97 protein-coding genes, 3 tRNA genes, 1 rRNA gene and 1 other RNA gene (1 of these 102 running past the window's edge) are annotated in these 115,343 nt (G+C 59.6%); 29 read left to right on the top strand and 73 right to left on the bottom strand.

Features of this window, described 5'->3' with window-relative positions:
- Nucleotides 1-1,000: the 5' portion of a phosphoenolpyruvate--protein phosphotransferase gene (gene ptsP, locus GQX66_RS15395; protein WP_240869946.1), read on the bottom strand. Its footprint begins 1,862 nt before the window's first position; 1,000 of the gene's 2,862 nt are visible here — the first part of the coding sequence; it begins with the start codon at nt 998-1,000; its stop codon lies off the left edge, out of view.
- 306 nt (nt 1,001-1,306) lie between these two features.
- Between ptsP and cra the strand changes: the two genes are divergently transcribed.
- Nucleotides 1,307-2,302, top strand: a complete 996-nt coding sequence (cra, locus tag GQX66_RS15390) for a catabolite repressor/activator (protein WP_108559555.1) — start codon at nt 1,307-1,309, stop codon at nt 2,300-2,302.
- A gap of 3 nt (nt 2,303-2,305) precedes the next feature.
- Nucleotides 2,306-3,082 (top strand): TatD family hydrolase, encoded by a 777-nt coding sequence (locus tag GQX66_RS15385; protein ID WP_102687351.1) that lies wholly within the window; start codon nt 2,306-2,308, stop codon nt 3,080-3,082.
- A gap of 17 nt (nt 3,083-3,099) precedes the next feature.
- Here GQX66_RS15385 and GQX66_RS15380 read toward each other — a convergent pair whose 3' ends face one another.
- The 4 genes from GQX66_RS15380 to GQX66_RS15365 all read right to left on the bottom strand — a co-directional run bounded on the left by GQX66_RS15380 (nt 3,100) and on the right by GQX66_RS15365 (nt 8,932).
- Nucleotides 3,100-5,130 (bottom strand): methyl-accepting chemotaxis protein, encoded by a 2,031-nt coding sequence (locus GQX66_RS15380; RefSeq protein WP_240869944.1) that lies wholly within the window; start codon nt 5,128-5,130, stop codon nt 3,100-3,102.
- A gap of 157 nt (nt 5,131-5,287) precedes the next feature.
- Nucleotides 5,288-6,121: a regulatory signaling modulator protein AmpE gene (ampE, locus tag GQX66_RS15375; protein WP_085746887.1), complete on the bottom strand. Its 834-nt coding sequence runs from the start codon at nt 6,119-6,121 to the stop codon at nt 5,288-5,290.
- On the bottom strand, nt 6,118-6,678 hold the full coding sequence (ampD, locus tag GQX66_RS15370) for a 1,6-anhydro-N-acetylmuramyl-L-alanine amidase AmpD (RefSeq protein WP_240869942.1): 561 nt from the start codon (nt 6,676-6,678) through the stop codon (nt 6,118-6,120). The genes ampE and ampD overlap by 4 nt, the downstream gene beginning before the upstream one ends.
- Nucleotides 6,679-6,742: 64 nt before the next feature.
- Nucleotides 6,743-8,932, bottom strand: a complete 2,190-nt coding sequence (locus tag GQX66_RS15365; RefSeq protein WP_240869940.1) for a DUF1631 domain-containing protein — start codon at nt 8,930-8,932, stop codon at nt 6,743-6,745.
- 255 nt (nt 8,933-9,187) lie between these two features.
- Here GQX66_RS15365 and nadC point away from each other — a divergent pair, with 255 nt between their 5' ends.
- Entirely contained in the window at nt 9,188-10,036 is an 849-nt protein-coding gene (gene nadC, locus GQX66_RS15360) for a carboxylating nicotinate-nucleotide diphosphorylase (protein ID WP_007953729.1), read from the top strand.
- Nucleotides 10,037-10,124: 88 nt separating this feature from the next.
- Here nadC and GQX66_RS15355 read toward each other — a convergent pair whose 3' ends face one another.
- The 17 genes from GQX66_RS15355 to rlmE all read right to left on the bottom strand — a co-directional run bounded on the left by GQX66_RS15355 (nt 10,125) and on the right by rlmE (nt 26,179).
- Complete coding sequence (locus GQX66_RS15355; RefSeq protein ID WP_240869938.1) at nt 10,125-10,424, bottom strand: DUF6388 family protein; 300 nt, start codon at nt 10,422-10,424, stop codon at nt 10,125-10,127.
- 234 nt (nt 10,425-10,658) lie between these two features.
- Nucleotides 10,659-10,734: transfer RNA gene (locus GQX66_RS15350), tRNA-Thr, on the bottom strand.
- 130 nt (nt 10,735-10,864) lie between these two features.
- Nucleotides 10,865-12,970, bottom strand: a complete 2,106-nt coding sequence (gene pnp, locus GQX66_RS15345; protein WP_011332410.1) for a polyribonucleotide nucleotidyltransferase — start codon at nt 12,968-12,970, stop codon at nt 10,865-10,867.
- Nucleotides 12,971-13,164: 194 nt separating this feature from the next.
- The gene (rpsO, locus tag GQX66_RS15340; protein WP_011332409.1) at nt 13,165-13,434 is read right to left on the bottom strand and encodes a 30S ribosomal protein S15; all 270 of its coding nucleotides are present in this window, start codon (nt 13,432-13,434) and stop codon (nt 13,165-13,167) included.
- A gap of 141 nt (nt 13,435-13,575) precedes the next feature.
- Nucleotides 13,576-14,493 (bottom strand): tRNA pseudouridine(55) synthase TruB, encoded by a 918-nt coding sequence (gene truB / locus GQX66_RS15335; protein ID WP_007953739.1) that lies wholly within the window; start codon nt 14,491-14,493, stop codon nt 13,576-13,578.
- Between the two features lie 4 nt (nt 14,494-14,497).
- Nucleotides 14,498-14,899 (bottom strand): 30S ribosome-binding factor RbfA, encoded by a 402-nt coding sequence (gene rbfA / locus GQX66_RS15330; RefSeq protein WP_007953741.1) that lies wholly within the window; start codon nt 14,897-14,899, stop codon nt 14,498-14,500.
- Nucleotides 14,900-15,058: 159 nt separating this feature from the next.
- Nucleotides 15,059-17,575: a translation initiation factor IF-2 gene (gene infB, locus GQX66_RS15325; protein WP_007953742.1), complete on the bottom strand. Its 2,517-nt coding sequence runs from the start codon at nt 17,573-17,575 to the stop codon at nt 15,059-15,061.
- A 27-nt stretch (nt 17,576-17,602) separates the two neighbouring features.
- Nucleotides 17,603-19,084: a transcription termination factor NusA gene (gene nusA / locus GQX66_RS15320; RefSeq protein WP_003221546.1), complete on the bottom strand. Its 1,482-nt coding sequence runs from the start codon at nt 19,082-19,084 to the stop codon at nt 17,603-17,605.
- A 47-nt stretch (nt 19,085-19,131) separates the two neighbouring features.
- Nucleotides 19,132-19,590 (bottom strand): ribosome maturation factor RimP, encoded by a 459-nt coding sequence (gene rimP / locus GQX66_RS15315; protein ID WP_039769696.1) that lies wholly within the window; start codon nt 19,588-19,590, stop codon nt 19,132-19,134.
- Between the two features lie 138 nt (nt 19,591-19,728).
- Nucleotides 19,729-19,805, bottom strand: a tRNA-Met gene (locus GQX66_RS15310).
- Between the two features lie 97 nt (nt 19,806-19,902).
- Nucleotides 19,903-19,988: transfer RNA gene (locus tag GQX66_RS15305), tRNA-Leu, on the bottom strand.
- Between the two features lie 22 nt (nt 19,989-20,010).
- Nucleotides 20,011-20,394: a preprotein translocase subunit SecG gene (secG, locus tag GQX66_RS15300; protein ID WP_011332406.1), complete on the bottom strand. Its 384-nt coding sequence runs from the start codon at nt 20,392-20,394 to the stop codon at nt 20,011-20,013.
- A gap of 4 nt (nt 20,395-20,398) precedes the next feature.
- Nucleotides 20,399-21,154 (bottom strand): triose-phosphate isomerase, encoded by a 756-nt coding sequence (gene tpiA, locus GQX66_RS15295; RefSeq protein ID WP_007953744.1) that lies wholly within the window; start codon nt 21,152-21,154, stop codon nt 20,399-20,401.
- A 65-nt stretch (nt 21,155-21,219) separates the two neighbouring features.
- Entirely contained in the window at nt 21,220-22,557 is a 1,338-nt protein-coding gene (gene glmM / locus GQX66_RS15290) for a phosphoglucosamine mutase (RefSeq protein WP_085746884.1), read from the bottom strand.
- A 16-nt stretch (nt 22,558-22,573) separates the two neighbouring features.
- The gene (gene folP / locus GQX66_RS15285) at nt 22,574-23,425 is read right to left on the bottom strand and encodes a dihydropteroate synthase (protein ID WP_240869936.1); all 852 of its coding nucleotides are present in this window, start codon (nt 23,423-23,425) and stop codon (nt 22,574-22,576) included.
- Between the two features lie 8 nt (nt 23,426-23,433).
- Complete coding sequence (gene ftsH / locus GQX66_RS15280; protein ID WP_240869934.1) at nt 23,434-25,347, bottom strand: ATP-dependent zinc metalloprotease FtsH; 1,914 nt, start codon at nt 25,345-25,347, stop codon at nt 23,434-23,436.
- 202 nt (nt 25,348-25,549) lie between these two features.
- The gene (rlmE, locus tag GQX66_RS15275; protein ID WP_007953751.1) at nt 25,550-26,179 is read right to left on the bottom strand and encodes a 23S rRNA (uridine(2552)-2'-O)-methyltransferase RlmE; all 630 of its coding nucleotides are present in this window, start codon (nt 26,177-26,179) and stop codon (nt 25,550-25,552) included.
- A gap of 101 nt (nt 26,180-26,280) precedes the next feature.
- Here rlmE and GQX66_RS15270 point away from each other — a divergent pair, with 101 nt between their 5' ends.
- The gene (locus tag GQX66_RS15270) at nt 26,281-26,589 is read left to right on the top strand and encodes a YhbY family RNA-binding protein (protein WP_007953753.1); all 309 of its coding nucleotides are present in this window, start codon (nt 26,281-26,283) and stop codon (nt 26,587-26,589) included.
- 9 nt (nt 26,590-26,598) lie between these two features.
- Here the strand turns inward: GQX66_RS15270 and GQX66_RS15265 are convergent, their stop codons facing one another.
- From GQX66_RS15265 to grpE, 8 genes are all read right to left on the bottom strand, one after another.
- Nucleotides 26,599-27,003, bottom strand: a complete 405-nt coding sequence (locus GQX66_RS15265) for an MFS transporter (protein WP_085746882.1) — start codon at nt 27,001-27,003, stop codon at nt 26,599-26,601.
- Between the two features lie 28 nt (nt 27,004-27,031).
- Nucleotides 27,032-27,508, bottom strand: coding sequence for a transcription elongation factor GreA (gene greA, locus GQX66_RS15260; protein WP_007953757.1), 477 nt, complete (start codon nt 27,506-27,508; stop codon nt 27,032-27,034).
- On the bottom strand, nt 27,505-30,726 hold the full coding sequence (gene carB / locus GQX66_RS15255; RefSeq protein WP_039769162.1) for a carbamoyl-phosphate synthase large subunit: 3,222 nt from the start codon (nt 30,724-30,726) through the stop codon (nt 27,505-27,507). The genes greA and carB overlap by 4 nt, the downstream gene beginning before the upstream one ends.
- Before the next feature lie 126 nt (nt 30,727-30,852).
- The gene (carA, locus tag GQX66_RS15250; protein ID WP_007953761.1) at nt 30,853-31,989 is read right to left on the bottom strand and encodes a glutamine-hydrolyzing carbamoyl-phosphate synthase small subunit; all 1,137 of its coding nucleotides are present in this window, start codon (nt 31,987-31,989) and stop codon (nt 30,853-30,855) included.
- 256 nt (nt 31,990-32,245) lie between these two features.
- A complete protein-coding gene (gene dapB / locus GQX66_RS15245; protein ID WP_085746881.1) occupies nt 32,246-33,052 on the bottom strand; it encodes a 4-hydroxy-tetrahydrodipicolinate reductase in 807 nt (268 codons plus the stop codon).
- Nucleotides 33,053-33,061: 9 nt separating this feature from the next.
- Nucleotides 33,062-34,186: a molecular chaperone DnaJ gene (dnaJ, locus tag GQX66_RS15240; RefSeq protein ID WP_007953765.1), complete on the bottom strand. Its 1,125-nt coding sequence runs from the start codon at nt 34,184-34,186 to the stop codon at nt 33,062-33,064.
- Nucleotides 34,187-34,483: 297 nt separating this feature from the next.
- The gene (dnaK, locus tag GQX66_RS15235; protein WP_129972373.1) at nt 34,484-36,400 is read right to left on the bottom strand and encodes a molecular chaperone DnaK; all 1,917 of its coding nucleotides are present in this window, start codon (nt 36,398-36,400) and stop codon (nt 34,484-34,486) included.
- Nucleotides 36,401-36,502: 102 nt separating this feature from the next.
- Nucleotides 36,503-37,072: a nucleotide exchange factor GrpE gene (gene grpE / locus GQX66_RS15230; RefSeq protein WP_085746879.1), complete on the bottom strand. Its 570-nt coding sequence runs from the start codon at nt 37,070-37,072 to the stop codon at nt 36,503-36,505.
- 240 nt (nt 37,073-37,312) lie between these two features.
- Between grpE and recN the strand changes: the two genes are divergently transcribed.
- Nucleotides 37,313-38,986 (top strand): DNA repair protein RecN, encoded by a 1,674-nt coding sequence (gene recN, locus GQX66_RS15225; RefSeq protein ID WP_240869932.1) that lies wholly within the window; start codon nt 37,313-37,315, stop codon nt 38,984-38,986.
- 75 nt (nt 38,987-39,061) lie between these two features.
- Here the strand turns inward: recN and fur are convergent, their stop codons facing one another.
- Complete coding sequence (fur, locus tag GQX66_RS15220; protein ID WP_039769149.1) at nt 39,062-39,466, bottom strand: ferric iron uptake transcriptional regulator; 405 nt, start codon at nt 39,464-39,466, stop codon at nt 39,062-39,064.
- 97 nt (nt 39,467-39,563) lie between these two features.
- Here fur and GQX66_RS15215 point away from each other — a divergent pair, with 97 nt between their 5' ends.
- Nucleotides 39,564-40,091, top strand: coding sequence for an outer membrane protein assembly factor BamE (locus GQX66_RS15215; protein ID WP_085746878.1), 528 nt, complete (start codon nt 39,564-39,566; stop codon nt 40,089-40,091).
- A 60-nt stretch (nt 40,092-40,151) separates the two neighbouring features.
- On the opposite strand, the gene GQX66_RS15210 is transcribed toward GQX66_RS15215, so the two are convergent.
- From GQX66_RS15210 to GQX66_RS15200, 3 genes are read right to left on the bottom strand one after another with little or no spacing between them, the layout of a single operon-like run.
- Complete coding sequence (locus tag GQX66_RS15210) at nt 40,152-40,466, bottom strand: RnfH family protein (RefSeq protein WP_240869930.1); 315 nt, start codon at nt 40,464-40,466, stop codon at nt 40,152-40,154.
- A complete protein-coding gene (locus GQX66_RS15205) occupies nt 40,459-40,893 on the bottom strand; it encodes a type II toxin-antitoxin system RatA family toxin (RefSeq protein WP_003221509.1) in 435 nt (144 codons plus the stop codon). Before GQX66_RS15205 ends, GQX66_RS15210 begins: the two co-directional genes overlap by 8 nt.
- A gap of 7 nt (nt 40,894-40,900) precedes the next feature.
- Nucleotides 40,901-42,304 (bottom strand): sodium-dependent transporter, encoded by a 1,404-nt coding sequence (locus GQX66_RS15200; RefSeq protein ID WP_085746876.1) that lies wholly within the window; start codon nt 42,302-42,304, stop codon nt 40,901-40,903.
- A 119-nt stretch (nt 42,305-42,423) separates the two neighbouring features.
- On the opposite strand from GQX66_RS15200, the gene smpB reads away from it, so the two are divergent.
- On the top strand, nt 42,424-42,906 hold the full coding sequence (smpB, locus tag GQX66_RS15195) for an SsrA-binding protein SmpB (RefSeq protein ID WP_007953781.1): 483 nt from the start codon (nt 42,424-42,426) through the stop codon (nt 42,904-42,906).
- 50 nt (nt 42,907-42,956) lie between these two features.
- Here smpB and GQX66_RS15190 read toward each other — a convergent pair whose 3' ends face one another.
- Entirely contained in the window at nt 42,957-43,724 is a 768-nt protein-coding gene (locus GQX66_RS15190) for an FCD domain-containing protein (protein ID WP_039769141.1), read from the bottom strand.
- A 262-nt stretch (nt 43,725-43,986) separates the two neighbouring features.
- Here GQX66_RS15190 and GQX66_RS15185 point away from each other — a divergent pair, with 262 nt between their 5' ends.
- From GQX66_RS15185 to ssrA, 7 genes are all read left to right on the top strand, one after another.
- Entirely contained in the window at nt 43,987-45,681 is a 1,695-nt protein-coding gene (locus GQX66_RS15185) for a lactate permease LctP family transporter (RefSeq protein WP_085746875.1), read from the top strand.
- 150 nt (nt 45,682-45,831) lie between these two features.
- Nucleotides 45,832-46,656 carry a (Fe-S)-binding protein gene (locus GQX66_RS15180; protein WP_039769136.1) on the top strand — a complete coding sequence of 275 codons (825 nt, stop codon included), beginning with the start codon at nt 45,832-45,834 and terminating at the stop codon, nt 46,654-46,656.
- Nucleotides 46,653-48,107, top strand: a complete 1,455-nt coding sequence (locus GQX66_RS15175) for a LutB/LldF family L-lactate oxidation iron-sulfur protein (protein WP_240869928.1) — start codon at nt 46,653-46,655, stop codon at nt 48,105-48,107. Before GQX66_RS15180 ends, GQX66_RS15175 begins: the two co-directional genes overlap by 4 nt.
- A complete protein-coding gene (locus GQX66_RS15170) occupies nt 48,107-48,778 on the top strand; it encodes a lactate utilization protein C (RefSeq protein WP_134021824.1) in 672 nt (223 codons plus the stop codon). The genes GQX66_RS15175 and GQX66_RS15170 overlap by 1 nt, the downstream gene beginning before the upstream one ends.
- Nucleotides 48,775-51,597, top strand: a complete 2,823-nt coding sequence (locus GQX66_RS15165) for an FAD-binding and (Fe-S)-binding domain-containing protein (protein ID WP_240869927.1) — start codon at nt 48,775-48,777, stop codon at nt 51,595-51,597. The genes GQX66_RS15170 and GQX66_RS15165 overlap by 4 nt, the downstream gene beginning before the upstream one ends.
- Before the next feature lie 130 nt (nt 51,598-51,727).
- Nucleotides 51,728-52,006: a hypothetical protein gene (locus GQX66_RS15160; protein ID WP_240869925.1), complete on the top strand. Its 279-nt coding sequence runs from the start codon at nt 51,728-51,730 to the stop codon at nt 52,004-52,006.
- A gap of 95 nt (nt 52,007-52,101) precedes the next feature.
- Nucleotides 52,102-52,491, top strand: a transfer-messenger RNA (tmRNA) gene (gene ssrA, locus GQX66_RS15155).
- Nucleotides 52,492-52,594: 103 nt separating this feature from the next.
- Here the strand turns inward: ssrA and GQX66_RS15150 are convergent.
- The 6 genes from GQX66_RS15150 to GQX66_RS15125 all read right to left on the bottom strand — a co-directional run bounded on the left by GQX66_RS15150 (nt 52,595) and on the right by GQX66_RS15125 (nt 61,306).
- Nucleotides 52,595-53,596, bottom strand: coding sequence for a restriction endonuclease (locus GQX66_RS15150; protein WP_240869924.1), 1,002 nt, complete (start codon nt 53,594-53,596; stop codon nt 52,595-52,597).
- Nucleotides 53,597-54,313: 717 nt separating this feature from the next.
- Nucleotides 54,314-57,415 carry a type I restriction endonuclease subunit R gene (locus tag GQX66_RS15145; RefSeq protein ID WP_240869922.1) on the bottom strand — a complete coding sequence of 1,034 codons (3,102 nt, stop codon included), beginning with the start codon at nt 57,413-57,415 and terminating at the stop codon, nt 54,314-54,316.
- Nucleotides 57,408-58,550, bottom strand: coding sequence for an AAA family ATPase (locus GQX66_RS15140; RefSeq protein WP_240869920.1), 1,143 nt, complete (start codon nt 58,548-58,550; stop codon nt 57,408-57,410). Before GQX66_RS15140 ends, GQX66_RS15145 begins: the two co-directional genes overlap by 8 nt.
- 1 nt (nt 58,551) lies before the next feature.
- Complete coding sequence (locus GQX66_RS15135; protein ID WP_240869918.1) at nt 58,552-59,751, bottom strand: restriction endonuclease subunit S; 1,200 nt, start codon at nt 59,749-59,751, stop codon at nt 58,552-58,554.
- Entirely contained in the window at nt 59,748-61,028 is a 1,281-nt protein-coding gene (locus GQX66_RS15130; RefSeq protein ID WP_240869915.1) for a type I restriction-modification system subunit M, read from the bottom strand. Before GQX66_RS15130 ends, GQX66_RS15135 begins: the two co-directional genes overlap by 4 nt.
- Nucleotides 60,995-61,306 carry a type I restriction-modification system subunit M N-terminal domain-containing protein gene (locus GQX66_RS15125; protein WP_240869914.1) on the bottom strand — a complete coding sequence of 104 codons (312 nt, stop codon included), beginning with the start codon at nt 61,304-61,306 and terminating at the stop codon, nt 60,995-60,997. The genes GQX66_RS15130 and GQX66_RS15125 overlap by 34 nt, the downstream gene beginning before the upstream one ends.
- Nucleotides 61,307-62,323: 1,017 nt before the next feature.
- On the opposite strand from GQX66_RS15125, the gene GQX66_RS15120 reads away from it, so the two are divergent.
- From GQX66_RS15120 to GQX66_RS15105, 4 genes are all read left to right on the top strand, one after another.
- On the top strand, nt 62,324-62,692 hold the full coding sequence (locus GQX66_RS15120) for a DUF6124 family protein (protein ID WP_240869913.1): 369 nt from the start codon (nt 62,324-62,326) through the stop codon (nt 62,690-62,692).
- Between the two features lie 17 nt (nt 62,693-62,709).
- Complete coding sequence (locus GQX66_RS15115; RefSeq protein WP_240869912.1) at nt 62,710-62,922, top strand: hypothetical protein; 213 nt, start codon at nt 62,710-62,712, stop codon at nt 62,920-62,922.
- Complete coding sequence (gene rimJ, locus GQX66_RS15110) at nt 62,910-63,497, top strand: ribosomal protein S5-alanine N-acetyltransferase (RefSeq protein ID WP_240869911.1); 588 nt, start codon at nt 62,910-62,912, stop codon at nt 63,495-63,497. The genes GQX66_RS15115 and rimJ overlap by 13 nt, the downstream gene beginning before the upstream one ends.
- A 68-nt stretch (nt 63,498-63,565) precedes the next feature.
- Nucleotides 63,566-64,999, top strand: a complete 1,434-nt coding sequence (locus GQX66_RS15105; protein ID WP_240869910.1) for a glycosyltransferase family 39 protein — start codon at nt 63,566-63,568, stop codon at nt 64,997-64,999.
- A gap of 65 nt (nt 65,000-65,064) precedes the next feature.
- Here GQX66_RS15105 and GQX66_RS15100 read toward each other — a convergent pair whose 3' ends face one another.
- Nucleotides 65,065-65,886 carry a phosphatase PAP2 family protein gene (locus GQX66_RS15100; RefSeq protein ID WP_240869909.1) on the bottom strand — a complete coding sequence of 274 codons (822 nt, stop codon included), beginning with the start codon at nt 65,884-65,886 and terminating at the stop codon, nt 65,065-65,067.
- Complete coding sequence (locus tag GQX66_RS15095) at nt 65,883-66,554, bottom strand: histidine phosphatase family protein (protein WP_240869907.1); 672 nt, start codon at nt 66,552-66,554, stop codon at nt 65,883-65,885. Before GQX66_RS15095 ends, GQX66_RS15100 begins: the two co-directional genes overlap by 4 nt.
- A 244-nt stretch (nt 66,555-66,798) precedes the next feature.
- Here GQX66_RS15095 and GQX66_RS15090 point away from each other — a divergent pair, with 244 nt between their 5' ends.
- A complete protein-coding gene (locus tag GQX66_RS15090; protein WP_240869905.1) occupies nt 66,799-68,718 on the top strand; it encodes a methyl-accepting chemotaxis protein in 1,920 nt (639 codons plus the stop codon).
- A gap of 95 nt (nt 68,719-68,813) precedes the next feature.
- Here GQX66_RS15090 and GQX66_RS15085 read toward each other — a convergent pair whose 3' ends face one another.
- Nucleotides 68,814-69,041 carry an Arc family DNA-binding protein gene (locus GQX66_RS15085; protein WP_240869897.1) on the bottom strand — a complete coding sequence of 76 codons (228 nt, stop codon included), beginning with the start codon at nt 69,039-69,041 and terminating at the stop codon, nt 68,814-68,816.
- Nucleotides 69,042-69,204: 163 nt separating this feature from the next.
- Here GQX66_RS15085 and GQX66_RS15080 point away from each other — a divergent pair, with 163 nt between their 5' ends.
- Entirely contained in the window at nt 69,205-70,236 is a 1,032-nt protein-coding gene (locus GQX66_RS15080) for an AraC family transcriptional regulator (RefSeq protein ID WP_240869893.1), read from the top strand.
- A 289-nt stretch (nt 70,237-70,525) separates the two neighbouring features.
- On the opposite strand, the gene GQX66_RS15075 is transcribed toward GQX66_RS15080, so the two are convergent.
- The 7 genes from GQX66_RS15075 to GQX66_RS15045 form a co-directional block, all read right to left on the bottom strand.
- Complete coding sequence (locus GQX66_RS15075; protein ID WP_011332360.1) at nt 70,526-70,894, bottom strand: glyoxalase superfamily protein; 369 nt, start codon at nt 70,892-70,894, stop codon at nt 70,526-70,528.
- 117 nt (nt 70,895-71,011) lie between these two features.
- Entirely contained in the window at nt 71,012-72,469 is a 1,458-nt protein-coding gene (locus GQX66_RS15070) for a D-aminoacylase (RefSeq protein WP_240869891.1), read from the bottom strand.
- Between the two features lies 1 nt (nt 72,470).
- Nucleotides 72,471-73,331: a MurR/RpiR family transcriptional regulator gene (locus tag GQX66_RS15065; protein WP_240869889.1), complete on the bottom strand. Its 861-nt coding sequence runs from the start codon at nt 73,329-73,331 to the stop codon at nt 72,471-72,473.
- Nucleotides 73,332-73,346: 15 nt separating this feature from the next.
- Nucleotides 73,347-74,696 (bottom strand): gluconate:H+ symporter, encoded by a 1,350-nt coding sequence (locus GQX66_RS15060; protein ID WP_240869888.1) that lies wholly within the window; start codon nt 74,694-74,696, stop codon nt 73,347-73,349.
- A gap of 249 nt (nt 74,697-74,945) precedes the next feature.
- Complete coding sequence (locus GQX66_RS15055; protein ID WP_102687326.1) at nt 74,946-75,839, bottom strand: NAD-dependent epimerase/dehydratase family protein; 894 nt, start codon at nt 75,837-75,839, stop codon at nt 74,946-74,948.
- 103 nt (nt 75,840-75,942) lie between these two features.
- Nucleotides 75,943-76,854 carry a LysR family transcriptional regulator gene (locus GQX66_RS15050; protein WP_240869887.1) on the bottom strand — a complete coding sequence of 304 codons (912 nt, stop codon included), beginning with the start codon at nt 76,852-76,854 and terminating at the stop codon, nt 75,943-75,945.
- A 60-nt stretch (nt 76,855-76,914) separates the two neighbouring features.
- A complete protein-coding gene (locus GQX66_RS15045; protein ID WP_085746851.1) occupies nt 76,915-77,505 on the bottom strand; it encodes an NAD(P)H-dependent oxidoreductase in 591 nt (196 codons plus the stop codon).
- A gap of 203 nt (nt 77,506-77,708) precedes the next feature.
- Here GQX66_RS15045 and GQX66_RS15040 point away from each other — a divergent pair, with 203 nt between their 5' ends.
- Nucleotides 77,709-78,023, top strand: a complete 315-nt coding sequence (locus tag GQX66_RS15040; RefSeq protein ID WP_085608002.1) for a putative quinol monooxygenase — start codon at nt 77,709-77,711, stop codon at nt 78,021-78,023.
- On the opposite strand, the gene GQX66_RS15035 is transcribed toward GQX66_RS15040, so the two are convergent.
- Nucleotides 78,013-78,777, bottom strand: coding sequence for a sulfite exporter TauE/SafE family protein (locus tag GQX66_RS15035; RefSeq protein ID WP_240869886.1), 765 nt, complete (start codon nt 78,775-78,777; stop codon nt 78,013-78,015). The genes GQX66_RS15040 and GQX66_RS15035 overlap by 11 nt on opposite strands.
- Before the next feature lie 82 nt (nt 78,778-78,859).
- Here GQX66_RS15035 and GQX66_RS15030 point away from each other — a divergent pair, with 82 nt between their 5' ends.
- The 5 genes from GQX66_RS15030 (at nt 78,860) to GQX66_RS15010 (ending at nt 81,778) form a co-directional block, all read left to right on the top strand.
- Complete coding sequence (locus GQX66_RS15030) at nt 78,860-79,741, top strand: LysR substrate-binding domain-containing protein (protein ID WP_240869884.1); 882 nt, start codon at nt 78,860-78,862, stop codon at nt 79,739-79,741.
- A gap of 42 nt (nt 79,742-79,783) precedes the next feature.
- Nucleotides 79,784-80,362: an NAD(P)H-dependent oxidoreductase gene (locus GQX66_RS15025; RefSeq protein WP_240869882.1), complete on the top strand. Its 579-nt coding sequence runs from the start codon at nt 79,784-79,786 to the stop codon at nt 80,360-80,362.
- 51 nt (nt 80,363-80,413) lie between these two features.
- Complete coding sequence (locus tag GQX66_RS15020) at nt 80,414-80,791, top strand: MerR family transcriptional regulator (RefSeq protein ID WP_085746847.1); 378 nt, start codon at nt 80,414-80,416, stop codon at nt 80,789-80,791.
- Nucleotides 80,792-80,937: 146 nt separating this feature from the next.
- Nucleotides 80,938-81,447 carry a flavin reductase gene (locus tag GQX66_RS15015; protein WP_007953834.1) on the top strand — a complete coding sequence of 170 codons (510 nt, stop codon included), beginning with the start codon at nt 80,938-80,940 and terminating at the stop codon, nt 81,445-81,447.
- A gap of 55 nt (nt 81,448-81,502) precedes the next feature.
- On the top strand, nt 81,503-81,778 hold the full coding sequence (locus tag GQX66_RS15010; RefSeq protein WP_007953837.1) for a LysR family transcriptional regulator: 276 nt from the start codon (nt 81,503-81,505) through the stop codon (nt 81,776-81,778).
- 51 nt (nt 81,779-81,829) lie between these two features.
- Here the strand turns inward: GQX66_RS15010 and GQX66_RS15005 are convergent, their stop codons facing one another.
- The 7 genes from GQX66_RS15005 to GQX66_RS14975 form a co-directional block, all read right to left on the bottom strand.
- Nucleotides 81,830-82,387: a chorismate lyase gene (locus GQX66_RS15005; RefSeq protein WP_240869879.1), complete on the bottom strand. Its 558-nt coding sequence runs from the start codon at nt 82,385-82,387 to the stop codon at nt 81,830-81,832.
- 74 nt (nt 82,388-82,461) lie between these two features.
- The gene (locus GQX66_RS15000) at nt 82,462-82,827 is read right to left on the bottom strand and encodes a helix-turn-helix domain-containing protein (protein ID WP_102687318.1); all 366 of its coding nucleotides are present in this window, start codon (nt 82,825-82,827) and stop codon (nt 82,462-82,464) included.
- A gap of 130 nt (nt 82,828-82,957) precedes the next feature.
- Nucleotides 82,958-84,409: an efflux transporter outer membrane subunit gene (locus GQX66_RS14995; RefSeq protein WP_240869877.1), complete on the bottom strand. Its 1,452-nt coding sequence runs from the start codon at nt 84,407-84,409 to the stop codon at nt 82,958-82,960.
- Nucleotides 84,410-84,418: 9 nt separating this feature from the next.
- Entirely contained in the window at nt 84,419-87,496 is a 3,078-nt protein-coding gene (locus GQX66_RS14990; protein ID WP_240869875.1) for a MexW/MexI family multidrug efflux RND transporter permease subunit, read from the bottom strand.
- Nucleotides 87,493-88,593 (bottom strand): efflux RND transporter periplasmic adaptor subunit, encoded by a 1,101-nt coding sequence (locus tag GQX66_RS14985; protein ID WP_085607993.1) that lies wholly within the window; start codon nt 88,591-88,593, stop codon nt 87,493-87,495. The genes GQX66_RS14990 and GQX66_RS14985 overlap by 4 nt, the downstream gene beginning before the upstream one ends.
- A 135-nt stretch (nt 88,594-88,728) precedes the next feature.
- Complete coding sequence (locus GQX66_RS14980; protein WP_240869873.1) at nt 88,729-89,886, bottom strand: oxidoreductase; 1,158 nt, start codon at nt 89,884-89,886, stop codon at nt 88,729-88,731.
- 231 nt (nt 89,887-90,117) lie between these two features.
- The gene (locus GQX66_RS14975) at nt 90,118-91,023 is read right to left on the bottom strand and encodes an NAD(P)-dependent oxidoreductase (RefSeq protein ID WP_276613516.1); all 906 of its coding nucleotides are present in this window, start codon (nt 91,021-91,023) and stop codon (nt 90,118-90,120) included.
- Nucleotides 91,024-91,148: 125 nt separating this feature from the next.
- Here GQX66_RS14975 and GQX66_RS14970 point away from each other — a divergent pair, with 125 nt between their 5' ends.
- Complete coding sequence (locus GQX66_RS14970; protein ID WP_240869866.1) at nt 91,149-92,285, top strand: LLM class flavin-dependent oxidoreductase; 1,137 nt, start codon at nt 91,149-91,151, stop codon at nt 92,283-92,285.
- A gap of 36 nt (nt 92,286-92,321) precedes the next feature.
- Here the strand turns inward: GQX66_RS14970 and rfbA are convergent, their stop codons facing one another.
- The 5 genes from rfbA to GQX66_RS14945 are packed head-to-tail and all read right to left on the bottom strand — an operon-like array spanning nt 92,322 to nt 98,702.
- Nucleotides 92,322-93,245, bottom strand: a complete 924-nt coding sequence (rfbA, locus tag GQX66_RS14965; RefSeq protein WP_085746840.1) for a glucose-1-phosphate thymidylyltransferase RfbA — start codon at nt 93,243-93,245, stop codon at nt 92,322-92,324.
- 42 nt (nt 93,246-93,287) lie between these two features.
- Nucleotides 93,288-94,370, bottom strand: a complete 1,083-nt coding sequence (gene rfbB, locus GQX66_RS14960) for a dTDP-glucose 4,6-dehydratase (RefSeq protein WP_240869865.1) — start codon at nt 94,368-94,370, stop codon at nt 93,288-93,290.
- Nucleotides 94,371-94,424: 54 nt separating this feature from the next.
- Nucleotides 94,425-96,602, bottom strand: a complete 2,178-nt coding sequence (locus tag GQX66_RS14955) for a prenyltransferase/squalene oxidase repeat-containing protein (protein WP_240869864.1) — start codon at nt 96,600-96,602, stop codon at nt 94,425-94,427.
- A gap of 22 nt (nt 96,603-96,624) precedes the next feature.
- Nucleotides 96,625-97,875, bottom strand: coding sequence for a hypothetical protein (locus GQX66_RS14950; RefSeq protein ID WP_007953861.1), 1,251 nt, complete (start codon nt 97,873-97,875; stop codon nt 96,625-96,627).
- The gene (locus GQX66_RS14945; RefSeq protein WP_240869863.1) at nt 97,872-98,702 is read right to left on the bottom strand and encodes a DapH/DapD/GlmU-related protein; all 831 of its coding nucleotides are present in this window, start codon (nt 98,700-98,702) and stop codon (nt 97,872-97,874) included. The genes GQX66_RS14950 and GQX66_RS14945 overlap by 4 nt, the downstream gene beginning before the upstream one ends.
- Before the next feature lie 705 nt (nt 98,703-99,407).
- Between GQX66_RS14945 and GQX66_RS14940 the strand changes: the two genes are divergently transcribed.
- Complete coding sequence (locus tag GQX66_RS14940) at nt 99,408-99,752, top strand: cupin domain-containing protein (protein WP_007953863.1); 345 nt, start codon at nt 99,408-99,410, stop codon at nt 99,750-99,752.
- A gap of 94 nt (nt 99,753-99,846) precedes the next feature.
- On the opposite strand, the gene mmsB is transcribed toward GQX66_RS14940, so the two are convergent.
- On the bottom strand, nt 99,847-100,734 hold the full coding sequence (gene mmsB, locus GQX66_RS14935; RefSeq protein WP_085713193.1) for a 3-hydroxyisobutyrate dehydrogenase: 888 nt from the start codon (nt 100,732-100,734) through the stop codon (nt 99,847-99,849).
- Nucleotides 100,735-100,743: 9 nt separating this feature from the next.
- Nucleotides 100,744-102,270: a CoA-acylating methylmalonate-semialdehyde dehydrogenase gene (locus GQX66_RS14930; RefSeq protein WP_011332335.1), complete on the bottom strand. Its 1,527-nt coding sequence runs from the start codon at nt 102,268-102,270 to the stop codon at nt 100,744-100,746.
- A 149-nt stretch (nt 102,271-102,419) separates the two neighbouring features.
- Here GQX66_RS14930 and GQX66_RS14925 point away from each other — a divergent pair, with 149 nt between their 5' ends.
- On the top strand, nt 102,420-103,367 hold the full coding sequence (locus GQX66_RS14925) for a LysR family transcriptional regulator (protein WP_064382631.1): 948 nt from the start codon (nt 102,420-102,422) through the stop codon (nt 103,365-103,367).
- Here the strand turns inward: GQX66_RS14925 and GQX66_RS14920 are convergent.
- The 7 genes from GQX66_RS14920 to rrf form a co-directional block, all read right to left on the bottom strand.
- Complete coding sequence (locus GQX66_RS14920; protein WP_170844893.1) at nt 103,364-103,864, bottom strand: OmpA family protein; 501 nt, start codon at nt 103,862-103,864, stop codon at nt 103,364-103,366. The two genes, GQX66_RS14925 and GQX66_RS14920, sit on opposite strands and share 4 nt — an antisense overlap.
- On the bottom strand, nt 103,864-105,132 hold the full coding sequence (locus tag GQX66_RS14915; protein WP_085746836.1) for a diguanylate cyclase: 1,269 nt from the start codon (nt 105,130-105,132) through the stop codon (nt 103,864-103,866). The genes GQX66_RS14920 and GQX66_RS14915 overlap by 1 nt, the downstream gene beginning before the upstream one ends.
- Entirely contained in the window at nt 105,129-105,704 is a 576-nt protein-coding gene (locus tag GQX66_RS14910; RefSeq protein WP_085746835.1) for a YfiR family protein, read from the bottom strand. The genes GQX66_RS14915 and GQX66_RS14910 overlap by 4 nt, the downstream gene beginning before the upstream one ends.
- Nucleotides 105,705-105,823: 119 nt before the next feature.
- The gene (gene recD / locus GQX66_RS14905) at nt 105,824-107,932 is read right to left on the bottom strand and encodes an exodeoxyribonuclease V subunit alpha (RefSeq protein WP_240869861.1); all 2,109 of its coding nucleotides are present in this window, start codon (nt 107,930-107,932) and stop codon (nt 105,824-105,826) included.
- On the bottom strand, nt 107,929-111,618 hold the full coding sequence (gene recB / locus GQX66_RS14900) for an exodeoxyribonuclease V subunit beta (RefSeq protein ID WP_240869859.1): 3,690 nt from the start codon (nt 111,616-111,618) through the stop codon (nt 107,929-107,931). Before recB ends, recD begins: the two co-directional genes overlap by 4 nt.
- Nucleotides 111,615-115,067 carry an exodeoxyribonuclease V subunit gamma gene (gene recC / locus GQX66_RS14895; RefSeq protein WP_240869856.1) on the bottom strand — a complete coding sequence of 1,151 codons (3,453 nt, stop codon included), beginning with the start codon at nt 115,065-115,067 and terminating at the stop codon, nt 111,615-111,617. Before recC ends, recB begins: the two co-directional genes overlap by 4 nt.
- Before the next feature lie 154 nt (nt 115,068-115,221).
- Nucleotides 115,222-115,337: ribosomal RNA gene (rrf, locus tag GQX66_RS14890) — 5S ribosomal RNA — on the bottom strand.
- Nucleotides 115,338-115,343: the final 6 nt, after the last annotated feature.

The raw sequence follows: 115,343 nt of genomic DNA, 5'->3' as shown, positions 1-115,343 counted from the left end.
GTTTGCTCAGGCTTTTCACCGATACGGCGCTGTCCTGACCGTCGACGATGCGCACACGGATTTCGCCGTCAAAACTTTTCGCCAGTTGCGCGAGGATCTTCGCCGGCCGCGCGTGCAGACCATGGGCATTGGCGAGTGCGATACGCGCACTCGGCCAATCAGCCGGCAACTCGCCGCCGAGCACTTCGAGGACTTTGCGGCTGCTGGTGGCGCGGCCCAGTTCATGGCCGCGACCTTCGATCAGCAACGCGCACAACCGCTCAAGCAACGCCTGATGCGCTTCACCCAGACTGGCCAGACAGAACAGACCGCTGAGCGGCTGGCCGAGGTAGCGCATCGGTTTGTCCGGCGTGACGAACGCCAGCCCTGGACGCTTCACGGTCTGTTCGCTGTGCAGCCACCACAGGCCATCGCCCAGCGGCAGCGCTTCAACTTGCTGCAACACCCCTGCGAAACCGTTGCTCACGCAATCGGCCTGGCGCAGCAGACGTGCCCCGCGCCAGACCAATTCTTCGAAATCGTCGGCGGAAACCCCGAGGCCAATCATCTGCGCATCCAGCGCCAGCTCTTGCGGCGCGCCTTGCAGCAGTTTCAGCAGCGCTTCGGGCGAACTCGCGCGGCGCAGGGCCTGACCCAGATCGGTCTCGCCGAGGGCGCGGGTCAGCAGTTGCAGCAGGCGCAGGTGTTCGTCGGATTTGGCGGCGATGCCGATGGCCAGATAAACGATCTGGCCATCGCCCCAGTCCACGCCGTCGGGAAACTGCATCAGGCGCACGCCGGTGGCGAACACCTGATCGCGGGTTTCGGGCGTGCCGTGGGGGATCGCAATGCCTTGGCCGAGGAAGGTCGAACCCTGAGCCTCCCGGGCCTGCAGGCCGGCGAGGTATCCGTCGGCGACCAGACCATCGGCGACCAGATGACTGGCCAGCAATTGCAAAGCGGCGGGTTTATCCACAGCCGACTGGCCCATGGATATCTGCTCTACAGTGAGCTCGAGCATGCGATCTCCTTTTTGGCGCGGTGGTGCGCCAGGTATTGTTTTGAATGGTTGCAGCTTAGGCGCTGTAGGCCATCCTTTTCAGGAGGCAGTTTTGGCGGTTTCACGGCAGAACCGGCAAAAGGCGTCTAAAACGTAGAAAATACGCTTGCTGAAACGTTTAATCTAGATTGATCGGCACGTTACTCGATAATGTCCCATCCTTGAAGTCCAACTTGTCGGATGCGCTGCGACAATGGTCGCCTGCCTGAATCGGGTAGGATTGGCGAAAATGTCGCGGCAAGCTCGAAAAAACAAGGAAATCCCGGGTTGAAACTCAGTGATATCGCGCGGTTGGCCGGAGTGTCCGTGACCACCGCCAGCTACGTCATCAACGGCAAGGCCGAACAGCAACGCATCAGCACCGCCACCGTCGAGCGGGTGCGGGCGGTGGTCGATCTGCACGGCTTTACCCCCAATCCACAGGCGGCCGGGCTGCGCAGTCGGCACACCCGGACCCTGGGTTTTATCCTGCCGGATCTGGAAAACCCCAGTTACGCGCGGATCGCCAAACTGCTGGAGCAAGGCGCCCGTGCGCGGGGCTATCAGCTGCTGATCGCCAGCTCCGACGATGCACCGGACAGCGAGCGGCAACTGCTGCAACTGTTCCGCGCCCGACGCTGCGATGCGTTGATCGTCGCCAGTTGTCTGCCGGCCGGTGACGACAGTTATCGCCAGTTGCAGGCCAAGGGTCTGCCGATCATTGCCATCGACCGGGTGATGGATGCCGAGCATTTCTGTTCGGTGGTCAGCGATGACCGCGAAGCCAGCCTGCACCTGACCGAAAGCCTGCTCGACCCGCAGCCGAAACAGATCGTGCTGCTGGGCGCCCGCCCGGAACTGAGCATCAGCCAGGAACGTGAAGCCGGGTTCAAGCAAGCCCTGGCCGGGTTCAAGGGCGAAGTGCTGATCGAACACGCCGAGTCCTTCAGCCGCGAGTGCGGCAAGCAGTTGATGGAAGAACTCCTGCAACGCCTCGGGCATTTGCCGGATGCGCTGGTGACCACGTCCTACGTACTGTTGCAGGGCGTGTTCGACGCGCTGCATGACTTCCCGTTAAAAAACCGCCCGCTGCGCCTCGGCACATTCGGCGACACCCAGTTGCTCGACTTCCTGCCGCTGCCGGTCAACGCCATGGCCCAGCAGCACCAGTTGATCGCCGACAAGGCGCTGGAACTGGCACTCGCAGCGGTCGAGCAATCGGACTATCAGCCTGGCGTGCAAGCCATTGCCCGTACCTTCAAGCAGCGTATTCACCGGGATTGAGCCGTGGAGCTGATCGACAGCCACACCCATCTGGACTTCCCCGACTTCGACGCCGACCGCGCGGCGCTGCTCACCGAAAGCCGCGCCCTCGGGGTGCGGCGAATGGTGGTGCTCGGGGTCTACGAGGGGAACTGGCAGCGGGTGTGGGATCTGGTGCAAAGCGACGCCGATTTGTACGCTGCGTTCGGATTGCATCCGGTCTATCTCGATCAGCATCGGCCTGAAGACCTGCATGCACTGGGCGATTGGCTGACACGGCTGAAGGGTCATCGGCAGCTGTGTGCGGTCGGCGAAATCGGCCTGGACTACTTCATCGAAACCCTCGACCGCGAACGCCAGCAAGCGCTTTTCGAGGCACAACTACAATTGGCGGCAGATTTTGAACTGCCGGCATTGATCCATGTGCGGCGCAGCCATGCGGCGGTGATCGCCACGCTCAAGCGCTTCAAGCTCAAACGCGCCGGCATCATTCACGCCTTCGCAGGCAGCCGTGAAGAAGCGCGGGAATACATCAAGCTCGGTTTCAAACTCGGCCTCGGAGGTGCACCGACCTGGCCGCAGGCGTTGCGCATGCATAGGGTGCTGGCCGACTTGCCGCTGGATTCGGTGGTATTGGAAACCGACTCACCGGACATGGCACCCGCCATGTTCCCCGGCGTGCGCAATACGCCGGCGCATTTGCCGGCGATCTGCACGTCACTCGCCGCTTTGATGAACATCGATCCGGAACAACTGGCCGCCGCCAGTACGGCTAACGCTTGCCAACTGTTTCACTGGTAAACAGTCGGCAGGACACGTCAAACCCGGAACGCGCTGATCAACTGCTTCAACTCGACCACCTGCGCCGACAACGCGCGGCTGGCATCTTCGGTCTGATGCGCACCTTCTGCGGTGCGCTCGCCGGCACGGTTGATCTCGACGATGTTCTGGTCAATGTCGTGGGCCACGGCGGTCTGCTGCTCGACGGCGGCGGCGATTTGCTGATTCTGGTCGACGATCATGCCGACAGCGCCGAGGATGTTTTCCAGCGCCTGCTGGACCTTTTCTGACTGCCCCACCGTGCCGTTGGCCATCTGATGGCTGACGCCCATGGCCTTCACCGCCGCACCGACGCCACCGTGAAGCTTGGCGATCATCTGCTCGATTTCTTCGGTCGATTGCTGAGTGCGTTTGGCCAGCGTCCGGACTTCGTCAGCGACCACGGCAAAACCGCGCCCCTGTTCGCCCGCCCGCGCAGCCTCGATCGCGGCATTGAGCGCCAGCAGATTGGTCTGTTCGGCGATGCTCTTGATCACTTCCAGAACGCGGCTGATCGACTGACTGTCGCTGGCCAACTGGTTGATCACCAGCACCGACTGATCGATTTCGCTCGCCAGTGCCGCGATGCTGCCCTGCTGCGATTCCACCAGTCCGCGACCACTGATGGTTTCGTCGTTCACGCTGTGGGCGCTGCTGACCGCGGCCGCCGCACTGCGTGCCACCTCCAGCGACGTTGCCGACATCTGGTTCATCGCCGTCGCCACTTGTTCGATCTGTGCGCGTTGCCCGGCGACCGCCTGATTGCTTTGCGCCGAAACGTTTTCCACCTGCCCCGCCTGCCGCTCGACCTCGCCAACGGTGTGGCCGACCCGTTCGATCAGGTCATGGATCTTCCTCACCGTACCGTTGAACACTTCGCCCAACTCGCCGAGTTCATCGCGGCTGTTGGCGCGGAAATTCACTGTCATGTCGCCTGCCGCGACTTTATCCATCATGGCGCCGAGGTTTTTCAGGGTGGCGCGAGTCGAGGCGTAGAACCCGCCGTAGAGATAGAAAATCAACACGAACACCACCGACAACGCCACGGCTTGCAGCACCATGTGCGTACGGTTTTGCCCCAGGCGCTGCTGCAATTGGGTGTCGAGGAATTTCAGGGTGGCGTCGTTGAGCTGATAGGTCTGGTCCATCAGCCCGGTGACCTGGTCATAAAACCCCTGCCATGGAGCGTCGAGGGTTTCGGCCATCACCACTTGTTCTTCGATCAGTGTGCCGGCCTGTTTCAGCGATGCCTTGCTGGCATCGGCCGGTGCGCTCAGGGAATCACGGGCAGCTTTGCTCGAGCCCAGCGCGTCCTGCAATTTCAGGCCATATTCGGCCTGAAGTTTTTCGATCTGCACCAGCAGCTCGTCGAAACGGGTGCTCGACGAACTGTTGAGAAAGCCCTGGCCCAATGAATACGAACCCATCGCCCGACCCTCGCCCAACGCCTGAGTAACAGCCGGCGTGATCGAGGTGATCAGCTCGCTGAGCTGGCGAATGTCGCCCTGATTGTCGCGACTCAATCCGGCCTGACTGGCCACGATCTGGCTGAAAATCTGCGCATTGCCCAGCAGTTTGCCGATCAGCGCACTTTTGCTTTGCAGGGAGTTTTCCGCTTGCTGGGCCTTGAAGGCGGCGATCATTTCATCGCGCTTGGTCTCGAAGAACTTGATCTGCTCCGGATCCTCCGTCATGGGCGTCAGCCCTTGCAGGCGCGCCAGGACGTTTTGCTCAAGGCTGGTGATCTGCGCCTCGACATTGCCGGCCTTGCCGGACTGGCCGAGGGTGACGTTGATCTGCACCAGATTGTTGAGGGTTTCCAGATCCCGGCGCAGGTTCAGGCTGCTGCCCAGCAGATCGAGGCTCTGCAGCTCCACCCGGGTGCCCTGGAATTCACGGTAGGAATCACGCACCAGATAGAAATTGGTCACCAGCATTGGCACCAGGAACAGCACGCTGATCAGGCTGAACTTCATGCCGAAGCTCAAGCGGTTCATCAGCGAGACGGCGGGATAGAGCAAGCTCTTCACTGGAAGTCTCCCTTGGTTTTTTCTTGTTTTTATTGGCAGGCGCGGGGCGACAGCAGATAGCCACTATCGGGCGCCATCTCTGTATAGCTCAAATCGAAGGGAGGTTTTGTAACTTAAGGTTAACGAGGGGGCTTGCCCCCCTCGTCACGTGAAAGGCCTACGCGAGTACCGTCCACAGGGCAAAGCCGGCATACCAAAGCACCGCCGCCCGCAGCAGCAGTTCCCACAGGCAGTCGAGGGTGTTGATGCCTTCGGGACCGACAGCGGCCGGCGGGATTTCCCCGGCAGCCAGCCCGACCTTGTTGATCAGTTGCGCAGCGCTGATATTCCAGTTCAGCAGTTCGTGCAGCATCACCCGGCTGACAGCGACGAAGTTGCCGACCAGAGCAAGACTCGCCGCCAGCAGGCGTACCGGCACCCAGTCGAAGGCGTGGCGCAGTTGCCCTGCCCGTTCCGCCACCGCCGGGTTCTGGGCGTTTTCTTCCGCCAGCGCCAGCAAGCGATAGCTCAGCGCCGCGACCGGGCCGAGCAGGAAGTACCAGAAAATCACCGCAAAGAAACTCTGGTAGGCCTGCCACAACAGATGCCGTTGCACTTGCTCCAGCAATTGCTCGCCGCTTTCGGCGCAGATGTTCAGATCACGCTTGGCCACATGGGCGGCGGCCTGCAGATCCTCACGGCGCCAGGCGTCGCGAAACGGCCCTAGTTCGCCGAGCAGATCGCCGCGCCCCAGGCTGTAAATCACCACCAGCAAATGCACCGGCAACGCCAGCAGACCATAGGCCACCGGCTCCAGTACCAACAGCAGCAAGCCCAGCAACGCCACCGGCAGCAGCACCAGAACAATCAGCACCAGCCACGGCTGTTTCGCCAGCCCACCGGTTTCAAGCTTGTGCAGTTCGCGGATCCATCCGCCATCGCCTTGAACCCGTTGGCGCAGGGCCGAGAACTTCTCGATCCATACCGCCAGCAGTAACACCAGAAAACTCATTGTCCTTCCTCTTGTGCCAGGGCGGCGCGGTAGCGTGCCCAGTCGAATGCGGGTCCGGGATCGGTCTTGCGTCCCGGGGCGATGTCGCTGTGCCCGCAGATGCGCTCGACGGTGATCGCCGGGAACACCGCCTGTATCTGCCGGGTCAGCACGGTCAACGCCTGGTACTGCGCATCGGTGAACGGCAGATCATCGGTGCCTTCCAGCTCGATGCCTACGGAAAAATCGTTACAGGTTTCCCGTCCCTCGAACACCGAAACGCCGGCATGCCAGGCACGCTCAAGACAGGAGACAAACTGGGTGACCTTGCCGTCACGTTCGATCAGAAAATGCGCAGACACGCGCAGGTCGGCGATCCCGGCAAAGTAGGGATGTTCCGTGACATCCAGACGATTCTGGAAAAATTCCTGCACCTTGCCGGTGGCGAACTGCGCCGGTGGCAGGCTGATGTTGTGGATGACCAACAGGGAGACTTCGCCCGCCGGGCGTTCATTGAAGTTGGGCGAAGGGCAGACCTGCACCCCGTGACACCACCCGCTTGCGGGATCCAACTGCATACCGATTCCTTCAACGCCGACTGTGTTGGCGACCAGTATGCCGTGATCGGCCCCCGGCGCGCGATCACTTGCCGCGATTGAGCCGCCGCAGATTGCCGATTACCGACTCCAGCGCACGGTCGAACAACAAGGTGTCGTCCAGCGTCCGCACCGCGCCGCGACGGAATGCCAGGGCCAGTTCAGTGCGGTCGCGCTCCAGCACTTTCATCCCGGTGCGGTCGACGAACACGTACTTGTTGGTGGCCTCGATGATCGCCGCCAGCTTGCAGCGCAGGGTGTGTTCTTCGTCTTCTTCGAACGCCACCCAACTGCCCAGGCGCAACTGATCGACCTGACGCAAACCTGCGTCGTCGGCCGGCAAACGCGCCGGCGTGCGTGGCTGAAGGCCATCGTCGGCCATCTGCAAGACAATCGCCTGCGACACTTCAATCATTTCCGGCAATGCGGTTTGATCCGGCTCGCTGGACGGTTCGAGCAGGCGCACATGCAGCGCTTCCAGTTCACTGAAGAAGCCGCTGGTGGCAAACGGATCGAAGGCCGAACTGCTCAGGCCGTCGCGCAATGACTTGAGCAACCCCGGCACTAGCGCCAGCAGACGCAGACCGGCTTCGGCGTCGTCGTGGCGCTGCACGCTCCAGATCAATTGCTCCATGGTCTGCACGTCGGCCTGCCACTCGGCAGACTGATCGCCGTGCTTGAGGCAGGTCAGCAGCAAAACCTTGCTCCAGGCCTCCTGCACGAACGTCACCACCGACGGTGGCAGGACTTTGCCCAGCAGGGCCTGGTTCAGCGCCTGCTCGACCCGCTGGCGGGCCAGTTCGGTTTTCGCCCGGCCCTCTTCGGCATCGCGTAAACGCTGTTCAAGCAATTCGCTGCGACGGCGTTCGTCACTGGTGAACGCGAGGAAGTCCGCCAGCAACTCGGAAAAAATCGCCGGGTCATCGTCGAAATCCGTCAGCAGGCGCTGCACCACTTGCTCGATGCGCAGGTACAGGCTGTCGCGCGCATTGCCGTCACACTCGCCCCAGCCCATCGCCGCTTCGGCGATTTCATTGAGCAGGCGACGCGCCGGGTGGCTGCTGCGGCTGAAGAAGCTTTTGTCGATCACCGCGACCTTCAACATCGGGATCTGCAACCGGGCGATCAGTGCCTTGAGCGAATCCGGCAGATTGCGATCATCGAGGATGCAGTCGAAGACCATCGCCACCAGATTGATCACGTCCTCGTCCGCCCCGCCGACGATTCGTGACTTGCCGCTGCGCACGCTGACCCGGGTCAGCAACTGTTCAAGCTGATGGCGCAGATCGAAATCGTCCTGCATCGCCAGCGCCGGCACGTATTGCTGCAGGTGCGAGAGCAGGCGCAGCAAGTCGCGGGTGGAAATCGGCTGCGCCGGGGTGCTGGGTTCCAGGGTCGGCGCAACGGTGCCGCGCACGTGCAGCAGCAACTCCTGCAACGCGGCGAAGACCTCCTGCACGCCCGCATCGGTCTGGGTTTTGTCGACGCCCTCGAATTCGCTCTGCACGCTGGCCACAGCCTGATCGATGGCGCGACGGGCCGGCGCCGGCTTGAGCTCGGGCAACACGCCCGTGGCGATCAGCAGTTGATTGGCTTCGGCGTAGAGTTGATCGGTATCGGCCAGCACATAGCGTTCGAACAGTTTGAGCAGGATCAGTTTGACCTTGATCTCCACCCCCAGATTGCGCCCGGCCTGCAAGAAGTATTCGCAAAGCATCGCCGGGCCCAGCGGGTTGTATTGATCGTCCAGGGTCTTGCCCAACAGCGCATTGAATCGCGCGGTCAGTTGGTCGAGGGCGAACCCGTCGCGATTCAGCACGCGGCCGACCATGGTTTCGACCGCGACGTTGCGCTCCATGTCGTCGGTGCGCGCGGTAGTGTCCTCATTCTGCAAGGCATGAGAGAGGACGGTGGGGACGGGATCGAATTGAGTGAGGCCGACAAAGGCTTCGAAAAATTGCTCGAGAAAGCCGCGCTCGATGTTCTTGCGCTTGAGGCGCAGGTCGCGCATGGCTTCGAAAAAGATGTTCTGTTCGACGTCGTTACGCGCGCGATCGGCCATTTCGAACAGGGTGTCGTCGGCGTTATCGAACAGCTCCTGCAAACCGTTGCGCAGGCGCTGGGCAGCCTTGTCGCGAACCTGAAGCAGAATCACAGGCAGGCGGGCGAGCGGCGAGTGAGTCGCCTGATCGGTAGTGGCCTTGTGCAGAGGCACTACATTCCCGTCGTTGTGCATCCAAGCCTCCTGAAACGGTGATTTGCCGACGTCAAACTCATGGCGTCAAATGCAAGGCGGATTATCTTGCAAAAGATGTCCCCGGCGCCAGAGCCGTCAGGGTTTCCCCTATGCGCCGACACCTTGCAGTGACCACGACAGAAACGGGTTTGCTCAAAGAAAATCGACCGGATGCAGCGCTGCGTGGCTGTTCTCGCCTTGGGTTGGCCGACGCCATGCCCCTATAATCGGACCACTTAGTTTGTGGAGCCCGTTATGCCGAATCTACGTCTCGCCGATTTGACCGCCGAAATCGAAGCCAACGTGCGCCGTGCGTTGCTCGAAGACATCGGCAGCGGCGACATCACCGCGCAACTGATCCCGGCCGAACGTCTGGCCAAAGCCACCATCATCACCCGCGACGCCGCCGTCATCAGTGGTACGGCCTGGGTTGATGCAGTGTTCCGCCAGCTCGATCCAAGGGTGGCGGTGCACTGGCAGGTGCGCGATGGCGAACGGGTTTCGCCGAATCAGCCGCTGTTTCATCTGGAAGGCCCTGCCCGTTCGCTGCTGACCGGTGAGCGCAGCGCCCTGAACTTCCTGCAATTGCTGTCGGGCGTAGCGACCCGCGCGCAGTACCTGGCGGACTTCGTTGCCGAGACTTCGGTGAAACTGCTCGACACCCGCAAGACCCTGCCGGGCCTGCGTCTGGCGCAGAAATATGCGGTCACCTGCGGCGGCTGCCATAACCACCGCATCGGCCTGTACGACGCGTTCCTGATCAAGGAAAACCACATCGCCGCCAGCGGTGGCATCCCGCAGGCCATTGCCGCTGCACACAAGATCGCCCCGGGCAAGCCGGTGGAAATCGAAGTGGAAAGTCTGGAGGAGCTGAAGGAGGCGCTGGCCGCCGGTGCCGATATCATCATGCTCGACGAACTGAGCCTCGATGACATGCGCGAAGCCGTGCGCCTGAACGGCGGCAAGGCAAAACTGGAAGCCAGTGGCGGCATCAACGAAAGCACGCTGCTGCCGATCGCTCAGACCGGGGTGGACTACATCTCGATCGGCGCGATGACCAAGGACGTGAAGGCTGTAGACCTGTCGATGCGCCTGAGCATTTAAGGGCAGCGGCAAGATGCGAGCTACAAGCTGCAAGCCAAAGCGGTTGTGCTTTTACTTGTAGCTTGCGGCTTGTAGCTGGCAGCTCTCGTCAAACGACGAGATTGTTCATCTCGCAGTACTCTCCCCACTCGACACCCAGCACTTCAGCCGCTTCCTTGTGCAGTTCCAGGCGCTTGGCCTCGAACTCTTCAGGGGTGCTGGTGTACTTGAGGGTCAATTCCCAAGGCTGCAGACCCTGGGCTTCGGCTTCGTCTTCGAACGCCCACTGGATCTGGTCCTTCTGCTCATCGGGACTCAGATCCTTGATCTCGTCCATCAGCTCAGACGCATCAAGCTTGTACTTTTCCAGCGCTTGTTCGTGGCGTTGCTCTTGAGTTAACTCGGTCATGGCGTTCTCGCTGATCATGGGAATGGAGGATGGATCTGGATCATCAAGGATCTCTCTGACGCGGACTGTCCGGCCTTCGGAACCATTCGGGATCATCTGAAAACTGCTAAGCGATGCTCATGCAGGCACCGAATATAGGACGTTTGCATGACGAATTACACGGCTCTTTACATCTCTCCCACAAAAAGTTGACCTGTGGAACATAAATGCCGGTTCAAAAGGATTAGGGAGAGGTGGTGCCCGAGACAGGAATCGAACCTGCGACCTTCGCGTTACGAGTGCGCTGCTCTACCGGCTGAGCTACACGGGCGGTGGGCTAAACCTAGCACTGGTCTTGCAGGTCGGCAACTTCGTCGAATGACTCGATATTTCACGGACAAAAAAATGCCCCGCCGTTTTCACGGCGGGGCATTTTCATTGCGCTAGGACTGCGGGGGTGATTAAACGCCCGAAGCCTTGGCAGCTGCCACGTCTTTGATGGACAGCTTGATACGGCCGCGGTTGTCCACGTCCAGTACCAGCACTTCCACTTCCTGGCCCTCTTTCAGGATGTCGGTCACTTTCTCTACGCGAGCGTCGCTCAGCATCGAGATGTGAACCAGACCGTCCTTGCCCGGCAGGATGTTGACGAATGCGCCGAAGTCGACGATGCGCTCAACCTTGCCGACGTAGATCTTGCCGATCTCGGCCTCTGCGGTGATACCCAGAACGCGCTGACGTGCTGCTTCAGCCGCTTCCTTGGTTTCGCCGAAGATCTTGATCGAGCCGTCGTCTTCGATGTCGATCGAAGCCTTGGTCTCTTCGCAGATCGCACGGATGGTCGCGCCACCTTTACCGATAACGTCACGGATCTTGTCGGTGTCGATCTTCATCGCGATCATGGTCGGAGCGTTGGCCGACAGTTCGGTACGCGACTGGCCGATGATCTGGTTCATCTGACCGAGGATGTTCAGGCGCGCTTCCAGGGCTTGGCCCAGAGCGATTTCCATGATCTCTTCGGTGATGCCCTTGATCTTGATGTCCATCTGCAGCGCGGTCACACCTTTGGCGGTACCGGCAACTTTGAAGTCCATGTCGCCCAGGTGGTCTTCGTCACCCAGGATGTCGGTCAGAACAGCGAATTTCTCGCCTTCTTTAACCAGACCCATGGCGATACCGGCAACCGGTGCCTTCATCGGAACACCAGCGTCCATCAGGGCCAGGGAAGCGCCGCAAACGGAAGCCATCGAGCTCGAACCGTTGGACTCGGTGATTTCCGATACCACACGGATGGTGTACGGGAACACGTCAGCGGCTGGCAGCATGGCCGAAACCGAACGACGGGCCAGACGGCCGTGACCGATTTCACGACGACCGGCGCCACCCATGCGACCACACTCGCCCACCGAGAACGGAGGGAAGTTGTAGTGCAGCATGAACGGGTCTTTTTTCTCGCCTTCCAGGGTGTCCAGCAGTTGTGCGTCACGGGCGGTGCCCAGCGTCGCGACTACCAGAGCCTGGGTTTCGCCACGGGTGAACAGTGCCGAACCGTGGGTCTTCGGCAGAACGCCGACTTCGATGTTCAGCGGACGTACGGTGCGGGTGTCGCGACCGTCGATACGTGGCTTGCCGTTAACGATGTTTTCGCGAACGGTGCGGTATTCGATTTCGCCGAAAGCGGCTTTGACGTCGGCAGCCGAAGGTTGGCCTTCTTCACCGGACAGCTTGGCAACAACCTGGTCACGCAGCTCGCCCAGACGCGCATAACGGTCGGCCTTGATGGTGATAGTGTAAGCCTGGGAGATCGCTTCGCCGAACTCGGAACGGATAGCAGCCAGCAGCTCGGTGGCTTCTGGAGCAGGTGCCCAGGTCCAGGTTGGCTTGGCAGCTTCGGCAGCCAGTTCTTTAACCGCGTTGATTACGACCTGGAACTCGTCGTGAGCAAACAGTACTGCGCCCAGCATCTGGTCTTCGGTCAGCTCTTTGGCTTCCGATTCAACCATCAGCACGGCGTCCGAAGTACCGGCAACAACCATGTCCAGGCTCGAGGCAGCTTGCTGCTCGTAGGTCGGGTTCAGCAGGTAGCCGGTGCTTTCGTGGAAAGCAACGCGAGCGGCGCCGATCGGGCCGTCGAAAGGAATGCCGGAGATCGCCAGGGCTGCCGAGGTACCGATCATCGCAGCGATGTCCGGATCGGTCTTTTTGCTGGTGGAAACGACGGTGCAGACAACCTGCACTTCGTTCATGAAACCTTCCGGGAACAGCGGACGGATCGGACGGTCGATCAGTCGGGAAGTCAGGGTTTCCTTCTCGGAAGGACGGCCTTCACGCTTGAAGAAACCGCCAGGGATCTTACCGGCAGCGTAAGTCTTTTCCTGGTAGTGAACGGACAGAGGGAAGAAGCCCTTGCCCGGATCGGCTTGCTTGGCACCAACTACGGTCACCAATACGCTGACGTCGTCGTCAACGGTGACCAATACTGCGCCGGAGGCCTGACGGGCGATACGGCCAGTCTCGAGGGTAACGGTCGACTGACCGAACTGGAATTTTTTGATTACCGGGTTCACGGTGTCCTACCTTCTTTGTGGCTCTTGGGGGAACTGGTTTCTTGCGAAATTCTTGGGCAATGCCGGGAATCGGCCCGACGCCTGTCCAGGGTAAAACGTGTATCCAGATAAAACTTGAGGCTGGGAGCCTGCCGGACGCCGGCGGAAACCCGCTGACATCTGACAGACAACCAACCTCATAGCGCAATCGCTGATTAGCGACGCAGACCCAGGCGAGCGATCAGAGCGCTGTAACGGCTCACGTCCTTGCCTTTCAGGTAGTCCAGCAGCTTGCGACGCTGGTTAACCATGCGGATCAGACCACGACGGGAGTGGTGGTCTTTACCGTTGGCCTTGAAGTGACCTTGCAGTTTGTTGATGTTGGCGGTCAGCAGTGCAACTTGCACTTCTGGCGAACCAGTGTCACCAACAGCTTGCTGGTAGTCGGCAACGATTTGAGCTTTTTCTTGAACGTCGAGAGCCATGAGGCAATCCTTTTATCAGGAAACCGTTTCAAAAACAGTTTCAACAGGCCAGGGACAAATCCCTGTATCTATAAATGAGTAGTGACCGTGCCTGTTGACAGCCACACTCGCCGGCCTGCTGTTACACAGACCGGTTTCCGGTCATTCTGACCGAATCAGTCGACGCGGCGCGATGCGCCCGTCTTCGCTCACTTCACCGATACCGATGAAGCGACCGTTGTGATCCTGTACCCGCACCATGCCGAACTTCGGAGCATCCGGGGCACGTACCGGCTGGCCGTTGAGCCAGTAGAACGCGCTCGCTTCCGAGAACTGCAGCAACGGCCAATCCTGCAGGCCGCTGTCCGATGGCATCAGGAAGCGGTCGACCGCTTCGTTGCCGCCTTCGGCATGTACCGCTTCCAGCTCTTCGAGGGTCACGGTCTGCGCCAGGGTGAAAGGCCCGGCCTGGGTACGACGCAGTTCAGCGACGTACGCACCACAACCGAGTTGCTCACCGATATCCTCCACCAGGGTGCGAATATAGGTGCCCTTGCTGCAATCTACTGCAAGACGCGCAGTATCGCCTTCGAAGGCCAGCAATTCCAAGCGCGCAATAGTAACAGAACGCGGTTCGCGCTCCACTACTTCGCCTGCACGGGCCAACTTGTACAGCGGCTGGCCATCACGCTTGAGAGCGGAGTACATCGGCGGTATCTGACTGATTTGCCCACGAAATTTCGGCAGAACCGCTTCAATGTCGGCCTGACCAACGGTCACCGGACGCTCCTGCAAAACCTCACCTTCGGCGTCCGCCGTGGTGGTGGTCTTGCCCAGTTGCGCCAGGGTTTCGTAACCCTTGTCGGAATCGAGCAGATACTGCGAGAACTTGGTCGCCTCGCCAAAGCACAGCGGCAGAACGCCGGTGGCCAGGGGATCGAGACTGCCGGTGTGACCGGCCTTCTCGGCGTTGAGCAACCAGCGGACCTTCTGCAACGCGGCGTTGGAGGTGAACCCCAGCGGCTTGTCGAGCAGGATGATGCCGCTGACGTTACGACGGATACGTTTGACCTGAGCCACCGAGTTACTCCTTGGTGTCTTCGGGTTCTGCCGCAGCCACGTGCTGATTGTCCTCAGCCACGGCGCGCTCGATCAGGGCCGACAGGTGCGCACCCCGCACGACGCTTTCGTCGTAGTGGAAGTGCAATTGCGGCACGCTGCGCAGCTTCATTTCGCGGGCCAGCTGCATGCGCAGGAAACCGGCGGCAGCGTTGAGCACCTTGATGCTTTGCGCGATGTCTTCAGCGTTGTCCTGCCCCATCACGGTGATGAAGATCTTCGCGTGACCGACGTCACGGCTGACTTCCACAGCGGTAATGGTGACCAGACCGACGCGCGGGTCTTTGACTTCACGACGGATCAGTTGGGCCAGCTCACGCTGCATCTGATCGCCGATACGTTGGGTACGGCTGTATTCTTTTGCCATGATTTGTTACCTGTTACTGCCCCGCGGTGAAACCCGCAAGGTCTGAAAGCGGCAAACGCCCGGCCTGACAAAAGCCAGACCGGGCGTTGCGTTTAGAGTCCTGACGCCGTGCCGCGCACTTGCATGCGGCGGCCCGACGTGGCCCTTGAAGTGCGCGAGTCAGAGGCTGCGAGCAACCTGAACCTTCTCGAAGACTTCGATCTTGTCGCCGACTTTGACGTCGTTGTAGCTCTTCACGCCGATACCGCATTCCATGCCGGCACGTACTTCGGAAGCGTCATCCTTGAAGCGGCGCAGGGATTCCAGCTCGCCTTCGAAGATAACGATGTCTTCACGCAGTACACGGATCGGACGGTTACGGTGAACAGTACCCTCGATCACCATGCAGCCGGCGATGGCGCCGAACTTAGGCGAACGGAACACGTCACGGACTTCGGCCACACCGAGGATGTTCTCGCGAACGTCGCTGCCAAGCATACCGGTCAGGGCTTTCTTGACGTCTTCGATGATGTCGTAGATCACGTTGTAGTAACGCATGTCCAGACCTTCCTGCTCGACGATCTTCCGTGCGCCGGCATCGGCACGCACGTTGAAGCCGAACAGTACAGCGTTGGAAGCCAGTGCCAGGTTGGCATCGGATTCGGTGATACCACCGACGCCGCCACCGACCACGCGCACTTGCACTTCGTCGTTGCCCAGGCCGTTCAGAGCGCCCTGCAAGGCTTCCAGCGAACCACGGACGTCGGATTTGAGGACGATGTTGAGCGTCTTCTTCTCTTCCTGACCCATGCTTTCGAAGATGTTTTCCAGCTTGCCGGCGTGAGCGCGAGCCAGTTTGACTTCGCGGAACTTGCCTTGACGGAACAGAGCCACTTCACGGGCTTTCTTCTCGTCGGCAACCACGCTCATCTCGTCGCCAGCGTCAGGCGTACCGTCCAGGCCGAGGATCTCGACCGGAATGGCCGGGCCCGCTTCCTTGATCGGCTTGCCGTTCTCGTCGAGCATGGCGCGCACGCGGCCATAGTTCGAGCCGACCAGCACCATGTCGCCTTGACGCAGCGTACCGTCCTGAACCAGAACAGTCGCCACCGGGCCACGGCCCTTGTCCAGACGCGATTCAACCACGACACCACGGCCAGGAGCCGATGGAGTGGCAGTCAGTTCGAGAACTTCGGCTTGCAGCAATACAGCTTCAAGCAGTTCGTCGACGCCGGTACCCATCTTCGCCGAAACCGGAACGAATGGAGTGTCGCCACCCCAGTCTTCGGAGGTCACGCCGTGGGCCGACAGTTCGCTACGGATGCGATCGAGATCTGCACCCGGCTTGTCGATCTTGTTCACCGCAACTACCAGCGGAACGCCAGCAGCAACAGCGTGCTGAACAGCTTCGATGGTTTGTGGCATCACGCCGTCGTCCGCCGCAACCACCAGGATCACGATGTCCGTCGCCTTGGCACCACGGGCACGCATGGCGGTAAACGCGGCGTGACCAGGGGTGTCGAGGAAGGTGACCATGCCGCGTTCGGTTTCAACGTGGTATGCACCGATGTGCTGGGTGATACCGCCGGCTTCGCCAGCAGCTACCTTGGCACGACGGATGTAGTCGAGCAGCGAGGTCTTACCGTGGTCAACGTGACCCATTACGGTCACAACCGGCGCACGAGGAACTGCTTCACCTTCGAACTTCAGGGACTCGGCCAGGGAATCTTCCAGAGCGGTGTCGCTGACCAGGGTCACTTTGTGGCCCAGTTCTTCGGCTACCAGTTGAGCAGTTTCCTGATCAAGCACCTGGTTGATGGTCGCTGGAGTACCCAGTTTGAACATGAACTTGATGATTTCGGCAGCTTTAACCGACATCTGCTGAGCGAGATCGCCAACAGTGATGGTTTCGCCGATCTTCACTTCACGCACGACAGGGCCGGTCGGGCTCTGGAAACCGTGGGCGTTGCGTTTCTTCAGCTTGGCCTTGCCGCGACCGCCGCGACGGAAGCCATCGCTTTCTTCATCGGTAGTGCGTGGCGCCACACGTGGAGCCGGAGCCTTTTCCTTGACCGATGCGCGATGCGGAGCGTTTTTGCGCTCGCCATCACCACCGCCACGACGGTTGTTGTCGTCGGCACGTGGTTTGTCCGGACGGCGCTGTTCGTCACGCTTGCGAGTGTCGGCAGCTGGGGCAGCAGCCACAACCGGCGCGGCTTCGCGCACTGGTTCGGCCACTGGCGCAGGTGCAGCGACGGCTTCGGCAGGAGCGGACGGCGCAGCAGGCTGGCGACGCGCTTCTTCTTCGGCGCGCACGCGGGCTTCTTCTTCAGCCTTCTGACGGGCAGCATTTTCTACTGCGCGACGTTCATCCAGTTCACGCTTGCGCTCGGCTTCGATTTCTTCCGGGCTACGCTGTACGAAAACTTTCTTCTTGCGGACTTCAACGCTGATGCTTTTGCTGCCAGCCACACGCAGGGTGCTGGTGGTTTTACGCTGCAGCGTGATCTTGCGTGGTTCTTCCACTTTCGCCTTGTGGCTGCTTTTCAAGTGGGTCAGCAGGGATTGCTTCTCACTGTCAGTCACATTTTCTTCGGCGGCGGTGTGCGGCAGACCTGCCTCACGCATCTGCTGCAACAGGCGCTCTACCGGTGTTTTGACCTCATCGGCCAGTTGTTTCACCGTGACTTGCGTCATGCACTTCTCTCCTCAGGCCGCGCCTAATTACTCGAACCAGTGGGCTCGGGCGGCCATGATCAACTTGCCGGCACGATCATCGTCAATGCCGTCGATGTCGAGCAGGTCGTCAATAGACTGCTCGGCCAGGTCTTCGCGGGTAATTACGCCGCGCACCGCCAGTTCCATCGCCAAATCCTTGTCCATACCCTCAAGCGAGAGCAGGTCTTCGGCCGGATGGGCGTCTGCCAGCTTTTCCTCAGTAGCGATGGCTTTGGTCAACAAGCGATCCTTGGCACGAGCGCGAAGCTCGTTGACGATGTCTTCGTCAAAGCCGTCGATGTTGAGCATTTCTTCCAACGGTACGTAGGCAATCTCTTCCAGGCTGGTGAAGCCTTCGTCTACCAGCACCTGAGCCAGCTCTTCGTCGACTTCCAGCTCGTCGATGAAGTTGCGCAGGATGTCGCCGGTTTCCGCTTGTTGCTTAGCCTGGATGTCCGATTCGGTCATCACGTTCAGGGTCCAGCCAGTCAGCTGGCTCGCCAGACGCACGTTCTGACCACCACGACCGATGGCCTGAGCCAGATTGTCTGCGCCAACGGCGATGTCCATGGCATGGGCATCTTCGTCAACGATGATGGCCGCCACTTCTGCCGGCGACATGGCATTGATCACGAACTGAGCCGGGTTGTCGTCCCACAGGACGATATCGACACGCTCGCCACCCAACTCGCCCGACACGGCCTGGACGCGCGAACCGCGCATACCGATGCACGCGCCTTGCGGGTCGATGCGTTTGTCCTTGGAGCGGACAGCGATCTTGGCACGCGAACCCGGATCACGGGATGCGGCCATGACTTCGATCAGGCCTTCAGCGATTTCCGGCACTTCGATACGGAACAGCTCGATCAGCATTTCCGGCGCGGTACGCGACAGGATCAGCTGAGGGCCGCGGTTCTCGGTGCGGATTTCCTTGAGCAGCGCACGCAGACGCACGCCAACACGGAAGGTTTCGCGAGAGATGATGTCTTCACGGGCCAGCAACGCTTCAGCGTTATTACCCAGGTCGACGATCACGTTGTCGCGGGTCACTTTCTTCACGGTGCCGGAGATGATTTCTCCCAGGCGCTCGCGATAAGCGTCAACCACTTGAGCGCGCTCGGCTTCGCGCACTTTCTGCACGATGACCTGCTTGGCGGTCTGCGCAGCGATGCGGCCGAACTCGATGGACTCGATCTTTTCTTCAACGACGTCGCCAACCTTGGCGCCAGGGTGCGTTTCAGCAACCTTGCTCGGCCAGGTTTCGATGGCCGGATCATCGAGATCATTCTCTTCGACGACCGTCCAGCGACGGAAAGTTTCGTAAGAACCGGTGTGGCGGTTGATTTCCACACGCAGATCAACTTCGTCTTCAAAACGCTTTTTGGTAGCAGTGGCTAGAGCCAGCTCCAGCGCTTCAAAAATTACGCTTGCCGGTACACCCTTTTCATTGGATACCGACTCAACAACCAGCAGTACTTCTTTGCTCATCGTACGCCTCGCCTTTCGCAAGCCATTGGATCCGCGGGATCCGCGTCTCAGTCAAAACTGGGAATAATGTTGGCCTTGTCGATCATATCGATCGGCAACAGGAACTCATGGTCATCTACCTGCACCACGACGTCCTGCTCTTCTACACCGCGCAGAAGGCCCTGAAAGTTGCGTCGACCTTCGAAAGGCGAGCGCAGCTTGATCTTCACTTGTTCACCGACATATTTGGCAAACTGCTCAAGAGTGAACAGTGGGCGTTCCATGCCTGGCGAGGAAACTTCAAGGGTGTATTCAACGGAGATCGGATCTTCAACATCCAGCACACCGCTGATCTGACGGCTGACGATGGCGCAATCGTCCACCAGTACGCCGCCTTCCTTATCGATATAAACGCGCAACATTGAGTGGCGACCTTGAGCCGAAAACTCAATACCCCAGCATTCATAGCCTAGGGCCACGACCACCGGGGCCAGCAAGGCCTGCAACTCTTCTAGCTTGCTCGACACCTGAACCCCCTCGTGCATGTATGTGCATGCTATGCAAAATAAAAAAATGGGCGAAACGCCCATCCTTGAAACGCCGTCGAACAGCGGCGTCGAAAGTGTCCAGCTAACAAAAAGCCCCTTAAAAGGGGCTCCTTAAACTGGTTGCGGGGGCCGGATTTGAACCGACGACCTTCGGGTTATGAGCCCGACGAGCTACCAGACTGCTCCACCCCGCGACAAAGCTGGGGCGGAAGTATACGACCGATCCCTTATAGGGTCAATGTAACCTTCCACCTGCAAGAAAGCCCGCAACAGCGGGCTCTCCTGACTAATTGGTACCGAGAAGGGGACTCGAACCCCTACACCCTATGGGCACAACCACCTCAAGGTTGCGTGTCTACCAATTCCACCACCTCGGCAATACTACGTTTGAAACTCTTCTTACTTCTGCTCTTGAGCTGGAGGTACGTCAGTCGCTGGAGTAGCCGACTTTTGCTCTTGAAGCACCGGGACATCATCAGAAGCCGGTTGTTGCTTTGGAACTTCCAACACTGCCGGGTTTGGCAAACCTGCTTGAGTCAGCTGATGAGCCTTCTCTTTAGCAAAGTATCCTAACCCCAAGCTGGTTATGAAGAAACCGGCGGCAAGTATAGCAGTAAACTTACTAAGAAAGGTAGAGGAACCTTGGCTTCCGAACACAGTATTTGAAGCACCTGCTCCGAAAGACGCGCCAGCATCCGCACCTTTACCCTGCTGCAGCAAAACCAGAGCAACTACGCCCAATGCACCCAGCAGATGAAAAACGACTACGACTGTTTCCAGCATTTTTTCAGTTTCCCGCGGCGCGACAAATCGCACCGAACTCATCTGCATTCAGGGAAGCTCCACCAATGAGCCCCCCATCGATATCCGGCATGCCGAACAGTTCGACCGCATTGGCCGCCTTCACGCTGCCGCCGTATAGAAGCCGCACACCTCGTGCCACTTCAGAATTCTCTGCCGCCAACTGCTCGCGAATGGCTTTATGCACATCCTGAGCCTGTTGCGGCGTTGCAGTCAGTCCAGTACCAATCGCCCAGACCGGCTCGTAAGCGATCACTGCGTTGGCAAAAGCACCGACACCCAGCTCCTCGATGATACTGCCCAGCTGACGCCCGACAACCTCAAGAGTTTTTCCGGCTTCACGCTGCTCCAGGGTCTCCCCTACGCACAACACCGGAATCAAGCCACATGCCTGTGCCGCTGCGAACTTGCGATTCAGCATTCCGTCTCGCTCGCCCATGATCTGACGGCGTTCGGAGTGCCCGACAAGCACCAGGGAACAACCTGCATCCACCAACTGACTCGGCGCAATCTCGCCCGTCAACGCACCTTGCATGGATTCCACCGCAGAGTTCTGCGCACCGACCGAAATCGATTTGCCTTTCAAGCCATCAATCACTTGATTGATATACAAGCAAGGCGGGAATACCGCGACATCAACACCGCTTGGCAAGGCCAGATGACGAAGGCCGTTGATCAGCTCAGCGACGCTGGCGCGGGTACCGTGCATCTTCCAGTTACCAGCTACCATAGGGCGACGCATGCTGTACCTCGTCGGTCAAAGTGGGCGCAGATGTTACCCAACACAATCAAGGCTGGCAAGCCGAATCAGGCAGAAACTTCAGTTACCAGTTTTGCCAGTTCTTCGGCATAGCCACGAACCTGGGTTTCGTCCTCACCTTCGACCATCACACGCACCAGAGGCTCTGTCCCGGACTTGCGCAAAAGCACACGGCCACGACCCGCCATCGCCTCGGTCACACGCTTGCTGGCTTCCTTGACAGCCGGATGATCAAGCGGGCTGTCGCCACCGCCGAAACGTACATTGATCAGCACCTGAGGACACTTGCGCAGGGCCTGGCGCGTTTGCGCCAAACCTTCGTTACGGGCTTTCAACGCCATCAACACCTGCAACGCCGCGATGATCGCATCGCCAGTCGTCGTGTGATTGAAGCAGACGACATGTCCGGAGTTCTCGCCCCCGACCAGCCAATCACGCTCCAGCAATTCGGCAATCACATAGCGGTCGCCGACATTTGCACGCACAAAAGGAATACCCAGATCCGCCAGAGCCAGCTCCAGACCCAGATTGCTCATCAGCGTACCGACCACACCACCCTGCAACTTGCCTCGCTCATGCAGATCGCGCGCAATAATGAAGATCAGCTCATCGCCATCAACAATCGCACCCGTGTGATCAACCATCAACACCCGGTCGCCATCGCCGTCGAATGCGATCCCGAGGTCAGCGTGCTCCGACAGCACCGCCGCCTGCAACTGCCCCATGTGAGTGGAGCCACAGTTGTCGTTGATATTCAGACCATTGGGCTGCGCGGACAGCACCACGACTTCGGCACCCAGCTCACGGAAAACGCTCGGTGCGACCTTGTAGGTTGCTCCGTGTGCGCAGTCGATGACAATTTTCAGGCCAGAAAAACTGGTACCCGTCGGTACAGAGCTCTTGCAGAACTCGATATAGCGACCGGACGCATCATTGATTCGCGAAACCTTGCCGATCTTGCTCGACTCAACGACCGTCATCGGCGTGTCAAGCAGCTCTTCGATCATCAGCTCCAGCTCATCAGGCAGCTTGGTACCTCTGCCGGAGAAAAACTTGATGCCGTTGTCGTCATGCGGATTGTGCGATGCGCTGATCACGATTCCGGCCTCGGCCTGGAATGTACGCGACAAATAGGCGATGGCCGGAGTCGGCATCGGACCGAGCAGCATCACATCAGCACCTGCGGAAGTCAGGCCGGCCTCAAGGGCCGACTCGAACATGTAGCCGGAAATCCGCGTGTCCTTGCCGACCAGCACCTTGCAGGCGCCCATCTTGCGAAAGGCCATGCCGGCAGCCCAGCCGAGCTTGAGCATGAAGTCAGGAGTAATCGGATATTCCCCGACACGACCACGAATGCCGTCAGTACCAAAATATTTCTTGCTCATAAGTGCTCCATCATTCTTATTCGGCTGATTCCACGGCTGCGAGCATTCGCACCACGTCCACCGTTTCCGCCACATCATGGACGCGCAATATACGCGCACCCTTCACCGACGCCAGTGCAGCCAGTGCCAAACCACCGTATAGACGCTCGCCCACCGGGCGATTCAATGCGTGACCGATCATGCTTTTGCGCGAAACGCCCACCAACAGTGGCCGCCCCAGCGCATGCAGGGCTTCCATATGCTTGAACAAGCTTAGATTGTGCTGCAGGGTTTTGGCGAAGCCGAAGCCCGGATCAAGAATGATCTGCTCGGCCGGAATACCTGCCATCTCACACTGAGCCATGCGCTCGGCGAGAAATTCGCCCACTTCCCGGGTGACATCCTGATAACGCGGATCATCCTGCATGTCGCCAGGCTCGCCGAGCATATGCATGAGACATACAGGCAACCCGGTGGCAGCAGCAGCATCCAACGCGCCATCCCGCCGTAGCGAACGAACGTCGTTGATCAAACCGGCACCCAACCGCGCTGTTTCGCGCATGACCGCCGGAGTGGACGTATCGACCGATATGACCACATCCAGCTCGCGGTTGATCAGCTCAACGACAGGAGCGACACGTTCCAGCTCCTCCAATGGAGAAACCGCCCGCGCGCCGGGCCGGGTTGACTCCCCACCCACATCGATCAGCGTTGCACCCGCCGCAACCATGGCTTCGGCATGACGCAAGGCCGCATCAAGCTGGCTGTATCGGCCACCGTCGGAAAATGAATCGGGAGTGACATTGAGAATGCCCATGACATGCGTCCGGGCCAAATCAAGAACCCGGTTGCCGCAAGGCAACCGGGTCAGGGACTGTACAGAAGTCATTTCAAACCTTAAACGTCGGCAGCCGGACCGCCAATCGGTGTTTCCGGACGCTCGCCCTGAATGACAGGAGGCGTACCAGTACCGGTACCGGTACCGCCCGACCAGTCGCGAGGCTCGCGAGGTGTACGACCGGCCATGATGTCGTCGATCTGTTCGGCATCGATCGTCTCGTACTTCATCAGGGCATCCGCCATGGCATCGAGCTTGTCGCGATTGTCCGTAAGGATCTGCTTGGCGGTGCCGTAGCACTGATCGATGATGCTGCGCACTTCGGAGTCGATCAGCTTCGCTGTCTCACCGGAGAAGCTCGCATTCTGACCGCCACCACCGCGACCGAGGAATACTTCACCTTCTTCTTCCGCGTACATCAACGGACCGAGTTTTTCCGACAGGCCCCACTTGGTCACCATGTTCCGCGCAATCTGACTCGCGCGCATGATGTCGTTGGAAGCACCTGTGGTGACACCGTCGAAGCCCAAAGTCATCTCTTCAGCAATACGGCCGCCGTACAGCGAGCAGATCTGACTGATCAGCGCACGCTTGGACAGGCTGTAGCGATCCTCTTCCGGCAGGAACATGGTCACACCCAGCGCACGACCGCGCGGGATGATCGACACTTTGTAGACCGGATCATGCTCGGGCACGACGCGACCAACAATGGCGTGGCCTGCTTCGTGATAAGCGGTGTTCTGCTTTTCCTTCTCGGACATGACCATGGATTTGCGCTCGGCGCCCATCATGATCTTGTCTTTGGCCAGTTCGAACTCTTTCATTTCGACGATGCGCTTGCCGGCACGGGCGGCGAACAGCGAAGCCTCGTTGACCAGGTTCGCCAGATCGGCACCGGAGAACCCCGGAGTACCACGTGCGATAACGGCCGGAGCAACGTCGTCACCCATTGGCACTTTACGCATGTGAACCTTGAGGATCTGCTCGCGACCACGGATGTCCGGCAAACCAACCACCACCTGACGGTCGAAACGACCAGGTCGCAGCAACGCAGGGTCCAGCACGTCAGGACGGTTGGTCGCAGCGATGACGATGATGCCGTCATTCATTTCGAAACCGTCCATCTCGACCAGCAACTGGTTGAGCGTCTGTTCGCGCTCGTCGTGACCGCCACCCATGCCCGCACCACGATGGCGACCAACGGCGTCGATCTCGTCGATGAATATAATGCACGGAGCGTGTTTCTTGGCCTGTTCGAACATGTCACGAACGCGGCTGGCACCGACACCTACGAACATTTCGACGAAGTCGGAACCGGAAATGGTGAAGAACGGCACTTTGGCTTCGCCGGCAATCGCCTTGGCCAGCAAGGTTTTACCGGTACCCGGAGGGCCGACCATCAGCACGCCGCGAGGAATGCGGCCGCCCAGGCGCTGGAACTTGCCCGGATCACGGAGGAACTCGACCAGTTCGCCCACTTCTTCCTTGGCTTCGTCGCAACCGGCAACGTCAGCCAGGGTGGTTTTCACCTGATCTTCGGACAGCAGACGCGCCTTGCTCTTGCCAAAGCTCATCGGCCCGCCCTTGCCGCCCGCACCGCCCTGCATCTGGCGCATGAAGAACATGAACACCGCGATGATCACCAGGATCGGGAAGCTGGCCACCAGAAGCTGGGTCCAGATGCTTTGCTGCTCAGGCTGCTTGCCTTCGACTACAACGTGGTTGTCGACCAGATCGCCGATCAGGCCATTGTCCTGGATTGCCGGACGAATGGTCTTGAAGCTGTCGCCATCGTTGCGTTTGCCGGTAATCACGTAGCCGTCGACGGCCACGCGCTCGACCTTGCCATCCTTGACCTGCTGGATGAAGTCGGAATAGTTGAGGGTCTGCGGCTCGTTAGGGCTGGAGAAGTTGTTCATCACCGTCACCAGGACAGCCGCGATGATCAACCACAGGATCAGATTCTTTGCCATATCGTTCAATTAACTACCCTCTGAAGCAAGCTCCGCTACTGGCGCGCGCTTCGCATGATATTCACCGGCCTAACTTACTACATTACCTACAGCTCTGGCAGGCGCCGTCTGTAACCCTTTGTGAAACACTTTCTACACAATATTCGCTTATGCGCGCGGGGCGAAATACGAAAAACCTATCACCCCGCCAAAAAACCTCGTTTTACTCGCTACGACCGCGATAGCCCCAAGCCAGCATGTACTGCTCGCGAGAGCTGCCACGAGAGGAGTCCGGCTTGATCATCTGGATCTTGTCGAACTTCTTTCGAGCATCCTTCAGGTAAACATCGAACCCTTCGCCCTGAAAAATCTTGATCACAAAATTGCCACCCGGCTTGAGTATCCGCTCCGCCAGATCAAGCGCCAGCTCGCAAAGGAACATGGCTTTTGGCATATCCACTTCAGGCGTACCACTCATATTGGGGGCCATATCGGAAATCACAAGGTCCACCTGCGAATTACCCACAGCCTCAAGGATCTGAGCGAGCACTGCATCCTCGGTGAAGTCACCCTGAATGAAAGTCACGTCCGGAATACTGTCCATTTCCAGGATGTCCGAGGCGATCAATCGCCCCTGACCACCGATCAGCCGGCTGGTGACCTGCGACCAGCCGCCAGGTGCCGCGCCGAGGTCGACGACGTTCATGCCCGGACGGATCAGTTTGTATTTCTCCTGGATCTCCAGAAGCTTGTAACTCGCACGCGAGCGGTAGCCATCCTTCTGCGCTTGCTTCACATAGGGATCATTGACATGTCTTTTCAGCCAACCAAGGCTTGTCTTGGAACGCGCCATTGGGCACCTCGTTGATTAGGGTCGTGATTAATTGGGCGGATCCACGAGCCCTCGGGTAAAATGGCCGCCATTTTACAGAATCCAGACGAAAGGGTCAGATTATGCCGCTCACTCCAGAGCAGAAGAAACAGTACAAATCCATTGGCCACCACCTGAAACCAGTTCTGACTGTGGCTGACAACGGTTTGACTGAGGGTGTTCTAGCCGAACTCGAACGCGCATTGGCAGATCACGAGCTGATCAAGATCAAGCTCAACATCCTCGATCGCGAGGCGCGCCTGGCGTCCGTTGCAGAGCTGTGCAAGACCGGCAAGGCCGATCTGGTGCAAGTCATCGGCAAGATGGCACTGATTTACCGCAAGAACTTCAGCGTCAACAAGCAGCTGTCGAACGTCCATCGCTTCAAGTGATGGCAAGGGTCAAGGGTGTGCTTCGCGCACCCTGCCACTCCATCCCGGCACCGGCTGCAATACCAGCACCAACCCGGAAAAACCCAACACAAGAAAGCTGAACACCTGCCAGCGCTGCGCATCCGGCCAGCCGACACGCACTGCGACAAACATCGCACACGCATACAACGCCATCAGCAACACCTGCCCGCGAAAATCCCGCCATAGACTGGCAAGGCCCTCGGCCTGTACCAGCACCAAAGCCTGAAATATCACACACGCGACGGCAAAACCCACTACCGCCACTTCAAACGTACTTGCAACTTCGTCGATCAGCAGCGGAGCCAGGCCAATCCGACCCAGCACCGGCCGCAGACCGAGATGTACCAACCACAGGCCACCGACCCACAACATCTGGGCCAGTTGCCAGAGCATCGCGCCCGCATGCAGCGGGCGCCCACCCTCAGATGTGACGGACTTCGACAATCTCGTACTCGATATCGCCACCTGGCGTTTTCACGACGACCGTATCGCCCTCTTCCTTGGCAATCAAGGCGCGAGCGATCGGCGAGCCAACCGAAATCTTGCCGAGTTTGATGTCCGCCTCATCCTCACCCACGATCTGGTAAGTGACGCTTTCATCAGTCTCGACGTTGGCGATTTCGACGGTGGTGCCGAAAATCACTTTGCCGGTGTGCGGAATGGTCGTCACATCGATGATCACCGCGTTCTGCAGGCGACCTTCGATGTCACGGATCCGCGCCTCGACCATGCCTTGCTGTTCGCGCGCGGCATGGTATTCAGCGTTTTCTTTCAAGTCACCCAACTCGCGGGCCGTACCGATGTCCTGGCTGAGCTTCGGACGAACGACCTTGGTCAGGTGAGCATGCTCTTCTTCCAGGGCCTTGGAGCCCTGGACGGTCATTGGGTATTTATTCATGCCTTCAATCCTGCGTGTAGATCCTGCAAGCGGCGTACGGTCTTCTCGGGACCGAACTTCAGCGCTTCGCAGATAGCTTCGCCAGCAGCAATGGTGGTGGTGCAGTAAATCTTGTGCTGCAAGGCGTTACGGCGAATGGAATAGGAATCGGCGATCGACTGGCGACCTTCGGTGGTGTTGATGATCAGGGTGACTTCGTCATTCTTGATCATGTCGACCACGTGCGGACGACCCTCGGTCACCTTGTTCACGCGACGCACTTTCAGACCTGCGGCTTCGATCAGCTTGGCAGTGCCGGCAGTGGCGACGACTTCGAAGCCCAAGTTGATCAGATCACGGGCCACGCCTGCAACCAGTGGCTTGTCATCGTCGCGCACGCTGATGAATGCGGTACCGCCGGTCGGCAGCACTTCGCTGGCGCCCATCTGGGCTTTGGCAAAGGCTTCGCCGAAGGTGTCGCCGACGCCCATCACTTCACCGGTGGACTTCATCTCTGGGCCGAGGATCGGGTCAACGCCAGGGAATTTGGCGAACGGGAACACCGCCTCTTTCACGCTGTAGAAGTTCGGGATGATTTCCTTGGTGAAGCCGATTTCCTTCAGGGTTTTACCGGCCATCACGCGAGCCGCGACCATTGCCAGGGAAATACCGATGCACTTCGACACGAACGGTACGGTACGGGAAGCACGCGGGTTGACTTCGATGACGTAGATGTCCTCACCTTGCAGCGCCAACTGAACGTTCATCAGGCCGACCACGCCCAGCTCCAGGGCCATTTTCTTGACCTGTTCGCGCATCTCGTCCTGGATGTGCGCCGGCAGCGAGTACGGCGGCAGCGAGCACGCGGAGTCACCGGAGTGAACGCCCGCCTGTTCGATGTGCTGCATGATCGCGCCGATCACTACGTCCTTGCCGTCGCAGACCGCATCCACGTCCATCTCGATGGCGCAGTTGAGGAAGTGGTCGAGCAGCACCGGGCTGTCGTTCGACACTTGCACCGCGTCACGCAGGTAACGCTTGAGTTCTTCTTCCTTGTAAACGATTTCCATCGCCCGGCCGCCCAGTACATAGGACGGACGCACCACCAGCGGGTAACCGATCTTCGCGGCTGCGCGAACAGCTTCGTCTTCGCTGCGCACGGTGGCGTTTGGCGGCTGACGCAGGTTCAGGCGCTCGACCATTTGCTGGAAGCGCTCACGGTCTTCGGCACGGTCGATGGCGTCAGGGCTGGTGCCGATAATCGGCACGCCAGCAGCTTCCAGGGCGCGAGCCAGCTTCAGAGGTGTCTGGCCGCCGTACTGGACAATCACGCCTTTCGGCTTCTCGACGCGGCAGATTTCCAGCACGTCTTCCAGGGTCACCGGCTCGAAGTACAGACGGTCGGAAGTGTCGTAGTCAGTGGAAACGGTTTCCGGGTTGCAGTTGACCATGATGGTCTCGTAACCGTCATCGCGCAGCGCCAGTGCCGCGTGAACGCAGCAGTAGTCGAACTCGATGCCCTGACCGATACGGTTCGGGCCACCGCCGAGGATGATGATCTTGTCGCGACCGGACGGCGCGGCTTCGCACTCTTCCTCGTAGGTCGAGTACAGGTAGGCGGTGTCGGTGGCGAACTCGGCCGCGCAGGTGTCGACGCGCTTGTAGACCGGGAACACTTCCAGCTTGTGGCGGTGAGTGCGCAGGTTCTTCTCGGTGACGCCCAGCAGCTTGGCCAGACGCTGGTCGGAGAAACCTTTGCGCTTGAGCTTGTACATCAGATCGCGGTCGATAGCGGACAGACCGAGGGTCTTGACCTTCTCTTCGTCCTTGATCAGGTCTTCGATCTGCACCAGGAACCACGGATCGATCATGTTCATGCCGAAGATTTCTTCGACGGTCATGCCGGCGCGGAAGGCGTCCGCCACGTACCAGATACGCTCGGCGCCCGGCACGGTCAGTTCGCGCTTGAGCACGCTCATGCTTTCCGGGTTGCTCAGGTCGACTTTCTCGTCCAGACCGCAAACGCCCACTTCCAGACCGCGCAGGGCTTTCTGCAGGGATTCCTGGAAGGTACGGCCGATGGCCATGACTTCACCGACCGACTTCATCTGAGTGGTCAGGCGCGCGTCAGCGTTGGCGAACTTCTCGAAGGCGAAGCGCGGCAGCTTGGTCACGACGTAGTCGATGGACGGCTCGAAGGACGCCGGGGTACGGCCGCCGGTGATGTCGTTCTGCAGTTCGTCGAGGGTGTAACCAACGGCCAGCTTGGCCGCGATCTTAGCGATCGGGAAACCGGTGGCTTTCGAGGCCAGAGCCGACGAGCGGGATACACGCGGGTTCATCTCGATCACGACCATACGGCCGGTGTCCGGGCAGATACCGAACTGAACGTTGGAACCGCCGGTCTCGACGCCGATCTCGCGCAATACCGCCAGCGAGGCGTTACGCAGAATCTGGTATTCCTTGTCAGTCAGGGTCTGAGCCGGGGCAACGGTGATCGAGTCACCGGTGTGCACGCCCATCGGGTCGAAGTTTTCGATCGAGCAGACGATGATGCAGTTGTCCTTTTTGTCGCGGACAACTTCCATTTCATACTCTTTCCAGCCGATCAGCGATTCGTCGATCAGCAGTTCCTTGGTTGGCGACAGGTCCAGACCACGGGCGCAGATTTCTTCGAACTCTTCACGGTTGTAAGCGATACCGCCACCGGTGCCGCCCATGGTGAAGGACGGACGGATGATGCACGGGAAGCCCAGGCGCTCGAGTACCGCGTTGGCTTCTTCCATGCTGTGGGCGATACCGGAACGCGGGCATTCCAGCCCGATGGCTTTCATCGCCTTGTCGAAACGCGAACGGTCTTCAGCCTTGTCGATGGTATCGGCGTTGGCGCCGATCATCTCTACGCCGAACTTCTCCAGAACGCCTTCGCGCTCCAGGTCCAGGGCGCAGTTCAGAGCAGTCTGGCCGCCCATGGTTGGCAGCACGGCATCCGGACGCTCTTTTTCGATGATCTTGGCAACGGTCTGCCACTTGATCGGCTCAATGTAGGTCGCGTCGGCCATGTCCGGGTCGGTCATGATGGTGGCCGGGTTGGAGTTCACCAGGATGACGCGGTAACCCTCTTCGCGCAGGGCTTTACAGGCCTGGGCGCCGGAGTAGTCGAATTCGCAGGCCTGGCCGATAACGATCGGGCCAGCGCCGAGAATCAGGATGCTTTTAATGTCTGTACGTTTTGGCATGGGTTTGTCACTCAAATCCGCAGGTCAGTCGGCAAGCCGTCTTGATCGATTTCTGAAGTCCCGAGGGGGCCGCCGGTTCCGGGGCCGCCCTCGAGGGGCTTCTCGCTACAGTCTCAAGGCGAGCGCTTAGCGTCGCTTGGCCATCTCGTTGATGAAGCGGTCAAACAGAGGGGCCACATCGTTCGGGCCCGGGCTCGCTTCAGGGTGACCCTGGAAGCTGAACGCGCTCTTGTCGGTGCGCTCGATACCTTGCAGGGTGCCGTCGAACAGCGATTTGTGGATCGCGCGGACGTTGGCTGGCAGGGTTTCTTCGTCAACCGCGAAGCCGTGGTTCTGGCTGGTGATCATCACGACGCCCGTGTCCAGATCCTGCACCGGGTGGTTGGCACCGTGGTGGCCGTGGCCCATTTTCAGGGTCTTGGCGCCGGAGGCCAGAGCCAGCAGCTGGTGGCCGAGGCAGATGCCGAAGACCGGAATTTCGGTTTCCAGCACTTCCTTGATCGCCTTGATCGCGTAGTCGCAAGGCTCCGGATCACCAGGGCCGTTGGACAGGAACACGCCGTCCGGCTTCAGAGCCAGTACGTCGGCAGCCGGGGTTTGCGCCGGAACCACGGTCACGCGGCAGCCGCGCTCGACCAGCATGCGCAGGATGTTGACCTTGACGCCGTAGTCGTAGGCAACCACGTGATAAGGCAGCTCGGAGGCTTCGATGGTCGCGTGGCTGTCGGTTTTCAGATCCCAGACAGTGGAGCGCCATTCGTATTGGGTCTTGGTGCTGACGACTTTCGCCAGGTCCATGCCCTTCAGGCCCGGGAAGCCTTGCGCCGCGGCGATGGCCGCTTCTTCGGAGATGTTGTCGCCGGCCATGATGCAGCCGTTCTGTGCGCCTTTTTCACGCAGGATGCGGGTCAGGCGGCGGGTGTCGATACCGGCGATCGCCACAACGTTGTTGGCTTTCAGGTAATCGGACAGGGACATCGTGTTACGCCAGTTGCTCGCTACCAGCGGCAGGTCACGGATGACCAGGCCAGCGGACCAGACGCGATCGGACTCGGCGTCTTCCGGCGTGGTGCCGGTGTTGCCGATGTGCGGGTAAGTTAGGGTAACGATCTGTTGGGCGTAGGAAGGATCGGTAAGGATTTCCTGATAGCCGGTCATTGCGGTGTTGAACACCACCTCACCAACGGTCTGACCGTCGGCTCCAATGGCTTCGCCGCGAAAAATGCTGCCATCAGCAAGGGCGAGTATGGCTGGCTTAGTCAAGAAGACCTCCCGTAAATAACGCATGAAAGGGCAATCGCAGGTTGTAAAAAAGCGGAGTGACGTATGGACACGTCACCCCGCTTCTTCACTGAATTATTCTGCGCGCTTTTAGTGGACACACTAAAGCTGTAGCTTACAGAAAAAGGGTTTTTTGGTCTACCGCCAATGAGGCCGAAAGGCCGGAGAATGCGACAGGGCGTCGCTCGGCGGAGTAAAACCGGCGCAAACAGGGCGTTTGCGCCGGCTTCAGAACATCTCAATGCAGGTCGAGCACGTCCTGCATGTCGTACAAACCAGGCTCACGAGCATCCAGCCACAACGCCGCACGCACCGCGCCCTTGGCGAACGTCATGCGACTCGAAGCCTTGTGCGTGATCTCCAGTCGCTCGCCCTCGCAGGCGAACAACACCGTGTGATCACCCACCACATCACCACCGCGAACAGTGGCGAAACCGATGGTTTCGCGCTCACGAGCACCGGTGTGGCCTTCACGACCATAGACCGCGACTTTCTGCAGATCACGATCCAGCGCATTGGCGATCACTTCACCCATGCGCAGGGCCGTACCCGACGGCGCATCAATCTTGTGCCGGTGATGGGCTTCGATGATTTCGATGTCCGCATCATCCGCCAACACCCGTGCCGCCATGTCGAGCAGCTTCAGCGACAGATTGACGCCGACACTGAAGTTGGCGGCGAAGACGATCGGGATATCCTTGCCCGCGTCGGCCAGCAATTGCTTCTGCGCAGCATCCAGCCCGGTCGTGCCGATCACCATCGCCTTGCCGGCCTTGCGGCAGAAGGCCAGGTTTTTCAGCATCACTTCCGGCAGGGTGAAGTCGATCAACACATCGAACTCTTCCGCCACTGATTCCAGATTCCCGGACAGCGGCACGCCGATTCGACCGAGCGAAGCCAGCTCACCGGCATCCACACCGATCAGCGTACTGCCAGGGCGGACAATCGCGGCCGTCAGACCGGTCAGCGGCGCGCGCTGCTGCACCGCCTCGACCAGAATCTTGCCCATGCGCCCGGCAGCGCCCATCACAGCTATACGTCGCATGCCGACTCCTTACAGATCGCCGAAGAAGCGCTTCACACCGTCGAACCAACCAGTGGTTTTCGGGGAATGGCTGTTGTCGTCCGCCAGGGAGCTGCGGAACTCTTCCAGCAGCTCACGCTGACGACGGTTCAGATTGACCGGGGTCTCAACGGCCACACGGCACATCAGGTCGCCTGCACCACCACCACGCACCGGCGCAACGCCCTTGCCGCGTACGCGGAACTGCTTGCCGGTCTGCGTCCCTTCCGGAATCTTCAGTTTTACGCGACCGTCGAGGGTCGGAATTTCCAGCTCGCCGCCCAGGGCTGCGTCGACGAAGCTGATCGGCACTTCGCAGAACAGGTGCTTGCCGTCGCGCTGGAAGATGTCGTGTTCGCGGACGTTGATCACCACGTACAGGTCGCCGGTCGGGCCACCCTGAGTGCCCGCCTCGCCTTCGCCGGACAGACGAATGCGGTCGCCGGTATCGACACCGGCCGGCACTTTGACGGAAAGGGTTTTGTATTCTTCAACGCGACCGTCACCGTGGCAGGAATCGCACGGGTCGGAAATGATCTTGCCCTGGCCATGGCAGCGCGGGCAGGTCTGCTGCACCGAGAAGAAGCCTTGCTGCATGCGCACCTGACCGATGCCGCCGCAAGTCGGGCAAGTCGAAGGCGACGAGCCTTTCTTCGCGCCCGAACCATCGCAAGGCTTGCAGTTGACCAGTGTCGGAACGCGGATATTCACGGTGGTACCGCGTACCGCTTCTTCCAGGTTCAGCTCCAGGGTGTAGCGCAAATCGCTGCCACGCTGGGCGCCGCCACGGGAACCGCCGCGACCGCCACCGAAGAAGTCACTAAAGACATCACCGAAGATGTCGGAGAAGTTCTGACCGCCGAAGCCTGCACCGCCGCCACCCATGCTCGGGTCGACGCCGGCATGACCGTACTGGTCGTACGCTGCACGCTTGCTGGAATCGGACAGCACTTCGTAGGCTTCGTTGGCCTCTTTGAACAGTTCTTCCGACGCTTTGTCATCGGGATTACGGTCCGGGTGATGCTTCATCGCCAGACGGCGATAGGCCTTTTTCAGGTCTGCTTCGCTTGAGCCGCGCTCAACACCCAACACTTCGTAATAGTCACGCTTAGCCATAAGTTCTTCATACTCTTGAGGACGTTCGGCAAACCCCTCCTGAGCTTCGCCAAACTCGTTGAGCCCCAATACAGGCCCGGACCCAACTCACGTCAATTCAACGATCCTGGTCTTTGGTTCATGCGGTATTTGCGGCGCGAAAAGCAGGAGCATTCCCGGCCATACCGCCAGCACCCGAACCTTGTCGCATGCTGTAAAAATTCGCGTATTCCAGATACGCCAACGCGGGAGCAAGCTCCCGCGCGGCGACATCCTACCAGTCACCGCCGCAAGGCAGTCAACCGGGCGACCAACAACTTACTTGTGGTCTTTGACTTCTTCGAACTCGGCATCGACAACATCGTCAGCCTTTTCAGCTTTCTCGTCGTGCGGTGCTGCGCCTTCAGCAGGCTGAGCCTGTTCGGCGTACATCTTCTGAGCAACCGGTGCAGAGACTTTCGACAGCTCTTCAACCTTGGCGTCGATGGCAGCCTTGTCGTCGCCTTTGACGGCAGCTTCCAGGGCAACCACAGCCGCTTCGATTGCAGTCTTCTCTTCTGCAGTCACTTTGTCGCCAGCGTCGGCGATCATCTTGCGAGTCGAGTGAACCAGTGCATCACCCTGGTTACGGGCAGCGGCCAGCTCTTCGAACTTGCGGTCTTCCTCGGCGTTCAGCTCGGCGTCGCGCACCATCTTCTGGATTTCTTCATCCGACAGACCAGAGTTGGCCTTGATGGTGATCTTCTGCTCTTTGCCAGTCGCCTTGTCCTTCGCACCTACGTGCAGGATGCCGTTGGCGTCGATGTCGAAGGTCACTTCGATCTGCGGCACACCACGTGGAGCAGGTGGAATGTCGGCCAGGTCGAACTTGCCCAGGGACTTGTTCTGTGCGGCTTGCTTGCGCTCGCCTTGCAGGACGTGAATGGTCACGGCGCCCTGGTTGTCGTCGGCCGTCGAGAACACTTGCGATTTCTTGGTAGGAATCGTGGTGTTTTTCTCGATCAGCGCGGTCATCACGCCACCCATGGTTTCGATACCCAGGGTCAGCGGGCTGACGTCGAGCAGCAGAACGTCTTTCACGTCACCGGCCAGAACGGCGCCCTGGATGGCAGCACCCATGGCAACGGCTTCGTCCGGGTTCACGTCTTTACGTGCTTCTTTACCGAAGAAATCGGTAACTGCCTTCTGCACCAGTGGCATACGAGTCTGACCACCAACCAGAATCACGTCGTCAATTTTGCTGGCGTCGATACCGGCGTCTTTCAGAGCAATACGGCACGGCTCGATGGTACGGTTCACCAGATCTTCGACCAGCGACTCGAGCTTGGCACGAGAGATCTTCACGTTCAGGTGCTTAGGACCAGTCGCATCTGCTGTGATGTACGGCAGGTTGACGTCGGTCGACTGCGAAGAAGACAGCTCGATCTTGGCTTTCTCAGCGGCTTCTTTCAGACGCTGCAGGGCTAGAGGATCGTTCTTCAGGTCCATGCCGGACTCTTTCTTGAACTCGTCGACGAGGTAGTCGATCAGGCGCATGTCAAAGTCTTCGCCGCCCAGGAAGGTGTCACCGTTGGTGGCCAGAACTTCAAACTGGTGCTCGCCGTCAACTTCGGCGATTTCGATCACGGAAACGTCGAAGGTACCACCACCCAGGTCGTAAACGATCACGGTGTGATCGCCCTTGGCCTTGTCCATACCGTAAGCCAGAGCAGCTGCGGTCGGTTCGTTGATGATACGTTTTACGTCCAGACCGGCGATGCGGCCAGCATCTTTAGTCGCCTGACGCTGACTGTCGTTGAAGTACGCCGGAACGGTGATCACCGCTTCGGTCACAGCCTCACCGAGATAGTCTTCGGCGGTCTTCTTCATCTTTTTCAGGACTTCGGCGCTGATTTGCGGCGGAGCCATCTGCTTGCCGGAGGCCTCGACCCAGGCGTCACCATTGTTAGCCTTGACGATCTTGTAAGGCACCAGCTTGATGTCTTTCTGTACAACTTCTTCTTCGAAGCGGCGACCGATCAGACGCTTCACCGCGAACAGTGTGTTGTGCGGGTTGGTCACAGCCTGACGCTTGGCGGACTGACCCACCAGAATTTCACCATCGTTGGCGTAAGCGATGATCGACGGCGTGGTACGCGCGCCTTCGGCGTTCTCGATAACTTTGGCTACGCCGTTTTCCAGCACGGAGACGCAGGAGTTGGTAGTCCCCAGGTCGATACCGATAATTTTGCCCATGTTCACTCTCCCGAAACTTTGGATTTTTTTGCCGCAGCAGTGGTGGCTGACTGCGGTAATACTTAAACGCTTGACTTGTAAATGGGGGCCTTGCGGCTAATTTCAAGCCTTCTCGTCAATCGAAGGCGAAACTGGCGCCGGCGCCTTGCTGACCACGACCATCGCCGGACGCAGCAGGCGACCGTTGAGCTGGTAGCCCTTCTGGAACACCTTCAGAATGCTGTTCGGCTCCAGATCAGCACTTTCCTGCATGGCCATCGCCTGATGCTCCACGGCATTGAACGGTTCGCCTTCCTGCGGGCTTACAGCGACAAGCTGATAGCGCGTGAGGGTGTCGTGAAACATTTTCAGGGTCAGCTCGATGCCTTCGCGCATCGGACGGATGCTTTCGTCATCAGGGCTCGACAGCTCGAGACCACGCTCCAGGCTGTCGACGATCGGCAGCAGATCGCCGGCGAATTTTTCCAGCGCAAACTTGTGCGCCTTTTCGACATCCTGCTCGGCACGGCGGCGGACGTTCTGCAGATCGGCAGCTACGCGCAGCGATTGATCCTGCGCGGCGGCCAATTGCTCTTCGAGCACTTGTACACGGGTCGCCAGGTCATCACCCGAAGTCTCGGGCGCCTGATTGGCTTCTGGGTTTTGCGTATCCACTGTCTGTTCGTCAGCCATAGAATTCTCCTTTCAATATCGTCCGCGAGTTCGATTCGCGCTTCTGCCCCGATATATGGGGCCGCAAAATCAGGCTTCAAGGGCTGACAACGATTAACCCTACAAAAAAGTGCTGCATTGCCATTCCCTGGCGCGATAGGCATTTGATCGGATCATCCCCATCGACCTGAGCGAGGGCATTGTCAGCTCGAAACAAAACACTGTATAAATAACCAGACCTGAAGCCTGGGAGCGGCCTTTATGCTGGTGCACCTGTCCGTACACAACTACGCCATCGTTGAACATCTCGATCTCGAACTCGATCGCGGCATGAGCGTGATTACCGGGGAAACCGGCGCCGGCAAGTCGATCATGCTCGACGCCCTGGGCCTGACGCTCGGTGATCGCGCCGACAGCGGCGTGGTTCGACCGGGCGCCGACAAGGCCGATATCCTGGCGACCTTCGATCTGGCCGACATTCCCGAGGCCAGCGCCTGGCTCGCGGAACGCGACCTGGAAATCGACGGCCCGTGCATCCTGCGCCGGGTCATCACGTCCGAAGGTCGCTCACGCGGCTATATAAATGGCACGCCCTGCCCGCTCGGCGACCTTAAGGCTCTCGGTGAGCTGCTGATCGATATCCACAGCCAGCACGAACACCAATCCTTGCTCAAGACCGACACCCACCGGCGCCTGCTCGACGAATACGCCGGGGCCACCGATCTGGCGCGCCAGGTTCACCTGGCCGCCCAGCGCTGGCGCCAGACCCGCCAGGAGCTGGAGCGCCTTTCCAATTCCGGCGACGAGCAGCGCGCACGCCATCAACTGCTCAGCTACCAGCTCGAAGAACTGGAAAACCTCGGCCTCGGCGAAAACGAACTGGAAGAACTGGAGCAGGAACACAAGAACCTGACCAATGCCGAAACTCTGCTCGGCATCTGCCGACAAGTGGTCGAGCAATGCAGCGAAAGCGATTCCGGCAACGTGCTGAATGCCCTGACGGCCAGCCTCAATCGCCTGTCGAGCGTGAACAATTCGGTCGGCGCGCTGGGTGAGGCGAGCAGCCTGCTGACCAGCGCGCAGATCCAGGTCGAAGAAGCCGTCGGCGAGCTCAATCGTTTTCTCGACAACTTCGACGCCGATCCGGCGCGCCTGCAATATCTGGAAGAACGTCTGGACTCCATCTACACACTGGCACGCAAACACCGCATTCAGCCGACGGAAGTGGCAGAGATGCAGCAGAAGCTGCTCGACGAAATCGAAGCCCTCGACGCCAACGATGAATCCATCGAGCGTCTTGCCGAAGAACTCGCATCCTATGCCCGACACTATCAGGAAAAGGCCCGGGAACTGAGCGAGCTGCGTCATCAGGCGGCCGGCAGCCTGGCCAGCGCGGTGGAGCAGGAGATACAGCGCCTGGGCATGCCCGGCGGTCGCTTCACCATCGAATTGCGCGCCAACAACAGCAGCGAACTGCAACCCAATGGCCTGGAGCAGGTTGAACTGCTGGTCAGCGCCAACCCTGGCCAACCCCTGAAGGCCCTGGCCAAAGTGGCGTCCGGCGGTGAGCTGTCACGGATCAGCCTGGCCATCCAGGTGATTACCGCCCAGACCTCTCGTGTACCGACGCTGGTGTTCGACGAAGTGGACGTGGGCATTGGCGGTCCGACGGCCGAAATCGTCGGCCAGTTGTTGCGCCGCCTCGGGGATCGCGGACAGGTACTGACGGTCACGCACTTGCCGCAGGTCGCGGCTCAGGGGCATCAGCACCTGTTCGTGCATAAAGTTCGAGGCGAGCAGGCGACTCACACGGCCGTTTCGAAGCTGTGCAAGAATGACCGTATAGAAGAAGTCGCGCGGATGCTTGGCGGCATCGATCTGACCAAAGAGTCTTTGGCGCACGCGAAAAAGATGGTCGTTACCGCAAAGGTTTAAGCACGCCAGAAAGCACGAAGGCGACCCTTGGGTCGCCTTCGTTCGTTTCGCGAACCTGAAATTCGCGCGACATGCTTACTTTTTGTTGCGTACGTACAGTACGAGATTGTGATCAACCATCTCGTAACCGTGCTTCTCGACGATCGCCTTCTGAAGTTTTTCGATTTCTTCGTCGAAGAACTCGATGACTTCGCCCGACTCCACGTTAACCATATGGTCGTGGTGGCCACCGTCGGCCAATTCGAATACCGCGTGGCCGCCGTCGAAGTTGTGACGGACCACGAGGCCAGCCGCTTCGAACTGGGTCAGAACACGGTAAACCGTGGCCAGACCGACGTCCTCACCAGCTTCCATCAACGCCTTGTAGACGTCCTCGGCACTCATGTGACGCTGCTCTGTAGAGTCGAGCATTTGCAGGATCTTGACCCGTGGCAGGGTCACTTTGAGGCCGGCTTTGCGTAGTTCGCTATTTTCAACCATGGTCAGCTTTCTCGCGATGCTGCTTCGCAGCTTCTCTTAATGCGGGTATGATCGGCGTTTACGTTGTCCCAGCCAAGATAGTGGAAGTCGCCCACCGATGCAAAACACCAAGCTCTTGCTAACCAGTTTCACCTTTGTGGGACTGCTCGCACTCGCCGGTTGTTCATTCCCCGGGGTTTACAAAATCGACATCCAGCAGGGCAATGTCGTCACGCAGGACATGATAGACCAGTTACGCCCGGGAATGACCCGGCCGCAAGTACGGTTTATCATGGGTAACCCTCTGCTTGCCGACACGTTCCATGCCAACCGCTGGGATTATCTGTACAGCCTGCAACCTGGTGGCGGTGAACGTCAGCAGGAACGCATGAGTGTCATTTTCGACTCGAATGACCGTCTTGTCAGCCTCTCCGGTGACTTCATGCCGGGCGTCAGCCGTGATGAAGCCATTCTCGGCAAGGACAGTGGCACCAGCGTGACCACTCCTGCTGAAAACGCCGAGCAGCCGAAACCGGAAAAACCGGCCAAGCCAGGCTCCTTGCTGGATCAGATCCAGAAGGACGTCGATGGTGTGGAAACCGTTCCGGTTCCAACGCCAGAACCGCTGGACACCTCGCCGCAATAATTTGCGACGCAATAAAAAACCCGGAAATTCCGGGTTTTTTATTGCCTGCAGATCAGCGCATCACTGATTTCTGGCTTTAGCCTCGGCAGCCTTGGCGGCACGCAATCGGCGCACCTCTTTCGGATCAGCCAACAGTGGTCGATAGATCTCGATGCGATCACCTTCCTGAACCTGTCGAGTATCCGGATCAGCAATCACTTTGCCGAAGATCCCCAATGGACAGCTCTTCAGATCCAGCTCCGGAAATTCAGCATCAATCCCGGACGCCATCAGCGCCGCACGCACCGTCGTACCTTCGGCAACACTGGTTACACGCAACACCTGCCGATCAACCACCGCATACACCACTTCGATTTCGATCACCGGCTCAACCATGCATCTGCTTGGCGCGCTGGCAGAACGCATCCACCAGCGTATTGGCTGCCTGATTGAATAAAGGCCCGAGCGTCGCGCGGACCAGCGGCCCGGCGTAGTCGAAAGACAGATCCAGACTGATCTTGCAGGCCTTCTCGTTAAGCGCCTTGAACACCCAGACGCCGTGCAGCTGATTGAACGGCCCCTCCTCCAGGTTCATCTCGATCGACTGCCCCGGCACCAGCGTGTTGCGCGTCACGAAGTGCTGACTAAGACCGCCCTTGGCCACGCCGACACTGGCGCGCATGTGCTCAGGCGAGCTTTCCAGGACTTCAGCAGACGAGCACCACGGCAGAAATTCCGGGTAACGTGCCACGTCATTGACGAGGTCGTAGAGAAATTGCGCCGGGTAAGGCAGCAGCGCCGATCGTTGAATATGTGTCGTCATGTAAGCGTCACTTCCAGAGCTGGGCGGCAAACACTACAAGAATGCCGATGGGCGCCACATAGCGCATCAAGAACAAAGACAGGGCGAACAGCGCCGGGCTGCGAATCGACAATTCATCACGCACCGCCTCACGCCCCATCACCCAACCGGCAAACAGCACGAAGCACAGCCCGCCGAGCGGCAACATGATCCGCGAGGTGAAGAAGTCGATCACCCCAAAGAAGTCCAGGCCACCGGCCGCACCCCATTGGTAGAGATGGAACACCCCGCCATCGTTCACGAAAAATTTGGCTTCCTTCCAGATATTGAAGGAAAACACCGTGCCCAATCCGACGAACCAGCAGGTGAACGCCAACCAAAATGTCACCCAGGCACGACTGATTTTAGTCCGCTCGACCAGATAGGCGACCATCGGCTCCAGCAGGGAGATCGCCGAGCTCCAGGCGGCAATGGCCACCAGAACGAAGAACACCACGCCCATCAACTGGCCGAACAGCACGTTACCGAAAGCAAATGGCAGGCTGACAAACATCAGCCCCGGGCCTTCGCTCGGGTTCAAACCACCGGCGAACACAATCGGAAACAAGGCCAGACCGGCCACCAGCGAAACAAAGGTATCGAGCAGCGCCACACCGACGACCGTGCCGGACAGCGAGGCTTCCTTGGTCATGTAGGCGCCGTAGATCATGATCGAGCCCACGCCCACGCTCAGGGAGAAGAACGCGTGGCCCATGGCCGGCAGCAAGCCGTCGAGGACTTTTTCCGGGTGGAAGTCGAACATGAAATGCACGCCTTCCATGAAATGCCCGGTGGTCATGCTGTAACCCAGCAGCACCAGCACCATCACGAACAGCAGCGGCATCATGATCCGCAGGCTGCGTTCGAGCCCGGCGACCACGCCCTTGGCGATCACTACCGCAGACAACAGCATGAAAACCGTGTGCCAAAGTGTCAGGCGCCACGGATCGGAGATGACATTACCGAAATACGCCCCGACCTGATCGGCCGTCGCGCCCTGGAAGTCTCCGCGCCCCATATCAATGATGTAATCCAGCGACCAGCCGCCGACCACACTGTAAAAAGACAGGATCAGCAACGCCGTGATCATCCCGGCGAACGCGCCCCACGACCACTTGCCCGAGTGCCCCGCTTCCAGCGCCAGCACCTTCAGGGCATTCGCCGGACTCTGGCGGGCACGGCGGCCGATCAGGGTTTCGGCGAGCATTACCGGGATGCCGATCAGCGCGATACACGCCAGAAACATCAGCACGAAGGCGCCGCCACCGTAGACCCCGACCATGTAGGGGAATTTCCAGATGCTGCCCAATCCCACGGCCGAACCGGTCGCGGCGAATATGAAAACCCAGCGGCTAGCCCAACTGCCGTGGACAGAAACCTTGTCTGTCGACATCGTTTATCACGCCCAAGCGTTAGAAAAAGAGGCCGCATTGTCCGGGATTCACTCAACCTGCTCAAGCACGCAGCATCACCGTAGCCGACAGCCGTTTATCTCCATATAATGCCGCCCCTATGGCTAAACAGAAGAAACACCCAACAGGGACCATCGCGCAAAACAAAAAGGCGCGACACGATTACTTCATCGAGCACAAGTTCGAGGCTGGTCTGGTCCTGGCCGGCTGGGAAGTAAAAAGTCTGCGGGCAAGCAAACTGCAACTGGTCGACAGTTACGTGTTGCTCAAGGATGGCGAAGCCTGGTTGCTCGGCAGCCACATCACGCCTCTGATGACCGCCAGCACCCACGTCATTGCCGACCCGGTGCGTACCCGCAAGCTGCTGCTCAACCGCCGCGAGCTGGACAAGCTCGCCGCCGCCGTGCAGCAAAAGGGTTACGCCTGCGTGTGCCTGTCCTGGTACTGGAGCAAGCACATGGTCAAGTGCGAGATCGCTCTCGGCAAGGGCAAGAAGGAATACGACAAGCGCGATACCGAACGCGAACGCGACGCCGGTCGCGAGTTGCAGCGTGCGGTGCGCAACAAGGGCAAGGAAGACTGATTCTTCTGCCTGAATGACCGTTCCCGCGCCTCGCACGGGAGCGGTCTTTTTTACATCCCTTTACGTCGCTCGGCGCGAGCCATGCGCTGCACTTCCTGACGCACCTCTTCCAGCACTTCTTGCACATACAGAATGTGTCGGCTGGACACCTCACGCGCCTGTTCCGCGCGCCCCTCGATAATCGCCAGATACAACTCCCGATGCTGGGTGATCAGCATGTCGCGGGTTTCCGTGCGCTGCTTGTACATGCCACCGATGTTGGTCACGACGTTGCGCTTGAGCAGATCGAACAGCCCGCGAATGGTGTGCAGCAACACCGCGTTATGACTGGCTTCGGCAATCGCCAGGTGGAATTTCGCATCCGCCGCGCCCTCCTCCGCCCGGCTCACTTCGTCATGACGCGAATAGCAGTCCTGTAACTCTTCAAACGCAGCCGTCAGCCGTTCACGATCCACATCCGTGGCGCGCAATGCTGCGTAATAGGCACACGATGCCTCCAGCGTGTGGCGAAACTCCAGCAAATCGCGCTGCGCCTCGGGATTGCTTTCCAGCAATTGCAGCAGCGGATCGCTGAACGTCGAGCCGAGACTTTCCACAACATAGTTGCCGCCGCCCTGCTTACTGACCAGCAAACCCTTTGCCGCCAGTTTCTGAATCGCCTCGCGCAACGAGGGCCGGGAAACGCCGAACTGTTCCGCCAGAGTCCGCTCGGCCGGCAGACGCTCGCCAGACTTCAACGTGCCCTCGAGAATCATCCCTTCCAGTCGCTCGACAATGTCGTCAGACAAACGGCGCTGACGTATCTGATCAAACCCCATCACTCAACTCTCCACCATCCCGACCGCTCGCCGGGCTCTCTATTCTGGCCTATCGACGCTGCGCCGACACCTGCCAGATGACGCCAATACAACCGGTGCAATCCGACTCGCCGTACGGTTGTTCGACAAAAGTTTTAGGGCGGCAAATTGACACACCGACATCAAGGCTTTTACCCTAGCCAACAGCGATTGTAAATTGGTATTACCAATTAACCAAGAACGCTGACAGTGCCTGACCAACAACAATTAGGGGCCACCCCATATGCAAACCTGGCAACAGCTCTACAGCCCGCTCGGCAGTCTCGGCGTGTCCGCACTCGCGGCCGTCATCCCCATCGTGTTCTTCTTCCTCGCTCTGGCGGTGTTCCGCCTCAAAGGTCATGTAGCCGGCAGCATCACGCTCGCCCTGGCGATCCTTGTGGCGATCTTCGCGTTCCAGATGCCGGTCGACATGGCGTTCGCCGCTGCCGGATATGGCTTCGCCTATGGTCTGTGGCCGATTGCCTGGATCATTGTGGCGGCTGTGTTCCTGTACAAACTGACGGTCAAGAGCGGTCAGTTCGAGGTCATCCGCAGCTCGGTGCTGTCGATCACTGACGACCAACGCCTGCAGGTGCTGCTGATCGGTTTCTGCTTCGGTGCATTCCTGGAAGGTGCCGCCGGCTTCGGCGCGCCAGTGGCGATTACCGCTGCGCTGCTGGTTGGCCTGGGTTTCAACCCGCTGTACGCCGCCGGCCTGTGCCTGATTGCCAACACCGCACCGGTGGCGTTCGGCGCACTGGGGATTCCAATCATCGTGGCCGGGCAAGTCACCGGCATCGACGCGTTCAAGATCGGCGCCATGACCGGCCGCCAACTGCCGCTGCTGTCGCTGTTCGTGCCGTTCTGGCTGGTGTTCATGATGGATGGCCTGCGCGGCGTGCGTGAAACATGGCCAGCCGCACTGGTTGCTGGCCTGAGCTTCGCCGTGACCCAATACTTCACTTCGAACTTCATCGGCCCGGAACTGCCGGACATCACGTCGGCCCTGGCCAGTCTGATTTCGCTGACCCTGTTCCTGAAGGTCTGGCAACCGAAACGTGCCGCCGGCCAGCACATCGTCGGCGCCGTATCCGCTTCGGTGGTCTCCGCCAGCGTCGGCGGTTTCGGCCAGAAGCGAACCACCGTCGCTTCGCCCTACAGCCTCGGGGAAATCTTCAAGGCGTGGTCGCCGTTCCTGATCCTCACCGTGCTGGTGACCATCTGGACCCTCAAGCCTTTCAAGGCCATGTTCGCCGCCGGCGGTTCGATGTACGCCTGGGTGTTCAACTTCGCGATTCCGCACCTCGATCAACTGGTGATCAAAACTGCACCGATCGTCGCCGCTCCGACAGCGATCCCGGCCGTGTTCAAACTCGACCCGATTTCCGCGACCGGCACGGCAATTTTCTTCTCCGCACTGATCTCGATGCTGGTGCTGAAGATCAATTTCAAAACTGGTCTGACCACTTTGAAAGAGACCTTCTACGAACTGCGCTGGCCGATCCTGTCGATCGGCATGGTGCTGGCGTTTGCCTTCGTCACCAACTATTCCGGCATGTCCTCGACCATGGCTCTGGTGCTTGCCGGAACTGGCGCAGCGTTCCCGTTTTTCTCGCCATTCCTCGGCTGGCTCGGCGTGTTCCTCACCGGTTCCGATACCTCGTCCAACGCCCTGTTCAGTTCGCTGCAAGCGACCACCGCACACCAGATCGGGGTCAACGACACCTTGCTGGTGGCCGCCAATACCAGCGGCGGCGTGACCGGCAAGATGATCTCCCCGCAATCGATCGCCGTGGCCTGCGCCGCGACCGGGCTGGTGGGCAAGGAATCCGATCTGTTCCGCTTCACCCTCAAGCACAGCCTATTCTTTGCCACGATCGTCGGCCTGATCACGTTGGCCCAGGCCTATTGGTTTACCGGCATGCTGGTGCATTAAGACTACAAGCGACATGGAAATAACCGACGCCGGTTCGTGATTCCGGCGTCAGCAATTCACAACCCGGTCTGTAAGGCTGCTGAAAGCAACGCGCTCTATATTCGGCAGCCTCAACAGACGGATAACCGGGCCCACCCGGAGACACGCCTGATGAGCGAGCTTTTTTACAACGCTGTGCCCAACGCCACTCGCGTCGCACCGCCACTGCCCGAACCCCGGCAATACCCCAGCGAGAAACCGTCGCGGGTCTACCTGTTCGGCACGTGCGTGGTCGATCTGTTCTATCCGGAAGCCGGGATGGACGCGATCCACTTGCTGGAACGCGAGGGCATTCGGGTCGATTACCCGCAAGGGCAGAGCTGCTGCGGACAACCGGCCTACACCTCGGGTTACACCGAGCAGGCACGGACGGTGGCGCGCTCGCAACTGGCGCTGTTTGCCGGGGACTATCCGGTGGTGGTGCCGTCGGGTTCCTGCGCCGGGATGATCCGCGAGCATTACGCCGACTTGTTCAAGGATGAGCCGGAAACGTTGAAACAGGTTCAGGCCCTCGCGGCCCGCACCTATGAGCTGGCCGAGTTTCTGCTGTTCGTCTGCAAGGTGCAGCTCAAGGACAGCGGCGAGCCGGTCAAAGTGGCGCTGCACACCTCGTGTTCGGCGCGACGGGAAATGAACACCCACCTGCACGGCCGCGAGTTGTTGGCGCAGTTGAGCAACGTGGAACGGGTCAACCACGATCACGAAAGCGAATGCTGTGGCTTCGGTGGGACATTCAGCGTCCGTATGCCAGACATTTCCGGCGCGATGGTGGCTGACAAGACCCGGGCGTTGAAGGAATCCGGCGCGCATCAGGTACTCAGTGCCGATTGCGGCTGCTTGATGAACATCAACGGCTCGCTGGAAAAACAGCAGGAAGCGCTGCGCGGGCAACACCTGGCGAGCTTCCTCTGGCAACGAACCGGAGGTGCGCGATGAGCACTTCCACGATTATTCCTACGGTTGCCGTAGAAGAAGATTTCCGCACCCGGGCGCACAACGCCCTGGGCGATTCGCAGTTGCGGAACAACTTCCGCACCGCGATGGATTCACTGATGACCAAGCGGGCAGCGGCTTTCAGCGATGCCCACGAAAGAGAACACTTGCGCGCCCTGGGCAACTCGATCAGGGCGCGTGCGCTCTCCAAGTTGCCCGACCTGCTCGAGCAACTGGAACAGAACCTGACCCGCAACGGTGTGACAGTGCACTGGGCGGAAACGGTGGACGAGGCCAATGGCATCGTCCTTTCGATCATCCGCGCTCACGAGGCGCGGCAAGTGATCAAGGGCAAATCGATGGTCAGCGAAGAGATGGAGATGAACCATTTCCTCGAGGCTCGGGACATTGAATGTCTGGAGTCCGACATGGGGGAGTACATCGTCCAGCTCGACCACGAGAAGCCTTCTCACATAATCATGCCGGCAATCCACAAGAATGCCGGTCAGGTCGCGTCCTTGTTCCACGACAAACTTGGCGTGGAATACACCAAGGACGTTGACCAACTCATTCAGATCGGTCGCAGGGTTCTGCGGCAGAAATTCTTCGAAGCGGACATCGGCGTCTCCGGCGTCAACTTCGCCGTGGCCGAAACCGGCACCCTGCTGCTGGTGGAAAACGAAGGCAACGGCCGCATGACCACCACCGTGCCACCGGTGCACATCGCCGTTACCGGTATCGAAAAAGTCGTGGAAAACCTGCGCGACGTAGTGCCGCTGCTGTCATTGCTGACCCGCTCGGCGCTGGGCATCCCGATCACCACCTACGTCAACATGATCTCCGGCCCGCGCAAGGAACATGAACTCGACGGCCCACAGGAAGTGCATCTGGTGCTGCTCGACAACGGTCGCAGCCAGGCTTTCGCCGACAGTGAACTGCGCCAGACGTTGAACTGCATCCGCTGCGGCGCCTGCATGAACCATTGCCCGGTCTACACCCGCGTCGGCGGCCATACCTACGGCGAGGTTTACCCCGGCCCGATCGGCAAAATCATCACCCCGCACATGGTCGGCCTGGCGAAAGTGCCGGATCACCCGAGCGCGTCTTCGTTATGCGGCGCCTGCGGTGAAGTCTGCCCAGTGAAAATTCCGATCCCCGCCTTGCTGCGTCGCCTGCGCGAAGAGAACGTCAAAGCCCCCGACAGTCCTCATCAAGTGATGCGCGGTCAGGGCAGCAAGTATTCGCGCAAAGAACGCTTCATCTGGAACGCCTGGGCGAAGCTCAACAGCTCGCCGACCCTCTATCGACTGTTTGCGTTTTTCGCCACACGCCTGCGCGCGCTGGCGCCGAACAACATCGGGCCGTGGACGCAGAATCACAGCGCACCGAAACCCGCCGCCCGCTCACTGCATGACATGGCTCGCGAACACCTGGCCAAACGAGGAGACCGTTGATGAGCGCCAAGCAAAATATCCTCGGCAAGTTAAGGAAAAGTCTGACCGGCACCACACCGATTGCCGACAACTTTGACGTCGATCTGGTGACCCAGCCTTACACCTACAGCGCCGAACAACGGATCCCGCAACTGCGCAAATTGATGGAAGCGGTGCACACCGAAATCCACCTGAGTTCCGCTGATGGGTGGCCAGCGCTGCTGGCGCAATTGCTGCGCGACCGCCAGTTGCCGAGCCTGCTGATCGCACCGACTACACCTCACGGGCAGCGCATCACACAGCACTGGGCGAACAATCCTGATCTGCCGGCGCTGAAGTCCTACGACCGACCGATGGAAGAGTGGAAAGCCGAGTTGTTCAACGACACCCCGGCCAGCCTGACCGGCACCCTCGGCGCCATTGCCGCCACCGGCAGCCTGATTCTGTGGCCGACCCGCGAAGAACCACGGCTGATGAGCCTGGTACCGCCGGTGCATTTCGCCCTGCTCAAGGCCAGCCAGATCCGCGACAACTTCTATCAGGTGCAGCAGGAATTCGAGTGGGCGCAAGGCATGCCGACCAATGCATTGCTGGTGTCTGGCCCGTCGAAAACCGCCGACATCGAACAAGTCCTGGCTTACGGCGCTCACGGCCCGAAAGACCTGGTGGTGTTGATCCTGGAGGACCAATGACCTTACCGGCGACTTTCCTGCAAGATGCGCAGCAACTGATTCCAGCCGAACGGCGTTTCGACGATCCGCTGTCGACCCTGGCCTTCGGCACCGACGCCAGCTTCTACCGGTTGATTCCGCAACTGGTGATCCGCGTCGAATCCGAAGATGAAGTGGTAGCGCTGCTGAAACTGGCCCAGCGCGATCAGGTCCCGGTGACCTTCCGCGCCGCCGGCACCAGCCTGTCCGGCCAGGCGATCAGCGATTCGGTGTTGATCGTGCTTGGGGATAACTGGAGCGCCCGGGAGATCCGAGGGCAAGGCACGCAAATCCGCCTGCAACCGGGCGTCATCGGCGCCCAGGCCAACGCATGGCTGGCGCCATTCGGACGCAAGATCGGTCCGGATCCCGCCTCGATCAACGCCTGCAAAATCGGTGGCATCGTCGCCAACAACGCCAGCGGCATGTGCTGCGGCACCGCGCAAAACACCTATCACACGCTGGCCGGGATTCGTCTGGTGCTGGCCGACGGCACCCGCCTCGACACCGAAGATGCCGCCAGCGTCGCGGCGTTTCGAGTCAGCCACGGTGAATTGCTGGAACGCCTGGCGAGCTTGGGCCGCGAGACCCGCGCCAATGCCGAACTGGTCGCGCGAATCCGCCACAAATACCGTCTGAAAAATACCACCGGCCTGTCGCTCAACGCCCTGGTGGATTTCGATGAGCCTGTGGATATCCTGAGCCACTTGCTGGTCGGCTCCGAAGGCACTCTCGGTTTCATCAGCGCCGTGACTTACGACACGGTTGTCGACCATCCGAACAAGGCCTCGGCGCTGATCGTATTCCCTGATGTGGAAACCTGCTGCAACGCCGTCACCGTGCTGAAAAGCCAACCGGTGTCCGCCGTGGAACTGCTCGACCGCCGCAGCCTGCGCTCGGTGCAGGACAAACCCGGCATGCCGGCTTTCGTACAGCAGCTGTCGAACAATGCCTGCGCGCTGTTGATCGAATCCCGCGCTGCCTCTTCCACTTTGCTGCAGGAACAACTGGCGCAGATCATGGCGTCGCTCAATGGCTTCCCGGTGGAAAAGCAGGTCGACTTCACCGAAGACCCGGTCGAAAACGCCCGCCTCTGGGCGATCCGCAAAGACACCTTCCCCGCCGTCGGCGCCGTACGCAAGACCGGCACCACGGTGATCATCGAAGACGTCACCTTCCCGGTGGAGCAACTGGCGATCGGCGTGAACCGTCTGATCGAGCTGTTCGACAAACATAACTACGACGAAGCGATCCTTTTCGGACACGCGCTGGAAGGTAATCTGCACTTCGTCTTCACCCAAGGCTTCAACAGCGCGGAAGAAGTCGCACGCTATCAGGCGTTCATGGACGACGTGGCGCAACTGGTGGCCGTGGAGTTTGGCGGTTCGCTGAAGGCGGAACACGGCACCGGACGCAACATGGCGCCCTTCGTCGAACTCGAATGGGGCAGCGACGCCTATCAATTGATGTGGCAGCTCAAACGCCTGCTCGACCCCAACGGCATTCTCAATCCGGACGTGGTGCTCAGCGAAGATCCGCAGATCCACCTCAAGCACCTGAAACCGCTGCCGGCGGCTGACGAGATTGTGGATAAATGCATCGAGTGCGGCTTCTGCGAGCCGGTCTGCCCTTCGAAAGGCCTGACCCTGAGCCCGCGCCAGCGCATCGTGATCTGGCGCGATATCCAGGCGCGAAAACGCGCCGGGATCGACACCACCGAACTGGAAAAAGCCTACGATTACCAAGGCATCGATACCTGCGCGGCAACCGGTTTATGTGCGCAACGTTGCCCTGTAGGCATCAACACCGGCGAGCTGGTGAAAAAGCTTCGCGTACGACACGCCACGCATACGAAAACCGCCAACTTGATCGAAGGAAATTTCGCCACCACCCTGCAAGGTGCGCGTTTCACCCTGCATGTGGCCAACGGTGCGCGGATGTTGTTGGGTGCACCGCGACTGGCGAAGCTGTCGGCGACCCTGACGCGGCTGTCCAAAGGTCAGGTGCCGCTGTGGACCAACGCGATGCCGCAACCGGAAAAAGCCATTCGCTTCAGCCCGGCCGTGTCTGACGAGCGCCCGCGCGTCGTGTACTTGGCAGCCTGCGTCTCGCGGGTGATGGGACCGGCAGCGGGCGACAAGGAGCAGATGTCGCTGTACGACAAAACCCGTGGGCTGCTGGAAAAGGCCGGTTATCAGGTGGTGTTCCCGGACAATCTGGACAACCTCTGCTGCGGCCAGCCTTTCGCGTCCAAGGGCTATGCCGAGCAGGCCGAGCACAAGCGTCAGGAGCTGATTGGCGCATTGCTCCAGGCCAGTCGCGGCGGGCTCGATCCGATCTATTGCGACACCAGCCCCTGCACGTTGCGGCTGGTGCAGGACGTGGGAAATGTTCGCCTGGATCTGTATGACCCTGTGCGATTCATTCGTACGCATCTGATGGATCGGCTCGACTTCACCCCGCAGGAAGCACCGATTGCCGTTCACGTGACGTGCAGCACTCAGCATCTCGGGGAAAGCCAGGCGCTGATAGCCCTGGCGCGCAAATGCAGCAAGACGGTGGTGATCCCGGAAGGCATTCACTGCTGCGGGTTCGCCGGCGACAAGGGTTTCACCACACCGGAGCTCAACAGCCACTCACTGCGAACGCTCAAGGATGCGGTGCAACAGTGCAGCGAGGGGATTTCCACCAGCCGCACCTGTGAGATCGGTCTGACGCAACACGGTGGAATCGACTACCACGGCCTAGTGTATCTGGTGGATCGGGTGACCCGAGCCAAAGCCCCCGCAACTGCCGTCTGAAGAAAAATAGAACCCTTGCGAGCGACCGCAGTCCACAGAACAGGCCCCGAACAATCGGGGCTTGTCCTCCATTCGGTTGCCCGTCCTGACGGCCAGCGAAGTCTGGATCCCTCAGTTCAAGGAGATTCATATGAAACGTTCTGTACTGTTAGGTCTGTTCGTTACTGCCTCGATGATGGCGTCGGCTTCGTTCGCTGCCGACAAGCCCGCTGACCTGTGTGATGCCAATCTGCAAACCATCAACAACGCCAAGGCGCAGGCAATGGCATCACCCGACCTGAATCAACGGGTAGAAGCCAGTGTGCAGAAGGCCCAGGCACTCAAGGCCCAGGGCAAGATCGACGAATGCGTGGCTGAAACCCAGCAAACCATTCTGGAAATCCGCAAATCCAGCGGAACCAACAACTGATCGAAGCTCAGGCCAACCTTCGGGTTGGCCTTGTGAGCCGTTTGGCGTACACTGCGCAGGCTTGTTGCTCACAAGATCCACAGAGCACCAGGCTCGGGGCCGTTTAGGATTCGACGCCGGTTGCGAAACTCTAGGTGCATGCCGACTTGGTAACAGAAGTCGTAAATCCACTGTTGCAACTACTTATAGTTGCCAATGACGACCAATACGGTGCTGCTCTCGCTGCTTAATTGCAGCTGACATGCACTCCTGGTACCTTCGGGTCCAGCAATCATCAGGGGATGTCTGTAAACCCAAAATGATTGTCATATAGAACAGAATCGCCGTGCAGTACGTTGTGGACGAAGCGGCTAAAACTTACACAACTCGCCCAAAGCACCCTGCCCGTCGGGTCGCTGAGGGTTAACTTAATAGACACGGCTACGCATGTAGTACCGACAGCGGAGTACTGGCGGACGGGGGTTCAAATCCCCCCGGCTCCACCAAATAGACAAAAAAGACGTCCATGGACGTCTTTTTTGTGTCTGCGATTCGGTGCTGATTTGGGAACTTCAAATCAGCACCTGCTTTTTCGGCCAACGAGGCTTTTTACGCAGGCATGTAAAAATAGCTCAACGGCACCAATCGCTTGGTCTCCGGATCAGTAGCCGGGTAATGGGCCATCAGAGTGCGAGCCAGTTCATCCAGCGTCCACATTGTCAGATGGACATGGGCCCTCTCTCCCTCATAAAGCGCCTCCTTGGTGAACCCGCCAGTGCTGACATACAGCCCGCGATCATCCTTGTGCCGACCGCCCAAGAAGCTACGAATCTCACTACTCCCCATCCGGGCATTTCGATGTTTAACCTCCACAACAATGCGTGGCGGTTCAAATCCAAAACCATCAGGGGAAGCGATGATGTCTTTCCCCCTGTCAGCACCGGCCGGGGATACGAGTGTCTTGTAACCCATAGCTCGCAAAATCCCGGCTACCAGCTCCTGCATTTCAGCCCAATCCAGACTGTTGATTTGGTCCTTGATCCTCTCAAAGGCAATCTCTTGAACATCTTTCAACGGGTCTTCCAGAGCCTCTGGGTCTTCAATAAGATCTTTCGGCGTAGCGGAGACGTTTTTACCAGTAGCGAGGGCCAGCAATTCCTTCTGAGCATCCTCTGCAACATTAAATACGGTTAGTGTTGATCCCAGACTGTTTCTGCTCGCGCCAGTTAGCTTGTCGCGATCAACTTCCTCTGGGAACCACTCAACAGACCGAGTTAAAGACATCCCATCATCCGCCAGATCTGGGCGAAGCTGGCATTCGCCAGTGAAGCGACCGACCAGATACGTTCGGTTCGCGGGAGAATACGTAACGACCGTATCGCCAATGCTGATTTCGTTAACGAAACGAAATACCTGTGAAGCACCAGATACGGCACTCCCGTCCTTAATCCCTGGCTGGAGGTCTTTATAGGCCTGAATCAACGCCTTCCGAGAAACACCTGGCTTGGCCTCAGGGGCTAGTTGAGCCCAACCAATCGCCGCCATATTGCGATCTCTGAAATCGTCATAGAGACGGCCGCCGTCACCTCGAATCATCCACATCGCTGGCATGCTGACACTCGTTATTTCCATGAATTCGAAGTGAGACTGTAGCAATGGTGGGCGTTTGTGTGAACGAAAAGCACGACTATAGCGGCCAGATAATGCCATAGCTCTGCCGGTCGTTTTAGTATCGTGGCCATGCTCCGGAATGAGGGCGTCGAGGTGGGACACTTCCAGATCAGAGGATTAATGAAGAAGCAGCGGTTGATCAGCAGAAATTGGTTCTCATGTGTGTAAGAAAGCCCCGGCTGAATGCCCGGAACTCCCGACCTCCTCTATCAGCAGTACGCCGTGGCAACACCGAACACGACTTAGTGCGCTGACATCACCTATATCTGGGCAAAGGGCCACTGGAAACGGATGCAGGGCTGGGCGATATCGATCTGGTCATCCAAACACTCGACAGGGCTTTTGAAATGCGTCGCAGGCCAAGAGACGTCCTGTTTCATAGCAATCAGGGAAGCCAATACGGCAGGCGTAATTTACGCCAGCAACTGTGGCGCTATCGGATGACCCAAAGCATGAGCAGACCGAAAAAACTGCTACTCCCTACCGATAGAGCAGCTGTTTCGTAGCCTGAAGAAGGTTTTGACTGAGCAGGACATGGGTGTCGATACCTCATAACTGGCCACGGCCTTATCCGCACAACGGTTTCGTGCCACTGGCGGCTGCGGAAATTGTTGACAACCAATTTAGGGATGGGTGCCAACCCTAACAGGACGCCCATTAAATTTGCCCTCCAACCCCCTTGAATTTATCGACAAAAATAGCAACTTTGCGAAAGACCCTTTGTTTTTTTGCCAAGTAAGCCGGATTAAGTGGACTCATCTTAGGCAAAACGGAACTGAGCTCAGTTCCATTATCGCTAGCAAACTCCCGCTTCAGTGAAGTGGCGATGTAGCGCTTAGCCGCCACTTCATTCAACTCCTCATCGCTGACCAGCTCTTGGGCCTCGCGCCGCTGCTCTGATTGGGCGAAAGTGAAAAAAGCATCGATCACGCTAGCCTTGTCATCAATTCGATCCAAATCGGTCTGGTTGATGAAATCCACCACCAGGCTTTCTTTGGCTCGGTTGCCCAGGCTAGCTCGAATTACCCGGCGCATCTCCTCGACCAGCACCGCCTTGTCCTTGACCTTCTTATTCTTCTCGAAGATGAGCTCAAGGATGTAATCCAGATTGATTTCCTGAGACTTGAGCAGGTCCACTTCGAAAACCACATCGTCCCAATCGATAGTGGACTCGCTTGCTTCGTTGCCCGCTTTCTCGCGCCTCAGCCAATCGCGGATGTCATTGTAGGTGGAGCGATAGTCCTGCACCTTACGCTCGGCAGGTAGGCGGATGGTCTGCAGCTCGGCTACCTTCTCGTCATCCAGGTGGTGTTCGAGCTTAAATGCTTCCACGGCCTGCGGGTCGCTAATATCGACCGTTTGCAGCGCCTTCAGCGCCGCAAACTCGTCGTAGTTCTGCAGCACACTTTCCACACGTAGGTACTCACCAAACAACTTGGCGAAGTCTTTCTTCTCCGATTCCTTGATGATGTTGGCCGGGTCGGGAAAACGTTGCTCCAGCTCCGCAACCACATCCATGAAGCCACGCCGCGCCTCGCCGGTCAGCGTGTCGGTGAAGCCCTCCATGTACTCCTTGTAACTTTTTTCCAGCACTACGTTGCGCGTGTTCTTGTCGCCGAACAACGTGATGGCATCGACCGTAGCCTGCTCCAGATCGCGGAAGGTGATTATATTGCCGAAAGTCTTGGTGGCGTCGAAGATACGATTGGTGCGTGAATAGGCCTGGATCAGGCCGTGATAGCGCAGGTTTTTGTCGACGAACAGCGTGTTGAGCGTTGGCGCATCGAAGCCGGTCAGGAACATGCCGACCACAATCAGCAGGTCGATTTCCTGTTCCTTCACGCGCTTGGCCAGGTCGCGGTAGTAGTTCTGGAAACCCTTGCTGTCCACGCCAAAACTACTTTTAAAAAGCGCGTTGTAGTCAGCAATCGCCGCGCTCAGGAACTCTTTAGCGGTGCTGTCCATCGCCGACACTTCGAAGCTCTCATCGACGATGTCACCAATGGCGTCCTGTTCTTCATTGGGGGCGAAGGAGAAGATGGTTGCGATGCGCAGCGGCTTGTCGCTGCCTTCCTGCAGCTTTTGCAGTGTCTCGTAGTACGCCTTGGCGGCATCGACGCTGCTCACCGCGAACATGGCATTGAAGCCCCTGTTTGCTCCCTGTACACGATGGGTCTTCTGGCGAAAATGAGTGAGCAGATACTGCGAGATTTCTCGGATGCGCGTGGGGTGGAGCAAAGCCTGGCGGTTCTCTGCGGCGCTGAGCTTCTTCTCGTCCTGCTCGGTTTCCAGAGCCTTGAACTGTGGACGGACATCGTTGTAGTCAACCTTGAACTTGAGCACCTTCTCGTCACGGATGGCATCTGTGATTACATAGGAATGCAGCTCGCGGCCAAACACGCTGGCGGTTGTATCGGCGCCCAGTGCATTTTTTGGGAAGATCGGCGTGCCTGTGAAGCCGAACTGATAGAAGCGCTTGAACTTCCTCTTCAAATTCTTCTGCGCCTCGCCAAACTGGCTGCGGTGGCACTCGTCGAAGATGAACACCACCTGCTGGTGGAACACCGGCAGGTCGCCTTCGCTCTTCATCAGGTTGTTAAGCTTCTGGATGGTTGTGACGATGATCTTGTTGTCGTCCTTATCCAGGTTGCGCTTGAGGCCCGCCGTGCTCTCTGAGCCATTGACACTGTCGGGTGAAAAACGCTGGTACTCTTTCATGGTCTGGTAATCCAGATCCTTGCGATCCACAACGAAGAACACTTTGTCGATGAACTCCAGCTCGGTGGCCAAACGCGCAGCCTTGAAGCTGGTCAGCGTCTTGCCTGAGCCGGTAGTGTGCCAAATAAAACCGCCGCCCTCAGCGCTGTTCCAGCGCTTGGCCTGCCAGGCACTGCGGATCTTCCATAGGATGCGCTCGGTAGCGGCAATCTGGTACGGGCGCATCACTAGCAGGGTGTTGCTGACGTCGAACACCGAATAGGTGAGTAGTACATCGAGCAGGGTGCGCTTCTGGAAGAAGGTCGCGGTAAAATCCTTCAGATCTTTAATCGGGCTGTTGTCCGCCTGCGCCCAGTTCATGGTGAAGTCAAAACTATGCTTGTTGCGCTGGGTGGTGTTGGCGAAGTAGCGCGTATCGGTGCCATTGGAGATCACGAACAGCTGCAGATACCGGAACAGCGAATGCGCGGTGTTGAAGCTCTCCTTGCTGTAGCGGTGCACCTGATTGAAGGCTTCGCGGATCGCCACGCCACGCTTCTTCAGCTCCACCTGCACCAACGGCAGGCCATTGACCAGAATCGTCACGTCATAGCGGTTGGCGTGGCTGCCCGCCTGCTCGAACTGCTTGATAACCTGCATCTTATTGCGGGCCAGGTTCTTCTTGTCCAGCAGGTAAATATTCTGGATGCGCCCGTCATCGAACACGAAGTCATGTACATGGTCATCGTGAACCTTGCGGGTCTTGTCGAGGATGTTGTCACTGGGTTTGTCCAACCAGCTTTCCACGAAGCGCTCCCATTCGGCCTCGGAAAATTCGACTCTGTTCAGCGCCTGCAACTGCGTGCGCACATTGGCCATCAGCGCCGGCATCGTCTTCAGCCCGGTGGAATGCTCATAGCCCTGATTGACCAGATCCTGGATGAACTCGCGCTCCAGATCGCCTTCACTCTGGTAGCTCTCGGCAACTTTCCATTCCTTGGCGTATTTATCCAGGACGATGAAGTTGTTAGATTCAGCGATGACCTTGCTGTACTCAAGCATTTTGTTGTTCCTGTTGCCAGTATCGATGGCTGCTATTCAAGTGGTCGAGTAACAGTTTGACCATCGCTTTCTCTGCGGGCGTTGGCTCGGCGATCGCTTCATTCGATAGCGTGCTGTGGCTGGTGAAATTGAGAACTCTGCTCAAATAAAGCTGCTTGTCATCAGGCAAAAGGTCGGACCACTTTGGGTGGCCAAGAAAGCTGGCTGTTTTCTCGTAGAGGTTACGCAGCAAGGTGAAATGAAACCGTTCAACCTTGTTTTCAGCAATCGCCTGCTCAATGGTTTGCTTCAGGTGCAGGTGATAGGAAAAGCTCTTGTTGGAGTCGCCGCGTTTCTCAGTAAGCACAAAGCTGCCGTCTTCAAACCGCTCCAGCATGTAACAGGTCTTGCCATTCAGTTCATTAAAGAGCACATTATAGAACAGTGGGTTGTGCGTCGAAACGATGAACTTCAGATTGGACTGACTTGATTTGATCAGACTGGCCAGATTGACTGCCAGCTCAATCAAATGGTTTTCATCGAGGGAGCTGACGGGGTCGTCAATGAAGACATACTCCAGCTGATCAAAGGCGCCAGTCTCGCGCTCGCCCGGCTCGGCAAGATTTAAAATCGTTACCGCCTGATCCAGCAAGGTGTAGAAAACACTCCAAATAAAATTGCTCTCTTCGCCTTTGGAAAGCTTTATATGAGGGGAATGCTCCTCGTTACCGCGCTCTAGGGAGAAGGTGACTTCATCAAAATCAGCGCTGAAATGCGGCGTTAGCTTGTCGTTCGCATAACGCTGAAAATAATGAATGATATTTCCATCTTGCCCCAGATCCTTGAGTAGCGTCAGCAGCCAACTGGTATAAGAATTGGGCTGAATCCTCAATTTGTACTCGGCATCACCCACCAGATCGTTATCCCAATAGAACAGGTCTTCGGTGAAGGCGTTGTAATAGAGAATCTTGTTGCGTGATAGTTCAGGCTCGCCTACTTCCTCATCGCCCACTACGCCATCGGTCTTAGGCGCAATAAGTTGCTTGAACTCACGCGACAGGCGCGTCTTGCCCGTACCGTTGAAGGCGTAGATCAGTTGCACCTTCCCGTTGGCGTCTTTCAGTTGCTGGGCAATCTCGGTCAGCGTGTTATTCATATTAAGCTGTAATCTCTTCCGGTTTTGGGAAGCCCAGCAGCAGGTCGCGATAGTACTCGTATTGCTTCTGTCGGAGCGCGGCCTCGCGGGGCAGAACTTCGCTGATAGAGTTGGTGAGAGTATCTAACTTGTCCAGAACTGTGGCAATGCGCTCTTGTTCACTCATTGGCGGAAGTTGGACTTTCAAGCTCTTTAGGAGGCCGCCCGTCACCAGCGGCTGCCCAGCACCTACCGCGTATTGGTTCAAGTTCATGTGCGCTAACTGATGAAAAGCAAAGCGTACGTTCCACGCCTCATTGGGTCGAACTATTAGCGTGTTATCAGACACGTCAAAACTACCGACGACTGCGTTAACTCGCCCAGCATTTGCGCCGACGCGAGCAACAAGAAGCACATTGCCCGAGTAGGCTGCTTCATTTGTAAAGCCGATCAGGCCTGTAGATCCATAGACTGGAACAGCGCCCTCGGTAGTTCGAACCTTATTTCGTCCCGAAGCAATGCTTGTTGTGATCATCTCAAGCGTCTTCCACTCCAACTCTTGCTCTTCAAAACTCAACAACCGGTTACAGTAGTAGTTGTATTGCTTTTCGCGAATGCTAAGCTCGGCGGTTAGCTCGGCGGTAAGCTCGGAGGTAAGCTCAGTGAAGGTGTCGAGCATACGCACGATTTCGGACTGGATTTCTAACGATTTTTTGGGATTGTCTGGGCAGGGAATGGGAATCCGAATCTTTGCCATATCAGTGGCAGATACGTCGATTACTTTTGTTCCCTTTGCGTACTTTCTTTTCTCACCAAAAAACTCGCTCGTCTGGGTGAAATAGGCAAAGTATTTACCGAGCAAGCAACTGCCAGGCCTCAAGATGGTTGCGTGGCCTCCTGTTACAGCCTGTTGCTCTCCAAGATAAACAAGAGCCTTCCCCACATCCTTAAGGTTCTCGCTTGTATTGGTAATTACCACATCCCCCTGATTGACTTTTCTTAATTGCCTAGCCAAATAAGGTGATACAAACGATTTTGTTTTAGACGTGGACAAACCGTAATGAGTGTAGATCTGGCCATAGTGGATAGCTGGCACACCTTTTTCGGTGAAATCCTTTTTTTGCAAGCCGCTACCGCGAACTAACTCGCCGAGCTCGCTCAGCGCCTTCCACTCCACTGCCACCCCATCCAACAGGCTGTCCATGAAACTAATGTTACTCATGCCTCAGCCTCCTCACCTTCGATCTCTGCGACGATTGCATCAATCTCAGACCGAAGCTGAGCAATCCGGGCGACTGTCTTTTTCAGCTCTAAATTGAGCTGGGCAATGCTCACCACTTCACGAGTGTCCCTAGCTTCCACATAACTACTAACCGACAGGTTGTAATCGTTGGCGGCCACCTTTTCCAACGGCACCGACTGCGCGAAGTGATCGACATTCTCTTTGCTATCGAACACCTGCATGATGCGCTCGATATGCGCGTCTTCCAGCAAGTTATTATTGGTGCCCTTCTTGAAAAGCGCGCTGGCGTCGATGAACTGGGTTGTGGTGTCGGTCTTGTTTCTCGCCAGCACCAGAATGTTCACGGCGATGGTGGTGCCGAAGAACAGGTTGGGCGCTAGCGAGATCACCGTTTCCACATAGTTGTTGTCCAACAGGTATTGGCGGATCTTCTGTTCAGCGCCGCGCCGGTAGAAAATGCCGGGGAAGCAGACGATGGCCGCGCGCCCCCTGCCAGACAGGTAACTCAAAGCATGCAGCACAAAGGCGAAGTCGGCTTTGGACTTGGGCGCCAGCACGCCGGCTGGGGCAAAACGGTCGTCATTGATCAACGTCGGGTCGTCGTCGCCGATCCACTTCACCGAATACGGCGGATTGGAGACGATGGCGTCGAAGGGTTTGTCGTCCCCGAAGTGCGGAGCGCGCAGCGTGTCGCCGAGCTGGATGTTGAACTTGTCATAGTTGATGTTGTGCAGAAACATGTTCATCCGCGCCAGGTTGTAGGTGGTATGGTTCACCTCTTGGCCGAAGAACCCATCCTCAATGACATGGGCGTCGAAATGCTTTTTCGCCTGCAGCAGCAGCGAGCCGGAGCCGCACGCCGGGTCGTAGATTTTGTTGACGCTGGTCTGCTTGTGCATCGCCAACTGGGCGATCAGCTTGGACACATGCTGCGGGGTAAAGAATTCGCCGCCGGATTTGCCGGCATTGGCCGCATAGTTGGAGATGAGGAACTCGTAGGCGTCGCCGAACAGGTCGATGTGACTGGCATCGAAGCTGCCGAACTCCAGCTTGCTCACGCCCTTGAGCACGTCCGCCAAGCGCTTGTTCTTGTCGGCGACGGTATTGCCTAGGCGGTTGCTGGTGGTATCGAAATCGGCGAACAGGCCCTTGATGTCCTGCTCGGAGGCGTAGCCGTTGGCCGAGCTCTCAATAGCGGCAAAGATGCGCGCCAGATCGGTATTCAAGCTGTCGTTGCTGCTGGCCTTGGCGACCACGTTGCTGAACAGCTGGCTGGGGCAATAAAATAGCCTTTGGTCCTGATGGCGTCATCTTTGGCGGAGGCGATCAGCGGGTCATCATCCTCCATCACCGCGTAATCAACCGCGCTGTCGCCGCCGGTAATGTAGTCAACGAAGTTCTCGCTGATGAAACGGTAGAACAGGGTGCCAAGCACGTACTGCTTGAAGTCCCAGCCATCGACGGCGCCACGCACGTCATTGGCGATGGCCCAGATCTGACGTTGTAGGGCGTTACGTTGTTGGGTACTGGTCATACTGCTTATCCTGTTTCATACGGTTTTCATGATCTTTCCAAAGCATTCGGACCTGACCTGAATCGTGTTATGTGCGTGTCGAGCCGACGTTGGCACAAGGACGCTCATTCTATGTGCTCCCTTCAATTAGATATACTGCCGTAGGCCTTCTTTACCCCCTACAATCAATAGCATACCCACAAAAACACGCTGACTTTCGCGGCTTGATGACACAGTGAAACCGCCTGCCGTGTGGATGAATGCCGAAACCGCTTCTCTTGCTTTTTCCACTGCCAGTGTGAGGATCTGCCCTATGAGGTTGGGTGGGGGTTGCTCGATATTTCGTACTCAGCCCCAGTTTTTTGCACGTCGCAAACCTGGGCGAGTTAATCCAAATGAAACTTTCTCAAGATCATTGTTGGTGTCGATCTTCGTTTTAACGATAAATCCCAAGACGTCACCGACACCGCACATCTGAAGGCTCCTGCGAAAAGCTGCTCCCCTTCTGCGTTGAAGCTGACTGAAAGCTTACTTGGCCAAGGTGCCTGCTGATCGAGCTAGGGGCAGATCGCAGAGGTGGACATACGTATCGCAACATTGAATGTGAATGCGTGTGGGGACATCGTACGCGCAGGGGCAAACCAACAGCACGATCTTTTGCTTGATAGATTCGATCCCGATTCCTTTTTGGGGAAGAAGTTAAAAAATCGCAGTCCATCGAAAGCCAGACCACCCAGCATTTCACCTAGTACCCAAGAATATTTACCAATAAATGATTAACTAGTAAAAATATAGATACCGAATTTTTTCAAATTACCCCGTCCCACCAACTCTCAAACGACAAGACCCTCCCAGTGCGGGCATTGTCGCATCTGCAGTTCCGCCCACCCACCGTCCTAGGAAATTTCCCGCAACCCGCGTCGACTTTCATGAACTGGTTCAAGATGCTTCCAAACGCTAGTCTTCGCGCTCCGCTGCAACCCGGCAGATGGTTTACCAAAGGAATTCGCCGGGAGCCTGAAACCATGGAGCCTCGTCATGAAAAAAGACACCCGAAGCCTGCCTGATCAAACACCGTCTCACGAAACCGAATCGAAAGAACCGGCTGTGCTTGCCCAGCCTCAGGAATACGTGAGAAAGCCGCGTCGCACCCTGCCGTTCAACGAGATTTTCTCCGTGCGCACCGACGTGGACACGGCCACTCTGCTGACCCATGCCTGTGAAACCCTGGCGGCGCTCAACATGATGACGGCGAACATCGCCGATGATTTCACAGGCTCTCAGCGCAGCCGCTTGCTGGCGATCCGGCAGCTGTCGATCATGACCGAAATGCTGGTCAATCGCGCCGTGGAGAACCTTGATCCAGTGAATCTGGTGCCCCGTACGACGGCGCCTGTCGTGCACTGAAAAACGACCGCTCGTCGATGACGCAAGTCGTTCATCGACATGAACTTTTCTTCACCCCGGCGGCGGTGATGGCCGTGTACATTGGCCTCGCTCATTCAAGAAACTACGGTTCGCCCGCGCTCCTGCGGGCTTTTTTTTGTCCGGAATTTGGCGGCGATTTGTATTTTCCCGCCCACCGGGCAATTCTGGTGATCAATCCCGAGACCCGGAGCACCCGATGCCGCTGCTGACCCTGCCCTGTCAACGCCTCACGCTCGCGGTACTCGACCCGGATCAAGCGCCGCTGGAAAGCGCGTTCTACCAGCGCAATCAACGTCACCTCGCGCCGTGGTCACCGATCCGCACCACCGACTATTTCTCCACGGAACAGATCCGCCGACGCCTTGAAATACAGGCCAGTGCCTTCGAAGCCGGGCTGGCGGTGCATATGGCGTTGCTGACTCCGGACGGCGAGCAAATGATCGGTGCCTGCAATTTCAGCGGGATCATCCGCGGTGCGTTTCAGGCGTGTTATCTGGGCTATCACATCGACGAGGCGCATCAGGGCAAGGGGTTGATGCAGGAAGCGCTGGAGGCGGCCATCGCCTATATGTTCGAGACCCAGAACCTGCACCGGATCATGGCCAACTACATTCCCGGCAATGAGCGCAGCGCCCGGTTGCTGGAGCGCCTCGGGTTCGAGCGTGAAGGCTATGCCAAGGCGTACCTGAACATCGCCGGGCGCTGGCAGGATCATGTGCTGACGGCGCGGGTCAATTCGCGTTTCGAAACGCCGGAGCAACGCTGGTCGCGGCCGCTGTCGTGACGTTCACAAATTATTAAGGATTGGCCGCGTAAGCTCGGGTTTCCGCTCACTTCCGGTTGCCTGAACCCATGTCGCGTGCCGCCTCTTCCCTGCTTCTGCTTGCCGCTCTGCTGTTCTTTTTCGCCCTCGGCAGCCATCAACTGCAAGGTTCCACCGAGGCCCGGGTTGCGGGCATTGCGATGGAAATGCACCTGGACAACGACTGGGTGACGCCGCGTCTGTTCGGCGAGCCTTTTCTGGAAAAACCACCCCTGAGCCTGTGGCTGGACGCCGGCGCCCTGCGTATTTTCGGCGTCTCGCCCTGGGCGGTGCGACTGGCGTCGGCGGTGGCCGGGTTGCTCAGCGTGATGCTGCTGTACGCCATGTTGCGCCGCTTCGAACGCCCGAAGGCCATCGCCTGGACGGCGGGGATTTTGCTGGCGACCATGGCCAGTTACTGGAGCAACGTGCGCGGGGTCGGCGAGGATGCTCTGCTTGCTCTCGGCGTGACCATGGTGTTGCTGGCGTTTTTTCAAGCGCAGCGGGCATCGACCTCAGGCAACTCGTTGCTGTTTGTAGTCGGGATTGCGATTGCCACGTTGAGCAAGGGCGTGCTCGGGCTGGCGATGCCGGGCGTGGTGATTTTCGCTTTTCTGCTGGCCGACAATCTGATGGACAAGCGCTTCAAGCTGACGGACTGGCTGCGTCCGGGTTTGCTGACCCTTGTCGGTCTGATCCCGTTGATGATCTGGCTCGCCGTGCTCTATCAGCGTGGTGGCATCCAGGCAGTCAGCGAAGTGTTGCTGACCAACAGCGTAGGACGTTTCAGCGGATCGTTCGTCGAAGCCGGGCACTACGAGCCGTTCTACTACTACATCGCCAAGCTGCCGCAGGCGTTCCTGCCGTGGAACATTCTGGTGTACCTGGGTCTGTGGCATTTCCGCAAGGAGCTGAAGGCCAACCGTTACCTGCTGTTTTTCAGCCTGTGGATCATTGCGCAGTTCATCCTGCTGACCCTGGCCTCAAGCAAACGCACGGTGTACCTGATGTCGATGACACCCGCAGCGGCAGTGGTCGCGGCGGAATATGCGGGCGTACTATTCAACAGATTGAAGGATCACAAGAACGGTTTTGTCGGACGCATCGCCCGGCATCGTCAGACAGTGGCGGCGGGCATATTGGCGGTGGTCATCGCCAGCTACCTTGGCGCCGCGCAATGGGCACTGCCCAACGCCGATAAACACCTGTCGTTCCTGCCGCTGACCGAACACATTCAGGCCCTGCAGGCGAGCGGCAATCAGGTCGCGTTGTTTCAAGCCAACGAACGGGTCGGCGGCGCCAGCGTGTTCTACACCCAAAGCGTCCTCAAGGGCCTGGACACCGATGCGCAGCTACGGGACTTTCTCAGTGCATCGCCATCGAACATCGCCGTGATGTCGGGAGACAGCGAACCCACCGCCCCGCTGAAAGTCCACAAGACCATGATGGTCGGGCGCCAGGCGTATTACTTCGTCGGCTATTGAAACCACAACAGCACAAACAAAAAACCCGCCGGTGATGGCGGGTTTTTCATTTCAGCGGCGAGGACTCAGAGAGAAACCTCAGGCTGTGCGCCGAACACCTTCCGCTCTCGCTTGCTCAACACCGGCAATTCCAGACGAGCCCGCCCGTAGAACGCCAGCGCCGTCAGCAAACACGCCAGCCACACGAAGATCCCGGCCCAGAACGTGTGGGACATGTAGTGCCAGCCCTGTAAGACTCGCGTAGTGCCGTAGACAAAACCGAGCAGCAGCGAGCCCCACAACAACGCGCTGGAGAAACGCCACTGATAACGACGCGCCACGAAATACAGCGCCAGCATAGTGAAACCACCCGAGGCATGGCCGCCCGGCCAGCAACGCCCTTCACCCGCTTCGTGGAACAGCTGGAAATTGTTGTACCACTCGATGTGCGGCATCTTTCCGCCGTACAGCGTGGTCTCGATCGGGCAGTAGACGCTGGTATGCGCCTTGAGGAAATGGATCACCCCGGTGCAGACCGCGAAAGCCACCACCACAAACAGAAAATCCCTACGGTGATCGGCGGCAAAACGCAGCACCGGCGCGACTTTACAGCGCTCGAGAAAACCGCCCAGACGCGGATGCTTTTGCGGTTTCACCAGCGGCCAGACCAACGACAACACGGCGCCGATCAAGGCGATTTCAGCGGTCCAGTTCGGAATGATCCGCGCCCACTTGTGGGTCAGTTTTTCAAAGAAGTGAATCTTGTCGAGCGGAAAGGTGTGGGTCAGTGGATCGAACAGCAAATTGCTGAAAGCGATGTCGATGTTGGTCATGTCGAACATCAGAAAAACCACAGCTGCGCAGAGCAGCGGGATGCCGAAGTTGTAAGCATAAAAGCGGGATTTCATCGGGTGGTCACCGTGCGCCAGTCTGAGGCTTCAATGAAGCCGAGCATCTGTGGGGCCGCCGGGCTGGCGGCGGAAACAAACAGCGATGCGCCGTACCCGAGAGTCGAGGCCGGCACCTTGAGGTCCTTTTCCAGCTGCGCCATGCATTCGCTGTGGGTCACCAGAATCAGGTTGCGTCCCGGTACTTTGTGCGCGAGCGCGTCCTGCAGCATCCGGCCCTTGCAGCTGATCAGCCAGTCTTCGCCGGTCGCGGCCTTGTTGAACATGTAGCCGGCGGTCTGCACGGTGCGCATCATCGGGCTGTTGTAGATGTCGGCCTTGTCCAGGCCCAACTGCTCGAACTGCGCGCCGACGCTCACCGCGACACTGCGCGAGCGATCGGTGATGCCATCGTGGCCGCTCAGGCACGGGGCTTTCGAGTGGTCGCAGCGCTCGACGTGACGCACCAGCACGATGATGTCGCCTTTGCTCCAACCGTCCTTCAGCGCCTGCGCGCCGGCCACATTGCCGTGGGCAAGGTCAGGCACGGCCGCCGGGGCCAGCAGCCAGAGGATCAAAGGGATTACCAGCGCCGAGGCCGCCAATACCACCCAGGTGTTTCGAAAACGGGCCAGACCGCTCAGATCAATCGAGCGCTTGACGCCGAACAGACTCAGTCGCAATTCCACAAAAAGCCGCCATCACTTGTCATTCGATGCGGCGAGGTTAGAGAGCACGGCGTGGGCAGGCAGTGAAACCCATGTGAAAAAAGTCTTGGAGGCGCTTGTTACAAATTCCGTAGGACAAAAACCTTTCAGCTCTCGGATTTGCGGCCGATACAGTCCTGCTTACACCCTTGCTGGCGCAAAAAAACAACAATCTTCCAGCCTGACCGACGATCAAGACGCACAACGTTTTTCTGGAGGATTTTTGATGAATAGCTGGTTCGGCAACATCAGCGTGAACCTGAAACTGGGGCTCGGATTCGGCCTCGTCCTGGCCCTGACCTGCATCCTGGCGCTCACCGGCTGGACCAGTCTGGGCGGCCTGATTGACCGCAGCAACTGGATGAGCGACATCACCCAGCTCAACGCTGGCCTGACCAAACTGCGCGTGGTGCGCCTGCAATACATGCTGACCAACGGCGATGAAACCGCCGCGCAGAACGTGCAGACCACCCTCGACGGGTTCGCCGCCCAACAGCAGAAGCTGATCAGCAGCTTCAAGAGCCCGGAAAACGTCAAGCTGCTCAAGGAGCAGGCGGCGACCATCGCCGATTACCAGACTTCGCTGAACAAGATGCGTAACGCCTACCGCACCGGCAACACGGCGCGCGACTCGATGGCCACCAGTGCCGCGACGGCTTACGGCCTGATCGAAGCGCTGAGCAACCGCGTTCAGCAAATGCCGCTGAGCGATGAGCGTTTCGAGCAGTTCCAGGCCGTCACCGCCGCCAAGGAAGCGTTCATCCTGGCGCGCTACGAAGTGCGCGGCTACACCGCCACCGCCAACGCCGAGACCGAGCAGAAAGCCGTCGGCCAACTGGACGTGGCCATCGCCAGCCTCAAGCCACTGAACACGCATTTCGCCAGCACCCAACAGGACGCCCTGCGTCAGCTGGAAACCGCACTGACCAACTACCGCAGCGCCTTGCAGGCGTTCAAGAACGCCAACACCGATGCGGTGCAGGCGCGCAAGGAAATGACCGATCAGGGCGTGACCATCGTGACCCTGAGCGAGCAGCTGTATCAGATCCAGCTCGATCGCCGTGATGCAGAAAGCGCCCAGGCCCGCACCCTGCAACTGATCAGCACCCTGCTGGCGTTGCTGGTCGGCATCATCGCTGCCTTCATCATCACCCGTCAGATCACCCGTCCGCTGCAGGAAACCATGGCTGTGGTCGACCGCATCGCCAGCGGCGACCTGAGCCAGAACGTGATCGTCACCCGCCGCGACGAACTCGGCGTGCTGCAACAAGGCATCGCGCGCATGGGCGTGACCCTGCGCGACCTGATCAGCGGCATCCGCGACGGGGTGACCCAGATCGCCAGCGCCGCCGAAGAACTGTCGGCCGTCACCGAACAGACCAGCGCCGGCGTGAACAGCCAGAAGGTCGAGACCGATCAGGTCGCCACCGCGATGCACGAGATGACTGCCACCGTGCAGGAAGTCGCGCGCAACGCCGAAGAAGCCTCGCAAGCCGCAGCCGCCGCTGACGGCGAAGCCCGCGAAGGCGACAAAGTGGTGAACGAAGCCATCGCCCAGATCGAACGTCTGGCCAGCGAAGTGGTGCGCTCCACCGAAGCCATGAGCGTGCTGCAACAGGAAAGCGACAAGATCGGCAGCGTCATGGACGTGATCAAGGCTGTGGCCGAACAGACCAACCTGCTGGCCCTCAACGCTGCCATCGAAGCGGCCCGTGCCGGTGAGGCCGGTCGCGGTTTTGCCGTGGTTGCCGACGAAGTCCGTGGCCTGGCCCAGCGCACGCAGAAATCCACCGAGGAAATCGAAGGCCTGGTGGCCGGTCTGCAGAACGGCACGCAGCAAGTGGCCGCCGTGATGAACAACAGCCGCGCCCTGACCGACAGCAGCGTGGCCCTGACCCGCAAGGCTGGCGACTCCCTGGAAAACATCACCCGCACGGTGTCGAACATCCAGTCGATGAACCAGCAGATCGCCGCAGCCGCCGAACAGCAAAGCGCCGTGGCCGAAGAAATCAGCCGCAGCATCATCAACGTCCGCGACGTGTCGGAACAGACGGCGGCGGCGAGTGATGAGACGGCCAAGTCCAGCGTTGAACTGGCGCGGTTGGGTGGACAGTTGCAGCAGATGGTGAGTCATTTCCGCGTGTAAGCACTGCACACGAAAGCCGATGTACAAAGAAGGGCAGCTGAAAAGCTGCCCTTCTTTTTTGTCCTGAAATTGTGGGCTTTTTTGAGCGGTGTTTATCAACCGCTGAGGTTTTCTGAACGTGATGGCAGATCAAGTTCGACGCCACCCAAGGCGCCGAATCGATTGCGTATCCGAGTACCTAATCCGCCGGCTCGATCAACCGTAGCCAACGCGTTCTCCAGAATCTGCCGCGCTTCGTCTTCCATGGAATGACCGTTTTGGACGGCGGCGATACGCAATTGCTCTGTCACCTGCTCATCGAGTCGAATAGTGATGCTGGTCATGAGGCTTCCCCCGCAATCTTTGAAATGAGTGATCGCAGACTAACAAACCAGTTCGAAGATCTCTGTATGGTCCCAAGGCCAGCCATTTACTTTATTCGCGGATTCAAATTACCTTTCAGAGCGCTCATCCGCCCACGGCGGCCTCGATCAAGAGGATTCGGTCATGCAATCGCTCGGCTTCACCTCCGTCCCACCGCTGCTCAAGTACCTGCGCCATGCCGAACATCTGGGCCTGGCCATCGAGCCTGCGTTGGCGGCGGCCGGGTTGCAGGCGCAGCAGTTGAGCGACAACAGTCTGCGCTTGCCGGGGGAAACCCATGAGCGGTTGCTCGATTACTTTTGCGAACACTCGGGCGATCCGCTGTTCGGCCTCAACGCCGCGAATTTCGTGCTGCCCAACTCCTGGAGCGTGCTCGGCTACATCACCATGAACTGCGCGACATTGGGCGATGCCATGAACCGCATCATGCCGTTCGAAAAACTGGTGGGCGACATGGGTGTCAGCCGCGCCGAGGTACACGACAGCCACGTACACCTGATCTGGAGCTGCCGCTTTGAGCGCCCGCGGATTCGCCGGCATCTGGTGGAAAACGTGCTCGGCTCCTGGCTGCAATACGCGCGCTGGATCGCCGATACCCGACTGTCGCCGGCCGCCGTGTGGCTGGAACACTCACTCCCGGTGGGCACGACGCTGGCGCAGTACGAACAGTTTTTTGAATGCCCGGTGCTGTTCGATCAGGCGTATTCAGCGCTGATCGTGCCGTTGCCGTATTTGCAGTTGCCGTTGCGCCAGGCCGATGCGCATTTGCTGCGCACCCTGGAAGAACACGCGCAGAGTTTGATGGCGACGCTGGAGGATGCGTCGCTGGAGCAGCGGGTCAAAAGCATCCTGCGCCAGTTGCTCAAGGAAGGCCTGCCGCGCAAGGAACAAGTGGCCGAACATCTCGCCGTCTCGGTGCGCACGCTGCAACGCCAGTTGCATCAGGCCGGCACGTCGTATCAGCAGATTCTCGATGAACTGCGCCAGGAACTGGCCGAGCATTACCTGCTCAACAGCACCCTGCCGATTCAGGACATTGCCCAGTATCTGGGCTTCAGCGAATCACGCTCCTTTCACCGCGCCTTCAAGAGCCGACGCGGGATGCCGCCCGGTGAGTTTCGGCAGACTCACCGGGTTAGTGGTGGTGGCGAGTAAGAGTACGGCTCACAGCAGTCCTCTCACCCCAGCCCTCCCGAAACGTCGGACCGCCCGGAGGGAGAGGGAGCCGACCGCAATATGCTCATGATCTACGCCGACCTGAAAAAGCTTCTGTGAATCCATAATCGAGAGGGAGCCGACCGCGAAATACTCACGATCTACGCCGAACTGAAAACGCTTCTGTGAATCCATAATCGCCACGATCTTTCAGGTCGATGCATGACGATAGACACCTCGGTCAGTCCCCTCTCCCTTGGGAGAGGGTTAGGGTGAGGGGGCTTTTGGCTCAGAGGCTGATCGCGTTGGTGAACACCAGACGATTGCCGAACGGGTCGGCGATGGTCATGTCCTGGCTGCCCCAGGGCATGGCCTGAATCTGTGGATGCGAAAACTTGTATTCCTTGGCCAGCAACTGCTGCTGAAACGCCTCCAGCTCATCGGTCTCGATCCGCAGGGCCGAACCCGGTGTCGCATCGCCGTGGTGTTCGGACAGATGCAGCACACACTCGCCGCGCGAAACCTGCAGGTACAACGGAAAACCGGGTTCGAAACGATGCTGCCAGTCGATCTTGAAGCCGAGAAAGTCGACGTAGAATTCCACGGCTTTGGCTTCATCGAAAATCCGCAGGATCGGGGTGGTTTTGCCGAAGCTCATGGGTTGCTCCCTGACTGATTGGCCCCAGCGTGTAGCCGGGGTGGATGTCAGCAATTCGGCTTGGTGATGGCTTTCTTTAATTGCAATGTGCCATCACCGTGACGCAGTCAACAAAATTCAACGAAAGCCGTCGCGCAGATCGCCCTGGCGCGCGAGGAACCGCCCTGGTCTCTGGCCGTTGGCCTGACCGTCGCGGTAACTCAACACGCCATTGATCCACACGCCATCAATGCCTTGGGCGGCACGTTGCGGGTCGTTGAAATCCGCCACGTCACGCACGGTTGCCGGGTCGAACAACACCAGATCCGCCCAGTGCCCTTCACGAATCTCTCCCCTGTCTTTCAGGCCGAAACGCGCCGCCGACAGACCGGTCATCTTGTGCACGGCGGTGTGCAGCGGAAACAGGCCGACATCACGACTGAAATGTCCGAGCACCCGTGGGAAAGCACCCCACAAACGCGGGTGCGGGAACGGGTCTTCCGGCAGACCATCGGAGCCGACCATCGATAGCGGATGGGCGAGGATCCGGCGCACATCGTTCTCGTCCATCCCGTAATACACCGCACCCGCCGGTTGCAGGCGTTTGGCGGCGTCGAGCAACGACAGGTTCCATTCGGCGGCGATGTCCATCAGGTCGCGGCCGCCCATTTCAGGATGCGGCGTCGACCAGGTGATGGTGATGCGGTGGGCGTCGGTGACCTGCTTCAGATCCAGGGTCGAAGAACTCGCCGCGTACGGGTAGCAATCGCAGCCGACCGGATGAGTTTTCGCCGCTGCTTCCAGCGAAGCGAGCAACTGCGGACTGCGGCCCCAGTTACCGGCACCGGCGCATTTGAGGTGGGAAATGATCACCGGTGATCGGGCGTGGCGACCGATGCGGAAGGCCTCGTCCATTGCTTCCAGCACCGGTTCGAATTCACTGCGCAGGTGGGTGGTGTACACCGCGCCAAATGCATTCAATTCTTCGGTCAATTGCATGACTTCGTCGGTGGATGCCGAGAACGCGCTCGCATACGCCAGCCCTGTGGATAAACCAAGGGCGCCCGCCTCCAGACTTTCACGCAACTGCTCGCGCATCGCGCTGATTTCATCGTCAGTCGCGGTGCGAAACAGATCATCAAGATGGTTGCTGCGCAGCGCCGTGTGCCCGACCAGTGCCGCGACGTTCAGCGTGGTGTTGGCCGCTTCAACCGCAGCCCGATAATCGCTGAAGCGCGGATAGACGAACGCCGCCGCCGAGCCGAGCAGGTTCATCGGATCCGGCGGATCGCCGCGCAAACTGACCGGCGCCGCGCTGATCCCGCAGTTACCGACAATCACTGTGGTCACGCCCTGGCTGAGCTTGGGCAGCATCTGCGGCTGGCGGATCACCACGGTATCGTCGTGGGTGTGCACGTCGATGAAACCCGGCGCCAGCACACGGCCGGCGGCGTCGATTTCATCGGTGGCGCGGGCATCGCCCAAGTCGCCGATCTGCGCGATGCGGCCATCGAGGATCGCCACGTCGGCGGCGTAACCGGGGCTGTTGCTGCCGTCGATGACCAGCGCGTTGCGAATCAGGGTGTCGTACAGCATGTCAGTCTCCCAGCGGCAGGTGATCGTCGCCGCCACGGTATTCGTCGAGGGCGAGTTTGATCCGCCGCAGACGTTCTTGATTGTCTTCAGGATTGGCCAGCGCAAGCTCGGTGGCCAGCACGTCGATGGCGAGCAGCATGCCGTAGCGCGCCGCCGTCGGTTTGTAGATGAACGAGGTCTCGGCGCCTTGCAGCGGCAGGACGATGTCGGCCAGTTCCGCCAGTGGCGAGTCGGCGCGGGTGATGGCGAGAATCCGTGCACCGTAGTTGCGCGCCAGCGCCACGGTCTCCAGCAACTCCGGGGTGATGCCGGTCAGCGAACAGACGATCACTACCTGCTCGGCGCTGAGGCTGGCGGCGGTGACACGCATCATCACGGCGTCGTGGCACACCGCAATCGGGTAGCCGAGGCGCACCAGCCGCACCTGCAACTCATCGCTGCACAGGGTCGAGCAACCGCCGATGCCGAAGGCGTGGATCATCCGCGCCTGGCCCAGCAGTTTCACCGCATCGGCGAAGCGCGATTCGTCGAACGCCGCCAGATGCTGGCGCAGGGTGGTTTCGATATCGCCGACGATCTGCCCGTAAAACGCCGACTGCTCGGGCGTGCCCGCCGGGTCGAGGAAACGGCTGCCAACACCACTGGCCTGGGCCAGTTGCAGGCGCAGGTTGCGCAAGTCGCGGCAACCGACCGTGCGGGCAAAGCGCGACAGCGTGGCGGTGCTGACTTCGGCCCGCTGCGCCAGCTCTTCGAGGCTGGCGGAGGCGGCAAATCCTACGTCGTCGAGCATCAGACGGGCGATGCGTCCTTCACCGGCGCTGAAGGAATCCTGACGGGCGCGGATCTGATAAAGGATGTCCATGGCGGATAACTCCGACTACAGCAGGTAAGAAAGACCGACGGTCAGGGCGAAAGCGACAATCGAGATCAGGGTTTCCAGCACCGTCCAGGTTTTGAACGTCTGGGCCACGGTCATGTTGAAGTATTCCTTGATCAGCCAGAAGCCGCCGTCGTTGACGTGGGAAAAGATAACCGAGCCCGCGCCGGTCGCCAGCACCAGCAGTTCCGGGTGTGGATAACCCAGACCGATGGCCACTGGCGCCACTACGCCGGAAGCCGTGGTCATGGCGACGGTGGCCGAACCGGTGGCGATGCGCATCAACGCGGCGAACAGCCAGCCCAGGATCAGCGGCGACAGGTGAAATTCGTGAGCGAGGCCGACGATCTGATCGGTGACGCCGGCGTCCACCAGAATCCGGTTCAGACCGCCACCGGCGCCCACCAGCAAGGTAATGCTGGCGGTCGGCGCCAGGCATTCGTTGGTGAATTTGAGGATCGATTCGCGGTTGAAACCCTGCGCAATGCCGAGCGTCCAGAAGCTCAACAGCGTCGCCAGCAACAGCGCGATCACCGAGTTGCCGATGAACAACAGGAACTGATTGAAAGCGCTGCCCGGGGTGGAAATCAGGTTGGCCCAGCCGCCGATCAGCATCAGCACCACCGGCAACAGAATGGTCGCCATGGTGATGCCGAAACCCGGCAGGCTGTCGCGGGGTTCGCGTTCGAGGAATTGTTTTTCCAGCGGGTTATCCGCCGGCAACTGAATGCGCGGCACAATGAACTTGGCGTATAGGGGGCCGGCAATGATCGCCGTCGGAATGCCGATGGCAATCGCGTACAGCAAGGTCTGCCCGACCGACGCCTGATACGCCTGCACCGCCAGCATCGCCGCCGGGTGCGGCGGCACCAGCGCATGCACCACGGAGAGACCGGCAACCATCGGCAGGCCGACCATCAGAATCGACACGCCGACCCGCCGCGCCACGGTAAAGGCAATCGGCACCAGCAACACGAAACCGACTTCGAAAAACAGCGGCAGCCCCACCAGAAACGCAATGCACACCATCGCCCAGTGCGCGTTCTTCTCGCCAAAGCGCTCGATCAGCGTGCGCGCCATCTGCTCGGCGCCACCGGACTCGGCCATCATCTTGCCGAGCATCGTCCCCAGCGCCACCACCAGCGCAATGTGCCCCAGCGTCTTGCCCACCCCGGCCTCATACGCCCCCACCACCCCGGACGGCGGCATCCCTGCCACCAGCGCCAGGCCAATGGAAATCAGGGTGATGACAATGAACGGATTGAGCCGGTAACGGGCGATCAGAACGATCAGGGCGATGATGGCAATGGCGGCGTACACCAGCAGCCAATAACCGAAGGACGGTGTCATGCGGTACTCCTCGAAAGGGTCACGTTCGAATGGGTTGTGAAACTCATAAATCATTTCGAGACCGAGTTTTCAAACCAAGTGAAAGTAATTTTCGTGGAGGGATAAGGGTTGTCGTTTTTGGATATGTCTTGTCGCGAATAATGAAAATCGCGGGGTGGGATTTTCATAATCCTCGGGCACAAAAAAACCGGTGAAAACAAGCAAGCTTGCTTCCACCGGTCTCGGGAACGTCACCTTTTCAGCGTGGACTCACACCATTTCGTTACGAATCCATTCAACCACCGACGTACGCTTCGGCGCCCAGCCCAGCAGTTCGCGGGCGTGTTTGCCGCGGACGCGGCTGTTGGAGCCGAGGCCGTAGTTGGCCATTTCGTAACCCCACTCGGCTTCGGCGTCTTTCAGTGGCCAGTCTTGTGGCTGGCCCAGATTCAGGGCTTCGGCCATGGCGGTGGTCATGTCGATGAACGACGCTTCGCCGCTTTCGACGAAGTAGAAGGTGCCCGGGACGTTTTTGGTCAGGGCCAGCAGGTACAGCGCCACCACGTCTTCGATGTGCACGTTGGACCAGATGTTCTGACCGGTGCCGACGTGGCGCACCACAGCGCTTTTGCGCGCCTGTTTCAGCAGGCGCGGCAGTTGCACGCTGTCGCGATTGACGCCCAGGCTGTGGCCGTAGATCAGGGTGTTGCAGATGACGGCCGAGTTCACGCCGTCCTTCGCTGCGGCGAGGATCAGGTTGTCGATGGCCACGCGTGCGGCCTTGTCGACGGTCGGCTCCGGCAGGTTGTCTTCGAAGTAGATGACGTCGCTGGATTTGCCGCCCGACGCATCACCGACGATGCTCGAACCGCTGGTGTGCAGGAACACTTTGTTCGAGCCGCGCAGGGCATCGAGCAAGGCTTCGACCGCGCCGCGATGATCGCTGCTGGCGGCGTTGATCACGGCATCGGCGGCGCGGGCCTGTTCGGCCAGCAATGCGTTGTCGTCGAGGGTGCCGATTACCGGGGTGATGCCCAGTGCTTTCAGCTCATTGGCCTGTTCGGCGCTGCGCACCAGACCGGTGACGGTGTGGCCGGCCTGGACCAGACCGGTGGCGATGGAGCCGCCGATAAAGCCGGCAGCGCCGGTGACGAATACGTTCATGGAGAAACTCCCTGCGTGAGTAAGTGATGCAACGAGTATCGACCGGCGAGCCCGGTAGAAAAACCCGCCCATAACCAAATCACTGTTGCGCAGGGGTCACGAATCAGCCTTTGAAATCGGCGCTGGCGTAAGCCGCGAGTTTGCTCTGGATGAAGTCGAGGAAACACTGAATGCGCAGCGCCAACTGCGAGTTGCGGTAGTACACCGCGTTGATCGGCTGGCGATAACCGCTGTTGAATTCCGCCAGCAACACCTTCAGCCGCCCGGCACGAATGTCGTCGATGGTCATGAAGTGCGAAAGACAGGCAATGCCTTGGCCTTCCAGCGCCAGATGGCGAACCGTCTCGCCGCTGGAGGCGCTGATCGCTGGGGTGATCGGCCAGCGATCGCCGTGCACGTAACGCAGCGGCCACTGGTTGAGGCCTTCGTTCTGGGTGAAGCCGAGCAAGGTGTGTTCATTGAGATCGGCCACTTCCAGCGGTGCACCGTGTTTTTCCACATACGCAGGACTGGCGACGATCAACAGCGGACTGCAACCCAGCGAGCGGGCATGCAACGTCGAATCGGCGAGGGTGCCGATACGGATGGCGACGTCGGTGCTTTGTTCCAGCAGGTCAATGATCAGGTCATTGCTGTTGAGTTCGAGCTGGATGTCCGGGTACAGCCGACGGAATTCGTCGATGTACGGCACGACGGCGTGGAGCATGAACGGCGACGCGGCGTTGATCCGCAGTCGCCCTGATGGCGTCTGCTGGCGCGAAGACAGGCGCTCTTCGAGCTGGTCCATCTGGTCGAGGATCAGCTTGGCCTGTTCGAAGAAATACTTGCCCTCCTCGGTCAGGTCCATGCGCCGTGTGGTGCGGTTGATCAGCGTGGTGTCGAGCTTGGCTTCCAGCCGCGACAGCGTGCGGCTGACCGCCGACGGCGTCTGTCCGACCTGCTCGGCGGCGGCGGAGATCGAACCGCATTCGATCACGCAGACGAAAATCTGCAACTCATCGGATCTGGCTTTCACGGGTGTCCTCGAATCGAAAGGCCTGCTGCGCAAGCTCAGGCCTTCGATAGTAGCCGAGCGTCAGGCCTTGAGGCCAAACACCTCGGTCAGATGCTGCTCATAACGCGCGACATCCGCTTCGATGTTCGGGCGCTTCATCACGTCCACACAGAGGAACGTCGGCAGGCCGGTCATGCCAAGAAACTCGTTGGCCTTGTGGAACGGGAAGTACACCGCGTCCACGCCTTTGGCTTCGAAGAAATCGGTCGGATCATCGAACGCCTGCTGCGGCGCGTTCCAGGTCAGCGACAGCATGTACTGCTTGCCGTGGATCAGACCGCCGCTGCCGTACTTCTGCGACGCGTCGGAACGGGTGCGACCGTCGCTGGCGTAGAGGCTACCGTGGCCTTCGGTGAAGACTTCGTCGATGTACTTTTTCACGGTCCACGGTGCGCCCATCCACCAGCCCGGCATCTGATAAATGATCACGTCGGCCCAGAGGAATTTGGCGACTTCTTCGGCGACGTCGTAGCCCTCGTCGATGAAGGTGGTCTTGACGTCGACACCGCCGCGATCCAGCACGCTCAGCGCGGCTTCGTGCAGGGTGGTGTTGTAACGACCGTCGGAGTGGGCGAATTTTTTACCGCCATTGAGCAACAGCACTTTTTTCATGGGGGAGCCTCGATCGGATTCCGATACGCAGCGCAGAGCGCTGGATGGAGAAGGGGAAAAATTGAATGGCGGCAGATTAGCGATCCGCCTCGCGCGGAATAAGCAACGGTTGCGCAAAATTCATTTGAGTAAAACGCACGAATCGAATGCCGATTGTTGCCGTAGGATTGGCCGCCATCTGAATCTGAATGGAGTTTTTTGCGATGAGCGAACGCCAGGGTTTCATCCTGCACGCCAAGACCCGCCCGGAAAAAGCCGAGGCCTTCGAAGCGTTTTTCCGCGCCTACGTCGAACCGAGCCGCGCCGAACCCGGCTGCATCGAGTACCACATGCTGCGCGACAAGGAAGACCCGAGCCTGTTCATTTTCTACGAGATCTGGGAAAGCCAGGCGCATCTGGACGTGCACTCGAACCTGCCGCACATGCAGCAGTTTCTGGCCCAGCGCATGGAGTATCTGGAGCGTGATTTCGATATCCGCCCGATTGAAATGCTCAGCGATTCGTCCGCTAGCCGCTGATCAGCAGATGGGCGCCGAGCGCGCCCAGACCGATGAAAAACACCCGCTTGAACAGCACGGCGCTGATGCGTTGACGCAGCCATTGCCCGAGCCACATGCCGAGCACTGCCGGGATCAGCGCCAGCAGTGAGGCGCTCAGTTCTGCGCCGCCAAGTGAGCCGCGCCAGAGCAACCCACCGGCCAGCGCCAGAGTCGACACGGTGAAGGACAGGCCTAGCGCCTGCACCAGTTCATCGCGGCTCAAGCCCAGGGCCTGCATGTACGGAACGGCGGGAATCACGAACACACCGGTGGCCGAAGTGATGACGCCGGTGATCACGCCACACAGCGGACCAAGCCATGGTTCATGGCGGCGACTGACACTCAGCGTCGGCAGGAACAATCCGCTCAGCGCATAGAGCAACAGCGCCGCGCCGAGCCCGCGCACCACCCAATGCCCGCCGGCCATGCCGATCCACAAAGTGCCGACCGCCGTGCCGAAGAAGATCGCCAGCAGCATAGGCCACAGCCGTTTCACCAGCCCCTGCAAATGCCCGCCGAACGCCAATTGCCAGACGTTGGTGAGCGTCGCCGGGATGATCAGCAACGCCGCAGCCTGCGACGGTGCCATAGCCAGACCGAGCAAACCCATGGCGACGGTGGGCAGGCCGAGGCCGATCACGCCCTTGATCATGCCGGCGACGACGAAGGTCGCGATCACCAGCAATGACAGGGTCAGGCCGAGGTTTTGATAGAAATCTGCGAGTGCGTTCATGGCGATACTGTGCGCCTGCGCGGATGAACTGAAAATCTGTCATACACTGAGGCAGCCTCTCTCACAGCAAGAGTCACGACTGATGCACTTCGACCTCACCGACCTGCGCCTGTACCTGCACATTCTCGACAGCGGCAACATCACCGCCGGCGCTGCGCGCAGTCACCTGTCGCTGGCCGCGGCCAGTGCGCGGATCCGGGCGATGGAAGCGTCGTTGGGCACCGAGTTCTTGGAGCGCGGGCGCCGTGGTGTCACGCCGACGCCGGCCGGCAAAGCCCTGGCGCAACATGCGCGGGTGTTGCTGCAACAGGCCGAACGTCTGCAACAGGATCTGGCCGAGTACGCGCGCGGCGTCAAAGGCCAGGTGCGTCTGCTGTGCAACACCACGGCACTCAGCGAATACCTGCCGGAGGTGCTGGCGGATTTCCTGCGCGAGCACCCAAACCTCGACATCGATCTGAAGGAACTGCCCAGCGCCCGCATCACCCACGCCTTGCGTCAGGGCGCGGCAGATCTGGGCATTGTGTCCGACGCGATCGACACCACCGACTTGCAGACCCGAGCCTTTCGCGATGATCCGCTGGTGCTGATTCTGCCGCTGGAACACCCACTGTCTGACGCGACCGAAGTCAGCTTCAGCGACGCCCTGCGCCACGACTTTGTCGGGCTGCACGTCGACAGTGCTCTGGCGGTGTACCTGGAAGAACAGGCCCTGCACAACGGCTCGCGGATGCAGATCCGTATCCGTGCCGATGGTTTCGACGGGGTGATGCGCATGGTGGCCCGAGGTGCCGGTCTGGGCATCGTGCCGCTGGCGGCGGTTCAGCGCGCTGCGCCGCAAGCCTTCAAGACCCTGCCGATGAATGAAGGCTGGGCCATGCGCAAACTGTTGCTGTGCGCCCGCGACTTCGCTTCCCTCCCCGCCTATGCCCGCGCGTTGCTCGACGCCTTGACTCTGCCCTGAGGGGCAGACTTTACCCTTGGGGTTTCTTCTTCAGGGGCAGTCATGATGGGCAAGCGGATTTTGTTGATTCTCGGTCATCCATCCAGCGAAAGTTTTTGTGCGGCACTGGCCGGACGTTACGCAAAGTCAGCTCGCGAGGCCGGGCACGATGTACGGGAAATAGTCCTCGGCCAACTCGATTTCGACCCGGTCCTGCGCGACGGCTACAGCCGAGCCCAGACACTTGAACCGGATCTGCTCCAGGCCCAGGCCGACCTGTTGTGGGCCGAACACCTGACGCTGGTGTACCCGATCTGGTGGGGCGGGATTCCGGCGCTGCTCAAAGGTTTTTTCGACCGGGTCCTGCTCCCCGGCTTCGCTTTCAAGTACCGCGAGGGCAAAGCGTTTCCCGACAAACTCCTGCACGGTCGCAGTGCCCACCTGCTGGTCACTATGGACACCCCGCCCTGGTATTACCGCTGGATCTATCGCATGCCCGGCCTGCACGAGGTGCGCAAAAACACGTTGGCGTTCTGCGGGATCGAACCGCGCCGGACGCTGACCTTCGGGCCAGTGCTCGGCGCCAGCGACCATCAACGCGAAACCTGGCTGAAGCAGGCCGGATCGATTGCCCGCCATTGAGTTTTCCGCTATTGGTGCGCATGCCCGCTGACGGAGAAAAGGGATTTGCACATGTACATCGGCCAGGCCGCACAGCGTTCGGGAACCACGATCAAGACCATCCGCCATTACGAGTCGATCGGCCTGCTGCCCGAGGCCCGGCGCCAGGGCAAATACCGGGTTTACGACCCGCAGACGGTCGAACTGCTGAGCTTTATCAAATGCGCGCAGGCGCTGGGTTTTCGCCTCAGGGAATTGCAGGCGATCTTTGCCGGCCAGCCCGAACTGACGCCTTATGAAAAAGCCCGCCGCGCGATTGCCGGCAAGCAACAGGAGATCGCGGCGCAGCTGTTGAAACTCAGCCGACAGCAAGAGGAATTGAGCGCGCTGGAGGCCAGTCTTGAACACGCGCAACAGCAATGCCTGTCGAGCGTATCGACCACAAAATAAGCACAAGGAATAGCTTGCAAGGTACGTATACATACGTACTATATCGCCAGAGCGGACGTGTTGCCCGATACCCGTTTTCGCACAACGACAACGGACAAGGAAGAACGGATCGGCTCCATTAAACCTACATGGAATGAGGTGACGCGATGGTTGATTCAACGGAGTTTCGTAATGCAATGGCGATGCTGGGGAGTGCCGTCACCATCGTCACGACCGATGGCCCTGCGGGGCGATTCGGCTTTACTGCATCGGCGGTGTGCAGCGTGACGGATTCACCGCCCACGCTGCTGGTGTGCGTCAATCGCTCGTCGTCCAATCACGAGCATTTCAAGACCAATGGCGTGCTGTGCGTGAACGTTCTGACCGGCGACCACCAGTCGACCTCCGGGGCGTTCGCCAATCGACAGTTGAGCATGCAAGAGCGCTTTTCCAGCGTGAATTGCCAGACCCTGAAAACCGGTTCGCCGGTGATCGAAGAGGCGCTGGTCAGCCTCGATTGCCGGGTCAGCAAGGTCGACGAGGTTGGCACCCACAGCATCTTCTACTGTGAAATCCTCGAACTGCAGCAGCACAGCGAGGCCACGGAAGGCCTGGTCTATTTCAACCGCAGTTACTACCGTCTGAACGACGAACTGCGCCTGGCACCCGAGCAGTGATCCAGACACCCGCTGGCCTCGGCTGACGCCGGCGGGTCATGACAGGGATGTAACCATGCTATTCAATGAAGACAACTTCGCGGATATCGACCTGAACCTGATCATCATTTTCCTGGTGCTGTTCCGCGAACGCAGCGTGTCACGCACGGCCGAGCGCCTGCACGTCAAACAACCCGCCATCAGCGGATCGCTGGCACGGTTGCGCAAGCGGTTCGATGATCCGTTATTTCTGCGCTCTTCGAGAACCATGCGCCCGACCTCGAAAGCCGAGCAACTGGCGCAAGCACTGACGCCGGCAATCAAGCAGATCGAAGCGGTGATCCGGCTCTGAAAAACCGGTGAAAAAAAACCTGCGAGGGGTCGCTTCCGCAGGTTTTTTTCATCAGGCCGACTTGAGCGCCTGAGCGTACTCGACCCGAGCCCAGAACGCCGGCAAAAAGCATTCGCTGACCAGCAGCGCCGAGCCATTGCGGGTGAAACGCGAACGCCGGGCCAACAGACGTTCGGCTTGCGGCGCGTAGCGATAGGACAGCGCGGCCAACGGCGCACCGGGCGGCAGCAAGGCACATTGGAAAGGCTCGCGCAGGGTCTGCTCCGACGTGTAGAGAATCTCGGCCAGAGGTCGACGGCCATAACCGTTCAGATCCGCCCAGTCGCCATTCAGTGCCGGCACGCTGGTCAGGCTGCGCGCGGTGACGCAGGCCTCGCCGTCGAGCTTCATCACCACCTCACGCACCCAGCCAATGGTGTTTGGCGGCACGTTCAGCGCTTGCGCTTCTTCAGGATTGAGCGGGCCATGGGACTGCTCGACGACTTCGATTGAATAATCGCCCATGGCTTTCAGACGTGGGGTCAGTGCCCCGGGCAAAAACAGCCAGTGATGCTCGGAGCCGGTCAATTCCGACAGCGGTCGCGATGACCAGTAATGACTTGTATCCATACCCGCTCACACCTTCCTGGTGATGGTGAATTGTTGGTTGCCGTGGAAGGCCAACCCTTCACCGGCGGTGTCTGTCACTCGGCTCCGTTTTCTTCGGTCACTTCGTGTTTGCTGATGACGCTGATGGTCTGTTCATCGGTCTTGACCGCCGCCAGCAGCGAGTCGAGCAATCCAGGAAAACGCACGTCCATGTCTTCACGACGCAAGGACAGCAGGTTTTCCCGACCGTAAGGGCGCTGCCAAATCAGACCGCTGTCGCGCAGAACCCGCCAGTGGTGAGTCATGGTCGACTTCGATGCGCCCTTGAGGATCCGGCCGCACGGATGTTCCTGGCCATCGGACAACACTTTCAACACGGTCAGGCGTAGCGGGCTTCCCAATGCGTTCAGCACATTTTCCAGAAGGATCTGATCCTGATTGGGATGATTCGGGACGTTCATAGGTAGGTACCCTTGATGATATAGGCGGGAAAAATCCGGCTTGTATTCGTCTATACGAGAACAGTAAGACTATACACAAGATGTTTTTTCCCCGCGACAGCCGCCCCGGAGGCGGCGTCCCGCAAAACAACTACAAATCGCTGCTCTGCGCTGTCTCCAGCGCGGGCGCCTGGAACCCGCCGCCCAGCGCTGCCATCAACGAAACCGAACTGTCGATGTGCTTGCTGTTGAGGAAGGCCAGGCGCATTTCGTCCTGAATCAATTGTTGCTCGATGTTAAGCGCATCGAGGAACGTGTCCTCCCCGGCCTTGTAGCGCGACTGCGACAGATCGTAAGACGACTGCGCAATCGAACAGGCATCGCGCTGCACGACGATCTGCTGCTCGAACGAACGCAACTGCGTCACCGAAATCGCCACCTCGTGCAGGGCCGAATTCAGCACCCGGTTGTACTGCGCGATGGAGCTGTCGAGTTCGGCATTGCCGGCCTTGAGATCCGAGCGCAGGCGCCCGGCATCGAAGATCGGCAGCGACACCGTCGGCGCCACATTCCAGAACTTGCTGACTCCAGCGAACAGCGCATCACCGGTCAGCGCATGAGAACCCGCCGCCGCCACCAGATTGATGTTCGGGTAGAACGTGGTCTTCACCGCCTCGACGTTTTTAGTCTCGGCCTCCACTCGCCAACGCGCAGCGACGATGTCCGGACGACGGCCCAACAACTGGGCTGGCAACTGCGCCGGCAAGGCCACCACACTGGCTTGCAGATTCGATGGGCGCTCGAGCGTGTGCGCACGATCAACGCCTTTGCCGATCAGCGCCGACAACTGGAGACGAGCAATTTCAATGTCTTCGTTGGCGCCGATCAGGGTCGATTCCGAACGCGCCTTGAGGCTCTGCACCTGCTTGAGTTGCGACAGGTTGTCGAGGCCCGAGCCGTAACGTGAATCCGTCAGGTCAACCAGTTTGCTCAAGCGTTCGAGATCGCGCTGGTTGAGCTCCGACACCTGCCACGCATACGCCAACTGGTTGTAAGCCTTGACCACATTGGTCGCGAGAATCAGCCGCGACGATTGCAGATCGACTTCCGCCGCTCGTGCGCTGTTCAGCGCCGATTCCCACGCGGCGCGCTGGCCGCCCCAGAGGTCGAAGGTGTAGCCGAAATTGACCGCCAGATTACGCGCGGTGAAGTACTTGTGGCCCTCGCCGCTGTAGTCCTCAAAGCGCGACAGCCGACCGCGAGTGACACCCGCCGACGCGTCCATTTCCGGATAACGCTCGGCGTCGCGCAAGTCGAGAAATGCGTTGGCCTTGGCCACCCGGGCAGCGACTTCCTGCAAGTCCGGGTTGCTGGCATACGCCTCCTCGATAAGAGCACCCAGACGTGGATCACCCAGCGATGTCCACCAGTCCGCACGCGGCCATTGGGCCGGCGGCAATTTGTCTTTCAGGCTGTCGGACGGCGCATCGCCGACCGCCAGCAACTTGCCCTGTTGATCGATCCCGGCGTAGTTCACACAACCGGCCGCCAACAGGATGGACGCCGCCAGCGGCGCCAGCATCAAACGTGTAATCGAATGCATGTCACGTCCTCACAGGATGGGTTGCGGCACGCCGGCCGGCTCGGCTTCGGGTGCGTGGCTCGGTTGCTTGATCGAACTGAGCAGCGTGTACACCGACGGCAGAATGAACAGGGTGAACAAGGTGCCGATCAGCATCCCCACCACAATCACCAGGCCCAGGCCGAAGCGGCTGTTGGCGCCGGCACCGCTGGCGAACAACAGCGGCGCGAGGCCGACCACCATGGCAGCGGTGGTCATCAGAATCGGCCGCAGACGCACCTGCGCGGCGTGCTGGATCGCTTGCACGCGGTCCATGCCTTGCTGGCGCTGCAACTCGTTGGCGAACGCGACCATCAGGATCCCGTGCTTACTGATCAGACCGATCAGCGTGATCAGGCCGATCTGGGTGTAGATGTTCATCGACGTCATGCCCAGCGCCAGCGGCACTAGGGCCCCGCAGATCGACAGCGGCACGCTGATCAGAATGATGAACGGGTCGCGGAAGCTCTCGTATTGCACGCTCAGCACCAGATAGATGATCACCAGGGCCAGGCCGAAGGTGAACGCCAGGCTGTTGCCTTCCTGCACGTATTGGCGGGCGTCGGACTGCCAGTCGAAACTGAAGCCGGCCGGGAAGCCTTCCGATTGTTTTTGCAGGAAGCCCACTGCATCACCCAACGTTACGCCCGGCGCTGGGATGGCCTGGAACGTGGCGGAGTTCTGTTGGTTGAACTGGGTCAGGCGATTCGGCTCGACCTTGACGCTGAGAGTGGCCAGTGTCGACAGCGGCACCGGATTACCCTTCTGGTCCTTCACGTAATACAGCTTCAAGGTTTCCGGAGTCAGGCGATCCGCCGACATCGACTGCGGGATCACGTCATAGGAACGGCCGTGGAACGAGAACCGGTTGACGTACTTCTCGCCGATCAGGCTGTTCAGCGTTTCGCCGATGTCCTGCATGCGGATGCCCAAGGCGTTGGCCTTGGCCCGGTCGACCTGGATTTCCACCACCGGGTTGTTGAAGTCCAGATCACTGTCGACCACCGCGAACAGACCGCTGGCTTGCGCCGCCTGCTTGAGCTTATCCATCACGTTGTACAGCGCCAGATATTCCTGATCGCTGCGGATCACCATCTGCACCGGCAGGCCACCGGTAGAGCCCGGCAACGGCGGCATCTGGAACACGAAAATGCTCGTGCCTTCGATCTGGTTCACCCGCGCCTGCAAGTCGGGCTGGATGGTGTTGGCATCGCGGCCGCGTTTTTCCCAGTCCACCAGGTTGATCCCGCCGACGCTGTTGGACAGACCGTCGGAACCGTTCGCCACCCAGTTGCTGTAACCCTCGGGGATTTCGTTGAAGGTCTTGTACAGCTCGTGTGCGTAGGCTTCGAGGTAGTTCAGGTTGGCGTGCTGTGGTGCCTTGATCGCGGTCAGCAGGATGTTCTGGTCTTCCAGCGGCGCCAGTTCGGTCTGCGCCGAGCGATAGAGGAACGGCAGGCTGAAGAAGATCACCAGCGCCACGCTCAGGCTGATCCAGCGACGCGCCAGCGAACCGCCGAGCAGTGCGCCATAACGACGGGACAGATACTGGAAGAATCGATCCGCCTTGACCGCCATGAAGCCTTCGCTGGTTTTCGCGTCCAGCAGACGGGTACTCATGATCGGCGACAGGGTCAGGGCGACGATGCCGGAAATCACCACGGCACCGGCCAAGGTCAGCGCGAACTCCTTGAACAGCGTGCCGGTAAGGCCGCCCATCAGACCGATCGGCGCATACACCGCCGCCAGGGTGAAGGTCATCGCCACCACCGGACCGGCCACTTCACGGGCGCCGATCAGCGCGGCGTCGAACGGCGTCTTGCCCTCTTCGATGTGACGGTGAACGTTCTCCACCACGACGATGGCGTCGTCCACCACCAGCCCGATGGCGAGCACCATGGCAAGCAGGGTCAGCAGGTTGAGGCTGAAGCCGAACATCTGCATCAGCATCGCCGCGCCGAGCATCGACAGCGGGATGGTCACCAGCGGAATCAGCACGGTGCGGAACGTGCCCAGGCACAGGTAAATCACCAGCACCACGATCACCAACGCTTCGAGCAGGGTGTAGCTCACCTCGTCGATCGACGACTGAATGAAGTGCGCCACTTCGAACGGGATCTGCACGGTCACGCCCGGCGGCAGGGTTTCCTGGATCTGCGGCAGCAATTCACGCACACGTTTGACGATGACCAGCGGGTTGCCGGTCGGTGCCGCGTCCAGACCGAGGAACAGCGCCGGCACATCGCTCATCGCGCCGCTGGTGTCGGTGGAGGCGGCGTTCAGCTCCACGGTGCCGACGTCACGCACACGGATGATGTGGCCGTTGTCGTTGCGCAGCACCATGTCGCGGAAATCTTCGACGCTGTTCAGGTCGGTGTTGACCCGCAGGTTGCTGACCACGTACAGGCCTTTGACCTGACCCGGAGCCGCCTGAAAGTTGTTGCCCTCGATGGCCGCCGAAACGTCCTGCCCGGTCATGCCGTAACCGGCCAGACGCTGCGGGTCGAGCCACAGGCGCATGGACAGTTTCTGCTCGCCCATGATGTTGATCTTGGCCACGCCTTCGATGCCGGCGAACATCGGCTCGACGACGCGGGAGATGTAGTCGGACATCTCCGGAATGGTCAGGTTGGAGCTGGCGAACGCGACGTAGGCCACGCTGGTGAAGCCGCCGGACGTGCGTTCCACCACCGGGTCGTACGCGTCCTTCGGCAAGCGGTATTTGATCTGGTTGACCTTGGCCATGACCTCGGTCAGCGCCGCGATGGAGTCACTGTTCAGTGCCATGCGGATCGTCACCTGGCTGCGACCCTGGGTCGAAGTCGACGACAGATAGTCGATGCCCTCGACCGAGGCCACGGCCTGGCTGATCGGCTGCGTGACGAAGCCTTGCATCAGCTCCGAAGAGGCGCCGGGGTACTGGGTCGTGACCGTGATGGTCGACGTCTCCAGCATCGGGTACTGGCGGATCGGCAGGTTCATCAGCGCGCGCACCCCGAACAGCAGGATCAGCGTGCTGACCACCACGGCCAGCACCGGGCGGCGAAGAAAGAGGTCGGTGAAATTCATTTTTCCAGCCCACTGAGTTTAAGAGCAATCGTGTCCGGCACGCCTTCCACCGCCACGCCGTCGTGGAGCTTGAGCTGGCCGGACGTCACCACCTGCACGCCCTCGGTCAGGCCCTTGTCGACCACCGCCCAGCCATCGCGGCGCTCGCCGACCTTGATGCTTTCGCGCTTGACCTTCTGCACGCCGGCTTCGTCGGTGTAGACCGAGAACACGCTCTCGCCGTAGGCGTTGTAGGTGATCGCGGTTTCCGGAATCAGCAGCTCGGCGGTCTGCGGCAGGGTCACCGAGACCCGTGCGTACATGCCGGGACGCAGGCGTTTTTGCGTGTCGGTAATGACCGCTTGCACGTTGATGGTGTGGGACTGGTTGATCTGCGGATCGACCGCGACGATCTTGCCGGCGAAGGTCACATCACCCCAGGCATCGACCTTGGCCTGCACGGTCTGGCCCAGTTGCACTTGCGAGCCATCGCGCTCGGCGAGGGTGAAGTTGACGCGCAGCACGCCCGGATCGGTCAGGGTTGCCACCGCGCTGCCGGCCTGCAGGTATTGGCCCAGGTGCGCCTGGCGAATGCCGAGGGTGCCGGCGAACGGCGCACGAATGTGCCGTTGGGCGATCTGCGCCTGCATGCGCTCCATGTCGCCTTTGGCCGCGTCGTATTGAGCGCGGGCACTGTCGAAGGCGCGACGGCTTTCGGCGCCGGTCTTGGCCAGTTCCTGGACCCGGGCGAACTGGGCCTTGGCCGATTCGTACTCGCCTTTAAGGCGAACCAGTTCGCCTTGCTCCGGCGCATCGTTGAGCTTGAGCAGCACTTGCCCCGCCTTCACTTCATCGCCGGACTCGAAATCGATGTCCACCACTTTGCCGCTGACTTCAGCCGACACCAGCACCTGACGCTGGGCTTCGAGTTTGCCGATGGCTTCGAGGTAGTAGGTGTACGGTTGTTTCTTGACCACGGCCAGACCGACCCGGGTGCTGGGAATCCGTTGCTCGGCCGCCGCCGGTGGCGGCGACCAGAAACGCCAGCCCAGTGCAGCAGACAACACCACCACAAGAATAATAAAGATCAGCGACTTGATAATGTTTCGAGCAAGCATGTGGCACTCCCTTGACTCTTTGCTGCGAGCACAAAAGTTTGAGTTTTAAGAAAATAAAGGTGCAACTTAAGGCGGGCGCGTTATCGATCCTTGTGAACTTTCACTTGTAAACGCGCCCGCTTTATTTATCCGTTGTTACGCCGCGGCCAGTACGTTGGTTTTATCCAGGTAATACTTGCCGATACCGTGCAAGTTCAAAGGCGAAAGGGTGAAGTGTTTCGAACCGGTGTGGATATCGCGGAAGCAACGCTCCAGAAAGTGCGACTTGTAGACGGCTTTGGAACCGGCCATCGAGTAGATCTGGTTGACCGCATTGACCGAGTTCTCGGTCAGCACCGAGGCTGCCAGGCCGACGCGGGCGCTGACCGGTTCGCCGATGGTTTCACCCCGGTTGATCACCTGATGGATAGCATCTTCCAGCAGCAGTTGTGCGGTGTGTACCGCGGAGATGGCGCGACCGGTCTTCTCGAAGATCACCCCTTCCAGGCCCGGGTCGGTGTTCACGGCGCGGTCATTGCGGAAGTGATCGACCGCAGCCCGGGCCACGCCGAGCACGGTGGACATCGCCGCCAGGGTGCCGAACTCGTAGTAACCGGTGGCATAGGCCCGGGAGCTGCGCGCTTCGGGGGATTGCTTGAGGGTTTCGACATCCAGCGAGAAAGACTTGTGGACGATCACGCTGGAGCACTGGAAGTGATGGCTGCCGGTGCCGCGCATGCCCAGGGTGTCCCAGGTCGGCAGGATGGTGCACTGGCTGGCGGGCACGAAGAACATCCGCACTTCCGGAGTGGTGTTGTTTTCAGTGCCCTTGACTGTGGCGGTGCAGACCAGCCAGTCGGCGTGGGCCGAGCCGCTGGCGAACGCCCATTTGCCGCTCAGCAGGTACTCGTCGCCCATCGGCAGCGCTTCGCCACCGGAGTGGATGGCGCCGATCACGAAACCGTCGCAGTGGTTGTAGATCGCTTCGGAAGTGGCTTCCGGCAGGTAATCCGACAGGCGCCCCATCGCCACTTGCACCGCCAGCTGCCAGGACAGCGAAGCGTCAAACCGGGCGAATTCCAGCAGCAGGGCCGAGGTGGTCTGGATATCGACCTGGGACCCGCCAAACGCCTTGGACACCGAGGTGCGGCCAAAACCTTCCTTGAAGAATCGGGACATCACATCCTTGTGCGTCGCGTTGGTCTGCTCGCTGTAATCGCGGTGCTGAATAATCAGCGGATTCAGTGCACGCACCTTCTCGAGCCATTCATTGGATTCGGAGGGAAGGCTGTTCCATTGCATTAGATTTTTCATAACGGCTCCTAGCTATTATTTATTTACGATCAGCAGACGAAAAAACAGACAGAACTTTTTATTGTTGTTAAACCCCGATAAAAATGTACGTCTACAGTCGTACATTTGACAAGCACTATTATCAGACTTCTTTCATTTCCCAATAAAAGAGCAATCACTGTCCGACAATAACGCAAGGCGCAATAGGCCAACGTAACTTGCGCACAAGTTACGTTGCTTGAAACTTTTGGATTACTTCACGCCGGCACGCCGATCACTGACTTTCGACAGTGAGGCCCAGTCCTGATCGGCCTGACCATGGGCCATGCCGTCCAGCAGGTTGTCCTTCAACACGCTGGCAAACGGCAGCGGCACCTGCGCCGCTTCACCGGCCTCCAGCGCCAGGCGTACATCCTTGAGACCCAGCGACAACTTGAAACCCGCCGGCTCGAATTTCTCATCGACCATCAGCTTGCCGTAGCCCTGATAGACCGGCACGGCAAACAGGGTCGAGGTGATCATCTCGATGAACGCCTCGCGATTGATGCCGTACCCGCCGGCCAGGGTCGAGGCTTCGGCCATGGATTCGATCGCCGAAGCGATCATCAGATTGGCCGACAGTTTGGCGGCGCAAGCCACTTCAGCCGTGTCGCCGAGCGTCCAGGTCTTGCGCCCCAGCACGTCGAACAGCGGCTGTACCCGGGCCAGTGCTTCGGCGGGCCCGGAGGCGAGAATGTTCAGATTGCCAGCGGCCGCCACATCGACTCGCCCCAGCACCGGTGCCGACACGTAACCGACGCCGCGTGCTTCATGCACGGTCGCCAGTTCTCTGGCCAGCGCCACGGACACCGTGGACATGTTGACGTGCACGCTGCCGGCCTGCAGACCGTCCATGGCCTTGGCGTCGAAGAACACCGAGCGGATAGCCGTGTCATCGCCGAGCATGGAAATCAGCACCTCGGCCTTCGCCGCCAGCGCCGGTGTCTCGACAGGTTCGGCGCCGGCCTTGGCCAGTGCTTCCAGCGGTGCCGACGAACGATTCCACACGCGGACCCGATGCCCGGCTTTCAGCAGGTTCAGCACCATCGGTGCGCCCATCGTGCCCAGACCGATAAATCCCAGTTCCATGTCGCGTTCCTCTCTCGATGAGGTGTTCAAAGCCGTTCAGACGATGATGCAGAATTGCGATTGTACGTGTACAGGCGTACATTTCAAGTGCCGCGACGATTCATTCTTCGCGGCAAGGGTTTCAAACACACCTTTACCCAAGGCAAGGAGGCTTTATGCAATTCGGGATCTACACCGTTGGCGACGTCACACAAGACCCTACCAACGCCCGTACCCCCAACGAATCCGAGCGCATCCAGGCCACCCTGCAAATTGCGCAGAAGGCCGAAGACATCGGGCTGGACGTGTTCGCCACCGGCGAGCACCACAATCCCCCGTTCATCACCTCCTCTCCCACCACGCTGCTGGCTTACATCGCAGCCAAGACCCAACGCATCATTCTCTCGACGTCTACCACCCTGATCAGCACCAACGATCCGGTGCGTCTGGCCGAAGAATATTCGCTGCTGCAAAACCTCTGCGGCGGCCGTATGGACCTGATGCTCGGCCGGGGCAACACCGCGCCGGTCTATCCCTGGTTCGGCAAGAGCATCGCCGACGGTCTGCCACTGGCGATGGAAAACTATCGCCTGCTGCACCGGCTCTGGCGCGAAGAAGACCTCAACTGGAGTGGACGCTTTCGCACTCCGCTGAAAAACTTCACCTCGATCCCGAGGCCCCTCGATGACCTGCCGCCCTTCGTCTGGCACGGCTCGATCCGCACCCCGGAAATCGCCGAGCAGGCCGCGTATTACGGCGACGGTTTTTTCGCCAGCCACATCCTCTGGCCCCGTGAGCATTTCATGGCGCTGGTCGAGTTCTACCGCGCGCGGTTTGCCCATTACGGTCACGGCACGCCGGAGCAGGCGATCGTCGGTCTCGGCGGGCATATTTTCATGCGCCGCAACTCGCAGGATGCGCGCCGGGAATTCCGTCCCTACTTCGACAACGCCCCGGTGTATGGCCACGGTCCATCTCTGGAAGAGTTCATGGAAATGACCCCGCTGGCCGTCGGCAGCCCTCAGGAAATCATCGACAAGACCCTGACCTTCCGCGAGTACTTCGGCGACTATCAGCGCCAGCTGTTCCTGTTCGACCATGGCGGCATTCCGCTGAAGACCGTGCTGGAACAACTCGACATGTTCGGCAAGGAAGTGTTGCCGGTGTTGCGTGAAGAAACCCGCAAACGCCGCTCGCCGCTGGCGGCCGAAGCGCCGACACATGCCAATCGCCTGGCCCGGTTGCAAACCCTGTCGGCCGATCCGCACGCCACGGCCAAAGCTGCACAACTCGACAGCGTGACCGGCCACTGAACCTGTGGGAGCGAGCACGCTCGCTCCCACACTTGATCAGGCAGCGCCTTTCAACGGGCGCTGCGCATCCATCGCCACCACCACGTCATCGTGGATCAAACGCGCCAGATACTGACCGTAACCGGTCTTGCTCATGCTGCCCGCGTGCACCAGCAATTGCGCGTCGTCGATCCAGCCCTTGTTGTAGGCGATCTCTTCGAGGCAGGCGATTTTCAGGCCCTGGCGTTTCTCGATGGCCTGCACGAAATTGCCGGCCTCAATCAACGCATCGTGGGTTCCGGTATCCAGCCAGGCCATCCCACGCCCCATCACCGATACGTTCAATTTCCCGCGTTGCAGATAGACGTTGTTGACATCGGTAATCTCCAGTTCACCTCGCGGCGATGGCTTGATGTCGGCGGCAATCTTCAGCACTTCGTTGTCGTAGAAATACAGGCCGGTGACGGCATAGTTGGACTTCGGATCGCTCGGTTTTTCGCAGATGCTCAAGGCCTTGCCGGCAGCATCGAATTCCACCACGCCAAAGCGCTCGGGATCGGCCACGTAGTAACCGAACACCGTAGCGCCTTCATCACGCGCCGCCGCTAGCAGCAGGGTTTCGCCGAAGCCGGCGCCGTAGAAAATGTTGTCGCCGAGCACCAGGCAGACGTTGTCTTCACCGACGAATTCGCGACCGATGATGAACGCTTGAGCGAGACCGTCCGGGCTCGGTTGTACCGCGTAGCTCAGGCTCAGGCCCAACTGACTGCCGTCGCCAAGCATGCGCTGGAAGCCCGGCAGATCTTCCGGGGTGGAGATGATCAGGATCTCGCGGATTTCCGCCAGCATCAGCACCGACAGCGGGTAGTAGATCATCGGTTTGTCATACACCGGCAGCGACTGTTTCGAGACGCCCAGGGTGATCGGGTGCAGACGCGAACCGGCGCCGCCCGCCAGCAGAATTCCTTTGTACTTGGCCATGCTAATTTCCTTTTAAGCAATTGGTTTTGAATGAGTGTGTATTCAAGCCACAAGGGCTTCGTCGCGTTGTTCGCCGAGGCGCTCCAGCGCGTAGGCACCGGACATCACCCGCAGCCACCAGGCGCGGTTGTCGAGGTACCAGTCGACGGTTTTCTTCATGCCGCTTTCGAAGGTTTCCTGCGGGGTCCAGCCCAGCGTTGCGTGGATTTTCCCGGCATCGACGGCATAGCGTTTGTCGTGGCCCGGACGATCCTTGACGAAGGTGATCAGATCGCGGAAGTGAGCAACACCCGCCGGCTTTTCCGCGCCGCGTGCCTCAAGCAAATCGCACAGGGTTTGCACCACTTCCAGGTTGGTCTTCTCGTTGTGGCCGCCGATGTTGTAGGTCTGCCCGACCTCACCGCGCGTGACCACCGCGTACAGGGCGCGGGCGTGATCTTCGACGAACAGCCAGTCGCGGATTTGTGCGCCATCGCCGTACACCGGCAACGGCTTGCCTTGCAGCGCATTGAGAATGACGTGAGGAATCAGTTTTTCCGGGAAGTGATACGGCCCGTAATTGTTCGAGCAATTGCTCATCACCACCGGCAGGCCAAAGGTGCGATGCCAGGCGCGGACCAGATGATCGGAACCGGCCTTGGTCGCCGAGTACGGCGAACTGGGCGCATACGGCGTGCGCTCGGTGAACGCCGGATCTTCGGGTTCCAGGTCGCCATACACTTCATCGGTGGAAATGTGATGGAAACGGAACGCCGCCTGTCGCGCCGCGTCCAGTCGGTTCCAGTAACCACGCGCCGCTTCGAGCATCGTGTAGGTGCCGACGATGTTGGTTTCGATGAAGGCTTGCGGGCCATCGATCGAGCGGTCCACGTGGGACTCGGCGGCCAGGTGCATCACCGCATCCGGTTGCAGGCGCGCGAACAGTTCGTCCAGCGCCGGCTTGTCGCAGATGTCGACCTGGCAGAAACGGTAACGCGGCGAATCGGACACATCGGCCAGCGATTCAAGGTTGCCGGCGTAGGTCAGTTTGTCGACGTTGATCACTTCACATTCGGTCTCTTCAATCAGAAACCGCACCACGGCCGAGCCAATGAAGCCCGCGCCCCCTGTCACTAAAATTTTCATCAGCGCCTCCCCTGGCAAAATGATGATTGAACGTCCTTCGATGCTGTGTGCGGGTCAGTTCAACAATGCAACCCAGTATGGCGACAGCCCTTGTTCGAGAATCAGCAGCGTCTGGATGCAGACGAAGCTTTCGTCAGTGGTTGCCGAGGTTGCGTTGAGCGGGCCGAAACCACCGTCCTGCTTCTGATGGGCAGCGATCCAGTCTTTCGATTCCTGCAAATACGTCGGCTGCGCGTCGAGCAGATACATTGCTGCGATGGCCATGTAAGTACCCACCAGACTGACCGCTTTGCCCGGCCGGTAGTGGAACGAGCCGTTGGCCAGCTGCAGCTTTTGCAGCCAGGCGACGGTCTGTTCGGCATCGACGATGCGTCGGTTGAGAATGAACAGCGTCGACACCACGCGGTACACCGAAAAGGCGTCCGGCGGATACCCGGGTTTGTTGGCGAAACCGCCATCGGCCGAGCGGCAGCGCAAGGCGAACGCCATCACGCCCTGCTCGTCCGGCGCCTTGGCTTCAAGGGCATGCAGCGACAGCACCGCCAGGTTGGTGTGCCAGATGTCCGAGCTGAAACCCGGCACATCGCCGAACCCGCCATCGGGGTTCTGACACGCTTGCAGGTAACGCACGCAACCGCCGATATCGTTCGGCAACGCGCCCAGCACTCGCAGCGACAGCACCGCGCAGTAGGTCGCGAACACATCGCTCAGATGCCCCGGTTGCTCGGCAAATCCACCGTCGGTGTTTTGTGAAGCCCTGATGCAATCGATCAGGCTGGCCTTGTTTTCGATTTGCAGACCCAGCGCATGCAAGTCCGAGATCACGTGCAACCCGGAGAACACCTGCCAGGTCTTGTCGGCACGGAACCCCAGTGGCGCGGTTTCGGCAGTCAGCCCGTAAGGCGTTTCATTCGATGCCCGAGCCTTGGCCAGCCAAGCCAGATAACGCTGCAGATCGACATTGATGGTCGGCACGCCATTCGGATGAATGCGCTGCACATCACCACCGCCATCGATCACTTGCAGCTCACGGTTTACCAACGCCGCATCGTCATGATGAGTGACGGCAGCGGCCGGTTCGATGGACTGCAAGGCGTGGGCGGCGGCGAGCTGGGTTTTCAGGCTTTTCAGGTGCAACGGCAGGTACGTCAGGTTGCCGATGCTGAAGATCCCCGGCTGACGCGGCGGCGCCCAGAACTGCCGAATGAATGGCACGGTCGGGTCATCCGGCGTCGACCAGAAATAGCCCTTGCCCATGAACAGCCCGCCATTGCGGGCGTCGTGAAACTCCAGCAACGCTGCCGTCACCGAAGCCCGGTCGGCTTCGCTCGCGCCGGACGGCAAGGCTTGAATCGCCTGCAACAGCAACGCCACGTCGTAGGCAGTCTTGATCGGAAATGGCGACTCGTGATGTTTGTACGAGGTGTGCCAGTCGCAACGCACTTTGCCGTTGATCCCGACCCGATCCCAATACCCGCCGTACGCCGGATCGCGGAACAGCGCCAGGGTTTGCAGCAGGAACGAACGGGCCAGATTCGACAACGCATTATCGTCGCGCGCGTCAGCCAGTTGCGCCAGCACCAGACTGACCTGAGCCCGCACACCGCAACGGGTCAGCGCCACATCGACACAGGATTGACTGTCGCTGCCGGCCACCCGGCCGATCAGGTTTTCCGCATGAATCTGCAAGTGCCCGACCAAGCCGAGACCCAACGGCTGATTGTCGATACGCGCCAACAAGGCCGTGGCACTGATGTCGAGATCGATCGAGGTCGCGAGCTCCAGCGGAGTCGACCAGTCGCTGCTGTACAGACCGGCGACCGTGGAACGGGCGTAGAGCGCTTCGACCTTTTCCAGCAGGCCGTGGATCGCAGCATTGTTCGCCGCGTCCTGCGGCACCCGGCGCTGATAGGCAATCAACGCCGCCAGCGCGTCCAGTTGCAGCGCCAGCGTGCGGCAGCGTCCGGAGCCGTGCGGCGTCCAGTAGCGGTCGGCCAGTTCGTGGAAACCGCCATTCGACGCATCGTGCAAACGCATCAGCCCGTCATGGGCAAAACGCAGTTCGACATCGTCGCCGTGTTCAGCCTGGTAGAGCGTCGCCGCGACCTGATCCTGCAACTGCTTGTCGCTGGAAATCGCAACCTCGCCACTGGCATCGGTCACGGCGAAAAAACCGCCGTGGTCGATGTCCTTGAGGCCTTGATCAAATAGAAACTGCGGATGCAGTGACATGGTGAATCCCTCTTCCTTGAGGTTAAGCGGCTTTGCTTTCGGTCAACGACACAACGCTGCCCTGGCACAACTCGATGATGCGCGTCGCGGCGCGGGCGGCACCTTCGCCATCCGGTGCGGCCACTTGCTGATGCGGTGCGTAATAGGTCGAAGCGTCGGTGTCTTTTTCCAGTTCGCCCTGGATCAGTTCGACGATCGCATCGCGGTCGTGGCCCAGATGCGTCGGGAAACCCAGCAGCTCCAGACGGCGCAGCGCCTCGAGTTCGTGGTACTCGGATTTGGACGGCAGCACGAACAGCGTCGGAATCTGCAGTGCGGCGATTTCCGTTACGGTGATCCAGCCCGGCGCCGAAATCAGCAGGCTGGCTTCGCGCAGCAGGCCCATCCAGTCCGGGTAGTACGGCACGCAGACGACGCCGTCCTGAGCCTGGATATCCTGACGGCCGAGCAACACCAGTTTCAGTTCCGGATTGCGCTCGCGCAGGATCTTGAAGCTGTCCAGATACGCAGCGAGCAGCGCATCCTTGTTCTGGGCAAACATCGTGGTGCCGCTGATCGAAGCCACAATGAACGGCGAGTCGCCGAGGTTCAGTTGCTCGCGCACGTTCAAGCCGGTCTGCACATTGATGTCGCGGATCATCGGGCCGACAAAATGCGCCTTGCCGCTGACCAGCGCTTCGGCCACCGGCGTGCCCTGATCGAGGGAAGCCACGTACGGTTTGTCGGTCAGCACCAGTTGGCTCTGATTGATCATCCAGTTGAACTGGCTGTGCAGCGCGGTGCGGGCCCGGGCCATTTCCAGCGCGTTGACTTCGAAACCGCCGTCGGCCAGATCATGGTCTTCGAGCTGGCACAGGGTGAAGTCGTAGCGCTCGGTGACGAACACCAGCGGCGTACCGCTGAAAATCGCGGCCAGGCAGGCGGCCATGTTGTAGTCCGACACCAGAGCGGTCGGTTTGTACTCGGCGATCAGGGCCAGGTAAGACAGAATCCGCTCGCCGGACAAGAAGGTATTGGCGATATATCCGCCGATGTAATTATTCCAGTCGAGTTCTTTCGACAAGTTGCTCTTTTTCGAGTAATCGACCAAACGTCCGGCAATATCCACAACTTCTACGCCAGACTTTTCGAACATCGGCGTGAAGGTTGGCTGCAAGGAAGCCAGTGCCACAGTCAGTGGCATGTCCGGACGCTGTTTCTTGATCGCCTGCGCGATGGACAGCGCGCGCATGTTGTGACCGGAACCGGTTGGATTGGGGGCAAATAAAATCATTCCTGAATCTCCATTAGTTGAACAACGCCATGAACCACAGTGTTTTCCAATACATCCCTTATAACCACCGAGTACGGTTTGATAACGGCACCGTCACCAATATTCAGTGGACCTACCAAGATGGCGCCCTCGCCAATAACGCAACGACTTCCAATGCGCACCGGTGCCTCCTCCCAGGGCAGTGAGCGGAATGAATGATCATGAGTGGAGGCAACGATCGTGACCCCCTCGGACAACTCGCTGAAAGCACCGACGGATACGCCGCCGGCCGCCTCGATAACCACACCGGCAGCCAGTCGCGCGCCGGTGCCCAATTCGATGCCACCCAGTTGTGACATGCCGCCCTGACGGCTGCTGCGCCCGATCAGGATGCAGTCCCGGGCGATTTCCACCGACGCCCCGCCGCGCAATTCGGCATCGATCAGGGCGTCGTCGCTGATGTCCCAGGTCTGGGTGTCGGGGTTCAGCGACTTGAGCCGCGCGACCGACTGCGTGGACCGATCGAGCATTGACGGCAAGCCTTGGCGCGCCCGGTCCCGGACTTTGGCCAGCACCGGTTCCGGGCTCGGCCGGCCGTCCTCGACCACGGTGCGCCGGGCAATGACCCGCGCCGGACGACCGACGACGATTGCGTCCGGCGGCACATCCGCTGTCACCAACGCGCCAGCCGCCACCACGGCCCCGGCACCGATGGAAACACCGGCGGCCACGGTGGCCTTTGCGCCCAGCCAGACGTTTTCGGCAATCCGAACCGGAGACTGCGCCGTCCCCAGGCACTGGGCGCCGGTGGCGAACATGCTGGATTTGCCGATGGACGCATACCGCAAATCGCACCTGAAGCCGATGAAGCAGTCATCGCTTATCTGCACATGTGTCAGGCGACTGCCGACACGCACCCAGACGTGCCGGCCAAGTTCACTCGCACTATCAACAATCGTCGAAACTTCAATTACGTTTATGTCGTCCACAATAAAGCCTCATTCCATTGATGCCGGGCACATAAAAATTCGATAGGCGTGCGTATCCCGCAGATATAAATCCGCCAGTGCACAAATAATAATTAACTGTTTATTTAAGGCTTCAACTCAAAGCACGCGAGACATTGCGTCCGCGCCGCTTATTAACTGTCCGGTTCATTCAACTGTCATTATTCATTAACAACAGGTAGAAGTTCACACTTGAGCCAAGAGCCAAGTCAGTTTCGAGATGAGAAAAAGCCGATTCAAGTCTGTCCGTGACTCAGGTTAAGCTCCCTTTGGAGGAATAGTTCTTTAGTACGAATGTTATAGTACAGACGATTTTGTTTTGCAATAGGTGTCAGAATGGTTATCTCGTTTTAGTCTAAAAATTGATTGAACTTTTATGGTGCACGCTTGTACCAAAACCTTCTTATATGCACAGCGTTGGTGCAATTCGGTAGATGCGCAGATCTCCTCAGCGCTTACAGGCATCTGGAGGTCGACCCAAGACATTCCAACAGCACCCGCGAAGGCTACGGTGACGGCTCCAACTCCCTTTGGCCTGGAGCCGTCATGCCCGCACCTATCACCGTTCTGCGCGACACCCATCCCCTGCCCGTACTCGACGCCTGCAAATGGGAAAAACTCGAGGGCGACCCGCACACCGTCAACCTCAACGCCTACACCAGCGAAGACGGCAGCAAGATCATGGGCACGTGGATCTGCACGCCGGGCAAGTGGCGGGTGGATTACGTGAAGTGGGAGTACTGCCATTTCCAGGAAGGCTACTGCGTGATTACCCCGGACGGCATGGAGCCGATCCATCTGCGCGCTGGCGACATCTTCGTGGTCGAGCCAGGCATGAAGGGCACCTGGGAAGTGGTCGAGACAGTGCGCAAATATTTCGTGTTCGCCTGATACAAAAAAGCCGGGAAACCACCCGACGTGATTTCCCGGCAACACCTACTGCATCTGAATTGCAGACCTGCGACGAGCGCAGGCCTGACGACGATTACTGCGGCTTGCGATAGCTGTTGATGATCGCCGAGAAGTCCTTACCCCCTTCCCCGCGCTGACTCATCGCCTGATACAACTGCTGCGCCACCGCGCCCAGCACCACCGGCTGATGGGCCTGACGCGCCGCTTCGGTGGCCAGCCCCAGATCCTTGAGCATCAGCTCGGCGCCGAAGCCACCGGTGTAACCGCGCGAGGCCGGCGCCGTTTCGACGATCCCCGGCCACGGGTTGTACATTTCCGAACTCCAGCAACGCCCGGTCGAGCTGTTGATGATCCCGGCAAGCACGCCGGTGTCGATCCCCAGCGCGTCGCCCAGGGCCATCGCCTCGCTGACGCCGACCATCGAAATGGCGAGCAACAGGTTGTTGCAGATCTTGGCGATCTGGCCGGTGCCGACCTCACCGCAATGCACGATGTTGCGGCCCATCTGCGCCAGCACCGGTTGCAGGGTGGCGAACAGTTCAGGAGTGGCGCCGACCATGAAGGTCAGCGTCCCGGCCGTGGCGCCGCCAGTACCGCCGGACACCGGTGCATCGGCCATGGCCACGCCTTGTTTGGCGGCCGCCGCTGCCACATCGCGTGCGGTCTGCGGATCGATGGTGCTGCAATCCACTGCTGGCACGCCTTTACCGATCCCGGCCAGCACACCGTCCTCACCGAGCCAGACGCTGCGCACATGCACCGCCGCCGGCAGCATGGTGATCACCAGTTCTGCATCTTCAGCGGCCTCGCGAGCCGAAGCGCGGATAGTGCCGCCCAGTTGCTCGAGTTCCGCCAGCACGGTTTTGTTCAGGTCCACCAGATTCAGCGAATGCCCGGCCTTGATCAGGTTGCGCGCCATCGGCGCGCCCATGTTGCCCAGACCGATAAATGCGATTTTCATGGCCATTCCTCAGCGCAGGTTGATGGTGGTATTCACGCCGTCGTTGACGCTGTCGTCATCGAACCAGCGCGCCGTGACCGTTTTGGTCTGGGTGTAGAACTGCACCACTTGCTTGCCGTACGGGCCGAGGTCGCCGAGTTTCGAACCACGCGAACCGGTGAAGCTGAAGAACGGCACCGGCACCGGAATCGGAATGTTGATGCCGACCTGGCCAACGTCGATTTCAGTCTGGAACTTACGCGCCGCCGCACCGCTCTGGGTGAACAGGCCGGTGCCGTTGCCGAATGGGTTGGCGTTGACCAGCGCGATGGCCTGATCGAGGGTGTCGACTTCCAGCACCACCAGCACCGGGCCGAAGATTTCCTGGGTGTAGATCTGCATGTCGGTGGTCACCCCGGAGAACAGGGTCGGGCCGACAAAGTTGCCTTTCTCGTAGCCCGGCACGCTGATGTCGCGACCGTCCAGCTCGAGTTTGGCGCCTTCCTTGATGCCGCTTTCGATCAGATCGAGAATCCGCGCCTTGGCCTTTTTCGAAATGACCGGACCGACATCGGTGCCCGGCTCGTTGCCGGCGTTGACCTTGAGTTTCTGCGCCAGCGCTTTCAGATCCGGCAACCATTGTTTGGCCGCACCCACCAGCACCACCACCGAGGTGGCCATGCAACGCTGACCGGCCGCACCGAAACCGGCGCCGACCAGCGCATTGAGCGCTTGCTCGCGATTGGCATCCGGCAGCACCACCGCGTGGTTCTTCGCGCCCATCATCGATTGCACGCGCTTGCCATGCTTACCGGCCAGGTCATAAACGTGGGTGCCGACGGCGGTCGAACCGACAAACGAAACCGCCTTGATGTCCTTGTGGGTGCAAAGGCCATCGACCACGTCCTTGCCACCATGGACGACGTTCAAAACACCGGCCGGAATGCCCGCTTCAATCGCCAGTTCCACCAGCAACATGGTCGACAGCGGATCCTGTTCGGATGGCTTGAGGACGAAGGTGTTGCCGCAGGCGATGGCCATCGGGAACATCCACAGCGGAATCATTGCCGGGAAGTTGAACGGAGTGATGCCGGCGCAAACGCCGATCGGCTGGCGCAAGGTGTAGGTGTCGACGCCGCCGGCCACGTTCTCGGCGAACTCGCCCATTTGCAGGCTGCCGATGGAGCAGGCGTGCTCGACCACTTCCAGGCCACGGAAAATGTCGCCTTCGGCATCGGCAATGGTCTTGCCCTGCTCGGCGCTCAGCACCACGGCGATGCGTTTGGAATGCTCACGGATCAACGCCTGCAGCTTGAGCATGATGCGCATGCGCGCGCCGATCGGGGTCAGTTTCCAGGTCTGGAAGGCGCGCTGTGCGGCGCTGACGGCGGCGTCGACTTCAGCGGCGGTGGCGAACGGAACCTTGGCCAGAACCTGCTGGGTCGCCGGGTTGACGATGTCGTGCCACTCGGTGGTCTGCGACTCGACCCACTCGCCGTCGATCAGCAGCTTGACCTTCTGGATCGTGGTTTCGTTGGGCGTAAGCGATGCGTTCATGCTGGTCTCCAGAACTTGTTTTTATCTTAGGAGCCAAGGCGAAAGGTTCGCCTTGAGATGAGGCGTGTGTCACGAATTGGTTGTCGGACTGTTTTTGGAGTATAGATGTGCAAACTTCTAATAAGAACGCACATATAAGCCCGTCCATCATGCAAAAAAACATCACGTCTTTAGGCTCGCTGAACTGGGACGACCTCAAGTTTTTCCTCGAAGTCGCCCGCACCCGCAAGGCCAGCACCGCGGCCAAACGCTTGGCTGTGGATTACACCACCGTGTCGCGGCGGATCAGTTCGCTGGAATCGGCGCTCGGCACTTTGCTGTTCGAAAAGTCCCGCACCAGTGGTTTCGTGCTGACTGCCGAAGGCCAGCGCCTGCTGAGTTACGCCGAGTCGATTGAAAGCACGCTGCACATGGCCTGCGAGCAGGTGTCAGGCTCCGGCGTCGCGCTGTCCGGGCATGTGCGCATGGGCTGCACCGAAGGTTTCGGCAGCTTCTTCATCACCCCGCAACTGAGCCACTTCGTCGACGCCTACCCGGCGATCTCGGTGGACATCCTGCCGCTGCCGCACTTCATCAGCCTGTCCAAACGCGAGGCCGACATCGTCATCGCCCTCGAACGCCCGGAACACGGGCCGTACGTGTGCTGCAAACTCTGCGACTACCGCTTGCAGCTCTACGCGACCCAGGAATACCTCGACAAACACCCGCCGATCCGCCGCCCCGCCGACCTGGGCAAGCATCAATTCATCAGTTATGTGGATGATCTGGCGTTCAGCTCGGAGCTGCTGTATCTGGCGAACGTGTTGCCCGGCGCCAGCGCCAATTTGCGCAGCACCAGCGTGATCGCGCAGTTCGTGGCGGCGCAGCAGGGGCGCTCATTGGCGATTCTGCCGTGCTTCCTCGCAGCACAGGATCCGCGCCTGTTGCCGGTGCTGCCGGAGGAAATCGACATCACCCGGCAGTTCTGGATGTACTGCCGGGAGGATCTGCGCAAGCTCAAGCGGATCACCCTGTTGTGGGATTACATCCGTGAAGTGACCGAGCGCAATCAGGGTCTGTTGATGGGTGAGACCCGCGAAATGCAATTCGCCGATTAATCGGCGCTGACCACAATCGACACCCGGCGGTTTTCGGTGCGGCCGGCGGCGGTGTCGTTCGAGGCGACCGGTTCGCGGCTGCCGAGGCCTTGCAGCTGAATGTTCTCTTCCTTCATGCCGACCGACGTCAGCACTTTGCCGACGCTTTTCGCGCGACGCAGAGACAGCTGCTGGTTGTAGGTTTCCTTGCCCGAAGCGTCGGTATGGCCATCGACCCGCACGCGCTCGATGCCGACACCCAGCAACGCTTTGCCGATGCGCTCGACGATTTCGGTACTTTGCTGGTTCAGGCTTTCGACATCGCTGCCAAACAGCACTTTGCCCGACAGGCCGAACTCCCAGCCATCATCGGTCAACTCGAAGCCTTGCTGCTTGAGGACCGCAACCTGGGCGGGCGTCAGGCCTTTTTGCGGGGCGGTCTGGCAACCGGTCAGGGCCAGCATGGCCGTCAGCAACAGGGTGGAAAACAGTCGAAAGGAAAGTGAGAACACGGGCATCAGCTCCTGGTTTGAACGGGATCGACCGGGTGCTCCGACCCGGCCGTGGATTGGGCGCCGCGCGACAAACGCTTGGCTTGATACATCGCGGCATCGGCCGCATCGAGCAAGGTGCCGGGCGTGACGCCATGATCGGGGTAAACCGCGATGCCGATACTGAGCGACGTCACGACACTGCTGTCGCCCGGCAGCGCAATCGGGGTGTCCATGCTGGCGAGGATCTTGTCGGCAATGCGCTCGGCGTCTTCGGTCTTGTGCAAGGGCGTGAGCAGAACGGCGAACTCGTCACCGCCCAGACGCGCCACCAGATCCTCTTCACGCAACTGCGCCCGCACCCGATTAGCCACCGCCACCAGCACCGCGTCACCGGCGGCATGACCGAAGTTGTCGTTGATGTCCTTGAAGCGGTCGCTGTCGAGAAACAGCACCGCCACGCGCTCGTTGAGTTTGTGGGCGCTGCGTAGCGCACGGATCAGGCGGCCTTCGAAAAAGGCCCGGTTCGGCAAGCCGGTGAGACTGTCGTGGCTGGCCTGGTGGGCGAGGGTTTCGTTCTCGCTTTGCAGGTGGGTTTGCCAGTCTTCGAGTTCATCGAGCAAGGCATTGAAGTCATTGCCGAGGTTGTCCAGTTCGGCAATCTTCGCCCGTGGCACCCGTCGATCCAGTGCCCGCTCGCTGCGGGCCGCATGCGCCACCGCCGCCAGGCTGTGCAACGGGCCGATGATCCTGCGCAACTGACGCTGCGCCAGATAGAGCGCGACCCAGGCGCTGATCGCCGTGCAGAGAATGATCCCCGCCAGACCGCTCAACAGAAAGCGCATCAGGCTGCCGCCGTGGCCGATCAGTAAAATGCGCCCGATCTCGCGATCCTGATGCTGAATCGGCAGGTTGATGGGTTTTTCCAGAATCACTCGCGCAACCTGCATCTCCAGCTCGGAAATCAGGCCGTTCTCCGGACGCTGCCAGCGCGCGAGCAATTGGCCCTGAGTGTCCAGCACCTGGGCATCGGCCACTTCTTCGGTCGAGGCGATCAACGCCAGCGCTTCGGTCGCGGCGGCCTTGTCGTTGAACACCACGGCGGCTTCCACGGTGTAACTGATCGAGCGGGCGATCAAGTGCAGGTTGTGATCGGCATAGACCCGCAGCGCCAGCACCCCGAGCAGCGTCAGCGACACGCTGGCCATTGCCACGGCGACCAGCGCCACAATCAGGTTGCCACGGCCGATGACCGAGCCGAGGGTCGGGCGCCCTGTGGATTTGTCGCGTCTCATGGCACCGCCGGTTTGCGGCGCGACAACTGCAGCACGCTGGGATGAATGCGCACACCGCTGCGGGCAACGGAGTCGAGATTGACCTCGAACGACACTTGTTCATCACCAACCCGCAGGCAGAACAGGCTACCGACCGTGCATTGATCGCCGCCTTCGCTGATGCTCAGCACCGGATGGCCGATCAGGGACGCGAACAGCCGGCTGCGTTCGTCGGTCGTAAGCTTACCGATGTAGACCGCGTCGCACTCGCTGACGATGGCCGGATTGTCGGCCAACAGTCGACGCACGATGACCGGACGGCCCGTGGCCTGGGTCGTGCCCTTGACCAGGTCGTCGGTGTATTCGGTCGGGCCGACGATGCACAAACGTAATTGCGCCGGCTCTACCGGCCAGCGCGCGTAACTGAGGATACCGAGGACAACCTGGGTGACGGATTTGGCCCGCTGTTCGGCCATGCCCGTCGGGGGTTGAGCCTGGGCAGCGGCCACACCCGTGAGCAAACAGAGCACACCGGCAAGCAACGCCCGCTTGCAGCCAACTACGCGCTCTGTCGCCCAGACAGCCACCTTCATGCAGGGATTCTCTTGGATCGTTACGAAATGATGCCGCAACGATAGCACAGGGTTGGAACACCAGCGATACAGCGACCTCTGACCGGTCGATCAATTATCGGCGGCAATCGAAGGCACCTTCATCCTTTATGCGGCACCCCTTCTTCCAGTTCCAGCATCAGTCCACTCAGGCGCTTCACCTTGCGCTGCACCGCTTCTTCAAACACGCCGCTCCGAGGTTCGATCAAGGTGAACCAGTCCTTGGCCCGGGTAATTCCGGTGTAGATCAGCTCCTTGGTCAACACGGGATTCAGGGCGTCCGGCAGGATCAACGCGGTATGGGCAAACTCCGAGCCCTGCGACTTGTGCACGGTCATCGCATAGACGGTCTCGACATCGTTGAGCCGGCTCGGCAGCACGAAACGCACCCCTCCGCGCCCGTCGTTACGCGGGAACGCCACTCGCAACACCGACTTGCCGGCATCCGGGCCATCGCGCTCGGGCAATTTCAGGGCGATACCGATGTCACCGTTCATCAGCCCCAGACCGTAGTCATTTCGGGTCATCAGCACCGGCCGGCCTTCGTACCATTGCTGATCGCTTTCGATCAGCCGCGCTTTGAGTAACGCGTCGGTGATGCGCTGGTTCAGCCCCTCGACACCCCACGGCCCTTTGCGCACTGCGCACAACAACTGGAAGGTATCGAAGGCCCGCAGGACGTCACGCGCCCAGTCGACCCAGCCTGAATGTTCGAGCGGCGTTCCAATCGCCGGACGTCGATCGCGCAAAACGCTCAGATAATGTCGATAACCGTGAGGGCCTTCGCCGTGTCCATCGAGCACCAGGTGCTCAAGTTTCCGGTCGTGCTCGTTCTGAAGCGGCAACGAAAACACATCTCCATGAGTCTTGGCTTCCAGCAACTGCCGAGCCTCGTCCGGGAGTTGCTGATTCACCCGCCGCGCCAGTTGGCCGATGCCGCTGCCCTCGCCGAAACGCCGCGAGTGACGCAACATCACCACTTGCTGGGCCAGCGGGTGCGAACCGTCAGTGCCTTCGTGCAAGCCGCTGTCCTGCAGGGATTCGCCGCTTACACTCTCCAGCCACTGGCGGGTCTGCGGACTGTACCAACCGGCTTCGGCATCGCGGCACAAATCTCCCAGCACCGCACCAGCCTCCACCGAGGCCAGTTGATCCTTGTCGCCCAGCAACACCAATCGGGCATGAGGCGGCAAGGCATCGAGCAGGTTGGCCATCATTTCCAGGTCGATCATGGACGCTTCATCGACCACCAGAACGTCCAGGGGCAGACGGTTACCGGCATGGTGGCGAAAGTGCCGCGTGCCGGGACGACTGCCGAGCAGGCGGTGCACCGTGGTCACCTCGGTCGGGATTTTTTCCCGGACGCTATCAGCGACCTTCAGCGATTGCACCTGCTGACTGATGGACTCGGTCAGCCGCGCCGCCGCTTTACCGGTAGGCGCCGCGAGCCGAATGCGCAATGGTTGATGCGCCTCGACCGCAGGTGCCTGGAGCAACGCCAGCAAACGGACCACCGTCGTCGTCTTGCCGGTACCTGGACCGCCCGTGATGATGCTGAAGGCACTTCGGGTGGCCAGGGCGCAGGCGAGTTTCTGCCAGTCGATGACATCCGCACGCTGCGCTGGATCGAACAGCTCGTCCAGCCGCCGTGCAAGATCGGATGGTGTCGCTTCCTGCTCCGCGAGCCGCTGACGCAATGCGCTGTCGATACGCCGCTCGTAGGCCCAATAGCGCCGCAAGTACAAGCGCTTGCCGGACAACACCAACGGGCGTTCCTGCGACGACGCACTTTCGTCGGCGGCCAGTGCCACCAGCGAACTGCCGGCCAGTACCTTGCACCAGTGCGCTCCGTCGAGGGTTTCGAGCAGTTGCGATGGCAGCAGCAACACGCCGGGTTGTGCATCCCCCTCTGGCGGTAGGGACAAAGCGAAATCCGGCGCCTTGAGGGTTTCGAACAGATCCAGACAGACATGACCATGGCCGAGCTGGTGACTGGTCAATGCGGCGGCGAGCAACACCAGCGGATCGACATCGGGTGCCAACTCATGAAGAAAGGCCACGAATGCCTTGTCCAGTGCCCGCAACCAGCCACGCTCGACCCATTGGGTCAGCAACAGCAACAGATCATCGGCACGGGTCAGGGGCGTCAGCTGCGCGAGGCTGTCGGCGGTCAGCGGCGTGGGCAGCAGGTCGGCGAACGTCCGTTTCATAGCAATACTCCCTGTTCCCACGCGGGCTCGGCCTTGGGTTGCGGTTTGCCCTGGAACATCAAGTCCAGACGCTCGATCAGCGCCCTTGGTGGTCGCGCGAAGTAAACGCCACCGCCAGGGGCCCGTGTCCCGCGCAGGAACAGATACAACGCGCCGCCGATATGCCGGTCGTAGTCGTAATCGGCGAGCCGCGCCTTGAGCTGACGATGCAGTGCCAACAGGTACAGCACGTATTGCAGGTCATAACGGTTGTCGAGGATCGACTGCTCCATGGCCCGCTCGGTGTACGCAGCGTCATCGACGCCCAGCCAGTTGGATTTGTAATCGGCCACGTAGTAACGACCCTCGTGCTCGAACGTCAGGTCGATAAAGCCTTTGAACATGCCATTGAGCTGCACCGCTTCGGCGCCGACCCGGGCCACGCCGTTGTGGGTGAACTGACGCACCTGTTCGTCGAGCTTGAGCACGTCGACTTTGTGGCTGGCAAACCAGAACTCCATCTCGACCCGATACTGCTTCAATTGCCCAAGCACCACTGGCGGTTGGTCGAGCCCTGCGGGCAGTGGCAGTTTGAGCAAGTGTTGCAACCAGTCGCCGAGGGTGGTGATCCAGCCTTCCCAACCCCGCCGATTGCAACGCCGGGCGATCGCATCGTCCAGCGACTCGCGGGTGACCGCGAACCCTTCCTCCCCTGCCCACTCCAGCAAACCGTGAAGAAACGTTCCCGGATTCGGCCCGCGAGGGAAGCGGTGAATATCGGCCCCGCCGGCGATGATCTCGCGCGGAGCTTCAGGATCGAGGCGTTCGTCGTCGAACAGTTTTTGCGCTTGCGGACTGTCAGGAGCTTCGTCATTGCCGACGCTCAGCACGTCACTGATGCGCAAGGCGCTGTACGATGCGATCCACCAGTTTTCGCTGGCCCTGCGGCTCGGTAAAAGGGTGGCACGTAGCATGGCTTCGTTACGCGGAGGCTGATACTCCTCGCTGGTGGCCGCCGGCATTTCAACAACGCTCAGCGCCGAACAACCCTGTTGCAGATCGTCCAGCCAACGGGCCAAACCGCTGGATTCACCCAACGTTGCGCCACCGCCCAACAGATAGCCCAGTGCAGAAAGATGCAGCACCGAGCTGCTGTGATTGCCGCGTTTGAGATCCGCCACCCCGAGCCAGCACGCATGTTGTGCGCGAGTCAGCGCGACGTAGAGCAAACGCAGATCCTCCGCCAGGCGCTCGTTGTCCGCCAGGGCGATCAGTTCGGCGTCGGGCTTCAGACTGATGCGGGCCTTGCCGGACTCATCGTGGTAATGCAGCGGCAATCGACTGCCATCCATGGGTTTGGCCGAGCAGATGAAAGGCAGGAACACCAACGGGTATTCAAGCCCCTTGGACTTGTGAATGGTCACGACCTTGACCAGTTGCTCGTCGCTCTCAAGACGCAGGATCTGCTCTTCACCTGCCTGCCCGGACAGCGCCAGATGCTCGGCCAGATGACGGATCAGTGCCTGCTCGCCATCGAGTTCCGACGCGGCCTGTTGCAACAACTCCGACAGATGCAACAGGTTGGTCAGCACCCGCTCGCCATCACTGCGGGCGATGAGCATCTGCGGCAGTTGAAAGTCGTGCAGCAGGCGCCGCAACATCGGCAGCACCCCTTGCTTGCGCCAGAGCTCACGATAACCTCGGAACTGCATGACCCGGGTTTCCCAGACCAACTCGTCCTGATTCAGACGTTCCAGCTCAGCCAGCGGCAGGTTCAGCGTGATGCACGCCAGCGCCGCTTTCAGGGAGCGTTCGACATCCGGCTCGGCACACGCCTTGAGCCACGACAGCAGGTCATGGGCTTCCTGAGCGGCAAAGACCGAGTCCTTGTCCGACAGATAAACGCTGCGGACTCCGCGCGCTGCGAGCTCACCGCGTACCGCCTGCGCCTCTTTACCATCGCGCACCAGGATTGCAATGTCCGCTGGCCGTAGCCCGCGCCAATCCTTGCCGTCCTGCGCAAACCCGGCACGACCGGTTTGCCCGCCATTGAGCAGAGTCGTGATCTCACTGGCGCAGGCCGCCGCCAACTGCTGGCGATAAACCGCCCCGGACAGTGGTTTGTCGGTGGATAAATGCCAGATGTTCAGCGCCGGTACGTCCAGCCCGGATACCTGCAAATGTTCTTTACGACCCTGAGCCTCCACAGGCTGGAACGGCACCGGGTTATCGCCACTTTTCTCTCGGAACAGAAATGCTCCGCGCCCTTGCTCACGGGACTCGGCACGTTCGAAAACATGGTTGACCGCACTGACCATCTCGTGACTGGAACGGAAGTTGGTGCCCAGGGTATGCAGGCGTCCGGTTGTGGCCTGGCGGGCTCGCAGGTAGGTGTAGATGTCCGCGCCACGGAAGGCATAGATCGCCTGCTTGGGGTCGCCAATCAGGAACAGCCCGGTCTCGGGGTTATTCTCTTCAATGCGATAGATGCTTTCGAAGATCCGGTACTGCACCGGGTCCGTGTCCTGGAACTCATCGATCAGGGCGACCGGGAACTGCTCGCGGATGAGCGTGGCGAGCCGCTCCCCACCGTCGGATTGCAAGGCCGAGTCCAGACGCAATAGCATGTCGTCGAAACCCATTTCGGCTCGACGGCGCTTCTCGTCTTCAAAGCGGGCACCGACCCATTTGGCAGCATGCTGCAGCACGGCCGCATCGGGCGTCGGCAAATTGTCGAGGCTCGACTTGAGCACAGGCATGGCATCCAGGCCCGGGTGACTCGGCGGCTCGCCCTTCCAGGCTTCAGCCATGCCCTCCGGCGTGAGCCTGGCGAACCCGGTGCCGATATCCAGTTGCTCGAACGACTCGTCCTCGGCCCAGGCCTTGAGCTTTTCGAACCAGGGTTCGAAATAGCGGGCTTGCATCTTGCGCCCGTCCACGGTTTTGTTGGCGACGCCCTGATGACAGATCGCGAGCAACTCATCGGCCCACTGCCGCCATGGTCCCTTCAACTCCACCAATGCCGCACGGCGTTCCTGCAGGCATTCTTCGATCAGCTCGGAGGGGGTCTTGTCAGAGTCCGCTTCGCGCTCGGTGCCAAACAGCCCACGCACTCGCGGTAACAGGGCCGCCGGACCTCCCCAGTGACTGCGGACCCAGCTCAATGCATCGCCCTGCATCGGATAGCAGAACAGCCGCCAATAATCGCGCAGCACTTCGCCGAGCAGGTCGCTGTGATCGGTTTCCAGGGTCTGGGTAAACAGACTGCCGCTGTCGAACGCATGCTCGCGCAACATTCGCTGACACCAACTGTGGATCGTCGAAACGGCGGCTTCGTCCATCCATTGCGCGGCGATATCCAGGCGGTTCGCGCAACCGGGCCATTGTTGCGGATCGAACTGTGCACGCAGTTCATCGATCAGCGTATCAGGGGGAGGCGTCTCGTCACGAAAGAAACGGGCGGCCTCGGCCAGACGCGTGCGTATACGTTCGCGCAGTTCTTTGGTGGCCGCGTCGGTGAAGGTCACCACGAGAATCTGCGGGGGCAACAGCTCACGACCGAAACCGCTCGCCTCGCCTCCGTGGCCGAGGATCAACCGCAGATACAACGCCGAAATGGTGAACGTCTTGCCAGTGCCCGCACTGGCTTCGATTAGTTGACTGCCTCTTAACGGGAATGCCAGGGCGAGCGGCTGTTGGTTGCTCATGCGCCTGCCTCCTCTTGGGTCCATGAACGCCACGGTGCCTCAAGCAAAGGGCGATACAGTGCATCACACCAACCGGAGAATGTTTCATCCGCCTGCAGTGCATCGAAGTCGACGAATTGTCGGGATAGAGCCGGACTTTCACGCCGCTCGCCTTCGCTGGTCTGACCATCGCCCTCATAGGCTTTACGGGCAGCCGCTTCAGCCTTGACCGGATCGGTCTGGGCCAGCCATGCAAAAGCCGTTTTCACCGCGACCGGAAGTGGCTGGCACATGCCCGTCTGCCAGGCGAGCAGCAGATCCTCGAGAATTCGCCCCGCTCGAGTCCGCTCAAGAGGTTCAAGAAGGAGCGTGTCATCACTGGCCACCAGTGCGGTCGTCAGGGAGAGTCCACTGGCGCACGCGACGAGATGGCTGACCCAGGGCTTGGTCATGCGATGCCATTTGCGGCTCTTGATCGAGCCTATGCTGTTGGGGATTGTTGTGACCGACAGTACGCCGCCATCGGCGCGCCGGTGCAAACCGCCTAGCCATCCTTCAAGGCGCAGTTCCTGCCATTCAAAATTGATCGGTAGCGCGTTGGTTAGCGGTGTCGGCCATAACGCCAACAGCTGTTGATATCGTTGCAACAAGTCTGGCAAAGGCTCGATCAACTCTCGTTGAAGGCATTCACCGAACCCGGCCATGGGCAGCAGTCCGCTGTTCTGCAGGCGTCGGGCTTGAGACTCGAGCGCCTGATCAACATTGTCCGGGTGTCTCAAGGCTGCCCTGAGCAAGCTGTCGCTGAGCATGTATCGCTGCAACGCATCCAGCACAAAGGGTTCCTCGTCAGCCTGAGGTACCTGCGCCGCTTCAAAGTAAACCTTGAGTCGCTGAGTGAAAAAGTGTCGAACCGGATTGCGCAGGAAGTCCTGCAGCAGCTCCAGACTCAACGGTTCCTCCTGAACATGGGGGGCAAGCATTGTTGCGACGTCATTCTGCTCGTGATGCTGATGCAGCACTTGCCATTCGCTGGCATAGCTGAACAGTTTGTCTTCCTCATGGAAGTAGCGCGAACTGAATGGCTGCAACGGATGCTCCTGAGTCATGGCAATCAGAAGATCTTCGTTGTCGTCGACCGATCGCCATCCATTGGCGAGATGATCGCGCAACTGGCCGATCAACACAGAGGCTGGCCGCTCGCTGTTGTCGCGAATGCTGCGGCCCACCCAACTGATGTAAAGCTGATGACGGGCGGACAAGAGCGCTTCGAGCAGAAGATAGCGATCATCCTCCCGACGGGATCGATCTCCCGGCCGGTAGTCGCTGCCCATGAGATCGAAGTCCAGCGGCGGTTGGGCGCGTGGATAATCGCCATCGTTCATTCCCAACAGGCAAACCAGCTTGAACGGGATCGCGCGCATCGGCATCAGTGTGCAAAAGTTCACGGCACCGGCCAGGAAGCGCTGCGACAGACGCCCCTGATCCAGTCCCGCCAGCCAGGCCTCGCGGACGACGGTCAGTGGCAGCTCGTCCAGCAGACCGACGGCTTCACAAGTTTCCAGCCAGGTTTCGCGCAACTCCTCGAGTTGAGCCAGCAGATAGTCGTCATGCTCATCTTCGGGCTTGAAAAACAGCTGCATCAACGCCTGAAGCCGATGTCCCCATTCCTGCGGTTGCGCGGGTTTCATCAGTTGCTGATGCGAGAGTTCCAGTGCATCCAGCAACGCTACCAACGGGCCGATCAACGCGGCATCGAGACCACCGATTTCATCGTAGGGTTCGATATCCCCACAGGCTCCGGAACTGCCGACGGCATAGCCGAGCAGCATCCGACGCAGGCCGAAGCGCCAACTGTTTTGCTCCAGTTCGTCGGGCAATCCCAGTTCGGCCCGTTGCCCGGCATCGATCCCCCAACGTACGCCGGCCCCTTCGATCCAGCGATGCAGAGTCGGCAAGTCTCGCTCCTGCACACCAAACCGGGCGCGTAACGCAGGAACGTCGAGCAGGTCGAGAATTTCACTGACGGGGAAACGACTGTCCGGCAGCTTGAGCAGATGCTCGACAGCGATCAGTAATGGATCCCGTCCGCGCTGCCCCTGATCGGCCATGGTGAAAGGAATGAAGCGTGGATCCTGACGATCCAGTTGGCCAAATACGGCGCGGATATGCGGCGCATAACTATCGATGTCAGGCACCATCACGATCACATCGCGAGGGCGTAATTGAGGGTTGGCACTGAAACGGGCCAGGAGTTGGTCGTGGAGAATCTCCACTTCGCGCTGGGCGCTATGAGCTATGTGAAAGCGGATCGAATCGTCTTGAGTCAGATCGACTGCCGGCCAGAGCGTTCGAGTCTCGCTGAGCGGCCGCAGCTCCAGAATGTCGTCCTGTAACTGATTGAGCATGTTCTTCGGCTGGTTTTCGCTGAACAGATCGATACGTCCATTGCGAAATGCTGCGCGATAGCTGTCCGGCTCGTCGTAGCTTTCGAGAAGGTTGATGTAATCGCGACCTTGCTTGCCCCACGCTGCGAGGAGCGGGTGAGCATGTTGGTGGAGCGATTCCGAATCCAGCACCACAGGCATGCCGTTTTTTCGGGCCTGCCGCTTGTACTGATGACGCAAGAGATCCTTGTCGGCAACGATATCGGCCCAGTGATAACGACAGGGGTTATGGACGCACAATAAAACCTGGCTGAAACGAGACAACCCGGCCAATGCTTCCAGTACCTGGGCGGGCAACGAGGAAATTCCGAAAACGATCACTCGCTGTGGAAGTCCGGTCGGTGCGCGTTCAAGACTGTTGATGCGCTCCATGAACCGCTGGTGCACGCCCGCGCGACTCTGGGCCATGCCTTGCTCGCCCACATCGTCCAGCAGAGCGCGCCACAATTCTGCCTGCCAGCAACTGGTCGGCGAGAGCGGCTTCGCTTCACCTCTTACATTTCGGAGTTGATGATGCCCCTCTGCCCAGTCCTCAAGCCAATCAGCGCGGTAAACCTGGTATTGGTCGAAGAGGTCTGCCAGACGTTCGGACAACTGGTAGCGTTTGCGCAGATCGGTGTCATGGGTGAGAAAGCGTTGTAGCGGTTCGAAATGCGGACGGGTGATGACCTGTGGCAACAGGCGCATCAGACGCCAGGTCAACGGTGCCTTGTCGAGCAGCGACTTTGCCGGAATTTCCTCTCGTCCCAGAACCATCCGGTAAAGCTGCCACATGAAACTGCCCGGCAGTTGCACATCAATAGCGGCGGCGATACCACAGCCGCCGGAGTCGTCCTCTTCAGGGTCCTCAGCCAGTGCCAGCTTGAGCCATTGAGCGATGCCGTTGCTCTGTACGAGCGCGATTTCGTTCTCCAGGGGAGCCAGTGGATAGCGCCGCATGATGCTGATCACAAGGCTGCGCAGTTCATCCAGGCTGTTGCTCTGAACGACCATGAATGCAGCGTTGAGGGACTGGGTGTCCGGCATGAAGGCTTCCTTGGAAAAGTACAAAAGCTAGGGCTGAACCTTAGCATTGTCGGCCGGCGGCGACAGCCGCAAGGCGGCTGAGAATGCTGTAAGAACTTTCCTGCGGGCAAAACAAAACCCCAACTGCTTTCGCAATTGGGGTTTCGGAATTTAATCTTGACGATGACCTACTCTCACATGGGGAAACCCCACACTACCATCGGCGATGCATCGTTTCACTTCTGAGTTCGGGATGGGATCAGGTGGTTCCAACGCTCTATGGTCGTCAAGAAATTC

The organism is Pseudomonas sp. B707, assembly GCF_022496685.1.
In the GTDB taxonomy this organism is placed as follows: Bacteria; Pseudomonadota; Gammaproteobacteria; order Pseudomonadales; family Pseudomonadaceae; genus Aquipseudomonas; species Aquipseudomonas paraglycinae.
This window is presented reverse-complemented; position numbering and strand designations above follow the sequence as displayed.

What these genes read in the sequence shown, in the direction of transcription:
- ampE (WP_085746887.1), bottom strand. Translation starts at nt 6,121, where the DNA reads ATGAGTTTTCTGGTGTTACTGCTGGCGGTATGGATCGAGAAGTTCTCG.
- ampD (WP_240869942.1), bottom strand. Translation starts at nt 6,678, where the DNA reads ATGCAGTTGGATCCCGCAAGCGGGTGGTGTCACGGGGTGCAGGTCTGC.
- GQX66_RS15365 (WP_240869940.1), bottom strand. Translation starts at nt 8,932, where the DNA reads ATGCACAACGACGGGAATGTAGTGCCTCTGCACAAGGCCACTACCGAT.
- nadC (WP_007953729.1), top strand. Translation starts at nt 9,188, where the DNA reads ATGCCGAATCTACGTCTCGCCGATTTGACCGCCGAAATCGAAGCCAAC.
- GQX66_RS15355 (WP_240869938.1), bottom strand. Translation starts at nt 10,424, where the DNA reads ATGACCGAGTTAACTCAAGAGCAACGCCACGAACAAGCGCTGGAAAAG.
- rpsO (WP_011332409.1), bottom strand. Translation starts at nt 13,434, where the DNA reads ATGGCTCTCGACGTTCAAGAAAAAGCTCAAATCGTTGCCGACTACCAG.
- rbfA (WP_007953741.1), bottom strand. Translation starts at nt 14,899, where the DNA reads ATGGCAAAAGAATACAGCCGTACCCAACGTATCGGCGATCAGATGCAG.
- infB (WP_007953742.1), bottom strand. Translation starts at nt 17,575, where the DNA reads ATGACGCAAGTCACGGTGAAACAACTGGCCGATGAGGTCAAAACACCG.
- nusA (WP_003221546.1), bottom strand. Translation starts at nt 19,084, where the DNA reads ATGAGCAAAGAAGTACTGCTGGTTGTTGAGTCGGTATCCAATGAAAAG.
- secG (WP_011332406.1), bottom strand. Translation starts at nt 20,394, where the DNA reads ATGCTGGAAACAGTCGTAGTCGTTTTTCATCTGCTGGGTGCATTGGGC.
- tpiA (WP_007953744.1), bottom strand. Translation starts at nt 21,154, where the DNA reads ATGCGTCGCCCTATGGTAGCTGGTAACTGGAAGATGCACGGTACCCGC.
- glmM (WP_085746884.1), bottom strand. Translation starts at nt 22,557, where the DNA reads ATGAGCAAGAAATATTTTGGTACTGACGGCATTCGTGGTCGTGTCGGG.
- folP (WP_240869936.1), bottom strand. Translation starts at nt 23,425, where the DNA reads ATGACTTCTGTACAGTCCCTGACCCGGTTGCCTTGCGGCAACCGGGTT.
- ftsH (WP_240869934.1), bottom strand. Translation starts at nt 25,347, where the DNA reads ATGGCAAAGAATCTGATCCTGTGGTTGATCATCGCGGCTGTCCTGGTG.
- rlmE (WP_007953751.1), bottom strand. Translation starts at nt 26,179, where the DNA reads ATGGCGCGTTCCAAGACAAGCCTTGGTTGGCTGAAAAGACATGTCAAT.
- GQX66_RS15270 (WP_007953753.1), top strand. Translation starts at nt 26,281, where the DNA reads ATGCCGCTCACTCCAGAGCAGAAGAAACAGTACAAATCCATTGGCCAC.
- GQX66_RS15265 (WP_085746882.1), bottom strand. Translation starts at nt 27,003, where the DNA reads ATGCTCTGGCAACTGGCCCAGATGTTGTGGGTCGGTGGCCTGTGGTTG.
- greA (WP_007953757.1), bottom strand. Translation starts at nt 27,508, where the DNA reads ATGAATAAATACCCAATGACCGTCCAGGGCTCCAAGGCCCTGGAAGAA.
- carB (WP_039769162.1), bottom strand. Translation starts at nt 30,726, where the DNA reads ATGCCAAAACGTACAGACATTAAAAGCATCCTGATTCTCGGCGCTGGC.
- dapB (WP_085746881.1), bottom strand. Translation starts at nt 33,052, where the DNA reads ATGCGACGTATAGCTGTGATGGGCGCTGCCGGGCGCATGGGCAAGATT.
- dnaJ (WP_007953765.1), bottom strand. Translation starts at nt 34,186, where the DNA reads ATGGCTAAGCGTGACTATTACGAAGTGTTGGGTGTTGAGCGCGGCTCA.
- dnaK (WP_129972373.1), bottom strand. Translation starts at nt 36,400, where the DNA reads ATGGGCAAAATTATCGGTATCGACCTGGGGACTACCAACTCCTGCGTC.
- grpE (WP_085746879.1), bottom strand. Translation starts at nt 37,072, where the DNA reads ATGGCTGACGAACAGACAGTGGATACGCAAAACCCAGAAGCCAATCAG.
- recN (WP_240869932.1), top strand. Translation starts at nt 37,313, where the DNA reads ATGCTGGTGCACCTGTCCGTACACAACTACGCCATCGTTGAACATCTC.
- fur (WP_039769149.1), bottom strand. Translation starts at nt 39,466, where the DNA reads ATGGTTGAAAATAGCGAACTACGCAAAGCCGGCCTCAAAGTGACCCTG.
- GQX66_RS15215 (WP_085746878.1), top strand. Translation starts at nt 39,564, where the DNA reads ATGCAAAACACCAAGCTCTTGCTAACCAGTTTCACCTTTGTGGGACTG.
- GQX66_RS15210 (WP_240869930.1), bottom strand. Translation starts at nt 40,466, where the DNA reads ATGGTTGAGCCGGTGATCGAAATCGAAGTGGTGTATGCGGTGGTTGAT.
- GQX66_RS15205 (WP_003221509.1), bottom strand. Translation starts at nt 40,893, where the DNA reads ATGACGACACATATTCAACGATCGGCGCTGCTGCCTTACCCGGCGCAA.
- GQX66_RS15200 (WP_085746876.1), bottom strand. Translation starts at nt 42,304, where the DNA reads ATGTCGACAGACAAGGTTTCTGTCCACGGCAGTTGGGCTAGCCGCTGG.
- smpB (WP_007953781.1), top strand. Translation starts at nt 42,424, where the DNA reads ATGGCTAAACAGAAGAAACACCCAACAGGGACCATCGCGCAAAACAAA.
- GQX66_RS15190 (WP_039769141.1), bottom strand. Translation starts at nt 43,724, where the DNA reads ATGGGGTTTGATCAGATACGTCAGCGCCGTTTGTCTGACGACATTGTC.
- GQX66_RS15185 (WP_085746875.1), top strand. Translation starts at nt 43,987, where the DNA reads ATGCAAACCTGGCAACAGCTCTACAGCCCGCTCGGCAGTCTCGGCGTG.
- GQX66_RS15180 (WP_039769136.1), top strand. Translation starts at nt 45,832, where the DNA reads ATGAGCGAGCTTTTTTACAACGCTGTGCCCAACGCCACTCGCGTCGCA.
- GQX66_RS15175 (WP_240869928.1), top strand. Translation starts at nt 46,653, where the DNA reads ATGAGCACTTCCACGATTATTCCTACGGTTGCCGTAGAAGAAGATTTC.
- GQX66_RS15170 (WP_134021824.1), top strand. Translation starts at nt 48,107, where the DNA reads ATGAGCGCCAAGCAAAATATCCTCGGCAAGTTAAGGAAAAGTCTGACC.
- GQX66_RS15165 (WP_240869927.1), top strand. Translation starts at nt 48,775, where the DNA reads ATGACCTTACCGGCGACTTTCCTGCAAGATGCGCAGCAACTGATTCCA.
- GQX66_RS15160 (WP_240869925.1), top strand. Translation starts at nt 51,728, where the DNA reads ATGAAACGTTCTGTACTGTTAGGTCTGTTCGTTACTGCCTCGATGATG.
- GQX66_RS15150 (WP_240869924.1), bottom strand. Translation starts at nt 53,596, where the DNA reads ATGCCAGCGATGTGGATGATTCGAGGTGACGGCGGCCGTCTCTATGAC.
- GQX66_RS15145 (WP_240869922.1), bottom strand. Translation starts at nt 57,415, where the DNA reads ATGCTTGAGTACAGCAAGGTCATCGCTGAATCTAACAACTTCATCGTC.
- GQX66_RS15140 (WP_240869920.1), bottom strand. Translation starts at nt 58,550, where the DNA reads ATGAATAACACGCTGACCGAGATTGCCCAGCAACTGAAAGACGCCAAC.
- GQX66_RS15135 (WP_240869918.1), bottom strand. Translation starts at nt 59,751, where the DNA reads ATGAGTAACATTAGTTTCATGGACAGCCTGTTGGATGGGGTGGCAGTG.
- GQX66_RS15125 (WP_240869914.1), bottom strand. Translation starts at nt 61,306, where the DNA reads ATGACCAGTACCCAACAACGTAACGCCCTACAACGTCAGATCTGGGCC.
- GQX66_RS15120 (WP_240869913.1), top strand. Translation starts at nt 62,324, where the DNA reads ATGAAAAAAGACACCCGAAGCCTGCCTGATCAAACACCGTCTCACGAA.
- GQX66_RS15115 (WP_240869912.1), top strand. Translation starts at nt 62,710, where the DNA reads ATGACGCAAGTCGTTCATCGACATGAACTTTTCTTCACCCCGGCGGCG.
- rimJ (WP_240869911.1), top strand. Translation starts at nt 62,910, where the DNA reads ATGCCGCTGCTGACCCTGCCCTGTCAACGCCTCACGCTCGCGGTACTC.
- GQX66_RS15105 (WP_240869910.1), top strand. Translation starts at nt 63,566, where the DNA reads ATGTCGCGTGCCGCCTCTTCCCTGCTTCTGCTTGCCGCTCTGCTGTTC.
- GQX66_RS15100 (WP_240869909.1), bottom strand. Translation starts at nt 65,886, where the DNA reads ATGAAATCCCGCTTTTATGCTTACAACTTCGGCATCCCGCTGCTCTGC.
- GQX66_RS15090 (WP_240869905.1), top strand. Translation starts at nt 66,799, where the DNA reads ATGAATAGCTGGTTCGGCAACATCAGCGTGAACCTGAAACTGGGGCTC.
- GQX66_RS15085 (WP_240869897.1), bottom strand. Translation starts at nt 69,041, where the DNA reads ATGACCAGCATCACTATTCGACTCGATGAGCAGGTGACAGAGCAATTG.
- GQX66_RS15080 (WP_240869893.1), top strand. Translation starts at nt 69,205, where the DNA reads ATGCAATCGCTCGGCTTCACCTCCGTCCCACCGCTGCTCAAGTACCTG.
- GQX66_RS15075 (WP_011332360.1), bottom strand. Translation starts at nt 70,894, where the DNA reads ATGAGCTTCGGCAAAACCACCCCGATCCTGCGGATTTTCGATGAAGCC.
- GQX66_RS15070 (WP_240869891.1), bottom strand. Translation starts at nt 72,469, where the DNA reads ATGCTGTACGACACCCTGATTCGCAACGCGCTGGTCATCGACGGCAGC.
- GQX66_RS15065 (WP_240869889.1), bottom strand. Translation starts at nt 73,331, where the DNA reads ATGGACATCCTTTATCAGATCCGCGCCCGTCAGGATTCCTTCAGCGCC.
- GQX66_RS15060 (WP_240869888.1), bottom strand. Translation starts at nt 74,696, where the DNA reads ATGACACCGTCCTTCGGTTATTGGCTGCTGGTGTACGCCGCCATTGCC.
- GQX66_RS15055 (WP_102687326.1), bottom strand. Translation starts at nt 75,839, where the DNA reads ATGAACGTATTCGTCACCGGCGCTGCCGGCTTTATCGGCGGCTCCATC.
- GQX66_RS15045 (WP_085746851.1), bottom strand. Translation starts at nt 77,505, where the DNA reads ATGAAAAAAGTGCTGTTGCTCAATGGCGGTAAAAAATTCGCCCACTCC.
- GQX66_RS15040 (WP_085608002.1), top strand. Translation starts at nt 77,709, where the DNA reads ATGAGCGAACGCCAGGGTTTCATCCTGCACGCCAAGACCCGCCCGGAA.
- GQX66_RS15035 (WP_240869886.1), bottom strand. Translation starts at nt 78,777, where the DNA reads ATGAACGCACTCGCAGATTTCTATCAAAACCTCGGCCTGACCCTGTCA.
- GQX66_RS15030 (WP_240869884.1), top strand. Translation starts at nt 78,860, where the DNA reads ATGCACTTCGACCTCACCGACCTGCGCCTGTACCTGCACATTCTCGAC.
- GQX66_RS15025 (WP_240869882.1), top strand. Translation starts at nt 79,784, where the DNA reads ATGATGGGCAAGCGGATTTTGTTGATTCTCGGTCATCCATCCAGCGAA.
- GQX66_RS15020 (WP_085746847.1), top strand. Translation starts at nt 80,414, where the DNA reads ATGTACATCGGCCAGGCCGCACAGCGTTCGGGAACCACGATCAAGACC.
- GQX66_RS15015 (WP_007953834.1), top strand. Translation starts at nt 80,938, where the DNA reads ATGGTTGATTCAACGGAGTTTCGTAATGCAATGGCGATGCTGGGGAGT.
- GQX66_RS15010 (WP_007953837.1), top strand. Translation starts at nt 81,503, where the DNA reads ATGCTATTCAATGAAGACAACTTCGCGGATATCGACCTGAACCTGATC.
- GQX66_RS15005 (WP_240869879.1), bottom strand. Translation starts at nt 82,387, where the DNA reads ATGGATACAAGTCATTACTGGTCATCGCGACCGCTGTCGGAATTGACC.
- GQX66_RS15000 (WP_102687318.1), bottom strand. Translation starts at nt 82,827, where the DNA reads ATGAACGTCCCGAATCATCCCAATCAGGATCAGATCCTTCTGGAAAAT.
- GQX66_RS14995 (WP_240869877.1), bottom strand. Translation starts at nt 84,409, where the DNA reads ATGCATTCGATTACACGTTTGATGCTGGCGCCGCTGGCGGCGTCCATC.
- GQX66_RS14990 (WP_240869875.1), bottom strand. Translation starts at nt 87,496, where the DNA reads ATGAATTTCACCGACCTCTTTCTTCGCCGCCCGGTGCTGGCCGTGGTG.
- GQX66_RS14985 (WP_085607993.1), bottom strand. Translation starts at nt 88,593, where the DNA reads ATGCTTGCTCGAAACATTATCAAGTCGCTGATCTTTATTATTCTTGTG.
- GQX66_RS14980 (WP_240869873.1), bottom strand. Translation starts at nt 89,886, where the DNA reads ATGAAAAATCTAATGCAATGGAACAGCCTTCCCTCCGAATCCAATGAA.
- GQX66_RS14970 (WP_240869866.1), top strand. Translation starts at nt 91,149, where the DNA reads ATGCAATTCGGGATCTACACCGTTGGCGACGTCACACAAGACCCTACC.
- rfbA (WP_085746840.1), bottom strand. Translation starts at nt 93,245, where the DNA reads ATGGCCAAGTACAAAGGAATTCTGCTGGCGGGCGGCGCCGGTTCGCGT.
- rfbB (WP_240869865.1), bottom strand. Translation starts at nt 94,370, where the DNA reads ATGAAAATTTTAGTGACAGGGGGCGCGGGCTTCATTGGCTCGGCCGTG.
- GQX66_RS14955 (WP_240869864.1), bottom strand. Translation starts at nt 96,602, where the DNA reads ATGTCACTGCATCCGCAGTTTCTATTTGATCAAGGCCTCAAGGACATC.
- GQX66_RS14950 (WP_007953861.1), bottom strand. Translation starts at nt 97,875, where the DNA reads ATGATTTTATTTGCCCCCAATCCAACCGGTTCCGGTCACAACATGCGC.
- GQX66_RS14940 (WP_007953863.1), top strand. Translation starts at nt 99,408, where the DNA reads ATGCCCGCACCTATCACCGTTCTGCGCGACACCCATCCCCTGCCCGTA.
- mmsB (WP_085713193.1), bottom strand. Translation starts at nt 100,734, where the DNA reads ATGAAAATCGCATTTATCGGTCTGGGCAACATGGGCGCGCCGATGGCG.
- GQX66_RS14930 (WP_011332335.1), bottom strand. Translation starts at nt 102,270, where the DNA reads ATGAACGCATCGCTTACGCCCAACGAAACCACGATCCAGAAGGTCAAG.
- GQX66_RS14925 (WP_064382631.1), top strand. Translation starts at nt 102,420, where the DNA reads ATGCAAAAAAACATCACGTCTTTAGGCTCGCTGAACTGGGACGACCTC.
- GQX66_RS14920 (WP_170844893.1), bottom strand. Translation starts at nt 103,864, where the DNA reads ATGCCCGTGTTCTCACTTTCCTTTCGACTGTTTTCCACCCTGTTGCTG.
- GQX66_RS14915 (WP_085746836.1), bottom strand. Translation starts at nt 105,132, where the DNA reads ATGAGACGCGACAAATCCACAGGGCGCCCGACCCTCGGCTCGGTCATC.
- GQX66_RS14910 (WP_085746835.1), bottom strand. Translation starts at nt 105,704, where the DNA reads ATGAAGGTGGCTGTCTGGGCGACAGAGCGCGTAGTTGGCTGCAAGCGG.
- recD (WP_240869861.1), bottom strand. Translation starts at nt 107,932, where the DNA reads ATGAAACGGACGTTCGCCGACCTGCTGCCCACGCCGCTGACCGCCGAC.
- recB (WP_240869859.1), bottom strand. Translation starts at nt 111,618, where the DNA reads ATGAGCAACCAACAGCCGCTCGCCCTGGCATTCCCGTTAAGAGGCAGT.
- recC (WP_240869856.1), bottom strand. Translation starts at nt 115,067, where the DNA reads ATGCCGGACACCCAGTCCCTCAACGCTGCATTCATGGTCGTTCAGAGC.